Here is a 111,980-nt window from a genome sequence, read left to right as displayed (position 1 = left end):
TGCGGGCTCGATTACAAATTTGCCCATGCCGACGATGGCCCGGCGTTCTTTGCGCTGTGCATCACCGCGTTTCCGCTGACGTTCATCGCGGTGTGGCTGGAGGTCGAATTCGATCCGCCGTGGTGGGTTCACGCGCTCGTGTCGGTGCCGATTCTCGCGGTGGGGTGCCTGGGGTCGCTGCGCCCGTTCAAAGGCTGGCTGGTCGCCTCGCAATATCTCAATGACGCGGTGCAGGCGGGGACCGAAAGCAGCTGGGCAAAGCTTGATTCACACGATCACGACGCGCGATAATCGGCCGTGATCGCGCCGCAGCGGGCAAGGTCGGCCTCATGCTCGACTTCGCGCCACGTCTCGGCGAGCGCGGCGCTTTCCCATTCGCGCATCGCCGGGTGCGCCAGCACGCTTTCGACCCATTGTGCGCCCACAGGCCCGACATCGAGCCCATACGTGCGGATGCGAAAGGCGACCGGGGCATAGAATGCGTCGGCTGCGGTAAAGGCCGATCCCGCCAGCCAGGGCCCGCCAAAGCGGTCGAGCCCCTGCCCAAGGATTTCGCCAATCCGGGCCAAGTCGCGCGCAAGCTCGGCATCGATTTCCGGCAGTCTTGCGCGCACGCCGACATTCATCGTGCAGCGATTGCGCAAGGCTGAAAAGCCGCCGTGCATTTCGGCCACGACCGCTTGGGCAAAGGCGCGCGCAACCGGCTCCTCGGGCCAGATCCCGGCGTGCCGGTCGGCGAGATAGAGCGTGATCCCCAGCGAATCCCACACCGTCGTTGCGCCGTCGATCAGCACAGGCACTTGCCCGGTCGGCGAAAAGGCGCGGAACGCCTGCCAGTTCACGGCCTGGGCAAACGGCTCGACGCGGTCGACGAAAGGAATGCCCAGCGCGCGCATCAGCACCCACGGGCGCAGCGACCAGCTCGAATAGTTCCGGTTGGCGGTGATCAGCGTGTTCATGTCGCCCCGCTTATCACCGCCCGCCGGATTATGCCACGTAGTGCGCCGTGGTCTTGGCCGCGACGTCTTCGGCGGTGACGCCGGGGGCCAGCTCGACCAGCCGGAACGGGGCGCCATGGTCGGGCCGCGCAAACACGGCGAGGTCGGTGACGATCATGTCGACGACATTGCGCCCGGTCAGCGGCAAAGTGCAGGCGGGGATGAACTTGGCGCTGCCGTCCTTGGCGCAATGTTCCATGACGACGATGATTTTCTTGACCCCGGCGACAAGGTCCATCGCCCCGCCCATGCCCTTGATCATCTTGCCCGGCACCATCCAGTTGGCGATGTCGCCGCTTTCCGACACTTCCATCGCGCCGAGCACGGTCAGGTCGATATGCCCGCCCCGGATCATCGCAAAGCTCGCCGCGCTGTCGAAATAGGCCGACTGCGGCAATTCGCTGATGGTCTGCTTGCCCGCGTTGATCAGATCGGGATCGACTTCGTCGTCATAGGGAAAGGGCCCGATGCCGAGCATGCCGTTTTCCGATTGGAGCGTCACCGTCATCCCTGCCGGGATGTGGTTTGCCACCAGGGTCGGGATGCCGATGCCGAGGTTCACATAAAAGCCGTCTTCCAGCTCGCGCGCGGCGCGTGCGGCCATTTCGTCGCGGGTCCACCCCGTTTTTGCCTGGCTCATCATGCGTTCTCCCGTGCGCGGGTCGTGCGGAATTCGATTTTCTTGTCATAAGGCGCGCCGAGCACGATCCGCTGGACATAGACGCCCGGCAAGTGAATCGAATCGGGATCGAGGCTGCCGGTGGGCACGATCTCTTCGACTTCGACGACGCAGACTTTGCCGCAGGTTGCCGCAGGCACGTTGAAATTGCGCGCGGTCTTGCGAAACACGACATTGCCGGTCTCGTCGGCTTTCCACGCCTTGACCAGCGCGAGATCGGCAAAGATGCCGCGTTCGAGGATAAAGTCCTGCCCGTCGAAGGTTTTGACTTCCTTGCCCTCGGCGACCAGCGTGCCGACGCCGGTCTTGGTGTAGAATCCGGGGATACCCGCGCCGCCCGCGCGCATGCGCTCGGCCAAAGTGCCTTGCGGGCAGAATTCGACTTCAAGCTCGCCCGACAGATACTGGCGCTCGAATTCCTTGTTTTCGCCGACATAGGACGAGATCATCTTGCTGACCTGGCGCGTGCGCAGCAGTTTGCCGATGCCTTCGTTGTCGATCCCGGCGTTGTTTGACGCGAACGTCAGGTTCTTCACCCCCGATTCGCGCACCGCATCGAGCAGGCGTTCGGGAACTCCGCAGAGCCCGAACCCACCGCAGGCGATCAGCAGCCCGTCGCGCAGCAGCCCGTCAAGCGCGGCTGTGGCGTCGGGATAGAGCTTGTTGGCCATGAATCTCTCCCTTTGACAGGGGGCATCGTAATCGCTTCGATCCATCGAAAACAGCGCTACTTTTTTATGAAATTCGATAAACAACGCTTATGAAAAGATTGGCCATCTATCATTTTGAAACGTTGCTGTGGATTGCCCGGCTCGGCACGTTTCGCGCCGCCGCCGAACGGCTCAACACGACGCAGCCCGCAATCTCGGCGCGGGTGCGCGAAATCGAGGATCAACTGGGGGTCGATCTGTTCCGTCGCGAAGGGCGGCTGATGGTGCTGACGGCGCGCGGGCGCGATCTGGTGCGCGAAATAGAGCCGCTGTGGGTCGGGTTCGAGCGTGTGCTGACCCGCGCGAGCGATTTTGCCGGGGTGGCGGGCGTGGTGCGCGTGGGGGCGGGCGAAATCGCCGCTGCCGGTTGCCTGCCGGGCTTTGTCCGCGATGTCGAACGCGATCTGCCCGGTGTCGTCCTCGAAGTGGAGCTCGACCTGACCGCGCGCATGGTTCAGCAGCTTATGGCGGGGCGCAACGATCTGGCCTTTCTGGCCGGACCGGTGGCGATTCCCGGCATCCGCACAGCCGCCATCGGCACCGTGGCGCTGGTCTTTGCCGCCAGCGCGACGACGGCGCGGAGCCTGGGTGCAGAGCCGATCCCGATCTGGGCGCTGCCCCCCAGTTCGCCGCTCCATGCGGTGACGCACGAATGCCTTGCCATCGCAAAGCTGGCGGCGCGCGCGGTGGCGACATGCGACAATGTGCGCACGCTGATCGACATCGTGCTGGCCGGGCGCGGCGCTGCGGTCATGCCCGAAACGATGGTGCGGGCAGAGCTTGCCGCAGGAACGCTGGTCGAAATCGCCCCGCGTCCCCAACGCCAGCTGCAATTCGAAGCGGCGATTCGCGAAATCGAGCGCGACCCGCTGGTGCTCGAACTGTTCCGCCGCGCATCCCTGCTGCAAGTCGATCCTTAGCCGAGCGGGATTCCGAGCACCGCCGACAAGTCCGCCAGCGCCTGTGCGCCGCTGGTCACCTTGATCGCGTGCATGCCCAGCGTGGCGGCCGGTTTGCAATTGATGCCCAGGTCGTCGAGATAGATGCACGCGTCCGGGGCAAGGCCGAGATGGTCGCACATCATGGTATAGATGCGCGGATCGGGCTTGCGCAGCGCCACTTTCGAGCTTTCGATGACATGTTCGAAGCGGGCAAAGATCGCTTCCATCGCATCGGCGCGATCGGCCGCCCGCGCCATGCCTGCGCCGTGCCCGGTGGGGACATTGTTGGTGATGCAGGCCAGGCGATAGCCCGCCCCGGCCAGCTGATCGAGCGCGGTGACCATCGCCGGGCGGACCGCACCGGCGAGTACGGCCAGCACCGAAGCGCCATCGAGCCTGTGTCCAAGCGCGGCCGCCTCTTGCGCAAACAGGGCGTCAAACCGCGCAGCGTCGATTTCGGCGCGTTCGAACAGGGCCCAGGCATTGGCTTCGGGGTTGGTCGCATTGACCCGGCGGACGAAATCGCGCGGCAATCCGTGCTCCGCTTCCAGGCGGTTGAACGCTTCGAACGGACTTGCGGTGATTACCCCGCCGAAATCGAAAATCACCGCCTCGAATCGGCGTGATGTTTGCATTGCTCTCTCCCGATAGTGCAGTATCTTGGTATGTCTGCCCTCTCTTAAGGGACCGATTAAGCGGGGCAAGGGGCAATGATCCGTGATTTGACGTGGATCATGGTCGACTCGCCGGGCGGCGCGCAGACCAGTGGAAACAAGAAGAAGGACGATCCCAAATGCGCTCCATTCTGTGCCCCGTCGACAATTCGGCAACGCTTGATGATCGTGTCGAAACCGCGCTTGCGCTTGCCCGGGCCGTGCATGGCCATGTCACATTCCAGATCGCGACTCCGTTTGCCGAACTGGCGCTGTGGGAGCCGTTTGGCGGCGCGGCGCTATCGGCCGAAGCGATCAATCAGGTGCGTGCCGCCGATGAAAAGCTCGCCAGCGATCTGGATGCGCGACTGGCTCCGCAGGATGTGTCGTTTGACGTGGTGGTGATCGATGAAGGCCGCATCGAAGGCGTTGCCAGCGCCTCGCGGTTTACCGACATCGTCGTGACCAGCCTTGATGATCCCGCGCTTGAAGAAATCGGCATCGGCGTGCGCGTGCCGGTGCTGGCCGTGCCCAAGGGCGCGCCGATGCTGACTTTTGACAAGCCGGCGGTGGTCGCCTGGGACGGTGGTCATGAAGGCGCGGCGGCGCTGCGTGCGGCGCTTCCGCTGCTGCGGCTGGCGGGCGGGGTTCATTTGCTGACCGTGCGCGAAAAGGGCGACGATTATCCTGCCGCCGAGGCCGCGTCCTATCTGTCGCGCCACGACATTCATGCCGAATGCCACGAAACCGAGCGGGTCGGTTCGATTTCGGCGACGATCGAGGATTTTGCGCGCGAACACGATGCCGGGCTGATCGTGATGGGCCTGTTCGGCAAGAGCCGTTTGCGCGAACTGTTGTTGGGCGGCGTTTCGCGCGCGCTGCTCGACCGATCGGTAGTGCCGTTGCTGCTCGCCCACTAGGGCTGGCCGGCAAGTCTGCGCACTGCCACCGACGGGCGGCCGGGTGTTTGCATTTCCGGGGGGGAATGAACGTCCGGCGCCCGTCGGCCTGGTTACGCGATCTGCTATTGGCAATTGACGATTGACGTGCGCGGGGTGCTGCGCCGATGCTGCCACGGGGCGCGAATGTCTCGCGCCGGTCGGATCATCGGGGTTTGTGGTCATGCTATCCAGGCGTCTTGTTCAATCCCTTGCTCTTGTATCGGCGATCGCGCTGACGCCGACCGTGGTCGGCGCCCGATCGCCGCATCGCGTCGCGCATGACGATCATGCGCCGGTCTCGGCGGGCGAGATCGCTGCGGCCATCGGCGATCCCGCGCGTCAGCCCGACAATCGTGCGCTTGATGCCGGGCGCCTGCCCGATGCCATGCTGGCCTTTGCCAAATTGCGCCGGGGCGACGTCGTGGCCGACTGGGGCGCGGGCGGCGGGTATTATTCCGAGTTGCTCGCCGATGCGGTCGGGCCGAGGGGCCTCGTTTACGCGATCGGCGTCGCGGCCAACTACGATGCGGCGAAATGGCAGCCGATACTGACTCGCCATGCCAATATCCGGCCGCTCTATGTGCCCGGCGAAGCGCAGGCGCTGGCCCCTGCCAGCCTAGACGTGATCTTTGCCCATCTCGAATATCACGATCTCTACTGGTCGTCGGCGAAGTATCATTACCCCGTGCGCGACGTCGATGCGGTGTTGCGCAACTGGTTTGCGGCCTTGCGTCCGGGCGGGCGGGTGATCGTGATCGATCATGCTGCGCTGCCCGGCGATCCGCGCGAAACCGCAGGCAAATTTCACCGTATCGACCCGGCGCGGGTGCGCGCGGACTTTGCCCGGGCCGGTTTCGTGCTCGACGGGGAAAGCTCTGCGCTGCACCGCGAAGACGATCCGCATACGGTGCCGGTGTTCGATCCCGGCGTGCGCGGTCACACCGATCGGTTTGCCTTTCGCTTCGTCAAACCGTGAAAGCCTGTGAATCCATCATTAGTTATCGGCAACATTCTGGAGTTATCGGTAACATTCTGGTTTTCAAAGATTTTTGAACACCTGCAAAAACTGCATCCGAAGCGGCCTATTTCGCACTTGCACAAAAACCGGGTGCACTGCATATAGAGCATGCCTTTCAGGCATCCTCTCCCAAACTTTTCAGCCCGGCCGGAAACGGTCGGGCATTTTTTTTGAGTCAATCCAGCTGACTGGCCGGCCGGCTGGCCTGCGACCTTGACGCAAGGGCGCGCATTGCGTATCCGCCGCGGCCTGATTCCCGAGTGCGGCCCGGTTGGGCGGGTGGATTCGTTTGCCCTGCTCCTTTCCGATCCTGTCTCGTCCATTCGAACATAAAAGAGCATACCCATGAAGCGCACTTTTCAGCCCAGCCTTCTTGTTCGCGCCCGTCGTCACGGTTTCCGCGCCCGCACCGCCACCGTCGGTGGTCGCAAGATTCTGCGCGCTCGCCGCGCCCGTGGTCGCAAGAACCTCTCGGCCTGACCTCGGCTCAGGGCGAATCGGGCCGGGACGGATCGGGGTCTGCCTTGCAGGGCGATCCCGCCGCTGACCCGAAGCCTCTGCGCTTGGGCATGATCCGCAAGCGCGCGGATTTCGTTGCCGCAAACCATGGAGTCCGGGTCGCGAGGCCCGGCTTTGTGCTTTTGGTGCGCCCCGCTGCGCCTGTGATCGACGGTGCCCGCTTTGGCGTGACGGTTACGCGCAAGATCGGCAATGCCGTCATGCGCAACCGGATGAAACGGCGGTTTCGCGCGTTGCTGCGCGATCTTCTGCCGCATCTGGGGGTGGCCGGTGCCGACCATGTCCTGATTGGTCGCGAAGGCGGGATCGAGCGTGATTTCGCGGCCCTGCGCGCCGAGCTTGAAGCGGCGCTGATTCGTGCGGCTGCGGGCAAAGGCGATCCGCCGCGCCGTCCGCGCCCGAATAACGGCAAGCGCCGGTGAAGCGCATTCTGATCCTTCTGGTCAAGGCCTGGCAGATCGGGCCTTCAGCGGTCATGCCGCCGACATGTCGCTACATGCCAAGCTGTTCCGCTTATGCGATCGAGGCGCTTGAACGCCACGGTGCGTTTAGGGGTGGTTGGCTGACGTTGAAGCGGCTATTGCGCTGCCACCCGTGGGGTGGGAGCGGGTACGATCCGGTGCCCTAGAAGAAACAGGTCGTTTGGGGCAGATGTCGTCCCGTTCGTTTCTTGTGCCCCCAAACCGACACAAATGACGCGAGGCAGAGTGCAAAATCAGCGCAACATGATCTGGGCGGTGGTCCTGATGGGGGTCATCCTGATCGGCTGGGACCTGGGTCTACGCTATTTCTATCCGCACCTCGGCGACAAGCACGCGGTAACGGCGGCGCCATCGGCGGCCGCTCCCGTGCCGGCGACCGGCGCTCCGGCCCGGCCGACGGCCAATGCCGCAGCCCCTGCGGGCAGCGATGCCGCCCCGGCCAAGCCGACGCGCGAAGGCGGATTGCAGGTAGCCGAAGACCAGGCCGCCGAGGCGATCGACCTCAGGGCTGCGCTGGCCGCGCCGACCCGCGTTGCGATCGATGCGCCGGGGGTCAAGGGCTCGATCAATCTCGTCGGGGCGGTGCTCGACGATCTGACGCTCAACCGCCATCGCGAAACCAGCGATCCGAACAGCCCGCCGGTGCGGCTGTTTTCCCCCGCCGGCAGCCCTGCGCAGCATTTTGCGCAAGTCGGCTGGGTCGGGGACAACGGTCTGGCGACGCCTGCGGGCAACACGCTGTGGCAGGCCGACGGCAAGCGTCTGACGCAATCGACCCCGGTTACCTTGCGCTGGGCCAATGCCACCGGGCAGACGTTCACGATCCGCTATGCGATCGATGCCAATTACATGCTGAGCGTGGCGCAAAGCGTGACCAACGCCGCGCCCGCGCCGATTACCCTGCGCCCCTTTGCCCTGGTCAATCGCACCGACCGCACTGCCAGCCTCGATACGTGGCAGGTCCATTCGGGCCCGATCGGCGCGTTTGACGGTACGGTCAATTTTGCGAGCCATTACAAGGATATTGCCGCTGCGGGCGAAATCGCTCCGGCGGGCCAGGCCAATTGGATCGGGTTTACCGACATCTATTGGCTCTCGGCGCTGATCCCGGACGGCAATTCGCGCCCCGCGGGCAGCTATCGCGCGCTGGGCGGCGGACTGTTCCGCGCCGATCTCGTCTATCCCGCAGTCACCGTCGCGCCGAACCAGACGACCAGCCAGTCGCTGCGCGTCTTTGCCGGCGCCAAGGAAAACAGCGTGCTCGAAGCTTATGAAAAGCAGGGCATCGCCAATTTCTCGCTGACGATCGACTGGGGCTGGTTCCGCTGGTTTGAAAAGCCGATCTTCTGGCTGCTCGATTCGCTGTTCAAGGCGGTCAAGAATTTCGGCGTGGCGATCATCCTGCTCACGCTGATCGTGCGCGGGGCGATGTTCCCGGTGGCGCAGCGCCAGTTTGCCTCGATGGCGGCGATGCGCGCGATCCAGCCCAAGATGAAGGCGATCCAGGAACGCTACAAGGACGACAAGCCGCGCGCGCAACAGGAAATCATGGCGCTGTACAAGGAAGAGGGGGTCAATCCGCTTGCCGGGTGTCTGCCGATGTTCCTCCAGATTCCGGTGTTCTTTGCGCTCTACAAAGTGCTCGTGCTGACGATCGAAATGCGGCATCAGCCGTTTGTCGCCTGGATTCACGACTTGTCGGCGCCCGATCCGACGCATGTGCTCAACTTGTTCGGCCTCCTGCCGTTTACTCCGCCCGGTTTCATGGGGATCGGTGTACTGGCGATCGCACTCGGCGCGACGATGTGGCTGCAGTTCAAGCTTCAGCCCGCAGCGATGGACCCGTCGCAGCAGCAGGTCATGTCGCTGATGCCGTGGATGATGATGTTCGTCATGTCGACGTTCGCCTCGGGACTGCTGATCTACTGGATCACCTCGAACCTGCTGACGATCGCGCAGCAGCGCTATCTTTACAGCCGTCATCCGCAATTGAAGGCGCAGGCGGCGAAGGATCAGACCGACATCGATCGCCAGGTCAAACGTGACGGCAAATCCGGCAACGAGAAAGTCTGAGCATGGTATCGCGCACCGGACCCGATGAAGAAGGCCTGCGCCTGATGGCGCTTGAAGAGCGCGCCAGCGCGCTCTTTTCGGGGCGCGTCGATTTCCTCAAATCGGCACCTTCGCTCAAATTCCTGCCCGATCCCGGCGCGCCCGAGATCGCCTTTGCCGGTCGGTCGAATGTCGGCAAATCCTCGCTGCTCAACGCTGTGACCGGGCGCAAGTCGATTGCACGCGCGTCGGTCACGCCGGGGCGGACGCAGGAACTCAACTGGTTTGAAGTCGGCGATCCGACTGTGATGCGGCTGGTCGACATGCCCGGCTATGGCTTTGCCAAGGCCCCGCCCAAAGTCGTCGAAGCCTGGCGCAAGCTGGTGCGCGATTTCCTGCGCGGTCGCGTCGTGCTCAAACGCACGCTGTTGCTGATCGATGCGCGGCACGGGGTGAAGCCGGTCGATGCCGAGATGATGACGATGCTCGACGAAGCCGCTGTCGGCTATCGCATCGTCCTGACCAAGGCGGACAAAGTCCGCGCCGACGAGCTTGCCGCCGTCCATGCGGCGACCGAGGCCGTGGCGCGCAAGCATATCGCCGCTTTCCCCGGCGTGATGATCACATCGGCGGAAAAGCGCACCGGCATCGCCGCGCTGCGCGCCGCGATCCTCGAAGATTCGGAAATCTGAAGCACGCACGAGCCCACGGTCGCAGGGGGGTGGGGGTGATGTGATGATGAAGCTGGTGATCGGCAATCGCAGATATTCGAGCTGGTCGTTGCGCGGCTGGCTGGCCTGTCGTCAGTCGGGCCTGCCGTTCGATGTCGAGCTGGTCCCGCTGTTTGGCCCTGACTGGGCTGATGTGCGCCGGGCGAACCCCGCGATTGCGCCGTCGGCGGGCAAAGTGCCGGTGCTGTGGGACGGCGCGGGCGTCGTGTGGGACAGTCTGGCAATCCTCGAATATCTGGCCGATCGGGTCGGGCGCGAACGGTTCTGGCCGCGCGGGGACGAAGCGGCGGGGCTGGCCCGGTCGCTGGTGGCGGAAATGCATGGCGGGTTTGCTGCATTGCGCGGCGCGCTGCCGTTCAATCTGGGGCGCAACGGTGCGCCTGTTGCGCTGGCGCCGCCGGTCGTGGCCGACGTCGATCGTATCCTGACGCTTTGGGCCGAGGCGCGGGCGCGGTTCGGCGAGGGCGGCCCGTTTCTGTTTGGCACGTTCGGCGCGGCCGATATTGCCTTTGCGCCCGTCGCGCTGCGCATGATCGGCTATGGCGTGCGGCTGCCGGGATTTGCGCAAGGCTATGTCGAGGCGTTGAACGAGCATCCCTGGATTGCCGCCTGGCGTGCCGAAGCCGCTGCCGAACCCTGGCGCATCGAATGCTACGAATTGCCGGAAAGCCCGATTGCATGATCCTTGACGACACTTTGCCCGATCCGGTCCTGCTGACCGAACGTCTGATCGCCTGTGACAGCGTGACACCCGCCACCGGCGCGGTCTTTGCCGAGCTTGCCGGGCAACTGGCCCCGCTGGGCTTTGCCGTGCATCGCTTCACGGCCGGAGAGGCGCCCGACGGGCCGGTCGAAAACCTCGTGGCGGTGCGCGAAGGGCCCGCCGGGAGCCGCCATTTTGCCTTTGCCGGGCATCTCGATGTGGTGCCGCCGGGCGAAGGCTGGACCAGCGCCCCGTTTGCGCCCGAACGGCGCGGCGATTTGCTCTATGGGCGCGGCGCGGTCGACATGAAGGGGGCGATCGCGGCCATGGTCGCGGCGGTCGCGACGATTCCCGTCGAGGCCGGCACGATCAGCTTTCTGATCACTGGTGACGAGGAAGGGCCGGCGCGCTTTGGAACGGTCGAAATCATCGCCCATTTGCGCAAGGTGGGGCATGTGCCCGACGTGTGCCTGGTGGGGGAGCCGACTTCGGTTCACCGGCTGGGCGACATGGCCAAGATCGGGCGGCGCGGCTCGGTCAACATCTGGCTGACGGCGCGGGGCGCGCAGGGGCATGTCGCCTATCCGCATCTCGCCGACAATCCGATTCCCCGGTTGATCGCGCTGCTTGCCGAACTCGATGCGATCGAGCTTGATCGGGGCAGCGAGTGGTTTCAGCCGTCCAATCTGGAAGTGACCGATCTGGGCGTGGGCAATCCGGCGACCAATGTTATCCCGGCCGAAGCGCGGGCGCGCCTGTCGATCCGGTTCAATGATTTGCACACCGGGCCTGACCTTGTCGCGCGGGTGACTGCGATGGCCCGGCGCCATGGCGTCGAGGCGAGTGCGGTGATTTCCGGCGAGGCGTTCCTGACGCTGCCCGGCGCGTTTTCGACGCTGGTGTCCGATGCGGTTTTGACGGAAACCGGGATCACGCCGGAATTGTCGACGAGCGGCGGCACCTCGGATGCGCGGTTCCTGCGCGCGCTGTGTCCGGTGATCGAATTCGGCCTGTCCAACGCGACGATGCACAAAAAGGACGAAGCCGTGGCGATGGACGATCTCGTCGTGCTTGCCCGGATCTATCGCCGGATCGCCTTGGCCGCGTTAGCGCAGGCGGCGTAACACGATATAGACCGCGCCCGCGCCGCCGTGGCGGGGGCTGGCGGCGCGCACGGCGGCGATCTGCCCGGCGTGCGGGCTGTGGGCGAGCCAGTCGAGCAGCTTGGCGCGAATGGCCCCGCGCCGTTCGCCGCGCTGGTCGTGGTCGCCGTGGGGGCGAGGCTTGCCCGCGATCAGCAGGATCACCCGCGCACCGATGGCCAGCGCCTGCGCGATGCCGCCGTTCAGCCGGGCATGCGCGGTGTCGAGCGTCATGCCGTGCAAATCGATCGTGACATCGGGCACGATGGCGCCGCGCGCCAGCTTGCGGTCCCAGCTACCGTCGAGCCCTTCGCTGGTCAGCGGGCGCGAAGCTGGCGGCGGCGGGGCTGGTGGCACGAGCGGCGGCGGCACGCGCCCGCGCACGCGTTTGGCTGGCGGGGGGGCAGGCGCGGCGACGGGCGGCGGCGCGGCAACGATTGCAGCGGGCGGCTTTGCGGCGGGGGGATGAAGCGGGGTGACTGTCGCGGCGACTTTGCGCCAAAGCGCCGCTTCGTCTGCGCTCAACCCGCGCGGCGGGCGTTTCATCGGGCGCGGAGACGGGCAAGCACGCCGCGCGGGACAAGGATCAGCGCCTGACCGTGCGCGCTCATGCCCCCAGCGATGTGGCGCGCCTCCGCGCCGGCGCCCCAGAAGCTGTCGAACCGGTTTGCGCCCTTGATCGCGCCGCCGGTATCCTGTGCGACCCACAGGCCGCCGACATCGGGCCGGTCGGTGGTCAGGAACACCGGCGCGCCGAGCGGCACGAAAGCGGGATCGACCGCGAGTGTGACGCGCGGGGTTACCGGAACCGACAGCGCGCCGACCGGGCCGGTGGTCGGATCACCGGCAATCGCCGTGGTGTCGCGGAAAAAGATGAAGCTGCGGTTTTGCCGCATCAGCGCACGGCCTTGCGCAGGGTTTTCGCGGATATAGCGCAAGATACCCTGCATCGATCCCGCATATTGACCAGGGCCGCTGCCGATCAGGCCCAGGCCGTTCATCACGCTGCCGATGCCGGTATAGGCCCAGCCGTTTTCGCCGGCATAGCCGATGCGCATGACCGTGCCGTCGGGCGCGCGCAGCCGACCCGAGCCCTGAACCTGGAGAAAGAACAATTCCGCCGGGTCCGCCGCCCAGCCGATTTCAAGACCCTTGCCGGCAAGGGCGCCGTCCTCGATCTGCGCACGATCCCAATAAGGCACGAAAATGCCATTGGCATCATAACGACCGAGCGGTTGCCGACCGTCGGGCCCGGGCGGCGCATCGCCGGGCCGCGCGCGCACGAGGTCGGGTGGCAAGCGATAGATCGGCACGTCAAATCCGGGCAGATGGCTGCGCGAACCGGCAATTTCCGGCTCGAAATAGCCGGTGACATACGTCGTGCCGGTGCCCACGATGGCGGTTTCGAACCATGTCGCAAAAAAGCGCGCGGCATCGTCGCGCGGCCAGGTGCCCGCGGCCTGGCAGGGCGCTGCCCAATCCTGAGGCTGGGTCAGCCCGCTGGTATCGGGGCGCAGCGATGCCCGCGCACAGCTCGCGGCGAAGGCATTGAGTGCGCGGCGCGCGCCCGAGAGGGGTATCGTCAGGCCGGGCAGGGGCGGGCCACGGCGCACGCCGATCGAGACTGCATTGGCCGCCACCACCGGCTTTTGCTGCTTTGCAGGCGGTACGATCTGGCCACAGGCCGACAGGAGGGAAAGGGCGAGCACAAGCGCCGCCGCACGTCCCCCGGCAATCCGGCCCATCATGGATCAGCCCTGGTCGGCTTCGTCGAGCTGCCAGTCGGGGTCGCGCGAGGTCAGGTCGCGGGTAAACGTCCACAAATCGCGGCTTTCGATCGCGTCGTCGAGCGATCCGGCGATGACTGCGCCTTCGCCATTGCGCGTGACCGAGGCAATGTCGGCGACGAAGCGCACCGCGATACGCGCGACCGGCGCGGAATAATCGGCCGAGACGATGCGGGCATCGTTGATGCGGATAAGGCGCGCGTCGACCGTTTCGCCAGCTGCATTGCGGGCGTCGATTGCGGCGGCAAAGCTGTCATAGACGGCGTGTTCGCACAATTGCGCCAGCGCGTCCTTGTCGCCGCGCCAGAACGTTTCGAGCACCATGCCATAGGCGGCTTTGGCTCCGGCCAGGAACATCGTGACGTCAAACCGGCGATCGGCCGCGATGATCGCGCGAATGCCTGCTTCGGCATTGGCGTCGAAGCAGGTCGGCTCGACAGCGATTCCCGCCGAGCGGGGCGCGATCGTGGTCTTGTCCGCCAGCTTTGACGGCATCGCGCGCGGCGTCGCCTGCGGATCGGCCTGTTCGAGCCGACGGCGCAGCGGCTCGTCGCTTTCTTCCAGGCGACGACCGAGCACGGCGTAAAGCCGCAGGCCCAGAAATACGGCGATCATCGCCACGATGACAATTTCAACAATCACGCGCCAAATTCCCGCTTGGGTGTCCGGGCGGCGACAGGAGCCAAGAATCGCACCCCTGTCGAAACAACCGACACTTATAATGCCCGAGATAGATACGATTTACAAATGAACAACCGATGGACGAGCCTTTGTTGCGTTTCCGTGGCAAAAAAGCGCGCAGCCCACCCCAAAAGTCCTGTTTGCGGGATCGGCCAACACGTCTGGCGGCGGTTGCCGATGGCCGATGCAGGTGCTAGGCGCGCCGGTCAGGGCGGGGCGAGGCGCATGCGGCCCATCCCGACGCGAAATTCACGCCAGATACCATGAAAGCACGATCCATGGCCGACGAAGGCAACATCATCAGCAATCTCAACCTTGATCAGGGCGCGCCGCTTGCCAACGGCGAAGACACCAGCCCGGCGATCGGGTTCATCTCGCAATATGTGAAAGACCTCTCGGTCGAAAATCCCAACGCGCCCGATAGCTTCCAGTGGGCCGAAACCCCGGAAATGCAGATCGATTTCAACATCGCCGCGCGCACTCTGGGGCCCGACGTGCATGAGGTTGAACTCAAGATCAAGGCCGTCTCCAAGACCTCGCAGGGCACCGCCTATATCGTCGAACTGGCGTTTGGCGGCCTGGTCGCGATGCGCAATATCCCCGATGATCAGGCGCATCCGTTCCTGTTTGCCGAAGCGCCGCGCATGCTGTTCCCGTTTGCCCGCCGCGTCATTGCCGATGCGGTGCGCGATGCCGGGTTTGCCCCGCTGATGCTCGAGCCGATCGATTTCAACGGGCTCTATTTCGCGCAGTTGCAACAGCAGGCCGAAGCCGCCGTTGCCAACCCGATGGGCGAAGCCTGATCGTGCCGGGGGGCGGCAGAGCCTCGGACCGCCGCCCCCCCGCTCCTCTGCCAGCCATGCCCGACCATGAATCTGCTTAAGGCCACCGGAACGATCGGCGGACTGACGCTGATCAGCCGCGTGCTGGGACTGGTGCGCGACAGCCTGTTTGCGCGCTATGTCGGGGCGAGCTTTGCCTCGGACGCGTTTCTGGTCGCGTTCCGTTTGCCCAACATGTTTCGTGCGTTGTTCGCCGAAGGGGCCTTTGCCTCGGCGTTCATCCCGATGTTCAATCAGAAAGTGGCCGATCCCGAAGGGCGCGGGCTGGACGATGGTCTGGTCTTTGCCGAACAGGCGCTGGCGGTGCTCCTGCCGACGCTGCTGATGATGACCGTGCTGCTCGAAGTCTTTGCCTGGCCGGTGACCTTGCTCCTGTCGGGCAAGTTTCATGGTGTGAGCGAGAGCGAATTTGCCTTTGCGGTCAATTGCTCGCGCTGGACCATCCCCTATCTGATGCTGATCAGCCTCGTGTCGCTGTTTGGCGGCATCCTGAATTCGCTGCACAAATTCTGGGTCAACGCGGCGGCGCCGATCCTGCTCAATCTGACCATGATTGCGGCGATCATGCTGTTTCACAGCCACGATCCGATGATCACCGCGCGCAACCAGTCGATTGCGGTGTCGGTTTCGGGCGCGTTGCAACTGGTCTGGCTGGGCTGGGCCTGCCGCATGAACGGGGTCAGCTTGCGGCTGCGGCTGCCCCGGCTCAATCCCGATGTCAAACGGCTGATGATCCTGATCCTGCCGGCGGCCGCAGGCGCGGGCGCGGCGCAGATCAATCTGACGATCTCGACCCTGCTTGCCTCGTCGTTGCTCGATCACGGCTCGGTCACGTATATCTACATGGCCGACCGGCTGAACCAGTTGCCGCTGGGGCTGATCGGGATCGGGCTCGGCACCGTGCTGCTGCCCACGATTGCGCGCCAGTTGGGCGCGGGCGAGGATCTGGCCGCGCTTGATACGCAAAATCGCGGGATGGAGCTGGCGCTGTTGCTGACTTTGCCGGCGACGGTGGCGCTGGTGGTCTGTGGCGAGCCGATCGCGGCGGCGCTGTTCGGCTATGGCCGCTATACGCCGGAAAATACGCATTTTACCGCGCAGGCCCTGGCTGCGTTTTCGATCGGGCTGCCCAGCTATATCCTCGTCAAGGTACTCACGCCGGGGTTCTATGCGCGGCAGGATACGAAGACGCCGGTGCGCTTTGCGATGATCTCGATCGTGATCAATCTGGTGGGCAATCTGGTGCTGATCGTGCCGCTCAAACATATCGGCCCGCCGCTGGCGACCGCGATCGCGTCGACGGTCAACGTCTGGATGCTCTATCACCGGCTGGTGCGGCGCGGGCATTTCATCGCCGATCGCCGCTTGCGACGCCGCGCGCCGCGCCTGCTGCTGGCGGCGCTGGCCATGGGGGCGGTGCTGTGGCGCGGGCAGATGCTGATCATGCCCTATGTCCATGGATCCTGGCTGATGCGTTTTGGCGCGCTGGCGACGCTGGTTTGCGCGGGCATGGTGGTCTATGGCCTCGCCACAGTCGTCATGGGGGCTTTTTCCCGCGATGACCTCGCCCTGCTCTTGCGGCGCCGCCGCCCTTCAAAGTCATAAGGTCTGACGTCAATGCGTATCGTTTCCGGCATTCAGCCTACCGGCAATCTTCACCTCGGCAACTATCTCGGGGCGATTCGCAACTGGGTGGCGATGCAGGACGAATGGACTGCCAAGGGCGCGACCTGCCTGTATTTCCTGGCCGACCTGCATGCCATTTCGATGCCGCATGTGCCGGCCGATCTGGCAGCCAACACGCGCGAAATGGTCGCCGCGCTGGTTGCCTGCGGGATCGATCCCGATCGTTCGGTCCTGTTCAATCAGGCGCAAGTCCCCGCTCATGTGGAGCTGCAATGGCTGCTCAACGGCACGGCGCGGATGGGCTGGTTGAACCGCATGACGCAATGGAAGGACAAGGCGGGCAAGAACCGCGAAGGCGCCTCGGTCGCGCTGTTTACCTATCCTGTGCTTCAGGCCGCCGACGTCCTGCTGTATCAGGCGACGCATGTCCCGGTCGGCGAGGACCAGAAACAGCATCTCGAACTCGCGCGCGATGTCGCGCAGAAGTTCAACAACGATTTCGCCAGCGAAGCCGCGCCGGTGTTCACGCTGCCCGATCCGATCATCCCTCCGCAGGCCGCGCGAATCATGAGCCTGCGCGACGGCAATGCCAAGATGAGCAAGTCCGATCCCTCGGATCAGAGCCGCATCAATCTGACCGACGATGCCGACACGATCATGCAGAAAGTGAAAAAGGCGCGGACCGATCCCGAGCCTTTGCCGAGCGAAGCCGCCGGGCTCGAAGGCCGGGCCGAGGCGCGCAATCTGGTCGGGATCTATGCGGTGATGTCGGGCCGCGATGTCGATTCGATTCTCGCCGAATTCGGCGGGCAGGGATTTGGCGCGTTCAAACCCGCGCTGGGCGAATTGCTGGTCGAACGGTTGGCGCCGATCGCCGCGCGCTATCGCGATCTGCGCGAGGATCACACCACGCTCGACGCGATCCTGGCCACAGGCGCGCAAAAGGCGCGCACACTCGCGCAGCCGACGCTCGATGCGGCTTATGCCGCGCTTGGGCTGGTCAGGTGAGCCGTACGATCATGGGGGCTGGTCAAGCTGCATAAGCTGGGGCAAATCTCCTGCTACGGACTTCGCGAAGGGTTGGGGCGGTCTGCCGCGTTCAACCTTTGCCGATGTCAGGCCTGGGGCATATTTATACCGTCAGCCCGCAGGTTCGCATGAGATCCCGGTTCGGCAGGGGAAGCCGGGTCGATCAGGAGTTGGATGAAATGCCGATACCCAAGACGTTTCCGTTTCGCCGGATCGCGGCAATCGCCCTGCCGATGGTTCTGGCCGCCACATTGACCGGCGGCCTGTCGGGCTGTGCCGAACCGTTCAATGCCAATGTCTCGCGGTTTCAGCATGAACTGCCCGCGCCTGCCGGTCAGACGTTTGCCGTGGTTGCCGAAGATCCGCGCAATGCGGGCGGGCTGGAATTCGCGCAATACGCCGGGCTGGTCGGCGAACAACTGCACAAACTGGGCTATATCGCGGGCGATCCGGCGACGTCGGACCTTGTCGTCGAATTCGATTATGGCGTCGACAAGGGCCGCGACAAACTCAGCATGTATGGTCCGGACCCGTTCTGGGGCCCCTGGCACGGCTATGGCTATGGGCGCGGCGGGTTCTATGGCTCACGTCACTTCTGGGGCTATGGCCTCTATGACCCCTGGTTCAACGACGTCAGCGTGACGACGGTCTATACCAGCGGTATCGAAGTGCGGATCAAGCGCCGCAGCGACGGTCAGCGGCTGTTCGAAGGCAAGGCGGAGGCCGTCTCGACCTCGAACCGCCTGCCCTATCTCGTGCCCAATCTGGTCGATGCGCTGTTTACCGGCTTCCCCGGCAAACCCGGAGAAACCGTGCGCATCTCGATCCCGCCCGAAAAGAAGAAGTAAGTCGGGGCGCATTCCTCCTCCTCGAGTCGGGGAGGAGGAGGCGCTTAACCCGGCAGCGCGGAGAGATTTTCGCCCGAAGCGACACCGGTCGAGCCAAAGCCGCCTTCGCCGCGCGCGGTTTCGTCGAGCTGTTCGACTTCGAGCCATGTGGCGCGGGTGACCGGGGCCAGCACCAATTGCGCTATGCGGTCGCCGCGCTGCACGACAAACGTCGTGTCGCCATGGTTGATCAGGATGACTTTCAGCTCGCCGCGATAATCGCTGTCGATCGTGCCCGGCGTGTTGGGCACGGTGACGCCGTGCTTCAGCGCAAGGCCCGACCTTGGGCGGACCTGGATTTCAAACCCCGCCGGGATCGCCACGGCAAGCCCTGTAGCCACGGCCTGGCGCGCACCCGGCGCAATCGCCACGTCTTCGGCGGCGACCACGTCCATTCCGGCGGCGCCATCGGTGGCATAGCCGGGCAGCGGCAAGTCGTCGTTGCCGGGCAGGCGGCGGACAAGAACGGGAATCGGATCAGGAGAGTGCATCGGCCACCTTTGCAATGATTGCGCGCGCCACTTCGGCTTTTGGCATGCGCGGCAGACTGTCCACCCCGGCGGCGGTGACGATGTGGACCGTGTTGTCCGCGCCGCCCATGACATCGCCCGACACGTCGTTGGCAATGATCCAGTCGGCGCCCTTGCGCGCCAGTTTTGCCTCGGCATGGGCGATGACGTGCTCGGTCTCGGCGGCAAAGCCGATCAGCAGGCGCGGTTTCAGCACGGCATGCCCGAGCCCGGCGAGAATATCGGGGTTTTCGACGAGTTCGAGCGGCGCGATGCGGCCCGTTCCGTCCTTTTTTCGCTTTTGCCCGGCCGCGTCGGCGACACGCCAGTCGGCCACGGCCGCGACCATGATCGCGACATCGCAGGGCAGGGCGGCATCGACCGCTTCGGCCATTTCGCGCGCGGTTTCGACATCGACACGGCATACCCCCGGCGGCGTCGGCAGAGCGACCGGCCCCGCGATCAGCGTGACTTGCGCCCCCGCCTCGGCGGCTGCGGCGGCCAGGGCAAAGCCCTGCTTCCCGCTCGACCGGTTGGCGATATAGCGCACCGGGTCGATCGGTTCGTGAGTCGGCCCGGCGGTGATCAGGACATGTTTGCCCGCCAGGGCGCGCGCCGCGCCAAATCGTGCCCGAATCGCGGCCATGATCGCTTCGGGTTCGGGCAGGCGACCGGGGCCGAATTCGCCGCAGGCCATGGCGCCTTCGTCGGGTTCCATCACCGTGACGCCGCGCGCGCGCAGCGCCGCGACATTCGCGATCGTCGCTTCGTGTTGCCACATCCGCACGTTCATCGCGGGCGCGGCCATGACCGGCTTGTCGGTGGCGAGCAGCAGCGTGGTGGCCAGATCATCGGCCATGCCCGCCGCCATCCGCGCCATCAGATCGGCCGTCGCCGGGCAGACCACCACCAGATCCGCCTCACGCGAAAGGCGGATATGCCCCATTTCGACTTCGTTTTTGAGATCCCACAGCGTGGTGTGGACCGGGTTTTCGCTCAGCGCCGCGAGCGTCAGCGGGGTGACGAAGCGCGTTCCCGCCTCGGTCAGCACGCACGTCACGTCGGCGCCTTCGCGGCGGATCAGGCGCACGAGTTCGGCGGCTTTGTAGGCGGCAATGCCGCCGCCGATGACAAGCAGGATGCGCCGGGGAAAATGCAGCATGGCTGCTTCTTGCATTGGCGCGGCGGCAGGCGCAATCATTTTGGCAACCGACCGGCAACCGAATTGCCCGCAACCGAATTGGAAACCATGCCGATGCGCCTTGCCCTCACCGCTCTCATATTCCTGATCGGCCTGTTCGATCTGCTCATGGCCGCCTCGTTTCTGTTTACTCCGCTCGAAGTGGCGCAAGGGCTGGGCGTCGTTCCGGTGGCGAGCGCGGGAATCTCGACCATCCGTGCGGATTTCACCGCGTTTTTCGGTGTGGCCGGGTTTGCCATGTTGTGGGGCGCCTGGCGCCGCAATGCCGATCTCTTGCTCGTACCGATGCTGCTGTTTGCGGTGTCGTTTCTGGGGCGCGCGCTCGATCTCGTGCTGACCGGGCCTTATCCCGGCTGGCCGGCGCCGATGGCGGTCGAAGCGATCGAAGTGCTGCTGCTGCTCGCCGGTTGGCGCTTTTTGCCGCACCACCGCATCGCCGACCTGACGACCTGAAAGTCAGGCTGTCGCGCGGCGACCGGGCTTGAAGCGATCCGCAAGGCGCAAGACCATGCGCTGCGCGGGTCGCTCGATCCAGCGATGCGAGGCAAATCCGGCAAGCAGCGAGGCGCCGACAAAGATCAGCAGGAACACCGGCTGGCGAAATACCATGCGCGTGCCAAGCGTCGCGTCGACCAGCAGCACCAGCGCCAGTTGCAGCGGAAAATGCCAAAGATAGATGCCATACGAGGCATCGCCCAGTTTCCGGCCAAGCCGCAGCGCGTCGTTGCGGTCGACAAGGTCGATCGCCAGCGTGGCAAACAGCACGGCAAATGTGCCCGCCAGGATTGCCGCATCGTGGCCATGGACTTTCATCCCCGACAACGCATAGCCCGCAAACGCCAGCACCGGCGCCAGCACGACCAGTCGCGGCGCATCGAGCCAGCCTTTGAGCACCGCGCCATAGACCGCCGCGCCGGCAAAGAAATAGCCGATGCAGCTGACTACCGGGACCAGCTTTGCCGCCAGCGCCTGCGGCGGGGCATCGGGCGGCAGGATGTTGTCGAAGACCAGCGCAAACATGGCCAATGCGACCGGCGCAGCCAGCGCCAGCGGCATCCGGCGCAACGCAGGCAGCAAGACCCAGAATGCCGCATAGGCCAGGATTTCGGTCGACAGCGACCAGGACGGACCGTTGTACGACTGGTTGTCCTGAAAACCCCAGTAATGCGCCATGCCCAGATTGAGCAGGAAATGCTTGAAATCCTGATGGTGATAGATGAACGCGGTGCCGTTGGTGTGGGTATAGATCCCCTGCAGCACCGCGACGACCATCAAGGTCAAAAGGTGCAAAGGCCACAGCCGCGCCAGCCGCGCCAGCCAGAACCGTCCGCGCGCACCCATGTCGGCAAGATAGACATGGGTAAAGACGAATCCCGACACCGCCCAGAAATATTCCACCGCGACATGGCCATAGTCATAGACCCAGGCAAGTTCGCGATAAAACGGCGCGATCGAGCGGCGGACATGGAATTCGAAATCCACCGGCGGCACGAAAAAATGCTGGTAATGCCAGAACAGCACCGCGCAGGCTGCCAGCAGCCGTGACAGGTCAAGCGCGTTGAAATGCCGCTTTGGCAGGCGCAGGCCGGCCACGTCAGCCCCACCAGCCCGAGGCTAGACCCAGGACAAAGATCGCCGCGCCGATCCCGGCGGCAGCCAGATGCGTGGCGATCGTGCTGACCCAGCCGGGGCCCTGGCCCCCGGCGCGCCTGTCCCACATCAGCGCGATGTCGGGCAGCGGCGGCGCTTCGGGCGCGCCGCCCTTGGCCGGGAAACGGTCCTCGATACGGCGAATGAGGTCGGGTATGCGCAACAGCGTCGCGGTATCGTCGCGAAGGCGTTCGGCAATCGCGGCCTCGGGCCCCAGTTCGTCGCGGATCCAGCTTTTCACAAACGGCGCGGCGGTGTCCCACATGTTGATCTGCGGGTCGAGCTGGGTGGCGATGCCTTCGACCATGACCATGGTCTTTTGCAGGAGCAGCAAGTGCGGCTGTGTCGCCATGTCGAAATCGCGCGTGATCGCAAACAGGCCGTCGAGCATTTGCCCGACCGAGAGCTCGCTGACCGGGCGCCCGCGCATCGGCTCGCCCACGGCGCGCAGCGCGGTCGCGAATTCGTCGACCGAGTGATAGCTCGGCACATATTGCGCCTCGAAATGGATTTCGGCGACGCGGCGGTAGTTGCCCGTGGTCAGGCCATAGAGGATTTCGGCCAGCCATTGCCGTGCGCGGCGGTCGATCCGCCCCATGATGCCGAAATCGATGGCGACGATCGTGCCGTCGGCGGTGACGAACAGGTTGCCCTGATGCATGTCGGCATGGAAATAGCCGCCGCTGATCGCCTGGGTCAGAAAGGCAAGCACCAGCCGTTGCGCCAGATCCTTGCGGTCATGGCCTGCGGCATCGAGCCGATCGACATCGCTGATCTTGATGCCGTCGATCCAGTCGAGCGTCATCACCCGGCCATTGGTACGATCCCAATCGATCGCCGGCACGCGATAGCCGGGAAAGGCGTGCATGACATCGGCCAGTTCCGAAGCGGAGGCCGCCTCGCGCCGGAAATCGAGCTCGCGCAGTGTCCAGCGGCGGAAATTGGCAATCACCAGCCGCGGGCGCAGCCGCCGCGCTTCACCGTCGAGCGCTTCGAGATGGGCCGCAGCCCATTCGTAAGTCTCGATATCGCGGGCGAATTTCTCCCGCACGCCGGGGCGCAGGATCTTGACGGCGACATCGCGCCCGTCGATCGTCGTGGCGCGGTGCACTTGCGCGATCGAGGCAGCGCCGACCGGCTCGGGATCGAATGTCGCAAACAGGCTTTCGAGCGGGCGTTCAAAGCTCGATTCGATTTCATGCCGGATCGCGGCGAAATCGACCGGCGGCAATTGATCCTGCAATGTCAGCAGATTGCGCGCGGCCTCTTCGCCGACGATGTCCGGACGTGTGGCGAGCGTCTGTCCCAGCTTGATCGCCGCCGGGCCAATTGCGCGAAACGCCCCGGCATAATCGGGCAACGCGGGCTGGATCGTGCCGAAACGCGCAATGCGGCACAGGCGGCGCACGGGCCCCGGCGTGTTGCGATCGCGCTCGATGCCGCGCAGCGCGCCATGGCGGGCGAGGATCCGGCCCCAGCCCAGCAGGCGGCGGATATGGACAAGGTCGGAAATGGCCAAGCGTATGGTCCCTTCAGACCTTCCAGCCGGAATGGATTGCGACCAACCCGCCCAGGATCGGTTCGACTTTCACCCGGCTAAAGCCGGCTTCGCGAATCATGGCGGCAAAGGCCGGCATCGGCGGGAAACGCCGGATCGATTCGATCAGATAGCGGTACGAATCGGCGTCGTCGGCGATGATCTTGCCGATCTGCGGCACGACATGGTGCGAATAGAGATCATAGATTTCGGCAAAACCGGGCCATTCGGTGGTCGAAAATTCGAGGCAGAAGAACCGCCCGCCGAATTTCAGCACGCGATGCGCCTCGGCCAGCGCGCGATCGATATGGGTGACATTGCGGATGCCGAACGCGATCGTATAGGCATCGAAGCGGCGATCGGCGAAATCGAGTTGCTCGGCATTCTGGCACGACCATTCGAGCCCGGTAATTCCGCGCTTTTCCGCGCGTTCGATGCCGACGTCGAGCATGTCCTGATTGATGTCGGACACGGTAATCGCGGCGCCGCGCCTGGCCATGCGAAAGGCGATGTCGCCGGTGCCGCCGGCCATGTCGAGAATCGATTCGCCCTGCTGCGGCTTGACCCGCGCGACAAAGCGATCCTTCCACAGCCGATGCATGCCGCCCGACATGGCGTCGTTCATCACGTCATAGCGCTTGGCCACATTGGAAAAGATCGCGCCGACACGGGCGACCTTTTCCTCGGCAGGAATGTCCTCGTATCCAAAGGAGGCGGTTTCGGCAGGCGCGTCGCTGGTGGTCATGGACAGGGGCTTTAGTCACAATTGTTCGCCCGGCAAAGCCCGATAGGGATTCCTTTACGGGTGAAATTGGTCGATGATCCCGGTTTCCTCCCCTCGAACCACACTGGGTGTCGATGCCCGAATTACCCGAAGTCGAAACCACAGTCCGCGGGCTGGCCACAGTGCTGGCCGGCGACCGACTGGTGCGCGTTGCGGTCAACCGCCCCGATCTGCGTCGCCCCTTTCCGCCCGACCTTGTCCAGGTGCTGACCGGCGCGCGCGTCGTCGCGCTGGGGCGGCGCGCGAAATACGGGCTGGTGCAGACCGATCGGGGGCAGACCATGGTGTTTCACTTAGGCATGTCGGGGCGCTGGCGAATCGATCCGAGCGAGATCGGGCGCCACGATCACCTCGTGCTCGAAACCGGCAAGGGACACGTTCTGGCGCTGAACGATGCGCGCCGATTCGGCTCGGTCGATCTGGTCGATACCGCCGCGCTTCATGCCTTTGCGCCGTTTGCCGCGCTGGGGCCGGAACCGCTCGGCCCCGATCTGACCGTGGCGCACCTGGCGCGCGCATTTCAGGGGCGAATCGCCGCTGTCAAACTGCTGCTGCTCGATCAGGGCATCGTGGCCGGGCTGGGCAATATCTATGTCTGCGAAGCGCTGCATCGCGCGCGTATCCATCCGGTACGTGAAGCGGGCAAAGTGTCGCTGGCGGCGCTCGGTCGGCTGGTGCCCGAAATCCGCGCGGTCTTGTCCGAAGCGATCGCGGCAGGCGGATCGACCTTGCGCGATTATGCCCGCCCTGATGGTGAGCTCGGCTATTTCGCCAAGGATTGGCGGGTCTATGGCCGCGAGAATGAGCCATGTGCCTGCGGAGGGCGTGTGCAGCGCGTGGTGCAGGGCGGCCGATCGAGCTTTTTCTGCCCGCGTTGTCAGAAGTGAATACGAAAAGGGGGGCGAGTTTCCTCGCCCCCCTCGAACGTCGTAGTCTCGACTTACGACTTAGAGCTTGCCGCTCTGAGCGTTGGTCATCTGACCCGAGACGTAGTTGAAGGTGTTCGAGAGCGAGTTGCCCAGCGAACCCATCGCGGTGATCGCGGCGACGGCGATCAGAGCGGCGATCAGGCCGTATTCAATCGCGGTGGCGCCGGCTTCGTCCTTGAGAATCTTGTTGATCAGCTTCATGATATATTCCCCTTAGATGCCGCTCGTGTCCCCGGAGTGGCAAGACCCGTTTTATGAGCAGGGCGTAAATCACAGGTTAAAGCTGAGGCCCTGCGCGGTGCTTTTCGCAGGTCTTTTTACGACCGGGCTCTGGATTAAGGGGGAATCGCGATCTTTGCGGCGCTGTCGTGTCCCGAAGCTGGACGAAGCGGCCGGCGTTTGCGGCAAGGTTTGCCATGCGCCCACCGGACGAACGAATCGGCGGCGCAGGGCTAGGGACTGTTTCGTAGGGGCGCTGGTCTGATTCGCCCGAACCTGGGCGGGGCAAACGAAAAAGGGGGCGAGTCTCCTCGCCCCCTGCCAAACGGTTGCCCGGATGCGCGCTTGTCAGAGCTTGCCGCTCTGCGCGTTGGTCATCTGGCCCGAAACATAGTTGAAAGTGTTCGAAAGCGAGTTGCCGAGCGCGCCCATCGCGGAGATTGCGGCGACGCTGATCAATGCGGCCATCAGGCCATATTCGATGGCAGTCGCGCCAGCCTCGTCCTTCAAAATGCGATTGATCAGTTTCATGCGGCGTCCCCTGTAGTTTGTCGACGGTCCCGATAAATTCCTGACAGGGATTTTATAAGGTGGGTGTGAAACTTGGGTTAACCTCTGCGGAACGCCTGGCCGCTTCAAGGGCGGCAGTCGCAACCTGTTCGTGCTCGTCCACGCAAGGTCTGTGGAGCCCAAAGGGGGGCGGACGGTCGTTGGCGGAATCTGGAGGTAGCGGGAACCGCAAATGTGTCTGAAAATGGCGAGTATCTAGCATTTTTTGACAGTGTTATTGCGGCAAGGCCCCCAATAAGGCCCCCAATCGTTCCCGCTGCGTCCGCAGCAGCGCCTCGGACGGTACAGTGCGGCAGGTAGCATTCCCCTGTTCTGGGCGCATTCCGCACCTTGGGAAAGCGGGTGTCCGCACTCCGGGCGAACTTTTTATCAGGCCTGCCCCAAAATCCGCGCCGATTTTTGAAAACGGTAGCCGTTGACATCGCGAGTTGTTCATCCGACCGTCAGCCGTTCTGCGCAAGCAGCCCACGAGTCCGCTGGTTCGTGTAAAGGTGAGGGTGATATGGAAATCGATGAAAGCGCAGCGGGTGAGGTCGTTAATTGGGCCAACCTTCGAGCGATCGAATGGCAAAATTGGCCAGTCTTCATGAGCTCTATATATGGGCCAATTGTACTATATTATTTTGGAATAAAGTTCACCTGTGAAATAATAATAACTTCATCAATTTTTTGGTATTTAATTGTTCCTTCACGTTTTATATCGATTGCAACTTTGAAAGTTGGCGGCCTAATTTATTTGGCAAGATTTGTCATATTACCTATTGTTGCGTATCAACTTTGGTCAGAAGGTAAAATGGCTCTGGCGATTTTCTCGTTTTTTTGGCCAATATCTGGAACAATAATTTTCGGCTTACCGGTGACAATGATTGAGGCATTTCTAAAAGGAAAAAGATTTGTTAAATTATCACAAATAGGAATTCTACAAAGACGAATACTTGAAAAAATTGGATTTTCAGATTGGTATATTTTGAGGAGAGGCTACATTCCTATTGATGAATTAATATCGGAATGAAATTAAGGAGAATATAATAAGATTTTTTGGAATTGTGGCTCCAAGCGCAAACGCGATGGTTATGGTCATGGCCGTGCAACGTCTGCCACATCGCTTTTACGAGGATCTTCGCTCATACACGCTTGTCCTTTGTGGGATAAGTTTGACCTGCCTTTGGATGCAAGGAAGGCGTTTGGCCGTGATGCCAGCAGCAATCGTGGCGGCAATCTTCAACCCTCTGGCTCCATTCCATTTTGAACGGCAGGGCTCGGCCGTATTGAATCTAGCGTCGGCATTGGCATTAATTTTTTCCGTGTACCTTAGCTTTAGTGCAAAAACGTCCGTCGGAGATTGATGGACTTCCTTTTTCACAGCCTTCAACCCTAGCTAATTAGCCTCGCGCCCGCGCGTTATATCTCTCTCTTTCCAACCGAGGCCGGGCATTCCGAAGCGCGATCGTCACTCGCCAAGACGCCCAAGCCGAACCGCCAAAACCGCCAGAAGCCCCTCGGTAGATTGGCTTTTGACGGTTTTGGCGGTTCGGCTTGGGCATTTTTCTGGCTCTATTTGTCTGCAAAACCCAATGGGTTTAGCCGATAGACTACGCTTGGTCGGCCTTGAGTATCCCGCCGTTGCTCTGTCAGCCAACGATGGTCGACTAGCAGTTGTAGGGCGCCATCCACGCTCTCGCTTGTGGTGAGCCCCTGCCAATCGTGCCGCTTTACGTCACGCGCGGTGAATCCGTCGCGAAGGTCGCCCTTCCTAATCCTGCGCAAAACGGCGTTCGCGGCATCGGCAGTGCTGTTTGCGCCAGCCTCGTAAGCCCTGCGCGCATGACACTCGAAATATCGGCCGAGGGCGAGCGCGCTGTCGATTGCACCGAATGAAACCGGCCCCCCGCTCCCACTCGCCAAGTGATGCACAAGGGCGAGGCGAGGGATAAGCCCCCGGAACTTGGCAAGATGCGCTGCCAATTCGGGGAGCATTTCAGGGTCACGGATACTGCGTTCCAATTCGCTCCGCCAAACATCGAACCGTTGGGAGGCGTCGTTCGCGAAGCGCAGGAAAAACTGACTGCCCGATTCGCCGAGTTCACAACCCAGCGCCAGCGCATCGACGCTCGCCAAGCTGTTGTAGCAGGACAAGGCGTCTTCCTGCGCCAAGCGGTCGGGCACCCGATCCTGAGAGCGCCAAGGCCCAGGCGGGTCGGGCCACACCAGCATTTGCAGACGCTGCACCATGCCGTCATTCATGCTGCGAAGGCTATCGGCGATAAATCTCTTGATTCGATCCGGCTGGGTCGTGCCGAGCAATGAGATGACCACTGACGGGATATGGACGGTGCCCCGTCCGATCCGATCAAAGGTATAGGCATCCTTGCCTGACCACGCCGTTAGAATGAAGCCCCGCGCGCTGGCCTGATCCGGCTTTTCCAGATCGCTGAAAAACGACATGATCTCGTCGCGGTAGTAGATCACGCCGTTTGGATTGTCGGCGCAAATCTCGCCCAGTTTTTCAACCGTGGCATCGTTGACGATCAGGCGTTTTTGCGGCGGCTTCGTCGGCTTGTCGCCCGGTGCCATGAGAGCCAGCGCGGAATCTTCATCGCCTTTGGCATCCTTGAGCATGCGCTTTGCCGTGGAGGCGCGAACATCGTCCTGAATTTTGGCGATTGCAGTCTTTGCCTCCCAATCCGCGAGAGATTTCTTGTTATCGTCCTGCGCGACGGATTCTAGCCGCTTGATCGGGGCCAGCACCTCGGCAATGGCCGGTGACTTCAGGGCGCCGGGTGGTGCGACAATGCAGCCCCATAGGTTTGCTGGCTCCGCCCACGGCGTGTTCCGCTCCGGTCGAATGCTGACGGCGCGTCCGATCAATGCTCCGGCCTGCACCAATGCCGGGATCGCCACGAAATCGAGCGGCACGGATAGCCGTGAGGCAATGTCTTCGCACCATGCTCGCAGACGCATAGGGAGCCAGGCTGGATCAAATTGTGGCACTGGCAGGAGCGGTCGGGCAATCGGGATCGGCGCTAGCGCCGAATTTTGCCCGACCAACGGTTCGGGGAGTTCGACGCCCGAAAATTGCGCCGCTGGCTGGTCACAGCCCAGCGGGCTTGTCCGCGATCCATAGGCCGAATGAACCTGCGTGCTGAGGGCATCCGGCTCCCAAGGCCCGTTACAGCGATCGTTCCACAGGGCCAGTAGCAACTCCAAACACCGGTCGGCGCTGATGCCAATGTCGCCGCACCGCATTGCAAGTTTGACCAGATTGTCGTGCCCGCCATTCCCTTCAATGGATGGCGGCCAATCGAGAATTGTCCTTGCGGCCGATGACACAGCTTCTGAGGAATCAGGAACTGCGCCAGTCGCGATCGCATGGCCTCGCCGTTCCCGTTTGGGAGCCTGACCAGCCAGCAGAAGGTTTACGAACTTTTGGGGCGCGAAGGCCAACTCAGCAGGCCAGCGAAGAATTTCATACCCCTTGTCATCGATTGTGGAACCCGGCGCCATCAACCAGCCTTGCCCCCCTTTTGCACGCACATCGATACCAGGACGGAAACCGTTCTTGGAGCAAATCTCCACGTTCTCAGGGGCACGAAAATACATGTGCCAGCCGCCGCTTGGAGTTCGCACAAGAGCCGCTTGTCTTTGTTGCACTTTTGAAATTCCAAGCTTGCTGAAAGATTCCTTTCCCTGAGCAGGATTGCCGTTCTTGTCCGGCTTCACATCGATATCGATCACGATGTGATCCGGGCAGTATACGCCGATGTTGGCATCGGGGTGCTGTTGCCACCATTCGGCGATTTGCGCCTCATCCCTCGATGCATCTGCCAAGGGATGGGACAATAGCGAGCGGTCCTTCGTGTTCGCCTTGATCGGGACAACGCGAAAGCCCAGCCGTGCGGCGCGGAGAGCGGCTTCTAGCTTGCAGTTCATGGCCGCGCCTCCCGCTGGAAAAAGGTGGCGAAGCGCTGCCCGGCTGGCATGGCCTGCATTGCGGCGAAGAGTTGTTTCGCGACGTTGCTGCGAGCCGATGGTTTCAGGCCAAATGCCCAAAGCGCCATACACACGCCTTCGTCACGCTCCCGGAAGGCTGAATAGAAGCGCAGTTCGATCGGCGCGCCCGCTTCGCGCAACATGCGGATCGGCAATGGCTCCCCCGCAGTCCGATCGGGAGCAAGTAGCAAAACCTCCCCTCGGACTAGCAAGGCGAGCGTGATGCCCTGTTGCAGCAGCTTTCTGGCTTCTTTGTACACTATCCGGTCTGGCTGATGGCGACGGGCAATCCAAACGAATTTGCCATCGGGCGAACTGACGTAATCCATGAACGAGAGTGCAGTCTGGCTCTTACGCATGATGAAGCCCCCCGTTTTGCGAGGCGATTGTCTGGCGGTGATGTTGCTGGATTTTCTTGCCTCTGGGGCGGAGCTGGCGGTAAAGTGCGCCTGCATACGACAGCACTGCGATGCACCGCTCCCTAGCCGTTGGCGCGGCTAGGGAGCATTCCAAATTGGGGATGTTCATGCCGTGTCTCCTTCACGGATCGGCAAGCTGTCCGCCCAGGTTTCAGCGTCAACTCGCGCGACACGCGTGGCGGTGCCGAATTTACGGATGCGAAGGCGGCCAGCCGCTACCTCTCGATAAAAGCTGGTTCGCCCGATGCAGTAGCGGGCGCAAAAGCCCGCCACCGACATGAGTTCTGGAATGTCCATTTGCTGTTCCCTGCCCGATTGCGTCGGCGCTGCGACCGCAGCGAACGCTCCGGCATTGACAGGGAGCCTCAGAAACATGCGCCCCAACAATGTGACACAACTGCCAAACGAGTTATGGCATATGGCATTGGCGGATTACCGTGCTTGGCGCAGTTCCTCGATACGCGCGGCGATGATTTTGCCATAACGGGCGAAGCTTCGTTCTGACACACGCGCGCCAGCTCGCTTCTCGGCTTCAATTCCAAGCTGACGGGGTGATGGCACAGCGCCCGTTCCATTTGAAAAATCCTGCGCCACTGCTTCGATCACATCGGCGGGTATCTTTTTTTTCGGCCCCGACCTCACGGGTTTATGTTCAACGTGCCTTTGGCGGTGGGGCTGTTGGTCTGGGAACGCACCAGTCTCACAACTGAGGCGCGCGAATGGTAAGCATGCCGGGAGCGCCGCGCGAAGTTCGTCCAATGCAATCCGAATTCCGAAAAGTTCAGCGTGCACAGCTTGCCAAAATCCATCGCGGGGGTTTGGCTGCACCAAACGCAGCAGTTCAATTTTTTCCGTCCGCCAATCCGCCTTGGTAAACGTGGTTGAACGCAAGCCTTCCAAGGTCTGCTCACCTTCGGAGATCCACTGATCACTATCCTCGAACCGCCCCGATCGCCAAAAATCGCGGCTAATGGCCAGCCCCTGAGCCGACGGGTCGAAATCAAACAGTTCGCTTCCCATCCTGATTTCGGCGGCCAATGCATTGCCAGACGAAAAAGTTTGCCCTGATCGCATGGGCGAATAGAAGAAGCTGGCCGTCACAGAAAAGGCACGGATCGTCCCCTTGCGCAATTCACGCAAAAGCGCGGTTCTGTCTTCGATGTCTCTGGCTGCAACCGTGGCAGGGATCGCAGCATTGCCATTGGTACGCTCTAATAAGGCCAGGCACAGTGCTCGCCGAATTTCTTCGTCATTCACATCGCCAAACGCACGGCGTTGCCGCCGCCCGCCCCCTCAGCACAATATCGCATGCCAAGCGCAAGCGGGCGCGCCTCAAGCTGTCTTGCCGGGAAAGGCGATGATGTCTGCCCCTTTGCGGAGGGCATCAAGGTAGTCGCTCCACCATTGCGCCATTTCCACCCGTTCCTGCCAGTGCGCGCCCCGATGATATGCCGCGCGCACTTTGTCTGAGTCACCGTGGGCCAGTGCGCGCTCGATCGCATCGGGGGACCACTTGCCCGATTCGTTCAGAAGTGTGCTGGCCATTGCCCTAAAGCCGTGCGCGGTCATCTCGTTGCTGGCGTAGCCCAACCGCCGCAGGCCAGCATTGATCGTGTTTTCGCTCATGGGGCGTGCCGTGGTGCGCATAGACGGGAACACATAGCGGAAGGCCCCTGAGAACGCCTGCGCCTGCCTCAAAAGTTCTACTGCCTGACGTGATAGCGGGACAAGGTGCGGCTTGCGCATCTTGGTCTTGCTGGCCGGAATGGTCCACAGGGCGGCTTCTAGGTCAATTTCCGGCCACTCAGCGTGCCGGAGTTCACCGGGACGGACGAACACATGCGGGGCCAGTTGCATTGCCAGTTTGGCGGTTCCCAAGCCTTCATAGCCATCAATCGCCCGCAGCAATTCACCAACGCGGGTCGCATCGGTAATAGCGCCATAGTGGGTGACGGTGGGCGCGGTGAGGGCACCGCGCAAATCTCTGGTCGGATCAGACTTCAACCGGGCCGTTGCCACGGCATAGCGCAGGACGAGGCTGGTCAATTGGAGTGTGCGCTTGGCGCTTTCCAGATTACCTTTCCCTTCGATTCGGCGCACCGATGCGAGAATGTCCGCTGGCTCGATTTCGGTGATCGGCATTTTGCCGATTGTGCTGGCGAGCAGACTAAGGAGATATTCGCACCGTTTGGCTGTGGCTGGTGCCCATGCCTTTTCGCCATCCCGCTTGCGCTTGTCGCAATATTCAGCGGCAATTGCGTTGAAAGTGTTTTCGCCTTCTGCGCGCGATCGCAACTTGTCCTTTTGCTTCTCCCCAGAAGGATCTTTGCCTGTGGCGAGCTGTTCGCGGGCCTCATCGCGCCGCCGGCGTGCTTCGCTCAAGCTGAATTCGGGATAGGCACCGATGGAAAGTTTCTTTTCCTTCCCATCCACGCGATATTTCAACCGCCACAGTTTGCTGCCGCCGGGATTGATCTGGAGGTAAAGGCCCAGGCTGTCTGTCAGCTTATAGACCTTCTCGCGCGGCTTTGCTTTGCGGATTGCCATGTCAGAAAGCGCCATTTCCTCGGACCTTTTGCCATCGAAGGCCCCCTGTTTGGGGGCCCCCACATCGGAGACTAGGGCCTAGGCCCCCATTAAGGCCCCCGCATTTCGCGGATACGGAGGCACGGCGGGGAATACTTAGGGCCGTTAAGCCTCGGAATATGGCGATTTTCCACCGTTTGTAAAGCCGGTGGGGAACAGTCAGGAACGGGAAAATGGAGCGGGTAGCGGGAATCGAACCCGCATAACTAGCTTGGAAGGCTAGGGCTTTACCACTAAGCTATACCCGCCCGCTCTGTGCTTGCGTCCCTTGGCACGGTTGCCCGGTCTTCGTCAATGACCGGAAAAGCTGACCAGTGCGTCGACGGTCAGGCCTGCGCCACGCAAGCGGTCGGCTCCGTGGAGTTCGGGCAGGTCGATCACGAACAGCGCATGGGTCACTTCGGCTCCGGCCTGGCGCAGGAGTTCGGTTGCGGCCAGCGCTGTGCCGCCGGTGGCGATGAGATCGTCAATGATCACCACTTTTTCACCGGGGCGAATGGCGCCGGGGTCGATTTCAAGGCGGTCGCGTCCGTATTCGAGTGCATAGTCGATACCCAGCGTCGGCACCGGAAGCTTGCCCGGCTTGCGCACCGGGACAAAGCCGACGCCCAGGCGCGCCGCCGCCGCTGCGCCAAAGATGAAGCCGCGCGCTTCCATTCCGGCGATCATGACTGCGCCGGCGGCGGACGCCCGGTCGGCCAGATGCGCGACAGTGGCTGCCAGGCCTTCGCCATGGCTGATCAGCGTGGTGACATCGCGGAACTGGATTCCCGGCGAGGGAAAATCATGCACGGTGCGAATCAGGGTCTTGATCTGGTCGGGGGTCATGGCGGGGTCCGCTGCGGGGGGAGGGCGGGGAGGGGAATGGCCGGCACGAAAAAGGCCACCGTTGCCGGTGGCCTTTTGTCGTCAGAGCTGAAGCCCGAGGATCAGTGCTTGTCGGCCCAGATCGTGCGCTTCGACAGATAGGCGAGCGCGGTTGCCGCGATCAGGAAGCCGAGTACGGCCCAACCGGTCTGCTTGCGCTTTTCCATCTTGGGCTCGGCAGTCCAGGTCAGGAATGCGGCAACGTCCTGCGCTTCCTGGTCGAGCGTGGCCTTGGTTCCGTCGGAATAGGTCACCTGCCCGTCGGCCAGAGGTGCCGGCATCGCGATGTTCAGGTTGGCGAAGTACGGGTTGTAATAGAGCCCGTCCGGAACTTTGCCGTCAGGATACTTCTTGATCAGGCTCGCCGGTTGATCGGTATAGCCGGTCAGCAGCGAATAGACATAATTCGGGCCTTCGTGGCGCGCCTTGGTGATCAGCGACAGATCCGGCGGAGAGCCGGAGCCGGCGTAATAGACCGGCGGGAAGTGATCGGCAGGCGTGTTGGGACGCTCGCCGGTGTCGCCCGTCTTGGGGTCAAAGGTCTTGGCCTTGGTGGCCCATTCCTTGGCAATCGTCTTCACCTGGGCTTCGCTGTAGCCAAGGTCGGTCAGATTGCGGAAAGCGACCTGCTTGAGCGAATGGCAGTTGCTGCACACTTCCTTGTAGATCTGGAAGCCGCGCTGCAGCTGCTGCTTGTCAAAGCGACCGAACGCCCCGTTGAACGCGAACTTCACGTCCTCCTTGGGGGCGAGGTGGTACTCCTTGACCGCAGTCATGGGTTCCGGCTCGCGGATCATGTTGATGGCGCCAACCGCAAATGACCAAAGCAGTGCGGCGGCGAAGAAGAGGCCAACTAGTGGGCCAAAGATGCGGACCATGGCGGTTTCTCGCTTTCTTTTCCTGTCCGCTCAGGCGGCGGCTTCATCGGTGCCGAGCACGGCTTCGGTAATCGAGAACGGCAGCGGCTGCGGCTTCTCGATCGACGAGACGATCGGCAGGATGACAAGGAAATGGAGGAAATAGTACGTTGCGGCGATCTGCGAGATCAGCACGTACTTTGTTTCCGCCGGCGAACCCCCGCAGAACCCGAGCACGACCACATCGATGAAGAGCAGCCAGAAGAACTTGCGGAACAACGGTCGGTAATGGCCCGAACGCACCGGCGAGGTATCCAGCCAGGGCAGGAAGAACCACACCAGAATGGCCGAGAACATCGCCAGCACGCCCATCAGCTTGGCCGGGATGAACAAGAAGTCCGAGGTGAATGCGCGCAGGATCGCGTAGAACGGCCAGAAGTACCATTCGGGCACGATATGGGCCGGCGTCGACATCGGATTGGCCGGGATATAGTTGTCCGGGTGGCCCAGCGCGTTCGGGAAGAAGAACAGCACGGCGCAATAGAGCACCAGGAACACACCGAGTCCGAAGCCGTCCTTGGCCGTGTAATAGGGGTGGAACGGCACGGTGTCCGATTCCGACTTCACTTCGACACCCGTGGGGTTCGACGAACCCGGAATGTGCAGCGCCCAGATGTGCAGGATGATGACTGCAGCGATCACGAAAGGCAGCAGGAAATGGAGCGAGAAGAAGCGGTTGAGCGCGGCGTTGTCAGGCGAAAATCCGCCCAGCAGCCACTGTTGCAGCGGTTCGCCGACGAACGGGATCGCCGAGAACAGCCCGGTGATGACTTTGGCGCCCCAGAAGCTCATCTGGCCCCAGGGAAGCACATAGCCCATGAACGCGGTTGCCATCATCAACAGGAAGATGACCACGCCCAGCAGCCAGATCATTTCGCGCGGCGCTTTGTACGACGAGTAGAAAAAGCCGCGGAAGATGTGGATATAGACCACTACAAAGAACGCCGAAGCGCCGTTGGCATGGGCATAACGCAGCATCCAGCCCCAGTTCACGTCGCGCATGATATGTTCGACGCTGTCGAACGCGAGACCCGAATTGGCCGCGTAATGCATCGCCAGGATGACCCCGGTGACGATCTGCAGCATCAGGCAGAACCCGGCGAGCACGCCGAAGTTCCAGAAATAGTTGAGATTGCGGGGGCAGGGATAGCCCGCGCCGATGGCGTTGTAGACGAAGCGCGGCAACGGCAGCTTTTCGTCGAGCCAGACCATCAACGGATGGCTCGGCTTGTAATGGTTAGCCCAGGGAAAGCTCATGGCCAGTTATCCTCAGCCGATCTTCACGACAGTGTCGGAAGTGAATTCATAAGGGGGCACTTCGAGATTTTTCGGTGCCGGGCCTTTGCGGATGCGTGCTGCGGTGTCGTAGACCGACCCGTGGCAAGGACAGAAATAGCCGCCGAATTCGCCCTTCACTTCGCCTTGACCGGCGCCAAGGGGAACGCAGCCCAGATGGGTGCACACGCCCATGGTGATCAGCCAGTTGGTCTTGCCCTTCTTGGTCCGCTCTTCCAGCGTCTGCGGATCGCGCAGCGTGGAAGGATTGACCGCGTCGGCCTCGGCGATTTCCTTCGGCGTCAGATTGCGCACGAACACCGGCTGTTTGCGGAACACCGTCTTGATCGCCTGGCCCGACGCAATCGCCGAGATGTCGATTTCGGTCGAGCTTTCGGCCAGAACATCGGCCGATGCGCTCATCTGCGAAATCAGGGGAACAAGAACAGCAATCCCGCCCACACCGGCGAAACTCACTGCAGCAATATTGATGAAATCGCGTCGCCTGACGCCTTCTCCGGTCTCATCCGTCGGGTCGATGATCGCCCCTTCAGCCTTAAGCAGGTCAGCCATTGAAAGTCCTTGCCTGATGCCACACGCACAACGGCGCATGCGGTTGCATTTCTACTTTCGCTCCCCAGATGGGGTATTCCCGTCGGGGAATGTACCACCTTATTGCGAGGTTGCTGCCGCGTTTGCGCGAACATGCGCTCGTAGCGCAGCCCCCCGACATTCTCGGGCCTGATAGCCACAAATGCGGCGCTTTGCCAACAGCCATTTTGGCAAGGCCAAAAAGGGCCATTAATCATGGCTGAATGGCTCTATTGCGCCGATCGCAACCGGTTGCGCGGCAAGTGCAAACGGGTGATCAGAACGCGGCGCCGACAGGCCAGTCCGGCCCGCCGAGCGCCATGACCTTGAACAGCGCGCCCATCGCTTCGGGCGCGGCGAGGCGGTGCGCGGCGGCGCGGATGGCCCCGGATTGGGCCGGTGCGGCGCGGGCCAGGGCCTCCATTCGCGCGCCAAGGCCGAGCGCCGTGAGGAAGGCGCCTTGTTCGAGCGTGCCCATCCACTGCGCGCCGGCAGCCTGCGCGATGGCGGGAAGAATCGAAAAATCGACATGCGCGGTCAGGTCGGCTTCGCCGGGCCAGGCAAAGGGATCGACCTTTTCATGCGCGCGCAAGGCCTGGAGCGAGCTGCCTGTGGCAGGCTCGGTCCGGCCATAGTCGATGATCAGCGCGCCGCCGCCCTGCACAGCCAGCCGTCGCCCGATTTCATCGATGACCGTGGCGGCGGCGGGGCAGGTTTCGATGATGGCGCCTTCGCGGGCATCAGCGAAGCCGGGCGGTACGGCGGCATCCATCGGGCGCGGGCCGGCCAGCGGGACCAGCCGGTCGCCATCGAGCCCGACCATGTGCTCGCGCCAGCCTTGCGCCGTGCGCACGAGCTGGCGCACCGGCAGCGCGTCGAGAAATTCGTTGGCGACGATCAGCAACGGGGCATCTTCGGGCAGGCTCGACAAATCGCCATGCCAGGTCGCATCGGGGAAATGGCCGCGCTGAACGGCGCGGAGCGCGCTGCTCGCCTCGACGAAATGGACATTTGGTGTGAGCCCGAAGCGCCGCGCCGCGCCCAGCGCATCGCGCGCCAGTGTGCCGCGCCCGGGCCCGAGCTCGACATAGTGAACAGGCGCCGGGCGCCCGGCGCGATCCCACAGATCGGCCAGCCACAGCCCGATCAGTTCGCCGAACATCTGGCTTATTTCGGGAGCGGTGATGAAATCGCCCGCGCTGCCGAGCGGATCGCGGCTGTCGTAATAGCGCGCGTTGGATTCAGCCATGAACTGCGCCAGGCTGATCGGGCCGGTCGCCGCGATCAGCCGGGCAAAGCGGTCTTTCAGGCGCATCGGAGTCAGGACGGCAGCGACTGGACCGTCACCGCCAGCGGCGGGCGGCGCAAAGCGCGCACGATCAGCGCAAGCCCGATGGCGATCATCGGCAGCGTCAGCCACTGCCCCATCGAAAGGCCGGTGGCATGGGCGAAATTTTCCAGCTGCGCATCGGGCTCGCGGAAGTATTCGACGATAAAGCGGGCCATGCCATAGCCCATCGCGAATGTGCCCATCAGCAGGCCCTGGCGCCAGCGCGCCCGCGTCGTCCAGAACAGCGTGATCAGCACGGTGCCGAGCACGATCCCTTCAAGCCCGGCTTCGTAAAGCTGGCTGGGATGGCGCGCCACCGGGCCACCGCCGGGAAAGACCATCGCCCAGGGCAGCGCACTGTCGGCAGCGCGGCCCCACAGTTCGCCGTTCACGAAATTGGCGCAGCGTCCGAGGAACAGCCCCACCGGCACGCAAGGCGCGATATAATCGCAGACCCGGATGAAATCGAGCCGGCCGCGCCACGAGACAAAGGCGATCGCCAGCGTCGTGCCGATCAGCCCGCCGTGAAAGCTCATCCCGCCTTGCCACAGCTTGATCAGGTCTTGCGGGTGGGTGATCAGCTCGGGCGCATAGAACAGCGCATAGCCGAGCCGCCCGCCGAAGATCACGCCGAGCGTGGCATAGAAGAACAGGTCTTCGGCATGGCGCTGCGCCATCGGCGCGCCGGGCAGGCGAAGCGCCCGCGTCAGGTGCCAATAGGCAAAGATGATCCCGACGAGATAGGCCAGCGAATACCATTTTATCGTGAAAAAGCCGAGATCCACCGCAATCGGCGAAAGGCCGAGATTTTCGAAACGCAGCGGCACATGCGCCCCAAGCGAGGATGCCGCAGCGTCAGCCAGCAGCGGCAGCACGCCGGCGACGAAATGGGCGGCATACGGGGCTGCCAAAGGCGTTGCGACCGATAGTGACAGCACGGGGGGAACTCCTTAAACGTTTCGAATCGGAACCTTTCCGGTGCCGGTCGCGCGCTCTGGGCGCGCGGCCTTCTGGCACAGCGAAGGGGGACTGTGAACGTGCAAAAAGATATGGACGTCCGCCGTTTCCGCGATGCGGGGTGCGGCGGGACGCTTCCGCTGGAGATGGTGTCAACGATGAAGACCGAACTCGATCTTGCCCTGTCGCGCGTGATGGACGGCCTGGTTGCGCCTGACGGGATGCTGCCCCTCGGGACGTATCGCCAGTTCGATCGCGACTTGCCGATGATCGCTTCGGCGCCGCCCAGTCTGGCGCATTATTTCGCTCATTTCTGCGCGCTGCATGGCGACAGGGACTTCCTGGTCGATGGCGATGTCCGCCTGACGTTTGCGCAAGCCTACGCCGCCGCGCGCGTCGCGGCGGGCGGGCTGGTCGACGGCCATGGCATACAGCGGGGCGACCGGGTCGGCATGGCCGCGCGCAATTCGGCCAACTGGGTGGTGGCTTATATGGCGGTGCTCATGGCCGGGGGCGTCGCGACGTTGCTCAATGGCTGGTGGTCGGGCGAAGAACTGGTCGGCGGCGCCGATCTTGTCGATTGCCGGCTGGTGCTTGCCGACCGGCAGCGCGCAGAGCGCTTTGCCGCGCAGGGCTATGGCGGACAGATCCTGCTGATCGAACATGATTGCGCGCCGGACAAGGGGCTCGTCGCGCTGACGGCAAAGGGTGGCGATGACCGGGTGAACCTGCCCCTGTTGAGCGGCGATGACATCGCGACCGTGCTGTTCACTTCGGGATCGACGGGCACATCGAAAGGGGCCTGGTCCAACCATCGCGGGGTGGTGCAGGGCACGTTCAACTATCTGGCGCAGACGCTGGCCGTGCTGGGCGTCCTGACTGCGCGGGGCGAAGCGCCCGATCCTGCGTCGCAGCCTTGCGCGCTGGTCAACGTGCCGCTGTTCCATGTCACCGGCGAAGTGCCCGTTCTGCTTCAGTCGTTTGCCATGGCGCGCAAGCTGGTGATGATGCCCAAGTGGGACGTGGTCCGCGCGATGGAGCTGATCGAGCGCGAACGCGTGACCTACTTCGTCGGCGTGCCGCTGATGAGCTTTGAAATCGCGACTCATCCCGATCGCAACACGTTCGACTTGTCGAGCTGCGTCACCTTTGCCGCCGGCGGAGCGCCGCGCCCGATCGAGCATGTCGATCGGATTCGCCGCGAATTGCCCCATGCCTTTCCGGTTCTGGGCTATGGCCTGACCGAAACCAACGGCATCGGTTGCGGCAATTTCAACGAGAACTATCTGGCCAAGCCGGGCAGCACGGGCGCCCCATCGCGCCCGCTGGTCGACATGGCCATACTCGACGAAGACGGTCGCGGGCTGCCGCAGGGCGATGTCGGCGAAGTCTCGATCCGCAGCGTGGCCAACTTTATCGGCTATTGGGACAATCCCGGCGCGACGCGGGCGGCGATCACGCCCGACGGTTATTTCCGTACCGGCGATCTCGGTTATATCGATGAAGACGGCTACTTGTTCATCGTCGACCGCAAGAAGGACATCATCATTCGCGGCGGCGAGAACATCAGCTGCATCGAAGTCGAAAGCGCGATCTACAATCACCCCGGCATTGCCGAGGCGAGCGTGTTCGGCCTGACCGACGAGCTATATGGCGAAGTGCCGGCGGCGGTGTTCCTGGCCAAATCGGGCGCCGCGCTCGATGCCGAGGCTTTGCGCGCCTTTCTTGGCGAGCATATCGCCGCGTTCAAGATTCCGGTGCAAGTCTGGCAGGTCAACGAGCCGCTGCCCCGGCTGGGCACCGAAAAGATCGACAAGCGGGCCTTGCGCGAAAAATACCGGCGCGAATGGGCCGAGACTGTGAAGGTATCCTGAGTTAAGGGGGAGCGCATGATGCTCCCCCGGATTGCAAATCAGCGCGCGATCATCGACCGGCGCGCGCTTGCCGACGACATAGCCGCGCTGGCGGCCCAACATGGCGACAAGGCGCGGCCCTTGATCGTCGAGGTGCTGCGCGAAAGCCTGGCGGCGGGCCGCGAGGAAGTCGGGCGGCGGCTCGCGGCGCGCCCGTCGCACGGCAGCGAATGTGCGCAAGGCCAAGCCTTTCTGATCGATCAGGTGGTCCGCCTGATTCACGATCATGTCGTCGGGCGGGTCTATCGCGCCAACAACCGTTCGACGGGCGAGCGCATCGCGGTGATCGCGGTGGGCGGCTATGGCCGGGGCGAAATGGCGCCGCATTCCGATGTCGACATCGCCTTTGTCACGCCCAACAAGCCGACGGCCTGGTGCGAACAGGTGATCGAGGCGATGCTCTATTTCCTGTGGGATCTGGGGCTGAAAGTCGGGCATTCGAGCCGTTCGCTCGACGAACTGGTGCGCCAGGCCAAAGCCGATCTGACGATTCGCACGGCCTTGCTCGAAGGGCGCTATGTCTGGGGCGACCGGGCGATCTACGAAGAATCGCAGCGCCGTTTCTGGGCCGATGTCGCCGCCGGGACCGAGCGGCAGTTCGTCGCCGAAAAGCTGGCCGAACGCAACGAGCGGCACAAGCGTTTGGGCGACAGCCGCTATGTCGTCGAGCCCAATGTGAAAGAGGGCAAGGGCTGTCTGCGCGATTTGCACACGCTGTACTGGATCGGGAAATATATCCACAAAGTGCGCGATCCGTCAGAGCTGGTCGATGTCGGCCTGCTGACGGGAATCGAATATCGCGCGTTCCGCCGGGCGGAGAATTTCTTTTGGGCGGTGCGCTGCCATTTGCACACGATCACGCGGCGCCCCGAAGACCGGCTGACCTTTGACTTGCAGCGCGAAGTTGCCACGCGCATGAATTTTGCCGACCGCCCTGGCAAGAGCGGGGTCGAACGCTTCATGCACTTGTTCTTCCTGCATGCGCGGCAAGTGGGATCGCTGACCGGCGTGTTCCTTGCCCAGCTCGACGAGCAATGGGCGGCGCAGCGCATGGGCTTTTTTGCCAAGCTGCGCGCCCGGCGGCGGGCGCGGCGCAAGATCGGCGCGTTTGCCGTCGTGGCCGACAAAGTGGCCGCCGGAGCCGACGATTTCTTTGCCCATGATCCGGTGCGGCTGATCGAGCTGTTTCATGTCGCTGATCGCGAAAGCATGGAAATCCATCCCGAAACGATGCGCCAGGCGCACCGCGACGCCGGGCTGATCGATGCCGCCGTGCGGCGCGATCCACGCGCCAACCAGATGTTCATGGACATTCTGACCAGCCGCCGCGATCCCGAAACGGTCTTGCGCTGGATGAGCGAGGCCGGGGTGTTCGGCCGCTTCATCCCCGATTTCGGCCGGGTCATCGCGCAGATGCAGTTCGACATGTATCACCATTATACCGTCGACGAGCATACGATCCGCGCCATCGGCCTCTTGTCGCGGATCGAAAAGGGCGAAGAAGGCGAGCAGCATCCGCTGGCGACCGAAGTGATCGGCGAAATTGCCTCGCGCCGGGTGCTCTATGTCGCGACTTTGCTGCACGACATTGCCAAAGGGCGCAGCGGCGATCATTCGGTGCTCGGCGCAGAGATCGCGATGAAACTGTGCCCGCGGCTGGGCATGGGGCCCGCCGAGACCGAGATGGTCGCCTGGCTGGTGCGCTGGCACTTGCTGATGAGCGCGACCGCGTTCAAGCGCGATCTGGCCGATTACAAGACGATCGCCGATTTCGCCGGGCAAGTGCAGAGCGCCGAACGCCTGCGCCTCTTGCTGCTTTTGACGATCGTCGACATCCGCGCGGTCGGGCCGGGCATCTGGAATTCGTGGAAGCGGCAATTGCTCGGCGATCTCTATGTCGCCGCGCACGAAGTCCTGCGGCTCGGGCACAAGCAATTCGGTCGGGCCGAACGCATCGCCGCCAAGAAAAAGGCCGTGGCCGGGCTGCTCAAGGAACGCGACGCGCTGATCGGCACGGTCGGGCGGCAATTGCTCGACGCCTACTGGATCGCCGAGCCCGAAGACATCATCGCGATGAATCTGCAACAGCTCGACATTGCGCTCGATGAACCGCTGTCGGTCGAGGCGCGCTATTATCCCGCGCGCGGTGCGACGCTGGTCACGGTGATCGCTGCCGACCATCCGGGGCTGTTCTATCGTATCGCCGGGGGTATCCATCTCGCCGGGGGCAACATCATCGACGCGCGCATTCACACCACGCGCAACGGCGTCGCGCTGGACAATTTCCTTGTGCAGGATCCGCTTGGCCGCCCGCTCAACGAGGAAAACCAGATCGCCCGGCTCAAGTCCGCGATCGCCGACGCTCTGGCCAACAAGGGCAAGCTCTTGCCCCAGCTCGCCGCGCGTCCGCTGGCCCGCCCGCGCGCCGAGGCGTTCGAAGTCCATCCCATCGTCATTTTCGATCACAAGGCTTCGGATCGGTTTACGGTGATCGAGATCGGTGCGCTCGACCGTCCGGCGCTGCTCAGCCGGCTGGCGCGTGCGCTGTTCGAGGCGCGGCTGATCGTGCATTCGGCGCATATCGCGACGTATGGCGAACGCGCGGTCGACACGTTCTATGTCACGGATGTCCTGGGCAGCAAGGTGACCGGCGACAGCCGCTTGCGCACGATCGAGCGGCGTCTGATCGAGGCGGCGGGCGGCAGCAGCGGCAAGGCCGCCGCGTGAGAGCGCTTCCATTCGCCGTCGGCGGGCGTATCATCGCGCCATGACCGAAGCGCGTTATCTTGCCGGTTCGCTCCTGCTCGCCATGCCCGGCATGGGCGATCCGCGTTTTGATCACGCGGTGATCGCGATGTGCGTGCATGATGCCAAGGGCGCGCTGGGTATCGGGATCGGCGCGATCCATCCGGGGGTCAGCCTGCACGGGCTGCTCGCCGACATCGGGATCGAACCCGGCGCGGCGCCCGATGTGCCGATTCACGCGGGCGGGCCGGTCGAGCAACAGCGCGGCTTTGTCCTGCACAGCGCCGCCTGGGAGGCGCCGGGCACTTTGCCGGTGTCGGACCAATGGAGCCTGAGCGCCTCGCTCGAAGTCTTGCGCGCGATTGCCGAAGGGGGCGGGCCGGCGCAGTGGCTGGTGGCGCTGGGCTATGCCGGTTGGGGCGCGGGGCAACTCGAAGGCGAAATGCGCCAGCACGGCTGGTATGCCGCGACCGGCGCCTCGGCGATCCTGTTTGACACGCCGGCGGCGACGCGCTGGCGGGCGACCTGGCGCGGCGAGGGAATCGACCCGGCGCATCTGGTCGGGGCAACGGGGCGGGCCTGACGCCTTACGCCCCCCACCCACATTTCCTTACGCCTCACAGGCTGAGTCGCTTGACGGCCTCTTCACGCGCGATCAGCGGCAGCAGGGCCTTCATGTCGGGCCCATGGTCCATGCCGGTCAGCGCCTGGCGCAGCGGCAGGAACAGCGCCTTGCCCTTGCGCCCGGTTGCGTCCTTGAGCGCGGCGGTCAGCGCGCTCCACGGGTCGTTTGCCCAGTCCAGCCCGGCAGCGATCGCCGCCGCCGTCGCCAGATAGGCGCCGGTTTCCGAGTCGCGTTCCCCGGTCACGATCGGCCCCTTGATCACTTGCCACCAGTCGGCGCCTTCGGCTACGCGGGCGAGATTCGGGCGGATCGCCAGCCATGCCGCCTCATCCATGCCTTGCGGCAGGCGCTCGGCAACGTGTGCAAAAGGCAGGCGATGGATCACGGCGGCGTTGATGCGGTCCAGTTCCGCCTCGTCAAACCGGGCGGGCGCGCGGCCAAAGCGCGACAGGTCGAACGCGGCGGCCAGCTCATCGGCATCGAGCGTGGGGTCGATCGGGTCGGCAGTGCCCAGCCGGGCGAGCAAGGCAACGATCGCTTCGGGCTCGATCCCCGCGTCGCGCAAGTCGGCAATGCCCAGCGCGCCGAGCCGTTTTGACAGCTTGCCCTCGGCCCCGGTCAGCAGCGCGGCATGGGCAAAGCGGGGGAGCGCGGCGCCGAGCGCCGTGAACATTTGGATTTGCGTCGCGGTGTTCGACACATGGTCCTCGCCGCGCAGGACGTCGGTGACGCCCATGTCGACATCGTCGATCACGCTGGGCAGCATATAGAGCCACGATCCGTCGCCGCGGCGCACCACCGGGTCGGACATCTGGCGCGGATCGAAATGCTGCTCCCCGCGAATCCCGTCGTGCCAGGCGATCGGCGTGTCGTGGTCGAGCAGAAACCGCCAGTGCGGCGTCTCTCCGGCCGCAGCGCGCGCGGCATGGTCCGCTTCGGTCAGGGCAAGCGCGGCGCGGTCATAGATCGGCGGCAGCCCGCGCGAGAGCAGCACCTTGCGCCGCAGATCGAGCTCGGCCTGTGTCTCATAGCAGCGATAGACGCGGCCCCCCGCGATCAGCCGCTCGAACGCCGCCTCGTAGATCGCAAAACGCGCCGACTGGCGCTCTTCGGCATCGGGATGCAGCCCAAGCCAGGCGAGGTCGGCGCGGATCGCGACGACATGCTCTTCCCGGCTGCGTTCGGCATCGGTGTCATCGATGCGCAGCAGGAAGCGCCCGCCATGGCGCTTTGCCAGCAGCCAATTGTGCAAGGCGGCGCGAATGTTGCCGACATGCAGCCGGCCAGTGGGCGAAGGGGCGAAGCGCGTGACGACGGTCATGCCTGCCCTATAGCGTTTCGACCGGCGCGCGCCAGACCATCACGCCGTGCGAAATCCATGGGTGATCGGGTAACGCCGGTCGCGGCCGAAATTGCGCATGCCCAGCTTGACCCCCGGCGGGGCCTGGCGGCGCTTGTATTCGGCGATATGGAGCAGGCGTTCGATGCGTTCGACCGTGGCGCGGTCAAAACCTTCGGCCACGATCTGGTCGACGCTGCGTTCCTGTTCGATCAGGTCATTGAGGATGGCATCGAGCACCGGATAGTCGGGCAGCGAATCAGAATCCTTCTGATCGGGGCGCAATTCGGCGCTGGGCGGCTTGGTCAGGATGCGTTCGGGCATGACCGGGCCGTCGGGGCCGAGCCCGATCTTGGGCCGGCGGGTGTTGCGCCATTCCGAAATGGCAAAGACCGTGGTCTTGTAGGCGTCCTTGATCGGGTTGTAGCCGCCGTTCATGTCGCCATAGATCGTCGCATAGCCGACGCTCATCTCGCTCTTGTTGCCGGTGGTGATCAGCATCGGGCCGAACTTGTTCGACAGCGCCATCAAGGTCGTGCCGCGAATGCGCGATTGCAGGTTTTCTTCGGTAAGGTCGGGCGCGCGATCGGCAAAGACCGGCGCCAGCATGGCGGAAAACCCGGCAACGGCAGGCTCGATCGGGATGGTGTCGAGCCGGGTGCCGAGCAGCGCCGCGCAAGCGGCGGCGTCATCGAGGCTTTCCTGGCTGGTATAGCGGCTGGGCAGCATGACGCACCACACGCGGTCTGCGCCCAGCGCATCGACGGCGATCGCGGCGGTGATCGCCGAATCGATTCCGCCCGACAGGCCGAGCACGACGCCGGGGAACCTGTTCTTGTCGACGTAATCGCGCAGGCCCAGGACCATCGCGCAATAGATGTCTTCGGGATGTTCCGTCGGTTCGGCGAGTTCGCCCGCCTTGCAGCGCCACCGGCTGCCGCCCGCTCCGACGCTGACCCGGTTCCATTCGGTGCGGATCACCGCTTCTTCCCAATCGGGCGCCTGGACCCACAGCGCGCCTTCGGGGCCGACGACAAAGCTGGCCCCGTCGAACACGATCTCGTCCTGCCCGCCGACGCGGTTGAGATAGGCGAGCGGAATGCCGGTATCGATCGCGCGGCGCTTGGCCACGCCATCGATGCGCAGCACGTCCTTGTCGATTTCATAGGGGCTGCCATTGACGCAGATGAAGATTTCCGCGCCCAGTTGCGCAAGGTGGCGGCAGACGTCGGGGTGCCAGATGTCTTCGCAGATCGGCAGGCCAAGCATCGCGCCCTTGAACAGCACCGGTTCGGGCAGCGGGCCGGGCAGGAAATAGCGTTTTTCGTCAAATGTGCCGTAATTGGGCAATTCGTACTTGAAACGCACCGCCGCGATCCGTCCGCCTTCGAGCAGCGCGACCCCGTTGTGAAGCGCGCCATCGCGCACGAACACACTGCCGACGAGCAGTGCAGGGCCGCCGTCGGCGGTTTCGCGCGCCAGCTTTTCAAGTTCCTGCGCGGCGCGTTCGATCAGCGCGGGTTTCTGGATCAGATCCTCGGGCGGATAGCCGATGAGGTGCATTTCGGGAAAGACGATGAGATCGCTGTCGCGCGCTTCGGCCCGGACGCGGCGCACTGACGCGGCATTGGCGGCAAGATCGCCAACCTGCTGGTTGAGCTGGGCAAGCGTGATGATCAGTCTGTCGGCCATGATGTCCCGTCAAGTCTTTGGCATAATTCGCGAAGGGGCGAATTATGAAGCGCGGCACCGGCCCGCTCGCCCACCCGACCGCGCACAAGGCGCCCGTCGTCGGCCGGTCGGGTTGGAAAGCGGGCCGGTGCCGCGCCGCATCGCTATCCTACGGTCCAAATGGGGCCTGCATCAAGCGCTGTCCACCGCTCGTGACCTTCCGATGTGTTGCAAAGCTGTCATCATGGGCTAAGGCCCCGGCCAAGCGCATCCTGCCGATTCGCAACGGCAGGGCAACACGCAGGTCGACGCCCGGCAACAGGGCGATTTGAGCTTGGTCAATTGAGCTTGGTCACTAGGGACGAAAGCAGGCAACCCATGAAGATCATGTCGGGCAACGGCAACCTGCCGCTCGCGCGGGCCATTGCGGCCTATCTGGAACTGCCGCTGACCGAGGCTTCGGTGCGGCGCTTTGCCGACGAGGAAGTCTTCGTCGAAATCCACGAGAACGTGCGCGGCGAAGACGTGTTCATCGTTCAGTCGACCAGCTTTCCGGCCAATGACAATTTGCTCGAACTGCTGATCTGCATCGATGCGCTGCGCCGCGCCTCGGCCAAGCGGATCACGGCCGTTGTGCCCTATTTCGGCTATGCCCGGCAGGACCGCAAGCCCGGCCCGCGCACCCCGATTTCGGCCAAGCTGGTCGCCAATCTGATCACCACGGCAGGCGCCGACCGCGTGCTCGCGGTCGACTTGCACGCCGGGCAGATCCAGGGCTTTTTCGACATCCCGACGGATAACCTGTTTGCCGCGCCGGTCATGGCCGCCGACATCCAGACCCGCTATGGCCATGAAGGGCTGATGGTGGTCTCGCCCGACGTCGGCGGTGTGGTCCGCGCCCGCGCGCTGGCGAAGCGGCTCAACAACGCGCCGCTGGCCATTGTCGACAAGCGTCGCGATCGCCCCGGCCAGTCCGAAGTGATGAACATCATCGGCGAGGTCAAGGATCGCATGTGCATCCTGATCGACGATATCATCGATTCGGGCGGTACGCTGTGCAACGCGGCGCAGGCCCTGCTCGATGCCGGTGCCAAAGGCGTTGCCGCCTATATCACGCACGGCGTCCTGTCGGGTGGCGCGGTCGCGCGCGTCGGCAATTCCGCGCTCAAGGAACTGGTGATCACCGACACCATCCTGCCGACCGAGGCGACGCGCGACTGCGACCGCATCCGCGTGCTGACGATCGCGCCGCTGATCGGCGAAGCGGTGCGCCGTATTGCCGACGAAAGCTCGGTCAGCTCCCTGTTTGATTGAGGCGGGGTTTGATTGAGGCGGGGTTCGACTGAGGCGGGGTTCGATTGAGGCAGGACCGGTCCGGCGCCTGCCTGCGCAGGCCCGGATCAGTCATCGGGTACGGGTGCGTGCCAGGGCGGCGATTCGCCCGGCGCGATGCGCTCGAGTATTTCCAGTCGGCGCGATTGGCGCGTTTCGAGGCACAGCGTCATCAGCGGTTGCGGCTGTTTGGCAAACTGGCGCGGGCTCAGCCCGATCAATGCGGTGAAATCGCGGTTCAGGTGGCTCTGGTCGTAATAGCGCAGCATCAGCGCCTCGGCCTCGTCGTGGTCGGCCACCCCGCGCAAGTGGCTGGCCACGTCGAGCGCGCGGGCGCGGCGCAGAACCTGTTTCGGAGTCATTCCGAAATCGCGCCGGACAATGCGCTCCAATCGCCTGATCTCGACGCCGAGGTCCGCCGCGCACTGGGCGACCGTCATCGACGGATTGATATAGCTGATCCGCTCGAACAGGGCGCTGACCGGGTCGGGCGCGCCCGCTGCGCGCTGCGCGATGATCGCACGCAAGGCCTGCTCCATGCGTTGGCACCATTCCTCGTGCCCGGCATCGGGGGTAAACAAGTCGAGCCATGACGCAGGGGCGATACCGATCTGTGTCGGGTCGGTCAGGCGATCGACAATGGTGTTTTCCGACAGCTTGCCCAGCATGCGCACTGCGCCTGGGCGAAACGCGATACCCACGCTGGTAAATCCGCCGCGCACCTCGATCGGCATGCGCCGCGATTGCGGGCCAAACAGGATTGCGTCGCGCCCGCGCACTTCAAGCCCGTCGGCGCTTTGCGCGCGCCAGTCCCCATCAAGCTGGATGCGCAAATTCGCGCTTTCGCTGAACACCCCGCAGGACAGGACATACCCGTCGGCCAAGGCAACGCTCGAAACATAAAACCGCGCGACCCAGGGGGCAAGGTCGGCTGCCGGTGCGCGGCTGAAGGGTCTGGGCCGACCATCGTGCGCGCCAGCGCCGCGCAACGAAATGCCGGCGCCGCGCAGCGAAATGCCAACGCCGCGCAGCGACGTGCCGGCGTCTGCGACAGGGGAAGTCGGACGATTCATCGGATCGGACGCCCCCTTGCGGCTTTCCTGCTACGGACCACGATATAGGGAATGGGCAAAATGATCACCCTTGGTCAAGCGGGCATCCTGCCAAAATGGTGATGTCGTCTGGTCGGTCGCGCCGTGGCCGCTGCATCCGCTTGACCTTGCCCGCCCTGATTGCCATGCCGCTGGACCATGAAACTCGACGCCGAAATCGCTCTCGCCCACCGTCTTGCCGATGCCGCAGGGGCCGCCATCCGCCCCCATTTTCGCGCCGCCGCGTTCGAGCGCAAGGGGGACAAGACGCCGGTGACCGCCGCCGACCGCGCCGCCGAAGAGGCCATGCGCGCGATCCTGGCCGCGCAAATGCCCGGCGACGGCGTGATCGGTGAAGAATTCGGCGTGGCGCCGGGCACGTCGGGCCGCGAATGGGTGCTCGATCCGATCGACGGCACCACCGGCTTTGTCGCCGGGCGCCCGCTGTTCGGCACGCTGATTGCGCTTCTGGTCGATGGCTTTCCCGTGCTCGGCGTGATCGATCAGCCGATTCTCAAGGAGCGCTGGATCGGCGTGATCGGCCAGCCGACGCTGTTCAACGGGCGCGAAGTGCGCACGCGGCCTTGTCCTTCGCTGGCCGAAGCTGCGATTGCCACGACCGGGCCGCACTATTTCAGCGACCACGACGGCGAACACTTCATGGCGCTGGCGGCAAAGACCGATCACAAACGCATGGTCATGGGCGGCGATTGCTACAACTATGCGATGCTGGCGAGCGGGCATCTCGACGTCGTGTGCGAATCCAATCTCAAGGTTTACGACTGGGCGGCGCTGGTGCCGGTGGTCGAAGGCGCGGGCGGGGTCATGGCCGACTGGACCGGAGAGCCCTTGCGCAATGGCACCAGCGGGCATGTCCTGGCGCTGGGCGATCCGGCGCGTCTGGACGATGTGGTCGAAGCGCTCGCCTGCGGGCATTGACGGCTACGGTTGCAATCGGGCGCCGCTGCGCCTAAATCACGGCCAGCATCAAGAGTTGGGATCTCGTATCCCGACGCCAACCTGCCGGTATCCGGGCAAGGTGGCGCCTTTGCGCAAGCGAAGGGATGTGGCCGCAGCGGCAACCAAACGGAGCCAATGCCCCCATTCCTGTCTGCGCCGATGGCGTCCCCTGTCCGGTTGCCCCCGATAGAGGAACCCCCCGTGCCGATTCGCATTGCCGACAACCTGCCCGCTCGCCGCACGCTCGAAGCCGAAGGCGTGATCGTGATGAGCGAGTCCGAGGCGGCGCGGCAGGACATTCGCCCCTTGCGCATCGCGTTGCTGAACCTGATGCCGGACAAGATCACCACCGAAACGCAGATCGCGCGCGTGCTCGGCGCGACGCCCTTGCAGGTGGATCTGGAACTGCTGCGGATCTCGGACCATGTCAGCAAGAACACCGCCGCCGGGCATATCGCCGAATTCTATCGCCCGTGGAGCGACGTGGGCGCGGAAAAGTTCGACGGCCTGATCGTCACCGGCGCGCCGGTCGAAACCATCCCCTATACGCAAGTGACCTATTGGGATGAACTGGCCCGGATTTTCGACTGGAGCCAGACCAATGTCCACCGCATGCTGACGGTATGCTGGGGGGCGATGGCCGCGCTCTATCACTTTCACGGCGTCGACAAGCACACGCTCGATACCAAGGCTTCGGGCGTGTTTGCGCACTGGAACCGCGCGCCGGCCACGCCCTGGCTGCGCGGATTGCCCGACCGTTTCGATGTGCCCGTCTCGCGCTGGAGCGAAGTGCGCGCCGAAGATCTGCCGAAGAATGCCGGGCTGACCGTGCTGGCGGAAAGCGACGAAGTGGGCCTGTGCCTGATCGACGATCCGGCGCACCGCGCGCTGCACATGTTCAACCATCTCGAATACGACACGCTGACGCTGGCCAATGAATATGCCCGCGACGAAGGCGCCTATGTGCCCCGCCACTATTTCCCCGGCGACGACCCCGCGGCGCGCCCGCTCAACACCTGGCGCGGCAACGGGCACATCCTGTTCGGCAACTGGATCAACGAAGTCTACCAGACCACTCCGTTCGACCGCAGCGCGATTGGTCGGGGGTAAGGATCGCTTTCAGGCCCAATCCGCTTGCCTTTTGGTGCGGCGGTGCCTAAGGGCCCCAGCTTCATCCGGCACGCCGCATGAGATTCGCCTGGCCATCAGGGCTGCCACGGCGAGTTCAGGCTGCCAGAAACCGAGGAGACGAAAATGCCCAAGCTCAAGACCAAGAGCGGTGTGAAGAAGCGCTTCAAGATCACCGCGTCGGGCAAAGTGAAGCACGGCGTTGCCGGCAAGCGTCACCGCCTGATGAGCCACAATGCCAAGTACATCCGTCAGAACCGCGGCACTGAAGTGATCTCCGATGCGGATGCAAAGGTGATCAAGAAGTGGGCGCCCTACGGGCTCAACTGAGGAGACTGACAGATGCCCCGTATCAAGCGCGGTACTACTACCCGCACCAAGCACAAGCGTCTTCTTGATGCCGCCAAGGGCTATCGCGGCCGGCGCAAGAATACCATCCGCGTCGCGCGCCAGGCCGTCGAAAAGGCCGGCCAGTATGCTTATCGCGACCGCAAGGTCAAAAAGCGTACGTTCCGCGCCCTGTGGATTCAGCGTATCAACGCGGCCGTTCGCGCCGAAGGCCTGACCTATTCGCAGTTCATTCACGGCACCAAGCTGGCCGGGATCGAACTCGATCGCAAGTCGATGGCCGATCTGGCGATGAACGAAGGCGGCATTTTCACCGCCATCATCGCGCAGGCGAAGGCAGCGCTCCCCGCCGCCTGATCGCGTCGGAAAGCGTCAAATTTGGCAAGGGCGTCGTCCGCAAGGACGGCGCCCTTTGCTTTGGGCCGCTCTTTTGGTTGGATTCCGGCGCGATTGACGCTAGCGAGCCGGGCATCATGGAACAACTTGATCAGACTTTGGCGGCGATTGCCGCAGCCGACACGCTTGATGCGGTCGAAGCCTTGCGCGTTGCCGCATTGGGCAAACAAGGCTGGGTTTCGGCCCTGCTCAAGACGCTGGGGAGCATGACTCCCGATCAGCGTCAGGCCGAAGGGCCGCGCATCCATGCCACGCGCGAACAGGTCACCGCGGCGCTTGCCGCGCGCAAGGGGGCGCTGGAAAACGCCGCGCTCGATGCCCGGCTGGCCGCCGAACGCGTCGATCTGTCGCTGCCCGCACCCGAAACCCCGCGCGGATCGGTCCACCCGGTTTCCCAGGTGATGGACGAACTGGCCGAGATTTTCGCCGATATGGGCTTTGCCGTCGCCAGCGGGCCCGAAATCGAAGACGACTGGCACAATTTCACCGCGCTCAACATGCCCGAAACGCATCCGGCGCGCGCGATGCACGATACCTTCTATTTCCCCGATCGCGACGATGCGGGCCGCTCGATGCTGTTGCGCACACACACCTCGCCGGTGCAGATCCGCACGATGCTGGGCGCAGGCGCGCCTTTGCGGATCATCGCGCCGGGCCGGGTCTATCGCTCGGACAGCGATGCCACGCACACGCCGATGTTTCACCAGATCGAAGGGCTGGTGATCGACAAGGGGATTCACCTCGGACACCTGAAATGGACGCTGGAAACCTTTCTCAAGGCGTTTTTCGAGCGTGAGGACATCGTCCTGCGGCTGCGGCCGAGCTATTTCCCGTTTACCGAGCCCTCGGTCGAAGTCGATGTCGGCTATACGCTGGTGGGCGGCAAGCGCGTGATCGGCGGCGGCGGCGACACGGCCGACGGCGGCTGGATGGAAGTGCTCGGCTCGGGCATGGTCAACCGTCATGTGATCGCGGCGGGCGGGCTCGATCCCGACGAATGGCAGGGGTTTGCCTTTGGCACCGGGGTCGACCGGCTGGCCATGCTCAAATACGGGATGGATGACTTGCGCGCGTTCTTTGACGGCGATGCCCGCTGGCTGTCGCATTATGGTTTTGCTGCGCTTGATGTGCCGACGCTGTCGGGCGGCGTGGGAGTGCGGCCATGAAGTTCGCCCTGTCCTGGCTTCGCCGCTATCTCGATACCACCGCCGATGCGGCCACGATCGCCCGCGCGCTGACTTCACTCGGGCTTGAAATCGAAAGCGTCAGCGATGCGGCGGCGGCGCTGTCGGCGTTTCGCATTGCCCGCGTGCTGACGGCAGAGCGCCATCCGCAGGCGGACAAGCTGCAAGTGCTGTCGGTGGACCTTGGCGATGGCCAACCGTTGCAGGTGGTCTGTGGCGCCCCCAATGCCCGCGCGGGCCTGATCGGCGTGCTCGGCCTGCCCGGCGCGGTGGTTCCGGCCAACGGCATGGAATTGCGCAAGAGCGCGATTCGCGGCGTCGAATCCAACGGCATGATGTGTTCGACGCGCGAGCTGGGGCTTGGCGAAGAACACGACGGCATCATCGAGCTGCCCGCCGAGGCGCCGATCGGCCGGAGCTTTGCCGATTATATCGGATCGGACCCGGTGTTTGACGTGGCGATCACGCCCAACCGCCCCGATTGCATGGGGGTCTACGGCATTGCCCGCGATCTCGCCGCCGCCGGGGTCGGCACGTTGCAGCCGATCGCGGTCGAGCCGGTCGAAGGCGGCTTTCCCTGCCCGATCGAAATCCGCACCGACGACCCGCAAGGGTGCCCCGCCTTCCATGGGCGGGTCATTCGAGCCTTGCGCAACGGGCCGAGCCCGCAATGGCTGCAGGACGCGCTCAAAGGCGCCGGGCAGCGTCCGATTTCGGCGCTGGTCGATATCACCAACTTTGTCATGCTCGGGTTTGGTCGTCCGGCGCACGCCTATGACCTGAGCACGCTGACCGGCGCGGTCGTTGCGCGCAAGGCGCGCGCGGGCGAAACCGTGCTGGCGCTCAACGGGCGCGAATATACGCTCGATCCGTCGATGACGGTGATCGCCGACGATGCCGGGGTTCACGATGTCGCCGGGATCATGGGCGGCGAACATTCAGGCTGCACCGAGACGACCACCGATGTTCTGCTCGAAGTGGCCTATTTCGATCCCGCCGCGATTGCCCGCACCGGGCAGGCGCTGGCGCTGACTTCCGATGCGCGCAGCCGTTTTGAACGCGGGGTCGATCCGGGCTTTCTCGATACCGGGCTCGACCTTTTGACCGCGCTGATCCTCGATATCTGCGGCGGCGAGCCGAGCCATGTCGTGCGCGCGGGGCACCCGCCTGCGGCCGACAAGCTGGTGGCCTACGATCCCGCGCTGGCCGGGCGTCTGGGCGGAGTCGATCTGCCGCAGGCCGAACAGCGCCGTATCCTTGGCGCGCTGGGCTTTGGCGTGACGGGCGAAGGGCTGTGGCGCGTGGCCGTGCCCGGCTGGCGACCCGACATCGATGGCGCAGCGGACATCGTCGAGGAAGTGATTCGGGTTCACGGGCTCGATGCCGTGCCCTCCACGCCCTTGCCGCGCGCGGCTGGGGTGGCCAAGCCGACCGCAACCCCGGCGCAGGCGCTCGAACGGCGCTTGCGGCGCGCGGCGGCGGCGCGCGGGAGCAACGAGGCGGTAACCTGGTCGTTCCTGCCCGAAGCCGAAGCGGCGCATTTTGCTGAGCCCGATCAGGCGCTGTGGAGTCTGGCCAATCCGATTTCCGAAGATCTGAAAGTCATGCGGCCCTCGCTGTTGCCCGGCCTGCTGACGGCGGCGCGGCGCAATTGCGATCGCGGCGCGGCGAGCGTGCGCCTGTTCGAGATCGGGCGCCGCTATCTGCGCGGCGCGGGCGGGGCGAGCGCCGAGGCGCCGAGTCTGGCGATCGTGCTCGCCGGCGAACGAGCCCCGCGCGGCTGGGCCCAGGGCAAGGCGGTGCCGTTCGATGCCTTCGATGCCAAGGCCGAGGCGCTTGCGCTGCTCGCCGAAGCGGGCGCGCCAGTGGACAACCTGATGGTCATGGGCGAGGCGGGGGCGCAATTTCACCCCGGCCAGTCGGCGACTTTGCGGCTGGGGCCCAAGACCGTGCTCGCGCGGTTCGGCATGCTTCACCCCGCGACGCTCAAGGCGTTTGACTTGTCCGCGCCGGTCGCGGTGGTCGAACTGTTCCTCGACCGTCTGCCCGCCAAAAAGTCCGCCGCCGGATTTGCCCGCGCCGCTTATGCGCCGCCCGCGTTGCAGGCGGTGACGCGCGATTTCGCCTTCCTCGTCGGGCTTGACCGACCGGCGGGCGACATCGTGCGCGCGGTGCGCGGGGCGGACAAGGCCAATATCGTCGCGGTGCGCGTGTTCGACGATTTCCGGGGGCAGGGCGTGCCCGAAGGGCAGCGCAGTCTGGCGGTCGAAGTGACCTTGCAGCCGGTCGACAAGAGCTATGACGAAGCCGCGTTGAAAGCGATTGCCGATCGCATCGTGGCATCTGTCGCCAAGCTCGGGGGCAGCCTGCGCGGATAATGGCCGATGCGCCGATCGCGATTGCGTCCGATGCGCTGTCGGCGCGGATCAATCCGGTCGGCGCGGAGCTGTGGTCGCTGACCGACGCGGCGGGCGCCGAATATATGACCGATGCCGACCCGGCGTTCTGGAGCGGCCATGCGCCAATCCTGTTTCCGGTGGTCGGCTCCTTGGCGCAGGACCGGCTGGTGGTCGATGGTCGCGATTATGGCCTCCCGCGTCACGGCTTTGCCCGGCGCACGCGCTTTTCGCTGGTCGAACAGGGGGCGGATCATGCCCGCTTTCGCCTCTGCGACAGCGCAGCCACGCGCGAGGTCTATCCGTTCGCCTTTCAGCTCGACATGGTCTTTCGCCTTGACGGCCGGCGGCTCGATATCGTGGCCGAAGTGACCAATTCCGGCGAGGGGGCTTTGCCGTTCAGCTTTGGCTATCACCCCGCCTTTGCCTGGCCGCTGCCCGGCAATGCGGACAAAAGCGCGTATAGTCTGACGTTTGCCGAGCCCGAGCCGCAGCCGGTGCGCCGGGTTGCGCGCGACACCGGGCTGCTCTTGCCCGAAGCGGAGCCGAGCCCGGTCAAGGGCCGCGACCTGCCGCTCGACGCAGTGCTGTTTCGCGCCGACGCGCTGATCTGGACAGAGCTGCACAGCCGCGCGCTGCGCTATGGCGCGCCGGGCGGCGCCTCGCTCGATCTCGCCTTTCCCGATACGCCGATGCTCGGGCTGTGGCAGGTGCCGGGCGCGCGCTATATCTGCATCGAGCCCTGGCAGGGGCATGCCGATCCGCAGGGTTTCGACGGCGAATTTACCGTCAAGCCGGGCCTTGTCATCCTTGGGCCGGGCGAAGCACGCTCGTTCCGCCTTTCGATCACGGTCAATGCCGCGTGATCGTGCGGCGGTATGGTGTCTTTGCCGCGTTGCTGCTGATCCTCGTCGCGGTGGCGGGGGTGGCCACAGTGGTGTCGCGCGGCGGCGAGAGGCTGGTGGTGCGCGCGACCAGCAAAGTTTCGAGCGAGACCTTGCGCGATTGTCTGGCTTCGGGTCTTGGCCTTGGCGCATGGCAGGGCGATACCCACGTCATGCGGGCGAGCGCCTTTGGCTTGCGCGTTGCCGTCGCCGACAACGGGCACGAACGCCGGATCGGGCTGTTCACCGCCGGGGGCCGCGCCTTGAGCAGCGGCCAGAGCAGCGCACTGCAATCCTGTCTCGCCGCAAACTAAAAAACCGGTTCCCACTTTTTCGCGCGATGCTCTAGGGGCGTTGGTCATGTCCAATCGCCGTACCTTTGCCATCATTTCGCATCCCGACGCCGGGAAGACCACGCTCACCGAAAAGCTGCTGCTGCAAGGCGGGGCGATTCACCTTGCCGGAGAGGTCAAGGCGCGGGGCCAGGCGCGGCGCGCGCGGTCCGACTGGATGAAAATCGAGCAACAGCGCGGGATTTCGGTGACCAGCTCGGTCATGACATTCCAGAAAGACGGCATCGTCTTCAACTTGCTCGACACGCCGGGCCACGAAGACTTTTCCGAAGACACCTATCGCACGCTGACCGCGGTCGATTCGGCGATCATGGTGATCGACGCGGCCAAAGGCATCGAGCCGCAGACGCGCAAGCTGTTCGAAGTGTGCCGCATGCGCTCGGTGCCGATCATCACGTTCGTCAACAAGGTCGACCGTGAAGGGCGCAGCGTATTCGAAACATTGGACGAAGTGGCCGATGCCCTGGCGCTCGATGTCGTGCCGATGTCCTGGCCGATCGGCATGGGCGGCCTTTTCGAAGGCGTGATGGACCTCGCTACGCGCACGATCGCGCGGCCCGAAGGCGATTCGCGCGAATTTCTGGGGCGCCGCGATCCCGCAGAAGGGGCGAACATTCCCGCCGCGATTGCCGAGGAAATCGAGCTGGCCGAAGTGGGCTATCCCGCGTTCGATATCGAAGCCTATCGCCATGGCGACCTGACGCCGGTCTATTTCGGGTCGGCGCTCAAGAATTTCGGCGTGGCCGAGCTGATCGACGCGATCGCCCGCTTTGCGCCGCCGCCGCGCCCGCAATCGTCGGATGTCGGCATGATCGATCCCGACCGCGCCGATGTCACCGGCTTCGTGTTCAAGGTCCAGGCCAACATGGACCCGCAACACCGCGACCGCATCGCCTTCATGCGGCTGGTGTCGGGCACATTCCGGCGCGGCATGAAGCTGATCCCGTCGGGGCTGGGCAAGCCGATCGCGGTCCATTCGCCGATCCTGTTCTTTGCCCAGGACCGCGAAATCGCCGACACCGCCGAGGCGGGCGACATCATCGGCATTCCCAACCACGGCACTTTGCGCGTCGGCGATACTTTGTCGGAACGCAACGATGTGCGCTTTACCGGCCTGCCCAACTTCGCGCCGGAAATCCTGCGCCGCGTTGTTCTGAAAGACCCGACCAAGACCAAGCAGTTGCGCAAGGCGCTCGACGACTTGTCCGAAGAAGGCGTGATCCAGGTCTTCTATCCCGAAATCGGCGCACAGTGGATTGTCGGCGTGGTCGGGCAATTGCAGCTCGACGTGCTGATTTCGCGGCTTGAGGCGGAATACAAGGTCGAAGCCGTGCTCGAAGCATCGCCTTTCGACACCGCGCGCTGGCTCAAGGGCAGCGATGCCGCGCTGAAGGGCTTTACCGATTTCAACAAGTCGAATCTGGCGCGCGACCGCGACGGCGATGCCGTGTTCATGGCCCGCTCGGCCTGGGATGTCGGCTATCAGCAGGAACGCAATCCCGAGCTGACCTTTTCGGCTACGAAGGAGAGATAGCAGGGAGAGACAGGGCAGGCGAGGCTTGCCAGAGGCGGCTGCGCGCGGCAGGTAGGGCGCATGAACCTGCTTGGACCGACCTCGAACACATTCACGTCGCAACGCCTGCGGCTCCACTATGTCGACTGGGGCAATGCGGACAAGCCGCCGCTGTTGCTGATCCACGGCGGGCGCGATCATTGCCGCAGCTGGGACTGGACTGCCGAGGCGCTGCGCGAGGATTGGCATGTCATCGCGCTCGACCATCGCGGCCATGGCGACAGCGAATGGGCCTCTGACGGCAATTACCGCACGATGGACATGGTCTATGACCTGGCGCAGCTGGTTCATCAGCTCGGCCTCGCGCCGGTGACGATCGTGTCGCATTCGTGGGGCGGCAATGTGTCGCTGCGCTATGCCGGGCTGTTTCCCGAAGACGTGCGCAAACTGGTGGCGATCGAAGGGATCTTTCCCACCCCCGAATGGGAAATGCGCATGAAGGACGTGCCCTTTGCCCGGCGCGTGCGCGACTATATCGCCGAAAAGCGCAAGGCGGCGGGCCGCCTGCCGCGCCGCTATGCCACGCTGGGCGATGCCTATGCGCGCATGAAGGCGGAAAACCCCTATCTGACCGACGAACAGGCCAAACACCTCACGATCCACGGGATCAATCGCAACGAGGACGGCACGTTTACCTGGAAATTCGATCCCTACGTCCACATCGATCATCCCTATGACATCTCGACCGAGCGCAAGCACGAGCTGTGGGAGGCGATCACCTGCCCCACTTTGCTGCTCAACGGCGCGGATTCGTGGGCGGGCAATCCCGAACGCGACGGACGCATCCGCCATTTCCGCAATGCCAAAGCGATCGAATTCGCCAACGCCGGCCATTGGCTTCACCACGACCAGTTCGACCGCTTCATCGCGACGCTGAAGGATTTTCTGTAAGATCCAGGGTGAGCGCCGTGCCTGAAATTTAGGCACGGCGTCGGGGCTGCCCGGGAATCGGGCGCGCTGGCGTCGCCGGACACGTCTTTCATTCCGCAAAATCAGCCGATCCGGGTCATTCCTGATGTGGCACGCCCCTTGCATTGCTCTCTCGTGGTATCCGGCGATCTTGCTTCTGTCGGAGCCTTTCGAGGGGGTATGAATGAAATTCATCATCGCCATCATCAAGCCGTTCAAGCTCGACGAAGTGCGTGAAGCGCTCTCGGAGTTGGGCGTTGCCGGGATGACGGTGTCGGAAGTAAAGGGTTTCGGGCGGCAAAAGGGCCAGACCGAGATCTATCGCGGCGCCGAATACACCACCAACATGTTGCCCAAGGTCAAGCTGGAGATTGCCGCGTCGGACGAGCTTGCGCCGCGCATCATCGAAACCATCCAGCAAACCGCCAGCACCGAAGCCATCGGCGACGGCAAGATCTTTGTGATCGATCTTGTTTCTGCCACACGTATCCGGACCGGTGAAACCGGCGATCCGGCGCTGTGAAACACGGTGCGGAGACGACCGACATGAAGGGAAACCATATGATCCGCAAGATGATCAGTGGCGTTGTGGGGACGGGGCTCGCGCTCGCAACCGCATCGACTGCTTTCGCGCAAGCCGCGATGATAAAGGCGCCGACTGCTGCCCAGCAGGTGGCCATGACCAACAAGGGCGATACCACCTGGATGATGGTATCCTCGGTGCTTGTCCTGATGATGAGCGTTCCGGGCCTCGCGCTGTTTTACGGCGGTCTGGTGCGCACCAAGAACATGCTCAGCGTGCTGATGCAGGTTTTCATGATCGTGGCGGTCGGCGGCCTGTTGTGGGCCACCATCGGCTATTCGATGGCCTTTACCACCGGCCCGACGCCGGGCCTGACGCCGTTTATCGGCGGCTTTTCCAAGGCGTTGATGATCGGTATTACCGGATCGTCGAGCGCGGCGACGTTCTCGAACAACGTCTATATCCCCGAACTCGCCTATTTCGTCTTTCAGATGACGTTTGCGATGATCACCCCGGCGCTGATCGTCGGTTCGTTTGCCGAACGCATCAAGTTCACGCCGCTGATGGTGTTTGTCGTGCTCTGGTCGATCCTGGTCTATTATCCCGTGGCGCACATGGTGTGGTACTGGGCGGGCCCCGACTTTCTGGCCGATACGCCCAATGAAGCCGGCCTGCTCAACCATTGGGGCGCGCTTGACTTTGCCGGCGGCACCGTCGTTCACATCAACGCCGGGATCGCCGGGATGGTCGGCTGCCTGATGATCGGCAAGCGAGTCGGGTTTGGCCGGGAAAACACCCCGCCGCACTCGCTGACGATGACGATGATCGGCGCTTCGCTGTTGTGGGTGGGCTGGTTCGGCTTCAACGCCGGGTCCAACCTCGAAGCCAATGGCGTGACTCTGGTCGCGTTCGTCAACACCATGCTCGCCACGTGCGCTGCAGCGGTCAGCTGGGCGGTGGTCGAACAAGTCGTCCACAATCGACCGTCGATGCTCGGTGCGGCGTCGGGGGCGGTTGCCGGCCTTGTCGCGGTGACCCCGGCTTCGGGCTATGCCGCGCCGATGACCTCGCTGGTGCTGGGCCTGATCGTTTCGCCGATCTGCTTTTTCTTCGTCACCACGGTGAAGAACAAGTTCAAGTATGACGATACGCTCGACGTGTTCGGCGTTCACTGCGTCGGCGGGATCACCGGGGCGCTCGCCACGGCGGTGCTCGCCAATCCGGCCCTCGGCGGACAGGGTGTGACCGATTACACCAAGTTCCCGTCGGTCGTGGCGACGGGCTACAGCACTCTGGCGCAGTTGACCGTGCAGTTCGAAGCAGTCGCGATCACGCTGGTCTGGTCGGGCGTGGTTTCCGCAATCCTCTTTTTCGTGATCGACAAGACGCTGGGCCTGCGCCCCGCCGAAGAAGCCGAACGCGAAGGGCTCGACATCACCGAACACGGCGAGCGCGCCTACAACTATTGAAGCTTTGCCAGCTTGGCGGGGTGGGTGCGGGGTGTTCCTCTCCCCACCCCCTCCACCCCGCCAGACCTTGTTCCTCCTGCGAACAACCTTGGGGCCGGAAGACACGTCTTCCGGCCCATTTTTCGTGACTCGTTTTCGCCGGTTTCCTTGGACGCCGATCCCGGTTAAGGCCGCGCGCCATGACCGAGCTTCAATCGACCCCGCCATCCGATCGTCCGCGCCCCAAGGAATGGATCGCGGCGATCCATGCTTATGTACCGGGCAAATCGACCGGGACCGACGGGCGCACGCTGATCAAGCTGTCGGCCAATGAAAATCCGCTCGGGACGAGCCCCGCGGCAGAGGCGGCGCGTCATCATGCAGGGGCGCAGTCGCGCTATCCCGATCCCGACAGCGTCGCCTTGCGCGAAGCGCTGGGAAAGCTGCACGGCATAGCCCCTTCGCACATCGTCATGGGCACCGGCTCGGACGAATTGCTCAACCTTGCCGCGCAGGCCTTTGCCGGGCCGGGCGACGAAGTGCTGTTCGTGCGCTATGGCTTTTCGGTCTATGACATTGCGGCGCGGCGCTGCGGCGCGGCCCCGGTGATCGCGCCCGACCGCGACTATGGCACCGATGTCGATGCCTTGCTGGCGGCGGTGACGCCCGCGACGCGGGTGGTGTTTCTTGCCAATCCCAACAACCCGACCGGCAGCTATATCGGGCGCGAAGAGATTGCCCGGCTGCATGCGGGGCTGCGGCCCGACATCCTGCTGGTGATCGATCAGGCCTATGCCGAATATGTCGATGCCGCCGATGACGACGGCGCCTTCGTGCTCGCTTCGGCGGCGCGCAATGTGCTGGTCACGCGCACCTTTTCGAAGATCTATGGGCTGGCGGGCGAACGCGTCGGCTGGGCAACCGGTGATGCCGCGCTGGTCGACATGCTCAATCGCATTCGCGGGCCGTTCAATCTGTCGCTGTCGGCGCAGGCAACGGCGCTGGCGGCGCTGGGCGATCAGGATTTCGTGGCGCGCTCGCGCGATCACAACCGGCGCGAACGGGCGCGCTTTGTCGCCAGCCTGACGGCGCTCGGCAATCACGGGCTGCGTCCGCTGCCGACCGAGGCCAATTTCGTGCTGATCGAATTTTCCGGCGCGTTGACAGCCGAAGCGGCCTATCTCGGCCTGATGGAGCACGGGTATATCACGCGGTGGTTGCCGGGGCAGGGGCTGCCGCAATGTCTGCGCGTGACCATCGGCACGGCCGAGCAGATGGACGCGATCACCGCCGCGCTGGCGCAGATGGCGGGCCGGGCGGCGTGAGCGCGCAAGACCTGCCGTTTCGCCATGTTGCGGTGATCGGGCTCGGCTTGCTCGGCAGTTCGCTGGCGCGTGCGGTGCGCGCCGCTTTGCCGGCGATCCGCATTTCGGGGTATGATGCCGATCCGGCGGTGCGCCTGCGCGCGCGCGACATCGCGCTGGCCGATGTCATTGCCGACAGCCCGGCCGAAACGGTCGAGGGCGCCGATCTGGTCGTGCTGTGCGTGCCGGTGGGCGCCATGGGCGAGGCCGCACGCGCCATGGCGCCGGGGCTTGGTGCTGGTGTCGTGATCAGCGATGTCGGATCGAGCAAGGCGGGCGTTGCCGCCGCGCTGGCCGCCGCTTTGCCGGGGCACCGGATCATTCCCGCACACCCGGTCGCCGGGACCGAACAGAGCGGGCCGGATGCCGGATTTTCCACGCTGTTTCGCAACCGCTGGTGCATCCTGACGCCGCCTGCCGATGTCGATCAGGCCGATCTGGCGCGGCTCGTCGCGCTGTGGGAAGCGCTTGGCGCGCGCGTCGAAACCATGGACGCGGAACACCATGATCTGGTGCTCGCGGTCACCAGTCATTTGCCGCACCTGATTGCCTATACGATTGTCGGCACGGCGTCGGACCTCGAACGCGTGACGCAAAGCGAAGTGATCAAGTATTCCGCCGGGGGTTTCCGCGACTTTACCCGCATTGCCGCGTCGGACCCGACGATGTGGCGCGACGTGTTCCTGACCAATCGCGACGCGGTGCTTGCCATGCTGGGCCGGTTCAATCGCGACCTTGCCGAGCTTGAGACCGCGATTCGCGACGGCGACGGCGATACGCTGTTCGATCATTTCACCCGCACCCGCGCGATCCGCCGCTCGATCATCGAGATGGGGCAGGATGATGCGCGGCCAGACTTCGGCCGCAGCGATCATAGCGGGGCGAAATAGCCCCGTTCAGCCGTTCAGGCGTTCAGCACGTTGATCGCCTCTTGCACGGCCGTTTCGATTGTCGCGCGCGGCAGGCCGGGGGGAAGCTCTGTGCCGATGCGATAGCGGATCACGCCGGCGCGTTTCCAGCGGCGGTGATAGAGCGGGCCGCTGTCGACCGCGATCGGCACGATCGGCAGCCCGGCCATCTTGTAAAGCCCGGCAAACCCGGCTTGCAACGGCCATACCTCGCCATGGGGGACGCGAGTGCCTTCGGGGAAAATCACCAGCGGGCGCTCGGCAGCGGCGCCGTTGGCACGCATTGCGCGGATCATCGAGCGCAACGCGCGCGCACCGGCATCGCGATCGACCGCGATCAGCCCGTACCGCCGCCCCAGTCGGCCCCATAGCGGGATCGACAGCAATTCCTGCTTGGCAAAAATCATCGGATTCCTGAGCAGGTTGGGCAAGTCGATCGCTTCGAAGAAGGATTCGTGGCGCATCGCCACCAGCACCGGATGATCGGGCATGCGCCCTTCGACGACGACGCGAATGCCGAGCAAATGGCGACAGCACCAGCGATGCCAGCGGCACCACACCCTGACCATGATGAGCAAGGCGCCCGGCGGCAGCAGCAGGGTCAGCATGTTCAGCGATACCAGCACCACGCTGCCGCAATAGAATACGGCATAGAAGGCGAGGCTGCGCAGCACTTCGCTCGAAGTCGGGGGGCTCGAAGTCGGGGGGCGATCGGACACGGTCGTTTCAGTGCTTGCCATGTCCCGACCCAGGCGGTCGCGTCGCTTCGGGCCAATTGACCAGCCAGGCCGCGATCCGGGCGACGAACTTGTTGTATTCGATGAACAGCACTTTCATCGACGGGTGCGACGGCACTGCGTCCTCGATAATCACCAGCTGCTTGGGGCCGGCGACTTTCAGGTCGAACGCGGCGCGCCGCATGTGCCAGTCGGTCGTGACCAGCCGCACCGATCGGATATCGTGCCGCGCGATCCAGCCCGCCGCCTCGCGCGCGTTGGAGCGCGTGTCGAACGATTCATAGCCGAGCGTCACGCAACAGGCCAAAAGCGCGGGGGCCACGCCATATCCGGCGGCGAAATGGGCCGGGGCAACTTCGCTGTCGACCCCGGATACGAGCATGCGCTGCGCCTGCCCTGTGCGCAGGACATCGAGCCCGCGCGCGATGCGCCCGGTGCCGCCGGTCAGCGCGATGACTCCATCGGTATGGGTATCGCCCGCCGGACGCGGCAGGAACAGCGCGAACCATAAAAAGCCGAGCAGCCAGACCAGCAGTACCAGCGACAGCAAGCGGCGAAACAGGCCTGGCGGCTTCAAACGAGGCATAAGCCGCACCCTACAACATGCGCCGCAAGGCGGAAAGGACAGTCAGTCGCGCGGTCAGCACGGCAAGCGCCACGCCGCCGAGCGGGATCAGTACGATCACCAGCCAATCGACCCAGCCCAGCGCTGCACCGCCGACCATGCCCGACCCCAGCGCGCTGAATTGCCGCCCCAGAATCACGATCGCGACAGTGCCGGTGATCAGCCCGATTACGCCGCCGATCCCGGCATCCATCGCCGCCGTGTGTTGAAACACGCGGGCGATCTGCGCATCGGTGCCGCCCAGCATGTGGACGATTTCGATCGTTTCGCGATGGTTGACCAGCGCATTGCGCGCCGAAAGCACCACGGCGGCGATCGTCGCCAGCGCCAGCAGCGCGATCAGCCCGCCCGCCAGCCATTGCAGCGTGGCGATCGCGCGAAACACCGGGGTCAGCCAGGCCGCCTGTGCATCGACCCGCGCCGAAGGGGCAACCCCGGCAATCCGCGCGCGCAAGGCGGCAACGCGCGCGGGCGTTGCCGGGCCGGCGAGGCGCAAATCGATCAGCGCCGGGATCGGCAGGTCATCGATCGTATCGCCCGGCCGCGTGCCCAGCCATGGTTCGAGCAGGGTATCGAGCTCGCTTTGCGCGACATGCCGCGCGTCGATCACGCCGGGCGTCTTTTCCAGCATGGCCACTGCGGCATCGGCCTGATGATTGCGGTCGGCAGGGGCCGCCGTGACGATCTGCACCGTGACCCCGCCGTTGAGATCGGCACTGGCGCGCGCGGCGGCGTTGCGCAGGGCAAGCCCGCTCGCCGCTGCGATCACCGTCAGCGCGATGACGATCGCGATGACCCACGGCATCGGGCTGCCCAATCTGGGATCGGCCAGTCTGGGATCGGCCGTTCGGGTGTCGGAAAGGAGCGCGGGGTCACCATCGCGCGAGCGGCGCAACGAACCGAACAGGGCGGCTGCATTCATGCCGGGGCAAACCCCAGCGGCGGCCGTCCCGCTTCGCCCGACGGGCGGCGCGGCGGATAGCGAAGCGCGCCGGTCGGGTCGGACAGGCGCCCCTTGTCGAGCCGCATGATCAGCGATTCGGGCACTTTGCGGATCAGGTGAACATCGTGCGTTGCGACCACGACGGTCGTGCCCAGCCGGTTGAGGCTTTCAAACAGTTGCAACAGCTTGAGCGCCATTTCCGGATCGACGTTGCCGGTCGGTTCGTCGGCGACCAGCATGTCGGGCCGGGCGATGACCGCGCGGGCGATCGCCACGCGCTGCTGTTCTCCGCCGGACAACGTGGCGGGCCGCGCATGGCGGCGGTCGGCGAGGCCCACCCAGTCGAGCATTTCATCGACCGGCTTGGCAATTTCGCGCTCGCTGACGCCTGCAACGCGCAGCGGCAGCGCGACATTGTCGAACGCTGACAAGTGCTGCACCAGTCGGAAATCCTGAAACACGACGCCCAGTCGGCGGCGAAATCCGGGCAAACGTTCGCGCGGCAGGGTGATCGCGTCGGTGCCGAACATGCGGATCAGCCCGCGCGAGGGGCGCTGCGCCAGATAGAGCAGTTTCAACAGGCTGGTCTTGCCCGCGCCCGATGCGCCGGTGAGGAAATAGAACCGCCCAGGATAGAGCGTGAAGGAAATGTCGGTCAGCACTTCCTTGCCGGTGCCATAGCGTAGCCCGACGTTGTCGAACTGCACGATTTCGGCATCAGGCTTACTCATGGTCGCGGGGTCTGGGGTTCTTTGGACGGGAGGGACGAAAATTCACGGATGAGGCACAAATCGGTACGTGTCAGGTGCCTTGGGCCGTCATACGCGTCAATGCATGTGGAAAAAAGGCCGTGGACGCAATTCTGTGTGCCTGTGGCTATTGTTTCCGGGCGCGCGGGCATGTTTAACCCGATCCATGATAATCGCCTGTCCCGCCTGTTCGACGCGCTATGTCGTTCCCGACAGCGCGATCGGTGTGGAAGGGCGCACGGTGCGCTGCGCCAAGTGTCGGCATAGCTGGTATCAGGCCGGTCCCGAGCTTGCCCCGCGTGACGAAGCTGTGGAAGAGCCCCGTTCCGAACCGGTTGCGCCAGTCCCAGTTGCACATGCCCCAGTTGCACAGGCGTTTGCGGAGCCTGCGACGAGTGCCGCGCCGTCCGGGCGCCCGGTTCCCGTCCCGGCGATGGACGAGCCGCGCGATACCTCTCCTCCGCCGCCCGTCCCCCCGCGCACCGCTGCTGCGCCGACGGTCGACGACGGGGCCGAGGCGCGATCGCCGTTTGCGCATGAACCGCCGTTTCGCCCGCGCCGCAATCCGTTGAAGCTGTGGACGGCGGCGGCGGTGGTGTTTGCGCTGGTGGTCGGCGCGTTGATCGGTGCGGTTGCCTGGTTTGGCCTGCCCGACTGGCTGCCCGTCGCCAAGCCGACATTCGGCGCGACGCGCCCCGATCTCGAACTGTCGTTCCCCGCCGAGCGGCAGGACCGCCGCACGCTGCCCAACGGCACCGAATATTTCGGCGCCAGCGGCACGGTCACCAATGTCGGCAAGGATGTGCGCGAAGTGCCGCCGATCCTGATCGTGCTGCGCGATGCCCGCAACAAGGTGGTCTATACCTGGAATGTGGTCCCGCCCAAGGACGTGCTCAAGCCGGGCGAGAGCGAAACGATCAATGAAGCGGTAACCGACGTGCCCAAGACCGCCAAGTTCGCCGAAATCGGCTGGAAACCCGAATAAGTGCAAAAAAACGGGTGTGAGCCGGAATCACGGTTGCACCCGGCAGGGCCCTTTGCTAGGGGCCCGCTCCTACCCCGACGGGTGCTCAGGCCAACGGCCTTGCCCCGTATGCGATGTGCGGTCGTGGCGGAATTGGTAGACGCGCAACGTTGAGGTCGTTGTGGCCGAAAGGCCGTGGAAGTTCGAGTCTTCTCGACCGCACCAGTCACTTGGCAAAATCCTCCCGAAGCAAAGATTTCCCCTCCGGGGGCCCCGCCTTCGCTCAGGTCTGTTGGCTTGGGCTACCGAGGCCTGTGTGGCGTGGACAAATTGCCGTCTGATTGAATGGCGAGTTTTGGAGGTTAGCAGACGATGAGCTTTCTGGGCTGACCAAGGTGCAGCAGACCTTCACATGACGGCGAAAATGGTGCACCGTTAGCACCTGATTTTGAAGGCAGGAGGGAACGACGCAGTGGACCTGATGTCAGTGTTTATCGGCGTCCCGACCTTAGTGTCCGGCTCGGCGATGCTGTTCTTCCCGCGCAAAAAACGTTTAGAAGCAGAAGCAAAGGTCGCAATTCGCAAAGCGCAATTAGCAGCGGGTGCGTCGGAACGTTATTTTGAGGAAGGCCGAACTCTACATGCCTACCCACTGCCCGCATCTGACGGCAAATGGCGAACCAGAGGCGCATTTTTAACCGCTTGTGGCATCGCGTTGCTCTGCCTCGCCTATTTTCGATAGCATCCCGATCGACCGCTTCTGGGCCGTATCCGGTCACACGGTATCCTGGGCCCGTCTGTCGCCGACGTGGGTGCGGCCCTGGGCGGCGGCGAGGCCTTCCTGGCGGTGGCGTTCGCGATAGGCGGCGCGTTGTTCGTCGGTGCGTTCGGCGTGGCACGCCGGGCAGCTTACGCCGGGTTCGTAGAGGGTGGAGGCGCGGTCCTGTTCGTTGATCGGGCGGCGGCAGGCGTGGCACAGCGCGTGCGTCCCCTCGACCAGTCCGTGGCCGACGCTGACCCGCTGATCGAACACGAAGCATTCGCCTTGCCACAGGCTCTCGTCCGCCGGGATTTCCTCCAGGTATTTGAGAATGCCGCCTTTGAGGTGATAGACCTCTTCGACGCCTTCCTGGCGCAGGAACGCCGTCGACTTTTCGCAGCGGATGCCGCCGGTGCAGAACATCGCCACTTTCGGCTTGTTGGTCAAAAGCTGCGCGCGATGGGTGCGAAACCATTCGGGAAATTCGCGAAAGCTGCGCGTGTGCGGATCGATCGCCCCGGCAAAGCTGCCCACGGCGACTTCGTAATCGTTGCGCGTGTCGATCACGATCGTATCGGGATCGGAAATCAGCGCGTTCCAGTCCTCCGGCGCGACATAAGTGCCCACGCTGAGCAGCGGATCGATGTCGGGCTGGCCCATGGTGACGATTTCGCGCTTGATCCGCACTTTCATCCGATGAAACGGCATGGTGGCGGCAGTCGAAAACTTGACTTCGAGTTCTGCGCAGCCCGGCAGGGCCCGGATATGGCCGAGAACCGCAGCGATGCCCTCTGCCGTCCCGGCGATCGTGCCGTTGATCCCCTCATACGCCAGCAACAGCGTCCCGCGCACGCCCTGGTCCCGGCACAGGCGTTCGAGCGGATCGCGCAAGGCCGCGCAATCGTCGAACCGACAGAAGTGATAGAGCGCCGCCACGCACAGGGGCTGGCGATCGCCGGTTGCGTCTGGGGTCTCGGCGCCGATGGTGGATTGTTGCATCTGGCGGCCCATAGCCCGGGATGCACGCGGATTGAAGACCACCTTGCGGGTCGCTGCGCAGAATCCGACGCCGGTGCTGACGGCTTTGCGTTAAAGCGGCCCGATCATCGTCTCGGGCCGGACGATACGGTCGAAGGTTTCCTCGCTGACCAGCCCGGTGGCTTGCGCGGCTTGCCGCAAGGTCAGGCCGTTTGCCTGTGCATGGGCGGCGATTTTTGCGGCTGCTTCGTAGCCGATTTCGGGCACCAGCGCGGTCACCAGCATCAGCGAGCGTTCGACCAGTTCGGCGATCCGGGGGCGATCGGGTTGCAACCCCGCCAGGGCGCGCTGCGTAAAACCGGCGATCCCGATGGCCAGCAGATCGATCGCGCGCAGGACGTTGGCGCCGATCAGCGGTTTGAACACGTTCAGCTCCAGCTGGCCCTGCATGCCGCCGACGGTCACGGCGGCGTGATTGCCGATGACTTGTGCGGTGACCATGGTCAGCATCTCGCATTGGGTGGGGTTGATTTTGCCCGGCATGATCGAGCTGCCCGGCTCGTTTTCGGGCAGGCGCAATTCGCCGATGCCCGCGCGCGGACCGGAGGCAAGCAGGCGGATGTCATTGGCGATCTTGGTCAGCGCCGTTGCCAGCGTGGCCAACGCCGCCGACAGCGCCACCAGTGCGTCGTTGCCGGCGAGCGCGGCAAAGGGATTGTCGGCCTTGCGAAAGGCGATGCCGGTCAGCGCGCCGATCTCACGCGCGAAGTCCGCTGCAAAACCGGGTGGTGCATTGAGCCCGGTGCCCACGGCGGTTCCGCCCTGCGCCAGTTCCAGAACTTCGTCCAGCGCATGACCAATGCGCGTGCGCGCCTTGGCGATCTGCGCGGCATAGCCGGAAAATTCCTGCCCCAGCGTCAGCGGCGTCGCATCCTGCAGATGGGTGCGGCCGATCTTGACGATCTCGGCCCATGCCGCCTGTTTTTCGACGAGCACCCGGTGCATGGCGGCGAGCGCGGGATCGAGCCGTTCGATCACCCCGCGCGCGGCGGCGATATGCAGCGCGGTGGGAAAACTGTCGTTCGAGGACTGCGACCGGTTGACATGGTCGTTGGGGTGAACCGGGGTCTTGCCGCCGCGCCGTCCGCTCAGCATTTCGTTGGCGCGCCCTGCGATGACTTCGTTGACATTCATGTTGGTCTGCGTGCCCGATCCGGTTTGCCAGATCGCCAGCGGGAACTGGTCATCGAGCTTGCCCGCCATCACTTCGCGCGCAGCCGCCTCGATCGTATCGGCCAGCTCGCCGTCGAGCCCATGCGCGCGGTTTATCCGTGCCGCGACGAGCTTGACCGCGGCGAGGGCGTGGATGATGTCGGGCGGCATGCGTTCGGTTGCGGCAAAGGGGAAATTGATCGCGCTGCGCTGCGTTTGCGCGCCCCAATAGGCCGCCGCCGGTACGGCGACTTCGCCCAGACTGTCGGTTTCCGTCCGCATGGCGTTTGTCACGACGATCTCCTGATCCGATGCCGACTTTATACCAAACGCGCGCAAGGCCATGCGAAATCGGATGGTCTGCGTGTATTCCGATCCTCGCCGACCGGGGGTGGGGCGTCGATAGCTGAATGGCCCTGGGCGACCACGACCTAGTGGTCCGATTCTGACATTTGCGACCGTGCTATCCGGATGGCGGGATGAAAATGTCAAAAACAATCCACTAGGCCGATGGTGCCGCACGATGGGCGCGAGCACGCGCAGGTCAGCGTGTGGCGCCACGCAACCGATACCCGAAGGGAATTTCCCATGCTCTATACCATTGCCGTGGTCCTGTTGGTGCTCTGGCTGCTTGGCTTTTCCGTCTTTCATGTCGCGGGCGCGCTGATCCATCTCGTGCTGGTCGTTGCCCTGATCGTGTTTGTGGTCGGGCTGGTGCAGGGGCGGTCGGCTTAAGGGCCGATGGCCGGACAGGCATCAGGCGTGATCGATGTCGCGCGGACCGCGGCGCATATGCGCACGCGACACAAGCAGGAAGCCAGTCGTCTGCAACAGGCGGTTGACCGGCTGACGGCGATTGTCGGCTGGCCGGGATTCGTGGCGTTGCTCGGCCTGACGATTTCCGGCTGGATCGCGATCAATCTGATCATGGCGCGGCTGGGATTCGAGCCTGTCGATCCGCCGCCGTTCGGCTGGCTTGAGGCCGTGGCCGCGATCGGCGCGCTGCTGATCGCGGCGCTGATTCTCACCACCCAGCGGCGCGAGGACCAGCTTGCCGATCATCGATCGCAACTCATCCTGGAGCTGTCGATTTCCAACGATCAGAAAATCGCCAAGATCATCGAATTGCTCGAAGAAAGCCGGCACGACAATCCCGGGATTGCCAACCGCGTCGACAAACAGGCCGCCGCGATGGCGACCCCTTCGGATACCGAGGCGGTGCTGGAAGCGATCAAGGACCTGCGTGACGACGTTGTGTGATGCGGGCAATTTGCGATAGTAGCCCTCGAAACGGCCTGCCGCTGCACACTTGTCCGAGGGTTCCACCGATTATGACCAGTGCCGCCGAAAACCGCATGGCCGTGGCCAAGGGGCAAGTCCTGTTTCGACCGGGGCAGGAGTGCGGCGGCTTTGTCGTGGTGCATCAAGGCACGGTGCGGGTATCGCTTACCGCTGCAAACGGGCGCGAAATCGTGTTGTACCGGGTGCGCCGGGGCGATGTGTGCCTTCAGACGTTCAGCGCGCTGGTCCATGGCACGGCCTATACCGCCGAGGGCCTGGCCGAGACCGATCTTGTTATCGAAATCCTGCCGCCGGGGGCGTTTCAGGCGCGCGTGGCCGAGGACGAGGCTTTTCGCGCCCGGCTGTTCGCTGCCATGGCCGACCGCTTTTCTGATCTGGAACGGCTGGTCGAGGATGTGGCGCTGACCGGGATTCCGGCGCGGCTTGCCCGTGCGTTGCTGCGCATGGCCAATGACCGGGGCACGGTGGACGTCCGTCACGAGGCGCTCGCTGTCGAGATCGGCACCGCGCGCGAAGTCATCAGCCGCCAGCTTGCCGCCTTTGCGCGGGCGGGGCTGATCGACGGCACGCGTGGGGAAATCGGCCTCGTGTCGCTGGAAGGGCTAAAGGCGCTTGGCGTCGAGGATTGATTTTCGCCGATGTGACGATGTCACAGACGTTGCCGCCAATCACGCTTACCCATCCTGTGCAAGAAAAACGAAAGGGATTGATCATGCGTAACGAAGGTAGCGTCGACCGCCTGTTGAGAGTCATCGTCGGGCTGGTGCTGCTGGCACTGGTGTTCGTCGGGCCAAAGACGCCGCTCGGCTGGATCGGCATCGTGCCGCTGTTGACCGGCGTGATCGGATTTTGCCCCGCTTACCGGATCTTCGGCATCAGCACCTGCTCTGCCCGTCGCTAAAGCGTGTTGGCGGGGTGGCTTGGAAAAGCCGCCCCGCGCTTGCGTGCCACAAAGTCAGCGTGCGCCGGGGGTGTAGCGCGCGAACCAGATGACATGTTTGGCGCCTTTGCCGTTGGCGCGGGCGCTGACGGTGATTTCCTCGACGTCGAAATGCGCAAGGCGCATGCGGCGCACAAAGGCATTGTCCTTGGCCGCCGACCAGATCGCCAGAACGCCGCCGGGGCGCAGCGCGGCGCGCGCGGCGAGCAGGCCCTGGCGCGAATAGATGCGGTTGTTGTCTTCGCGCACGAGGCCGTCGGGGCCGTTGTCGACATCGAGCAGGATCGCGTCGAACGTGGCGGGCGCGGTTTCGATGACTTTGGCGACATCGCCCACGATCAGGCGCACGCGCGGATCATCGAGGCACCCGGCGGCGACATCGGCCATGGGCCCTCGCGCCCATTCGATGATGTCGGGCACCAGTTCGGCGACAGTGACGGTCGCATCCTTGGGCAGGACGGCGAGTGCGGCGCGCAAGGTAAAGCCCATGCCATAGCCGCCGATCAGCAGGTGCGGCTTGCGCGCGTCGGCGATGCGCGTGCAGGACATCGTCGCCAGCGCTTCTTCCGAGCCGCGCAGCCGCGTGCTCATCAGCTCGTTGCGGTCGAGCACGATCATGAAATCGCCGCCATGGCGGAACAGGCGCAGCTCTTCGCCGCCGGGGATTTGCGCCGTTGCGAGCAGTTCGCGGGGTATCATGATAATCCTTTCAAAGCGCTTGCGCCGCTGCCCAGCCGCTGGCCCAGGCCCACTGGAAGTTATAGCCGCCAAGCCAGCCGGTGACATCGACCGCCTCGCCGATGGCATAGAGCCCCGGTACACGGCGCGCTTCCATGCTTTTCGACGACAAATCGCCCGTGGCGATGCCGCCGATGGTGACTTCGGCTTTGGCAAAGCCCTCGCTGCCGTTGGGGGTAAAGCGCCAGTCGGCCAGACGTGCCTCGGCGGCGGCGAGCTTGCGGTCGGTCTGCGCGCCCAGTTCGCCTTCGACCCCCAGCCGGTCGCACAGGACATCGGCAAGCCGTTCGGGAAGCCCTTCGCGCAACAGGCGGCGCAGGCCCGCGCGCGGATGCGCCGTTTTGGCCGCGAGCAGCCATCCGGCGGGGCGGTCGGGCATGAAGTCTACGCCGATCGACTGACCGTTGTGCCAATAGGACGATACTTGCAGGATCGCCGGGCCGGACAGGCCGCGATGGGTAAACAGCGCCGCCTCGCGAAACGCGGCCTTTCCGCAGCGCGCCACGACGTCGGCGGAAACCCCCGACAATTCGCGGAACAGCAAGTCTTCGCCCGCCAGAGTCAGCGGGACAAGCGCGGGGCGCGGCTGCACGATCTTGAGCCCGAACTGGCGCGCGAGTTCATAGGCAAAGCCGGTCGCGCCCATTTTCGGGATCGACGGCCCGCCAGTGGCGATCACCAGCGATGGCGCGGCGCAGATGCGGCCCCCGGCGGTGACGCGGAACTGGCCGTCGGCATGGCTCACGTCGGCAATCGCGGCATCGCAGGCGATGTCGACCCCGCCGCGCGCGCATTCGTCGAGCAGCATGGCCACGACCGCCTTGGCCGAGCCGTCGCAGAACAATTGCCCCAGCGTCTTTTCATGCCACGCGATGCCGTGGCGCTCGACCAGCGACAGGAAGTCGTGCGGAGTATAGCGGCTGAGCGCGGATTTGGCGAAATGGGGATTTTGCGAAAGATAGCGATCCGCGTTGGCGCCCAGATTGGTGAAATTGCAGCGCCCGCCGCCCGAAATCAGGATCTTGCGCCCCGGCTCTGGCGCATGGTCGATCAACAGCACGCGCCGCCCGCGTTGCCCGGCCATCGCGGCGCAGAACAAGCCCGCGGCCCCGGCGCCGAGCACGATGGCATCGTAATTCGCGGTCATGCGCGCGCCAGCCGCACCAGCGCTTCATCGAGCGCGGAGAGAAAGCGCGAGCGGTCCGACCTGGCAAACGGCGGCGGCCCGCCGATCGCTTCGCCCCCGGCGCGAAGGTCGGCCATGATCGCGCGGGTGGCGATCGCCGCGCCGATCGTATTGGGCGTAAACGGCTTGCCATTGGGCGAAATGACAAGGGCGCCTGCCTTGAGGCAGCGATCGGCGAGCAGGATGTCGGCGGTGATCGCCACGCTTTTGGCGTCGCAGTTTTCCGCGATCCAGTCATCGGCGGCATCGAAGCGATCGCTGACCACCATGCGCGTGATCAGCGGATGATCGGGCAGGCGCATCCGGCTGTTGCTGACGATGACGACCGGCACCATCCGGCGCAGCGCGACCTTGAAGATCTCGTCCTTGACCGGGCAGGCGTCGGCATCGACCAGGATGCGCAAGAGAAGAGGGGTTGAAGCCACGTGGGCCCCGCCATAGCCGCAGCGCCCCGTATCCGCAATCGGCCAGCCTTGCGCGAGGCATCGGCCTATCGAAATAAGGAAATTGTGCGGTCCTGCAAAAAGCTTCACTTGCCGAGGGTGCGCGCGGCTTTCACGTTGTCGGCCAAATCGGGCGCTGGAATGCGAGCGCCTTCCCCTGAATTTCGTCGCCCAGAACTTGATCCGGGGTGACGATATGGGGGTAGGTTGGCGCCCATGCGGTCCGGCTTTGGGTGACGATAGCGGTTGGGTTGGCGCTGCAAGGGAGAGGATAGCAATGGCAAGGCACGGCTCGCCATGAAACTTGCCGACATCCGCACATTTGTCGTGGGCAATCCGCCGCCGCATTTCGGCGGGCGCTATTTCGTGTTTGTCCGGCTGACGACGGCTTGCGGGATCAGCGGGATCGGTGAGGCCTATGGCGTGCCGTTTTCGCCGCATCTCGTGGCGCAGCTGTGCGAGGATGTCTTTGCCCGCTATGCGCAAGGGGCCGATCCGCACGACATCGAGGCGCTGTGGCGGCGGGTCTATTCCTCCGGCTTTACGCAAAAACCCGATCTGACCATGATGGGCGTGCTCTCGGCGCTCGAAATGGCCTGTTGGGACATTATCGGCAAGGCGGCGGGGCAGCCGGTCTATAAATTGCTGGGCGGGCGGGTGCACGACCGGTTGCGCGCTTATACCTATATCTATCCGCGCCCCGGCGATCGGGCCGATGTCTATCATGATCCCGATCTCGCGGCCGAGCGGGCGCAAGTCTATCTCGACATGGGCTTTACCGCGCTCAAGTTCGATCCGGCCGGGCCCTATTCGGCGTTTGACGGGCGCCAGCTTTCGCTCGAAGCGCTCGATTTGTGCGAACGTTTTGCGCGGACCTTGCGCGAGGCGGTGGGCAATCGTGCCGATCTCCTGTTCGGCACGCATGGGCAGATGACGGCGGCGGGCGCGATCCGGCTGGCGCGGCGGCTTGAGCCCTATGACCCGTTGTGGCTCGAAGAACCGGTGCCGCCCGATGCCCCCGAAGAAATGGCGCGGGTGGCGCGCGCGACGACGATTCCGATTGCGACCGGCGAGCGGCTGGCGACCAGGTACGACTTTGCCCGCCTGCTCGATTGCGGCGCGGCGGCGATCCTGCAGATGAACCTGGGCCGCGTCGGCGGGTTGCTCGAAGCCAAGAAGATCGCCGCCATGGCCGAAGTGCGCCATGTCCAGATCGCGCCGCATCTCTATTGCGGGCCGGTGGTCGGCGCCGCCAATGTGCAACTGGCGACCGCTTCGCCCAATTTCCTGATTCTCGAAAGCATCGAGGATTGGAGCGGGTTTCATGCGCAGATCCTCAAGAATCCGATCCGTTTCGAGGATGGCCATGTCATCCCGCCGACCGAGCCGGGGCTGGGGGTGGAATTGAACGACGAGGTCGCGCTGGCGCATCCCCATACCGGGGACATGCTCCATCTCGAAATGACGCAGCACCCGGTGCGATGATCGAAGAAGTCGATTATGTCGTGGTCGGCGCGGGCACGGCGGGCTGCGTCGTCGCCAGCCGCTTGTCCGAAGACCCGTGGACGCACGTCGCGCTGCTCGAAGCGGGCGGGTCGGACCTGTCTTTGTGGATACAATTGCCGATCGGCTATGGCCGCACGTTTTTCAATCCGCGCATCAACTGGATGTTCGAAACCGAGCCTGTTGCCGCGCTTGGCGGGCGGACCAGCTATTGGCCGCGCGGCAAAGTCGTCGGCGGATCGGGCTCGATCAACGCGATGGTCCATGTGCGCGGCTTTCCCCACGATTACGATGCCTGGGCCGATGCGGGCAATCCCGGCTGGGGCTGGCGCGACGTGCTGCCCTGGTTCACGCGGTCCGAAGATCACGATCTGGCCAAAGGTCATGGACAAGGTGACGGCTTTCACGGGCGGGGCGGGCCGCAGCATGTCACCGACATGTCCGCTTCGGTCCATCCCTTGTGCGCCTGGTTCCTCGAAACCGGGCGCACGATGGGCCACCGGGTCACTGTCGATTTCAACGGACCCGACGGCGAAGGCTTTGGCATCTATCAGATCAACACGCGCGGCGGCTGGCGCGCCTCGACGGCCAATGCCTATTACTGGCCGGTGCGCCATCGCCGCAATCTGACGCTGATCCGCAAGGCGCGCGTGATGCGGCTGCTGTTCGAAGGGCGGCGCGCGGTCGGGGTCGCCTTTCGCCAGGGCGGGCGCGAACGGGTGATCCGCGCGCGGCGCGAAGTCGTGCTCTGCGCAGGGGCGATCGGGTCGCCGCAGATCCTGCAACTGTCGGGCGTGGGCGATGCCGCGCTGTTGATGCGGCACGGCATTCCCGTGGTCGCCGATCTGCCCGCCGTGGGGCAAAACCTGCAGGATCATCTGGCGGTCAGCTATTTCTATCGCACATCGGTGCCGACGCTGAACAATGTGCTGCGCCCGTTCCTCGGCAAGCTGGCAGCGGCGGCGCGCTACATGATCGATCGGCGCGGCCCCCTGTCGATGAGCGTCAATCAGGCGGGCGGCTTTGTCCGCGCCCGGCCCGAAGACGCCCATCCCGCGTTTCAGCTCTATTTCAGCCCGGTCAGCTATACGCGCACGCCGATCGCCGCGCGGCGCCTGCTCAATCCCGATCCGTTCCCCGCGTTCCTGCTGTCGTTCAATGCCTGCCGCCCGACCAGCCGGGGGCATCTGGCGATCACCTCCGCCGATCCGTTTGCGGCGCCGGAAATTCATCCCAATTACCTTGCCACCGATCACGACATCGCCGAGGCGCGGATGGGCGTGCGGCTTTTGCGCGACATCGCGCGGACGCGGCCGCTGGCCGACATCATTGTCGAGGAATTGCAGCCGGGCGCCGATGTGGTCGATGACGAGGCGTTGTTTGCCGATTTCCGCGCCCGCGCCGATACGGTCTATCATCCCACTTCGACCTGCCGGATGGGGCCCGATCCGCGTACTGCGGTGGTCGATGCGCGGCTGCGCGTCCATGGCATAGGCGGCTTGCGCGTGATCGATGCCTCGATCTTTCCGCAAGTGACCAGCGGCAACACCAATGCGCCGACCGTGATGGTCGCCGAAAAGGGCGCGGCGATGCTGGCCGAAGACCGCAATTTGCGATAGCCACACGCCTTCTTTGACGGAAGGTCAGATGGGCTCACGGTTCAATTTGCGCGATTTGCCGCCGCTCAAGGCGCTGCGCGGCTTTGAAGCGGCGACGCGGCATCAGTCGATCCGCGAGGCGGCGGGCGAATTGTGCCTGACGCCGCCTGCGATCAATCACCAGATTCAGCTGATCGAAGACGCGCTCGGCGTGCAACTGTTTGCGCAGGACGGGCGCCATGTCGTGTCGACCGAGGAAGGGCGGCTGCTCTATCCCTACGTCCGCGCCGCGTTTGAATCGCTGCTCGAAGGGGTCGAGGCGGTGCGCCGCCATGCTGCCGATACGCCCTTGCGCGTGCAGACTTATGTCACCGCCTCGATCCGCTGGCTCGCGCCGCGCGTGCCGCTGTTTCTGCAGGATCATCCCGGCATCGCGCTGTCGCTGACGACGTGTGCGGTCGACTGGACGTTTGACGAAGGCCATGCCGATCTCGGGCTGATTTATTGTGCGCAGGAGCCCGATCCCGAGCGCTATCACTGGGTGGCGCTGTTTCCCTATACGCTCGATCCGGTGTGCAGCCCGGCGTTTCTCGAACGCGCCGGCGGCCATCTCGATGCCGCCGCGCTGATGCGTCAGCCGCTGGTCGCCAATTATACCGAAGAGCACAATTGGGCGCGCTGGTTCGCCGATGCGGGCATCGCCTTTGCGCCGGGCGTGCCTTATCTGATGGTCGACACGCTGGCGGTGGCGCTCGAAATGGCGCTGGCCGGGCGGGGCGTCGCGCTGGTCAACGGGCCCTTTGCCGAACAGGACATCGCCGCAGGCCGACTGGTGCGCCCGGTCGCCCATACCGTGGTCTGCCCGGGCGCATGGGGCCTGATCTGCCGCAAGGCGATGGCCGACAAGCGGCCCGTGCGGCTGTTCATCGACTGGTTGAGCGCCAATTGCGCATAGTCGGCACCGGCCCGCTTTCCCACCCAACCTCGGCGGATTGCGCATGACTGATCAGCGTTTGGGCACGACTTCGTAGCCGGGCTCTTCGGGCTCATCATCGACCATGTCTGCCGGAAAGCCGGTGCCCAGCACTTTGAGGCCGAGCGGTTCTTCATAGCGGCGGATGATGTTGGGCGAAAATTCGCGGTCGCCATAGGCCGCGCGCGCTTCGTCGAACAGGCGCACGATCAGCGGCGACATTTCGAGCGCGACCCCCGCATCGCGCGCCAGATCGTCGAACAGGCCGATGTCCTTGGCGACGAGATCCATGGTGAAATTGATGTCGCGGCTGCCGTTCAGGATCACCTGGCTTTCGGTTTCGTGGACAAAGCTGTTGCCCGATGAAATGCGGATCGCCTCGTATGTGGTGTTCATGTCGAGCCCGACCGCCTTGCACGTGGTCAGCGCCTCGGCCAGCGCGACCAGATGCACCGTGCACAAGTAATTGGTCATGACCTTGAGCCGCGATGCCGTGCCCAGCGGACCGGTGTGCAACACGCGCCGCCCCAGTGTGGTCAGCACCGGCAGCACGCGTTCGAACCCTTCGCGCGGGCCGCCTGCAAAAATGGAAATGTTGCCCGTTTCGGCGCGATGGCACCCGCCCGAGACCGGGCATTCCATGAACAGCGCGCCTTGCGCTTCGACCAGAGCGCCCAGCCGGAGCACTTCGGCATAGTCGGTCGTGCTCATTTCCATCCACACTTGCCCCGCCCGCAGCACCGGCAGAAACCCGTCGGGCCCTTCGGCCACGGCGGCGCTTGCGGCGGGCGAGGGCAGACAGGTGATGACGATGTCGACGTCTTCGGCCAGAGCGCGCGGGCTGTCGGCGGCGATCGCCCCGCGTGCGACGAATTCGGCGACCAGCGCAGGATTGAGATCGCGCACCACGACATCGTACCCATTGCGCAAGAGGCTGCCCGCCAGCTTGCCCCCGACATTGCCCAATCCGATAAACCCGATGCGCATGCGTCGCCCCCTGTTTGCCGCAAAACCGTGGGCTTGCTGCAAAGGGGCGACAACTGAAATTAATCCGGCGATCGGTCAGATTTCCTGTCACCCGCGCCCCATGGCCCCTGGCGCAGGCTCCAGATCAGGGTCTGGCGGGCATGGGCAATGCGCGGATGGCGCAAGGCTGCGGGCGACCAGACGAGGAAGTAGGAATTGTATGTCGGCCCCACCGGCGCGGGGATTTCGACCAGTTCGCCGCGCGCCAGTTCGCCCGCGCAAAGATAGGTCGGCAGCACCGACCAGCCGAACCCGACACCGAGCAGCGCGCGCAGCCCCCGCAGATCGGGCGCGATCAACGCGGGGCTGACCGGCTGGCGGAACAGGCGGTTGGTTTCGAGCCATTCGTCGATCAGCGGGCGCTCGATATTGTAGGCCAGCACCGGCTCGGCCGCCAGCGCAGCGGCCAGATCGGCCGCCGCCGTGATCCGCGCGGCGACAGCGGGCGCGGCGACCGCGATCACCGGCTCGGAATGGACCAGTTCGCTGCGCAGCCGCCGGTCGGTGATGGTAAAGGCCGACAAGCCGAGGTCGCAGTGTCCGTCGACCAGCGCATGGAGCACGCCGTCGCGGTCGGCGGTCTGCAGCCGCACGCGCATTCCCGCTTCGAGCAACGGCACGAGCATCGGCGCGATCACTTCGGACAGGAAATCGGAATTGCCGATCATGCGGATCGCGCCCGCCAGTTCGGCCGACCGCGCGCGCGCTGTGGCCAGCGCCGCTTCGGCCACGTCGAGCCTGTCGCCGATGTCGGCGGCGAGTTCGTCGCCGGCTGCCGTGGGATTGACGCCGTGGACATGGCGTTCGAACAATTGCCGCCCGATCGCGCTTTCCAGGCTGGCGATATGCTGCGAAACCGCCGGCTGCGTCAGGCCGAGCGAACGGGCCGCGCTGCTGATCGAACGCTGTCGGTAGACTTCGACGAATGTGCGCAGCCGGGTGAGCATATAAGCCGGGCCATAAATAATTTTATGGCTGTGGTCCAGTTCGCTTGTGAGGGCGCGCGGGCGATGTCTGTTAGAGATGCTCTTGCGAATTGAGAGCGATTCGTCGCCGACGGGCTCCCTGACCGTCGGCGACGAACTGGTTCAGATGGTTGGTACACTATGTCATGACCTGAGTTTATGCCGGTTTAGCCCGGGCCGCCCACCCCAAGCCCCCCCCAGGGCTGGCCCGCGCTGCGGCGAGGCATCGCAACTGCCCCCACCCCATGCGATGCCTCGCCGCCCATCTTGCGGCTTTTCGGTTCCGCCGGCCTTGCGCGCAGGGCGGCGCGCGGGGATTACCCGATACTTTCGTAGTTCTTGCGTTGTCGCCGGTTACGCGCATGCCTGACCGGCATGTCGGGATGATCGTGGCGTTTTTTCCGGAGGGTCCGTTGCCGAAAGGCTCGTTGGTTTTTGGCGATCTGTGCATGATCGTGGCGACGATGCGTCGGTTGCAACTGGCCGCCGGGTTTCCCGACGCGGACTTGCGACGCGACCGGTTGCGGCGGGTGGCGCAGTTGATCCATGACAATCATGCGGCGCTGGCCGCAGCGGCGGCTGCGGATCGTGGATTCGGCGCCGATCCGGCCTATCCCGCCGCCGACCTTGTCGCCACTTTGGCCAGTCTGAATCATGCCATCCGCCATGTCGGCGCGTGGATGGCCGAAGAGCCGCATGGCGATGGGCGCCCGCATGTCAGCTATTGGCCGCAAGGGGTGATCGGGATCATCGCGCCCTGGACTCATCCGGTCAGCCTGGCGCTGGCCCCGCTGGCGGGAATTCTCGCGGCGGGCAATGTCGCGATGATCAAGCTTTCGGCACATGCGCCGCGCAGCAGCGATCTCGTTGCCGATCTTGTCGGGCGCTATTTCGCGCCGGGCGAACTGGGCGTGGTGCTGGGTGACGATGCCGTGGGCGCGGCCTTTGCCGAACTGCCGCTGGCGCATCTGGTGTTTACCGGCAGCGCGCGCGCGGCGCGATCGGTGGCGAGCGCGGCGGCAACGCGGTTGATGCCGGTGACGTTTGCAGTGGGCGGAAAGTCGCCTGCGGTCGTTTCGGCGGATGCCGACATCGATGCGGCGGCGCGGTTCATCATGACGGCAAAGCTGCGCCATGGCGGGCAAAGCAGCCGGGCGGTCGATCACGTGCTGGTCGCGCGGTCGCGGCTTGACGCCTTTGTCGCTGCGGCGTGCGATCATGCCGCGCGCATCCTGTGCGGCGCGGATGGTGCGCCGGTGCTGTTTCCGGCGAGCGTCAAGCATATTCACCATGATCGCCTGGTCAGCCTGATCGCCGATGCGCAAAAGCGCGGGGCCCGACGCGTCCGGCTTGAATCCGGGCCAGGCTGGGTCTCGGCCGCAAAAGGGCGGCGAGCCGGCGGGGCGGATTCCGGCGGGACCGCCCGGTTGGCGCCGGAAATCCTGCTCGATGTCGATGATACGATGGCGATCATGCAGGAGGAAGTGTTCGGCCCGATCCTGCCGATCATGGCCGTCGATGACGATCATGCGGCGATCGAACGCCTCGGCGGCGTGCAAGGGACCTGGCAGCGCTCGGCCATGGCCTGGTATTTCGGGTCGGACCCGGCGGTGCAGGCGATGTTTGCCGAGCGCGTTCCGGCGGCAACGGCGATGATCAACCCGACAGGCGACACCACCGATCTGGGCGACGGCCCGGAGCCGACGGTCCCCAGCAGCAATCTTTGGTCGGGCGAAGCCGGTTTTCACCGCTTTGCCGTCGCGCGCAGGCTGGTATATGCGCAAGACCAGGGGCACACTGCGCCGATAGCGCATTTCATCGATTAAGCGGCTGGCAGAAAACGATCCCATGATTGAGACGTGTTTCCTTTCCGGCGCGCCTTGCGCGAAAGTGCGGTGCTGTTCCTGCGGCTGGGTATGCCTTGCGCCCGGCGCGGGGGCATCGGCATGAAGCGCTGGATTCCGCATTGGTGGCCCGCGCTGATCTATTCGATCAAGAACGCGATCGCCGCGCTGATGGCGTTGGGGATCAGCCTGCTGGTCGGGCAGGATATGCCGTTCTGGGCGATAACCACGGTCTATATCGTCGCCAATCCGGTTTCGGCGGTGACCCGGTCAAAGGCGATCTATCGCGCTATCGGCACGGTGATCGGCGCGGCGGTGGCGGTGGCCCTGGTGCCGATGCTGGTCGAATGGCCCCTGATGCTCAGCCTGGCGCTGGCGCTGTGGGTGGGCGGGTGTCTTGCCATCTCGCTGCTCGACCGGTCGCCGCGCGCCTATGTACTGATGCTCGCGGGTTATACCGCGACGATCATCGGCTTTCCCGCCGTCAATCGGCCCGAAGCGATCTTTGACGTGGCGACCGCGCGGGTGACCGAGATTCTGCTCGGCATCGCTTGCGCAACCGCCGTGCACAGCCTGATTCTGCCGCAATCGCTGGGCGAACGCCTTGGGCCCCGGCTCGAAGCCTGGCTGAGCGATGCGGAAGCCTGGTTGTCCGACATTCTCACGGCCAAAGTCGATCCTCCGGCCGATGACCCGACCGATGATTTCGAGCGCGACCGGCGCCGGCTGGCGGTCGATGCGGTCGAATGCGTGCTTTTGGCCACGCATGTGCCTTATGACACGTCGCATTGGCGCGAGGCCAACCGCACGGTTCAGGCGCTGCTCTATCGCATGTTGCTGCTCTTGCCGTTGCTGTCGGGGCTGGCCGACCGGCGGCGCAGTCTGCGCAACGATCCTGCGCTCGCACCGGCGATGGCCAACGCACGCCGCTGGCTGGCCAAAGGCGAGCCGATGAATGCGCAGCCCGACTACCTCACGGGCGCGCCGCAGGGACGGACCTGGTCCGATCTCTTGCGCGAAAGCTTTCTCGTGCGGCTGGGCCAGGCTTCGACCGTGCTGGGCGAATCGCGTCAGTTGCTGGCCCGGCTCGAAGATCCGAGAGCCTCGCTGCCGCCCGCGCTCGATAGCCAACGCGTGCAATTGCGGCTTTCGAACGACCCTGGGCTTGCCCTCATGTCGGGCCTGTCCGCTTCGGTCGCGATCCTGGTGGTCACCGCGTTCTGGATTCTGGCCGGCTGGCCCGATGGCGCGGGCGCGGCGGTGATGACCGGGGTGTTCTGCTGCCTGTTTGCGGCGATGGACAATCCGGTGCCGATGATCCTGGCCTTTGGTGCGTCGATCACGGGGGCCATTCCGCTTGCCGGACTCTACCTGTTCGGCGTGTTGCCCCAGGTCGACGGGTTCTGGGCCTTGAGCTTCGTGCTCTTGCCGCCGATGCTGGGGATCGGCATGTTTCTGATCGATCCGCGCCGGGGCATGCTGGCGACGGCGTTCGCCATGGGTTTTTTTACGGCGTTGGCGTTGCAACAGGAATACAGCGCCGATCTCGAACGCTTCATCAACAGCAATATCGGACAAGTGCTGGCGGTGTTTGCCGCCGCCGGGATTACGGCAGCGATGCGCGGCTCTGCGACGGGTGGGGCGATCGCCCGGATGGCCCGGCGCCAACATGCGGATCTGGCCCGGCTTGCCGCGGCGACCACCGCGCCCGATCCGGCACAAGTGCTCAGCCGGGCCAGCGACCAGCTCGCGCTTATCACCCAGCGACTGGGCGCGGGCGACGAGCGCGCCGTCATGGGGCTGAGCGAAGTGCGCATTGCCAGCAATATCGCCGCCGTGCAGCAATTGCGCGCCTCTGCCGAGCGACCCTTGCGCGTGGCCTGTTCCCGCTTGCTTCACACTGCCGCGCGGCATTTTTCGCAAACCGTGCCGGGCGCGACGCCGCCGCCTGCGCTGTTGACGCAAATCGACCGGGCGCTGCGGCTGACGCTTGATGCCGCACCGCCGCGTGCGGGCCACGCCGGGGAACTGATCGGCAGCGATCCGGCCACCGGGCGCGCCGAACTGGTCGCGCTTCGCCGCAATCTGTTTCCCGATGCCCCCGACTTTCTGCCCCCCGAAGCCCTGATTGGGCCAACAACCGGGCCAACAACCGGGCTGGCGCCAGAGGCCGTGATACCATGATCCAGGAATACACCGTCCACGGCATTCTGATTGCCACGGCCCCGTTCACGGCCTGCGTCGCGCTGGTCATCGCCTTTGCGATGCATCGCGTGCTGATGGCCTTGCGCTTTTATCGCTGGGTCTGGCATCCGATCCTGTTCGATAGTGCGATGTTCATGCTCGTGTGGGCGCTGATCACTTTTCACCCCTTGCCGATACCCCAAGGATTGCTGCCATGAATGCTCCCCGCCTGAAACTGACGGGCCCTGTCGCTGTCCAGATCGGCCGCGTCGGCCTGACCAGCGTGCTTGCCATCGCAGCGGCCTTTGCCGGCTGGCGCTTGTGGACTCATTATGAGGCCGATCCCTGGACTCGCGACGGGCGTGTCCGCGCCGAAGTGGTGCAGATCGCGCCCGATGTCCCGGGGCTGGTCACGGCGATTTTCGTCGGCAATGACTCGGTGGTGCATCGCGGTCAGGTGCTGTTCGAGATCGACCGCCCGCGCTATCAGATCGCGCTGACGCAGGCCGAGGCGAGCCTGGCGCAGGCCGAGGCCGCTGCCGGGCGGACCGGCGCCGGGGTGGACAAGGCGCGCGCCGAACTGGCCGAAGCGCAGCGCGAGGCAAAGCGCAACCGGGGCCTGGGCGAACTGGTCGCGACCGAAGTCACCGAACAGAGCGAAACCAAAGTCGCCACGGCCCAGGCCGCGCTGGCCGATGCGCTGGGCGCCGTGGCGCTGGCCGACAGTGCCGTGGCAGGGGCACGCAGCGCACGCGATCTTGCCCGGCTCAATCTCGAACGTACCCGCGTGATCGCGCCGATGGACGGGCGTCTGTCCGACATGGCCCTGCGCGCGGGCGATTATGTGACGCCGGGCAAGGCGGTGATGGGGATGGTCGATACGGCATCGCTGCGCGTCGAAGGCTATTTCGAGGAAACCAAGCTGCCCGCAGTACACGTCGGACAAACGGCCTCGATTCACCTGATGGGCGAAGATCGCGAACTGCATGGCCATGTCGTGTCGATTGCCAACGCGATCGAGGACCATGACCGGGGCGCCAGCCCGACCATGCTGCCTGCGATCAACCCGAATTTCAGCTGGGTGCGATTGGCGCAGCGCGTGCCGGTGCGCATTGCGCTGGATAACCCGCCGGCCGACATTGCGCTGATACCCGGACGCACCGCGACTATCACGCTCGACATGCCGCGTTCGGACAAAAAGCGGACTGACCAGGGGCAGGGTAAATGACCCGCGCGCCGTTGTTTGGTCTGGCCGCCGCCGCCGCCTTTGCCTTGTCGGGCTGCGCGGCGGTCGGGCCCAATTATCACTTGCCCAGGAATGCGGCGGCCAATGCTCCGGCGGCGCAAGGTGCATTTCAGGAGGCGGGCCCGAAAACCGGCGTCAGCGCCGATCCGCTGCCGCCGCGCTGGTGGCATCTCTATGACGATCCGGTGCTCGATGCGCTGGAGGAACAGGCGCTCGCCGCCAACACCGACTTGCGCATCGCGGCGGCCAATCTGGCGCGCGCGCGCGCCGTCACGTCCGTGGCCGAGGGGGCGAAAGAGCCCGAGTTCAAAGTCGATGCCATGGCCGAGCGTGCCCGGCTGTCGGGTGAATCCTATCTCTTGTCCGAGTCTTTACCGGTCATGAATCTGGGCGAGGGGATGGGCGGGGTCAGCTATCAGATCGACCTGTTCGGGCAGATCCGTCGCTCGGTCGAAGCCGCGCGCGCCGATGAATCCGCAAGCGAGGCGACAGTCGGCGTTGTCAAAGTGACACTCGCGGCCGAAGTCGCGCGTGCCTATCTGACGCAATGCGCGGCGGCCGAGGCGATCGACATCGGCGAAAAGGCGATTGCGGTCGATACCCGCTCGCTCGATATTGCGCGTCGGCTCAAGGAGGCCGGGCGGGCCGGGGAAAGCGACGTGACGCGGGCCGAGGCGCGGCTGGCGCAAGTCGAATCGCTCGTCCCGGCACAGCGGGCACGATCGCGCGCGGCGCTCTATCGGCTGGCCTATCTGATGGGCAAGGCGCCCGCCGACTATCCGCGCGAGGCGCAGCGTTGCACGGCCATTCCCGCGATTGCCCGGCCGCTGCCGATCGGCGACGGCGCCGCGCTGATCGCCCGCCGCCCCGATGTCCATGTTGCCGAGCGTCAGTTGGCCGGCGCCACCGCGCGGATCGGGATCGCCACGGCGGCACTCTATCCGCAGATCGGGATCGGCCTGTCGGGCGGCTCGTTCGGGCTGTTGAAGGATCTGGGCACGGCGCCCGCCAACACATGGTCGATCGGCGGGCTGCTGCATTGGACGATTCCCGGCGGCGGCGAACGCGCACGAGTCCGCGCGGCCAATGCCGAGGCCGATGCCGCGTTGGCCCGCTTCGATGCGACCGTGCTGGGCGCCTTGCGCGAAACCGAAACGGCGCTGGCGACGTATGCCGAAGATCACAACCGCGCCGCATCGCTGGGCGAAGCGCGCGCGGCGGCGGAACGCGAAGCCGACGAAGTGCGCGCCATGCGCAAGGCCGGGCGCAGCCCGCTGCTCGCCTCGATCGGCGCAGCGCAAGCGACGCTTTCTGCGCGCGCGGCGGAAACCGGCGCGCGCGAAGCGATCGCGATGGATCAGGTCAATCTGTTCCTCGCGCTGGGCGGCGGCTGGTAAGCCGCCGCCTGCCAATCACGCTTCTGGCCAATCACGCTTCTGGCCAATCACGCTTCTGCCCAGTCACGCTTCGGCGATAACCGGGTTGGTCAAGGTGCCGAGCACGCCGATCGATACGGTGACCGTGTCGCCCGGCACCAGGTAGAGCGGCGGCTGCCGCTTGTCGCCGACGCCGCCCGGCGTACCGGTGGCGATGACATCGCCGGGGGCGAGCTCGGTAAACGTCGAACAATAGGCGATGATCGCGGGGATGTCCCAGATCAGATCGCTGACCGGCTGATCCTGCACCAGTTGGCCGTTGACGCGGGTCTGCACGCGCTGGCTGCCGAGATCGGGCGCTTCGTCGAGGGTGACCAGCGCCGGGCCAAAGCCGCCGGTGCCGGGCCAGGTCTTGCCGGGGGTGAACTGGATATTGTGGCGCTGCCAGTCGCGGATCGACCCGTCGTTGAACGGGGTCAGGCCCGCGACGTGGTCCCAGGCGTCGGCGGCCGCAATGCGGCGCCCGCGCTTGCCGATCACCACGGCAAGTTCGCCTTCATAGTCGAAACGCGTGGTTTCGGGCGGATGGATAAAGGCGCCGTGATCGCCGACCAGCGAATCCGCCCAGCGGTGAAAGATCGTCGGGTGCTCTTTCTGTTCGCGCCCGGTTTCGGCGACATGCGTTGCATAGTTCAGCCCGACGCACAGGATCTTGCCCGGATTGGGAATGACCGGCAGCAGCGTGATCGCCGCCAGCGCCAGCGCCGGTCCCGTTTCACCCGCCTGATCAAGGCCCGCCGCGATCGCCGCCTTGAGATCGACCGGCGCGCCTGCAACGGCGCCGAGGTCGAGAACGGTCTGGCCGTCAAGGCGGCCCCACGAGGCGCTGCCGTCGGGGCGAAGGAAGGATACGAAACGCATGAAGTGTCAGGCTCCAGACAGGCAGGGATGAAGGATGCGGATGTGTGCCTTTAGCCCGAAAAAAAGGCGATCGGAAATCCCCCGTGCGGCAATCCGCTTGACCTTCGCCGTTCAGCGGTGAGGAATGCGCGCGATGCTGCCGTGGCGGCGCAGGAGAGTGCCCGATGATCATCGCCTCGATCCCCGATTTTCGCGAAGCGGCGCGGCGGCGCCTGCCGCATTTCCTGTTCGAATATATCGATGGCGGCAGCTATGCCGAAGTCACGCTGGGCCGCAATATCGCCGATCTTGAAGCGATCGCGCTGCGCCAGCGGGTGTTGCGCGACATTTCGCGGATCGACACGTCGACCGAACTGTTTGGCGTGAAGCAGGATCTGCCGGTGATCCTTGCGCCGGTCGGGCTGGCCGGGCTGGCGGCGCGGCGCGGCGAAACGCAGGCGGTGCGTGCGGCCAATGCCGCCGGGGTGCCGTTTACCCTGTCGACCGTCTCGGTCTGCCCGATTGCCGAAGTGGCGGCGGCGTCCGACCGGCCCTTCTGGTTTCAGCTCTACATGATTCGCGATCGCGCTTTCATGAAGGATCTGCTGGCTCAGGCGCGCGCGGCGGGATGCAGCGCGCTGGTGTTCACGGTCGATCTGCCGGTTCCGGGCAGCCGCTATCGCGATGTGCGTTCGGGGCTGTCGGGCGCGCCCGGTCTGGCGGGCGCCATGCGCCGCCTTGCCCAGGCCGCGGCGCGGCCAGACTGGGCATGGGATGTCGGCCTGTTCGGGCGGCCGCACCATCTCGGCAATGTCGCCCCGGTGTTGCAGGGCAAGACGGGCCTCAGCGATTTCCTCGGCTGGATGGGGCGCAATTTCGATCCCTCGATCACTTGGGCCGATCTCGATTTCCTGCGCGCCGAATGGCAAGGGGCGCTGATCATCAAGGGGATTCTCGATCCCGACGATGCGCGCCGGGCCGCAGAGCTTGGCGCCGACGGGATCGTCGTGTCGAATCATGGCGGGCGTCAGCTCGACGGGGTGCTGTCTTCGGCGCGGGCCTTGCCGGCGATTGCCGATGCCGTGGGCGATCGGCTGACCGTGCTGGCCGATGGCGGGGTGCGTTCGGGGCTCGATGTGGCAAGGATGCTGGCGCTGGGCGCGCGCGGGGTCATGCTCGGTCGCGCCTGGGCCTATGCGCTGGGGGCGGGTGGCGAGGCGGGGGTGGCACAGATGCTTCGGCTGATCGCTGCGGAACTGCGCGTCGCGATGGCGCTGGGCGGGGTGACCCGGATTGGCGAAATCGACCGCTCGGCGCTGGCCACCCCCGTCGCGCCATGATCCGGGAAAGTGACAATTTTTGTTTTTGGGCAGTGCCTTGCCCCATAACATAGGGTATTTGCCGAGAGGATTTGACGCGGCGCAATGATGCACTGCATCAAAAGCGGGATGAGCGAGCGCACGAACCATATTCGTGCCGACCGATCCCAGAGGTGCTGCTATGGCCGATGATCATGCCTTGCCGGAAGGCGACCCGTTCGACGGTGTCGCGCAGACGATCGACAATGCCGCCCGCGCGGCGGTTTCGCAGGCGACCGGCGGGCTTTCGCCGGTCACTCTGGCGCAGTCCTTTTCCGATTGGGCGCTGCACCTGGCCATTTCGCCCGGTCGGCAGATGGAATTGATGGGCAAGGCTGCGCGCAAGGCGATGCGGCTGACTCAATACCTTGCCGGTGCGGGCGCCGACGGGGCGCCGCCCGCGCCCGCGATCGAGCCTTTGCCGCAGGATCACCGCTTTGCCGATCCGGCATGGCGCAAGCAGCCGTTCGACACGATTGCGCAAGCTTTCCTGTTGCATCAGCAATGGTGGCACGCGGCGACCACGGGTGTGCGCGGGGTTTCGGCGCATCACGAGGCGGTGGTCGAATTTACCACGCGGCAGATTCTCGACATGGCCGCCCCGACCAATTTCATTGCCACCAATCCCGTGCTGCAACAGCGCATCATCGATACCGGCGGCCATTGCCTGATCGAAGGGGCGAAGCATTTCCTCGATGATATGCGCCGTTCGCTGTCGGGCGATCCGCCTGCCGGGGCCGAAGCGTTCGAGCCCGGTCGCGATGTTGCCGTGTCGCCCGGCAAAGTGGTCGCGCGCAACGAACTGATGGAGCTGATCCAGTATGCGCCGACGACCGAAAGGGTGCGGCCCGAGCCGGTGCTGATCGTGCCGGCGTGGATCATGAAATACTACATCCTCGATCTCAGCCCGCACAATTCGCTGGTGCGCTGGCTGACCGGTCAGGGGTTCACCGTGTTCATGATTTCGTGGCACAATCCCGACAGCGCCGATCGCAATCGCACCATGGACGATTATCGGCGGCTTGGCCCGATCGCCGCGCTCGATGCGATCAGTGCGATCACCGGTTCCCCCCATGTCCATGCCGCCGGGTATTGCCTTGGCGGCACTTTGCTGGCGATCACGGCGGCGGCATTGGCCCGCGACGGCGATAATCGGCTGGCAACCCTGACATTCCTTGCCGCGCAGACCGAGTTTTCCGAGCCGGGGGAGCTCGCGCTGTTCATCGACGAGGCGCAAGTCGATCTGATCGAGGCGATGATGTGGACGCGCGGCTATCTCGCCGGCGGCCAGATGGGCGGCGCGTTTCAGATCCTGCGCTCCAACGACCTCGTCTGGTCGCGAATCCTGACCGAATACCTGATGGGCGAGCGTGAGCCGATCAATGACCTGCTCGCGTGGAACGCCGATGACACGCGCATGCCTTATGCGATGCACAGCGAATATCTGAAGCGGATGTTCCTCAACAACGATCTGGCCGAAGGACGCTATCCGGTCGGCGGGCGCGCGGTCTCGCTGTCGGCGCTGCGCCAGCCGATTTTCATGGTCGGCACCGAAAGCGATCATGTCGCGCCGTGGCGTTCGGTGCACAAGCTGCATTTCCTGACCGGCGCCGAAATCCGCTTTGTCCTGACCAGTGGGGGGCACAACGCGGGGATCGTTTCCGAACCCGGCCATCCCCGCCGCCATTTCCATGTGGCGACGCGGCCTGCCGACGGTATCGCGCTGTCGCCCGACGAATGGCTGGCGCAGGCCGAGCCGCGCGAGGGATCGTGGTGGACCGATTGGGCCCAATGGCTGGTCGAGCGTTCCGGCCCGCCCGAGCCGCCGCCGCCGCTCGGTCGCGCAGAGGCGGGCTATCCCGCGCTTGACGCCGCGCCGGGTCGCTACGTTCACGAACGCTGATTTCCCCTCCCTCTCAAAAAAGTCTGGCGCCTATGGCGATTCGTCCCGCAACGATCCTTGTCCCCCTGGTTGCCGTCGCGCTCGTCGCGGGCGGTGTGGTGTGGTGGCGTGCGGAAACCCGTTCCGCGCTGCCGCCGGGGATTGTTGCCAGCAATGGCCGGCTCGAACTGACGCGCAGCGATGTCGCGGTCAAATACCCCGGTCGGCTGATCGCGCTCCATGTCGATGAAGGCGACGAAGTCCATGCGGGCGATCTGATTGCCGAAGAAGATCCCGCCGACACGCTGGCCCAGTTGCAACAGGCCGAGGCTGTTCGCGCGCGCGCGCTCGCCGCGACCAGCCGCGCTGCGGGCGAAACCGCTGCCCGCGAAAGCCAGGCCGGGATCGCCGCGATCGATCTGGACCAGACGGCAAGGCTCGATGCGCAAAAGATGGTCTCGCCGGTCGAACTGCAACAGCGGCGGCTCGCCTTTGCCGGCGCGGGTGCGGCGGTTGCGGCGGCGCGCGGGGGTATTGCCGAGGCGCGCGGCGCCGTGGCCGAGGCCGATGCCGGGATTGCCCGGCTGAAAAATGTCTTGAACGATTTGCGCATTGCCGCGCCGGGCCGCCCCGGCACGCGCTACAGCGTCGAATATCGCGTGGTCGAAAATGGCGCGGTGCTGCCTGCCGGGGGGCGGGTGGTGTCGCTGCTCAATCCCGATGACGTGACCTTGACGCTGTTTCTGCCTGCGGCAACGGTGGCAAGGCTTGCCGTGGGTGATGAGGCGCGGATCGTGCCCGAAGGGCTCGGCATCGCCATCCCGGCGCGGATCAGCTTTATCGCGCCCGATGCGCAGTTCACGCCGAAATTCGTCGAAACCGCCAGCGAACGCGAAAAGCTGTCGTACCGGGTCAAGCTGTCGATCCCCGCCGATCAGGCGCGCGCGCTCCATGGCCGGTTGAAGGCGGGGATGACCGCCGATGGCTATGTCCGCACCGATCCGCATCAGGGCTGGCCCAAACTGGGGTCGGCGTCGGCACGCAACGGGTCATGACGGGCGATCCCGGCCCGGCAATCCGTCTTGCCGGGGTGTCGCATCTCTATGGTGCGACATGCGCGCTCGATTCGATCACGCTCGACCTGCCGCGCGGCGAAGCGGTGGCGCTGGTTGGCCCCGACGGGGTGGGCAAATCGACGCTGCTCGGGCTGATCGCCGGGGTGCGGCGCCCGCAGACCGGGTATCTGAGCGTGCTTGGCCACGATCTTGTCGCCACGAGCGCGGGCAGCGAGGCGCGCGCCGCGTTTCTGTCGCGCATCGCCTATATGCCGCAAGGGCTGGGCAAAAATCTCTATCCGACGCTCAGCGTTGCGGAAAACATCGATTTCTTTGGCCGCCTGTTCGGGCTCGATGCCAAGGCGCGCGCGGCCCATACGCGGCGGCTGCTCGATGCGACCGGGCTGGCCCCCTTTCCCGACCGTCCGGCGGGCAAGCTGTCGGGGGGGATGAAGCAAAAGCTCGGGCTGTGCTGCGCGCTGGTCCACGATCCCGATCTCCTGATTCTCGACGAGCCGACCACCGGGGTCGATCCCCTGTCGCGGCGCCAGTTCTGGGATCTGGTCGATGCGATCCGCGCCGAACGGCCGGGGCTGACCGTGCTTGTCGCGACCGCCTATATGGACGAGGCGGAGCGCTTTGCGCATCTCGTGGCGATGGACGACGGGCGGATCATCGCCACAGGGCCGACCGCCGATGTCATCGCCGGGACGGGTGCCAAGACGCTGGAGGCCGCCTATATCCGCCTCTTGCCGCCCGAGCGTCGGCCGGAGGGCGACATGCTGGTGGTGCCCGCCTATGTCGCGCGCGACGAACCCCCGGCGATCGAGGCGCATGATCTGGTCCGCCGCTTTGGCGATTTCGTGGCCGTCGATCATGTCAATTTCAGCATCGCGCGCGGCGAGATCTTCGGCTTTCTCGGCTCGAACGGGTGCGGCAAGACCACCACCATGAAAATGCTGACCGGGCTGATCGATGCGACCGAAGGCAGCGCGACGCTGTTTGGCAAGACGATCGAGCCCGGCGACATGGCGACGCGGATGCGCGTGGGCTACATGAGCCAGGCCTTTTCGCTGTATGAAGAGCTGACCGTGCGGCAGAATCTGGCGCTTCATGCCCGGCTCTATCGCATTCCTGCGCCGACCGTCGCGGCGGTGATCGCGCGCTCGCTTGAAGAATTTGCGCTGGATGACGTGGCCGATGCCTTGCCCGGTGCCTTGCCGCTCGGCATTCGTCAGCGGCTGCAATTGGCTGCCGCCTGTCTGCACCGGCCCGAAGTGCTGATTCTCGATGAGCCGACCTCGGGGGTCGATCCGGCGGCGCGCGACATGTTCTGGCGCCATCTCGTGCGGCTGTCGCGCGAGGATCAGGTGACGATTTTCGTTTCGACTCACTTCATGAACGAGGCCGAACGCTGCGACCGCATCTCGCTGATGCATCGCGGGCGGGTGCTGGCAATGGGGCGCCCGGCCGATCTGGTGCGCGAACAGCATGCCGCCAATCTGGAAGATGCGTTCATCGCCGTGCTGGAAGTTGCCGAAGGGCCTGGCCGCGCCGCGCCCACCGCGCCTTCGCCCACCGCGCTTTCGGCGGATCGCCCTGCGCGCGGGGCTCTGTTTGGCTGGTTGGGGTTTGTCTGGGCCTTTGCCTTGCGCGAGGCGCTTGAGCTGTGGCGCGATCCGGTGCGGCTTGGCTTTGCGCTGATCGGCCCGCTCGTGCTGGCAGCGACGGCCAGTTTTGCCATTTCGTTCGACGTATCCGACATCCGCCTCATGGTGATCGATCACGACCGCAGCGCATCGAGCCGCGACCTCGTGCGCCATTTTCAGGGGTCGCGCTCGTTCCGCGTGATCGAGCCCGCCGGTGCTGCCGATCCTGATTCGGCCATGATCAGCGGCAAGGCGCAAGCCACGCTCGACATCCCGCCCGGATTCGGGCGCGATCTGGCCGCCGGGCGCCACCCCGAAGTGGGCATGGCCTTTGACGGAAGCAGCCCGTTCGTCGGGTCGAATGCGCAGGCTTTCGCGCAAATGATTCTGCTCGGCTATGAATTCGAGGCGCTGTCGGCCCATCCCGAAGCCGTGGCTGCCGATCCGCATCTGGCGCCGCTCGCCGGGATGCTGGCGGGGAGCGGGGGCGGGCTGCCGCTCGGCATCGCGCCGCGCTTTGTCTACAATCAGGAATTTCGCAGCATCTATGCCATGGCGCCGGGCGTGCTGATGCTGGCGATGATCCTGTTTCCCGCGATGCTGACCGCGCTTGGCGTCGTGCGCGAAAAGGAAATCGGCTCGATCATCAATCTTTATGCCTCGCCCGCCGGATCGGGCGCGTTCCTGCTCGGAAAGCAGGCGCCTTACGTCGTGGTCGGCATGGCCAGTTTCGCCAGCCTTGTCGTGTTGAGCGTCGTCGTGCTCGGCGTCCCGCTCAAGGGTTCGCTGCTTGCGCTCGCGGCGGGTGGCATGCTGTTTACGCTGGCCTCGACCGGGCTTGGGCTGATGATCTCGGCCTTTGTGCGCAGCCAGATTTCGGCGATGTTTGCCACGGCGCTGCTCTGCCTCATTCCGTCGGTCAATTTTTCCGGGCTGCTCTATCCGGTTTCGACGCTGGACGGCGCGTCATACTGGGTCGGGCTCTGTTTCCCGTCGGGGTGGTTTCAGATCATCAGCCTGGGCACGTTTACCAAAGGGCTGGGGTTGCTGAGCTTTGCGCGGCCTTACGCCGTGCTGTCGGCTTTTGCGCTCGGCTTTCTCGTCGCCGCGCAAGTCAGTCTGAGGAAACAGGCGGCATGATGCTGTGGTTTTCTAATGTCTGGACGCTTGCGGCCAAAGAGCTGCGCAGCCTGCTGATGGATCGCGTGCTGGTTGCGCTGATCCTGTTTGCCTTCAGCGTGGCGGTCCTGCTGGTCGCGCAAGGGGTCAAGGCCGAAGTCGCCAATGCGACCGTGGGGATCATCGATGGCGATCGCTCGGAACTGTCGCTGCGGCTGCGCGATGCGTTTCGCCCGCCCTATTTCAAGACGCCGCGCGATATTGCCCGTGCCGATGTCGCGCCGGCGATGGATGCCGGGCGGATCATTTTCGTGATCGAGATTCCGCCGCGATTCCAGGCCGACCTGATCGCCGGGCGCAGCCCCGAAGTGCAGGTTCTGGTCGATGCCACGGCGATGACGCAGGCCGGGCTCGGCGCGGCCTATATCCAGCAGATCGTTGCCGACGAAGCGCTCGAATTCCTCCATGCGCGGGGCTTGCTCGCCGCTGCGCCCGTGGGCGTGGTCAGCCATATCCGCTTCAACCCCAATGCGACGTCATCGTGGTATACCTCGGTCATGCTGATCGTCATCGATGTCACCGTGCTGGCGATCATTCTGGTCGGCGCGGCGGTGATCCGCGAACGCGAACACGGCACGATCGAACATCTTCTGGTCATGCCGGTCCGCGCGAGCGAGATCGCCTTTGCCAAGATCCTGGCCAATGGGCTGGTCATCTTCGTCGCCGCGTTTGGATCGCTGATTCTGGTGGTGCATGGCCTGTTGGGCGTGCCGCTGGCGGGTTCGCTCTGGCTGTTTGCCGGGGCGATGACGCTCTATCTGTTTGCGGTCACGGCGCTGGGCGTGTTCATGGCGACACTGGCCTCGTCGATGCCGCAATTCGGGATGCTGTCGGTGCCGGTCTATGCCATCGCCTATCTCCTGTCGGGCGCGGCGACGCCGATCGAATCAATGCCGCCCGATCTCCAGGTCGTGGCTCGCGTCCTGCCCACGACGCAGTTTGTCACGCTGTCGCAGGCCATCCTCTATCGCGGCGCGGGGATTGCCGCCGTCTGGCCGCAGATCCTGGCGATCACGGTCTGGGGCAGCCTGTTTGTCGGCCTTGCGCTGCAACGCTTTCGCGCCATGCTCGCGCGTCAGGGATGATTGTCATGAAACGCTCCATCGCCCTTTTCGCCGCCGTCTCGCTGGCAGGCTGTGTCGCCGTGCCGACGACGCAGCCGCATCGCGCGCCGGTCGTTCCGCCCGCTGCCTTTGTTGCGGCCGCGCCCGAAGTGTCGCTCGATCGCTGGTGGACCGCATGGGGCGATCCCGCGCTCGATCGGCTGGTCGATCGCGCCCTGGCGGCCAATCAGGATCTGCGCCTTGCCGCGGATCGGGTGCGTATGGCGCGGGCGATGGCGGCTGTCACCGAATCCGCGCTCTATCCGACGATTGCCGCCGGTGGCGCCGCCTGGGTCAGCGGCGGCAGCGGCACGATCAACGGCGAGCTGGGGCAGATTCTTTCGGCCTATCCCGGCAGCGCGACGGGCAGCGTCGGCAATGGGCAGATCCTCGGGCTTGGCGCGGCATGGGATCCCGACGTGTTTGGCGGTCGCCATGCCGATCGCGATGCGGCGCGCGCGATCGTGCTGGCCGCGTCCGACATCGCGGCGGGCATGCGGATCATGATCGCCGCCGATGTGGTTGAAAACTGGCAGCAGACGGCGGGGCTCAAGCGGCGGCTCGCGCTGCTCGATCAGGGGATCGCCAGCGCCGACGCGCTGATCGGCTATGTCCGCGCGCGGATGGCGGCGGGACAGACCGATGCGGCCGCGCTTGCCCATGCAGAGGCGGCGCGCGGGCGGATCGCGGCGCAGCGGCCCGCGCTGGTCGAACTGATTGCCATTCGCCAGCGGCGGCTGGCCGTGCTGGCGGGCGATCTGCCCGAAGCGGCGATCGATGTGCCCGGCGACAGCGGTATTGTGATTCCCCCGGCGCCCGGCGGCGGACTGCCGGCGGCGGTGCTCGCGCGGCGGCCCGATGTGCGCGCGGCAGAGGCAGCCGTTGTCGCGGCGGCGGCGCATCTCAAGAGTCTGGAAAGCGATCTCAAGCCGCATTTCACGATCGTCCTGGGCGACGGCGAAGGGCACATCGGGCTGACCGGCATTCCGGGGTACGACGGGCACATGGCTGTCGCCGGGATCGGCGGTTCGGTGCCGCTGTTCAATGCCGGGCGGCTGCGCGCGCGGGTCGTCGGCGGCGATGCAGAGCTTGATGCGATGTTGGCCGTGGCCGACCGCGCGACATTGGGCGCGCTCGAAGATGTCGAAGCGGCCAGCAGCCTGCGCCATGGCGCCGACCTTGCCCATGGCGTGCGCGAAACCGCGCGGATCGCCGCCGATCGTCAGACCAGCGTGACTGATGCCTTGTTCCGCGCCGGGCGCCGCACGCTGGGCGATGTGCTGGAAGCGCGGCTCGCCGCGATCAACGATGCCGACAGCGTCGAACAGGCGCGGATCGCCCAGGGCTCGGCCACAGTGCAGCTTTATCGCGCCTTGGGCGGCGGCTGGGACGCGCCGCCGGTCAGGAAAGGCCCATCAGCGCCTTGATCGCCTTCACCGCTGCGGCGTTGAGCGACACCGCTTCGGCTTCGCTCACGCCTTCGGTGTAACAGCGCAATTCGGGCGCATTGCCCGATCCGCGCAAGTGGATCACACCGCCATCGGCAAAGTGCGTGCGCACCCCGTCGGTATGGTCGATCGATTGCGCGGCCCCGGCAAAATCGCCGAACAGGCTGGTTTGCAGCGCGATCTGCGCCGCCGCATCACCCGCAGTCAGCTGCCCGAACAGTTTGGCACTGGCTTCGGGCGGAAACGGAATGATCCGGTCGGAATAGGTAAACCGCTGCGGCAAGTCGGCCAGTTGCGCCGAAACGCCGGGCGCTTTCGCGGCCAGCACTTCGAGAATCGGCAGCACCGCGTCGCGCGTCGGCAAGGCCACTGTCGGCCCCGCCTTGCCGGGGATGGCGCTGCCCAGCAGAAAGCCGCCATTGGCTTCATAGCCGACCACGCAGGCCGATCCGGCGGCCAGTTCGGCCTGCATCGCGCTGATCACATAAGGCGATCCGATGCGCGTGCGCACCACTTTGGCAAAGCGGTGCGACACTTCGACGGCGGTATTGCTGCTGACCGGGGTGACCACGCTGGTCGCGCCGACCACGCTGGCGCACAGAATGCCCAGCACATCGCCGCGCAGCCATTTGCCGGTTTCATCGGCAATCAGCGGGCGGTCGGAATCGCCGTCGGTCGAAACGATCGCGTCGAAATGATACTGCGCGGCCCATTCGCGTGCCAGCACCACGTCTTCGGGCCGGATCGCTTCGGTATCGACGGGCACGAACACTTCGGAACGGCCCAGCAGTTCGATCTCGGCGCCCAGCCCGACCAGAATCCGCGCGAGAATGTCGCGCCCGACCGCCGAATGCTGATAGACGCCGACGCGCTTGCCCGACAGCGCGCCTGCGCCGAAATGGTCGATATAGCGCTGCACATAGGGGTTTTCCGCGTCGCTGACCGGGGGCAGCGTTTCGACTTCGACCAGCATGCCCGCCGCATCGAAGCGACCGCCGCCCAGATCGACGACTTGCCGGCTCATCCCGGCTTCGTCTTCCTTGAGCACTTCGCCCGCCGAGCGATAGAATTTGATGCCGTTGCGGTCGGCCGGGATATGGCTGCCGGTGACCATCAGCGAGGGAATGCCGCGCGCAAAGGAAAACAGCGCCAGAGCCGGGGTCGGGACATAGCCGCAAAACACCGGAACCCCGCCCAGATCGCGTATCGCCCGCGCGCAGGCGGCCAGGATGCGCGGCGAGCTGGGGCGAAGATCGCCCGCCAGCGCCACTTCGCCGCCGGGCGCAAATTCGCCCTGTTCGGCCATATAACCCAGAAATCCGGCAGTATAGCCATAGCAGACCCGGTCGGTCATGGCTGTAACCAGACCGCGCGCGCCGCTCGTGCCAAAGGCCACGCCGCATTCCAGCATCAGATCTTTTACCGTGATCGTCATCACTGCCTCTTTTTCTGGAATCGAGCCGGGTGGCCGCGTCGTTATGGGCCGCATATGGCCTTCATGGTGTGCGAATGCCAGCCCCGTTCGGCTCGATTGGGCCCGTATTTGCCGCGCTTTGGCAAGATGGGCCGGATTTGGTGCTAACCTTGCGCCGCCGTCATGCGCGCAAAGGCCTGCAAAATCGCTCCCGGCGCGGCGCCAGACCCCGTCTGGCCGGTCGGAAGCGGAGCCGCTTGCGGTTTTTTGCAGGCGCCTTGCCCCGCATTGTCGCCTTTGACGATTATCTGCAGGGGCAAGACATGGCGCTGGGCGCAAAGGGACCAAGGGTCGCGATCATCCATTACTGGCTGGTCGGCATGCGCGGCGGCGAACGCGTGCTCGAACGCTTGTTGCGGCTCTATCCCGGCGCCGACATCTTTACCCATGTCGTGCGCCCCGATCGGCTGTCCGATACGATCCGCGCGCATCGTATCCAGACCACGTTCATTGCCAAATTGCCCGGCGCGCAGCGGTTTTATCAGCATTACCTGCCGCTGATGCCGATGGCGCTCGAAGCGTTGGACTTGCGCGGATACGATCTGGTGATCAGCAGCGAGGCGGGCCCGGCCAAAGGCGTGATCGCGCCGCCCGATGCGTTTCATCTGTGTTATTGCCATTCGCCGATGCGCTATTTGTGGGATCATTTTCACGATTACCACGCGCGCGCCGGCTGGCTGACCAAGCGGGTCATGCCGTCGATGTTTCACCGCTTGCGCCAATGGGATGCGATCTCGGCGCAGCGGCCCGACCGCGTCCTGGCCAACAGCGCGTTCATCGCCCGGCGCATCCGCAAATCGTGGGGCCGCGACGCGGCTGTGGTCCATCCGCCGATCGATGTGGCGCGGTTTGGCCTGTCGGACACGGTGGACGGGCCTTACTTGTGGGTCGGGCAGATGACCCCCTACAAGCGGGCCGATCTGGTGGTCGATGCCTTTGCCCGGCTCGGCCTGCCGCTGCTGATGGTCGGCACCGGCGAAATGGCCGCCGATGTCGCGCGCCGCGCCACGCCCAACGTGACGATCGTCCCCCGGCTCGATTTCGCCGCGCTGACCCGTGCTTATGCGCAATGCCGCGCGCTGATTTTCCCGGCGGAAGAGGATTTCGGCATGATCCCGGTGGAAGCCAACGCCTCGGGCCGCCCGGTGATCGCCTATGCCGGCGGCGGCGCGCGCGAAACGGTGATCGACGGCGAGACCGGCCTGTTCTTCGACGAGCAATCGGTCGAATCGCTGATCGACGCGGTCGAACGCTGCGAAGCGTGGCTGAGCGACTTTTCCCCCGCCGCCGCGCTGGCCAACGCCCGCCGCTTCGCCCCCGAAGTGTTCGACGCGGGCATCCGCGCCGCCGTCGCGCAAGGGTTGGGCCTCGAGACCGACTTGCGCGACGTAAGCACCCCGATCCGCCGCATCGGTTAGCGGGTACAGCGCGGCGGGGGCCTTTCGATCACGGGAATTAGGTGTAATGCGCAAGTGTATTCCTCGCGCAGATGAGCCAAGAAAAACTTGCAAAACACACACATGTCACCCCGATTGGACCGCCTGCACACCGCTGTGCTCGACATCGTCGCGATGATGAACGGCCCGGAACGTGACGCGGTGCTGATCCGCGAAGCGGGGATCGCGCTTGATCGCGCGCTGTTTCCGCTGCTGGTCCTGACCGGCAGACTGGGCCCGATCGGCGTGAGGGATCTGGCCGACCGGGTGGGCCGCGATCACACCACCGTCAGCCGCCAACTCGCCCGGATGGAAACGCAGGGCCTGATCGCCCGCATCGTCGACACCACCGACCGCCGCCGCCGCGCCTGTGTGTTGACGACGCCCGGGCAGGCCATGGTCGCCTGTATCGATTCCGCCCGCGAACACCTGCTCCGCCGCAGCTTTGCCGACTGGACCGCAACCGACATCGACGCCCTCGTCCGCCTGACCACCCAATTCGCCGCCGCCATGCGCCGCGCCCAATCAGAAGACGACGAAAGCGCCGCCGGGGATGCCCAAGTCGCCCCACGATGATTGCGATGGCCTGCGCGAAGCCGAGTCCCCATAACTACGTTCAGCAGGCCGGATCGGTTGCATTCGTTATCATGGCCGCCGTTTGCAGCCTGATTTTGGCTTGCTGTGACGGGCCATTTGGCCAGGTGGCCGGTTATCAGGCTTTTACCAGAGGCGCTGGACGGCAAAACTGTCGAACAAGGCTTCGTTGGAAACCAGCCGCATGCCCTCGGCCAGTGCCTGGGCGATCAGGACGCGGTCGAACGGGTCTTTGTGGGTGATGTTCATCTCGCCTGCGAGGCCATTGCCGATGAAGCCAACACGATTGCAGTGAGCGCGGCGGCTCAAGGCCTCGTCGCCCGCCAGCCACCAGATCAAGACGTGCGTATCGAGCAGCAATCTCAAGCGAGATTCCACCCATCCAGCTCATCCTCGGGCAGCGGCTCATGGAAGCTCGCATCCAGAGCGATCTTGCCCTTCAGCGCCCCGAACACGCGGCACCCAACCGGCTCGACCGGCACGAGCCGCACCACCGGCACACTGCCACGCGCGATCACCAATTCACCGCCCGCCAAGGCGTCAGCGATCAGACGGGACAAGTTGGTCTTGGCATCGTGAACCGAGAACTGAGCCATAAGGCACCTCCTTGGCTAACCATACAGCTAAGCGCGATACCTGCTGCCAGCGCCGCCCGCACTCCCGATTACGGGAGAGGCCGCAATCGCCGTAAAAGCTGACATCCAGAGTGACCCGAAAACTACCTAATGGCGGTCATTCGTTCATTCATCTAGAACAAGGTGTCGCCCAGCACCATGTGGCTCTGATAAGCGAGCTGTCCCTCGAGACGGACCTCCACGAAGTACATGTCGTGCGTCAGCGGATGCCGCCAGATCCAATTTTTCCGCGGGTCTGGTGGAACCGGTTCGTGAGCTTCGTTGTAGAAGTCGACGACGCGGCGTCCGTTGCTGTCCCAAACATCGATCTGCAGTGCGATCTTCTGACCGTCTTTCCGCGAGTTGAGCCGGAAAATCACCCCTTCACTCGTCAGGCGCAGAACGTTCACAAAGGCGTATTCCTTCTCGAACACCTTCAAGGCATCCGACACATGGCAGAAGCGCTCCCATTCCCCTCTTTGGTCGCCGAGCATGTGCAGCAACGTTTCCTTTTCAGGCTCAGAGCGTAGGCAAATGCTGCGTAGCGTGCCGGCCAAGGCGAGAGGGGAGGGTGCAAGAACTTCTGCGCATCTCGCATCGGTTAGCGACCGATCGCGACCAGTGCCTCCCTCGGAAAAGACTTTCGCGAAAGGAATCTGGGCGAAATAGGCCTCGCTGTCACCCGGTACGGCTCCTGCAAGCTGCATATTCTTGTCTGAGAAACGAACGCCGGGCCGGGTCAGCACCGATCGCGCATCGAGCAAGAACATCACAAGGACCGGAGCATGGGCATCGTTGCCGTAGTGGCATTCGCCGGGTTTGCGGATACCCTCAATATGCCACTGCGTCGGTGTCTTGGGCCGGAAATAGAGCCGGACTGAACCGTGCGCGTGATTACGCGCATCTATGACCCCTGGTGCCGCGACGTCGCGGGCGCGTTGGCTGGCGGCATCGTTTCTGGAGCGCAGACACCCGTCGCGAAGAATGGCGGCTGCATTTTCGACCGGTGCATGGTGGAACAGGTGCAAAGGCCAGTGCCTGCGGTGGGCATAGACCGGGCTGGTGAGTTCGCCTTGCCAACGCGCGATATGTTGGCCGACGAACGCCTCGCTCAATGCCATGCGAGTTCTTGCTGCCCGCGTGTTTGGCCGGTGGACACCGCCCCGCCGAGGTTGGGGCGCGGCTCTACCGCGAACTCTGGATCGGACCGGCCAGGACGCTGGATTTGGACTGGCCGCATATCGGGAAGGACACTGAGGAGCGAGAGCAGTGGCTCGCCGCCGGCCTTGACCGACCACCCCGCGTTCTCCCGAGTGACCAATCCGGACCGCATGTCGAACCAAACGCCGCGCAAATCGTCTTCCTCAAGCACGCAGCTGCTGGTTTCGGTCTCGATCGCCAGCACGTTGTCATCGCGAAAACTGGCCCGAAACGAGGACCGGGCGTCAAGTGTCGTCATCTCGCCGTTCGCCACCGTGAGCGCTTCGCCGATCGAGGCAATGAAGCTGTCGAAACTGCCGCTTGAGACGCCCGCGTCTATCAACGCGCGGGCAATTGGCTCGAGGTGCTCAGGCAAGCCGACATCGACGGTGTAGTCGTGGATATAGACCGGGATTGGGAGCTTCGCGAGATAGTGCTCCATGAGCAGGCTTACATCAGCCCAGTCTAAATTGCCGTTTCCACAGCCGAGCTGGGGAAACGAAATCTCCGTGATACCCTGGTCAGCATAGGCGGACACAAACTTTGCCAGACCTTGCTCGATCCATTCGATCCGCGAGGGGTTGCGCCAATGTACCTTGGTCGGGAAGTTCAGCACCCAGTTGCCCTTTCCGCGCCACAGCCAGAGCTTGCCGGGCTCCAGCGCGTGCTGATCGCAGATGCGCTTGTAAGCCTTGAACATGTCCGGCTCGCGCTCCTTGAACGCGTGAGCTAGGCCCTTACCCATGACCCCAACACAATTGACGGTGTTCACCAAGGTTTGGGCCGGCGATTCAAATATACTGGTCCTACGGTAGATCAACATCGACCGCTTCCTTGGGACGACGAACGGCTTTTCGCATGGCCGCTGCAATGTGGAACATAATACGAACATCTCAATAGCAAATCGGCGGCGCCATGTCCAGTTGGCCAAATGCTAGCAATGCAAGTTAGCAAGCCGAGCCTTCCTTTGGCAATCTGCGGGCCGGGACATTTACACCTCTGGGGCCTGAAAGAGAGTGGCCGCCAAGTCGTCTCGCAGTGGCTGAATTTTTGGGGCGCGTGGCTGATGAAGGCAGTAAACGTCAGGATCTGCAGCTTATCACACGCAAGTTTTGCGAAGGAGCCGTTCCGGTCCGTCCGCAAATGCCGCCGTGCAACCCCCACGCCCCCATCAGATCGCCAGCAGTTCCTCGATCAGGCGTTCGGCGGCGGCGCGCCAGGTGAAGCGGGCGGATTGGGTTTGGCCGGTGGTGATCAGGTGGTGGCGCAAGGTGGGGTCTTGGCCGAGGCGGAGGATGGCCTTGATCCAGGGGGCGGGGTCGGTGGGGTCGGCGTAGAGTGCGGCGTCGCCGCAGACTTCGGGCAGGGCGCCGGCCTTGGCGACGATCGCGGGGCAGCCGGATTGCATCGCTTCGAGCGGGGGCAGGCCGAACCCTTCCGTGGATGAAGGGAACGCCATGCAGCGGGCGGTGGTGAACAGCGCGGCGAGTTCGCTGTCGTTGATGCGCCCGGCAAAGCGCACGTTGTCGGGCATGGCATGGCCGGCGGCGCGAAAGGCTTCGGCGCCTTGCGCACCGAACAGGACCAGCGTCATGTCGGCGAGCGCGGGATCGGCGAACGCGCGCAGCAGCATCGGGATGTTCTTGTGCGCCTGGGTATTGGCCAGCGAGATGACGAAGCGATCCGGCTGCAGGCCGAGGCGGTCGAGAATGGAAAGGTCGGGCTGCGCCTTGCCAATATGGTCGATGCCGTTGTGAATGACGCGGATGGCTTCATCGGGTGCCACGCCAAAGCGGACCAGTTGGGCGCGCGAAAATTCCGAAACGGTCAGAATGCGGCGGTGGCGATGGCCGATGATCCCCTGCTGGAATCGATACCAGGCGCGAAACGAGGGGCTATAGCTTTCAGGCGTGATGTGGATTTGTGCATCGTGGATCATCGTGACCGAATTGGCCGCGGCCATCACGCCGACATTGCACAAGCTGAGAATCATCGTCCCGCGCGCCATCAGCGGCAGAGTCACTTGTTCCCATACGCGTCCGCCGAGCGGGCCGACCACGCGATAAGGCACGCCCAGCGCCGCCGCGCCGCCGCGCGCGCCCGGCGGAACCCATAGTTCAAAGGCGATCCGCTGCGCCAGCGGTTGCCCTTCCTGTGTCAGCGCGTGGCATTGGCGCGTCAATTCTTCGGCCACGCGGTGAACCCCGGTGGAACCGCCGAGCAGAAACCTGCCGTTGATGATGACCTTGCGCGGGTACACCAAGAATCCTTGCTCCGGCGTCGAATGCGGTTGCGAAATGGCGTTGGTCGACTGGCCTGTCCGCGATCTTTGTCGGGCGCTCTGGTTCAGGCAATCGCGAGTTCGACCATTATCGAGGGGACTGGGGCCGGATTGCTCCGCTTCGCAGAGGGCCCCGCTGCGCGCAGTTCATGCAGGCCGCGATGCGCGTGTCGAGGGGCGGCCTCGCGACTCGGGTGCGCGGGAAGGGTTCAATATCGCGGCTTCGGCGATTGCCCGGCGGGGCCTGCCGGGGTCAGTTGGACCGGTGAAACTGGAAACGATCGACAGTACGGCGGCGGGCCTGCGCCTGACCGCACCTTTGCGCGACGGGCGGCGCGTGCCCAAAACCGGGCCTGAGCGAACCAGTCTGGCGCGAACAGGAATACGCGCGCGGGCGATGGGCGCAGGCGGGCTGGCATTGGCCCGGATCGCCGCGCAGGCGATGCAGTTCGCGCTGTTTCTTTATGCCGCGCGGGTGCTGACGACTGCCGATTTCGGGGTGTTCAGCCTGGCCTTTGCGATCATTGTCGGGCTGACCGTGCTGGCCGAGGCGGGCTGGCGCGAATGGGTGCTTTGTGCGCCGACGCCGCGCCAGATCGATGAGGCGGGCGCGGCGGCGCTGATGACCGGGGCGGTGATCGCGGTGCTGGGCATGGCCTTGATCGCGCTGGGTCGGCATCTGGGGTTCGCTCCGGAATTGGCGATGATGGCGGGGCTGCTGCTGCCGTGGGTCGTCGCGCGACCGCTGGTTTCGGTGCAGATGGGGGTGCTGACGCGGGCCGGGCGGCTGCGCCACATGGCCGTTGTGCAATGGCTGTGCGAGGCGGCGGGTTTTGTCGCGGGGGTCGCGCTGCTGCATCACGGCGCCGGGCTGGCAGCGCTCGCCTGGGCGAAACTGGCGCTGCTCGGCGTCGAACTGGGCGGCTATACGCTCGGGGCGGGTCGGCTTGGCCTTGCCGTGCCGCGCGCTGCGGGGCTGGGCGAGATGACTCGCTTTTCGTGGCATATTCTGGCGGCGCGGGTGCTGACCTATCTTCAGGGCAATCTGACCACGCTGGTTATCGGCGCGGCGTTTTCGCCCGCGCTGGTCGGGATTTATCGCGCGGCGATGCGGCTGGGCGGGACGGCGCAGGAAGTGATCCGCGAACCGGCGCGCGCGGTCGGCTGGTCATGGCTGCGCGCCGCGCTCGATCGCGACAACGGCTCGGGCGCGATGCACCTGTCGCGAGGGGCTGCGGCGGTTCCCTTGCGGCTCCATGCCACGGCGCATCAGTTTCTCGATGTCGCGGTTACCGTGGGCGCCGCGCTGTTTGTCGTGCTCGCGCTTGAATCGACCGGCGTGGTGCGGCTGCTGCTCGGGGCGCGCTGGTCGGGCGCGGCGGGGCTGGTCATGGTCTTGTCGCTGGGGATGATCGCCCGGCTGCCGCAGGCGCTGGCCGAGCCGCTGTTCCCGCTGATCGGCAAGGCCTGGCTGACCCGGCGTCAGGCGCTGTTGACGGCGGGGGCGGGGCTGGGCTGCTTTCTGCTCGCGCTGCCGTTCGGGATCATGGCGGTGGCGCTGGGCGACATGATTGCCGCCTTGCTGATGCTGGGGCCGCTGCTGTTTTATCTCGTGGCCGAAGGCGGGCTGTCGCTGCGGCTGGCGCTGCGTCCGTTTGCGCTGGCGCTGGTCTCGGGGCTGGGCTGCGCCGGGGTCGCGCTGATGCTGGCGCCGGCCGGTCAGGATGCCGGGTTTGCCGCGATCCTCGTGCTCATGCGCAATTCGCTCGCGCTCGGCGCGGTCTTTGTCGCGATCCAGCTGGCCTTGCGCCGCCTGATGCCCGCGCACCTGATTTTCCGTTCCTTTCCCGTTTTCAAGACCAAGGAGACAGTCCGATGACCCATGCGCCAGATCATTTGCGCGTCGCGGTGATCATTGCCTCGACCGGGCGCCCCGAATGCGTGGCATCGGTCATCCGCGACCTTTCGCGCCAGACTCGGGCGCCCTCGCGGATCATCGTGTCGGTTGCGGCGGAGCGCGATTTGCCGCCGGCGCATCTGCGCAAGGGCTGCGAGGTGGTCATTGCGCGGCGGGGTCTGCCGGCGCAGCGCAATGCCGGTCTCGATCATCTGGCCGGAGACGGCGATGTCGTGGTGTTTTTCGATGATGATTTCGTGCCTTCGCGCCATGCCGTGGCCGGGATCGGGCGGTTGTTTGCCGATCGTCCCGATGTGGTCGGCGCGACGGGCGTGGTTCTGGCCGACGGGATCAAGACGCCGGGCATTCCCTATACCCGCGCCGAAGCGATCGTTGCCGCGCATGACCGCAAGGCGCTCCGCACGCCCGCCAGACTGCGCGACGTGCCCGATCTTTACGGATGCAACATGGCCTTTCGCCTGTCCGCGCTCGACGGCCTGCGTTTTGACGAGCGGCTAAAACTCTATGGCTGGCAGGAGGATGTCGATCTGTCGGTGCAAGTCAGCCGACGCGGGCGCATGGTGGCCAGCGATGCCTTTGTCGGCGTACACCTGGGCACCAAATCGGGCCGTACATCGGGTGTGCGGCTAGGCTATTCGCAAGTTCAAAACCCGATTTATCTCTGGCGCAAGGGGACGATGCCGGGGGCCAAGGCCTGGCGGCTGATGATGCGCAATCTCGCCACCAATCACGTGCGCAGCCTCTGGCCCGAACCCTGGGTCGATCGGCTGGGCCGGGTGCGCGGCAACTGGATGGGCTTTGCCGACGTCATGCGCGGTCGGCTGACTCCCGAACGGATCGAGGATCTGTAACCAAAAAGAGGGGGGCGGATTGCTCCGCCCCCCGATCGCCCCGGCCGTGAAAGGGCGGGGCTTTCCAGGGAAATGCGGCTGCCGACGGGAGAGGGGGCTAGGCGGCAGCCGACTGGAAAAACGGATAGTCCAGGGCGTTCAGAGCAGCTTCCAGGTGATCGGAACGGTGACTGCGGTCGGCCCGCCCGGAGGGGCAGGCACCTGGCCGGCGCGCGTGGGCAGCGCCAGCGCTTCCTTGTCCAGCGTCGAAGAGCCGGAGGGGCTGACCAGCTCGGTGCGTTCGACCGCGCCGCTCGCGCTGATGAAGATCTTTACTTTGGCCGTACCTTCCTCGCCGCGCATTTGTGCGCTGCGTGGATACGTCTGTTTGGCCGCGATGGTGCGCGCGACCGATTTGATCCAGTCGGCCGACTGCGCCGAGGCCGTTGTCGGGGCCAGGGTCAGGGCGGACATGCCGAGGGCGATGGACAGGGCCAGAGTCTTGGGCATTGTGGCGTCCTTCTTTTTGGGGGGGGACAGGCGGGGGGAGTGCCGGGGGACTTGCGGTAAAAAGCTGCTTTCTCAATGACCTGAATAGCTTATGGCGGGTCGGGGTTAGTTCTGTGCCAAACCGGACCTAGGTATTTGCACGAGAGGGGTGGGTCAGAATTCCGACCAGTCGTCGGTCGAAGGGGCCGGATCGTGGCGCAGCGCGGCGTTTCCGTCGAACGCTGGGCCGTCGAACGCCGGGGCGGCGGGGGTCGCGGGGATCGGGCGCAACGGACGCGCAGGCGCGATCGCGCTGACGGGCCGGGAAAAGCTGTGGGTGTCGTCCGACGATTCCTGCGCGGTTCCGCTGCGGGTCTGGTCGATGCTGAACCGGCGCAATTGCTCCATCAGGCGCAGCGTTTCCTGTGACAGGTTGCGCGTACCGGCCGAGGTTTCCTCGACCATTGCTGCGTTCGCTTGCGTAAAGCGGTCCATCGAGGAGACCATGTCGGAAATTTCGGCAATGCCGGTCGCCTGTTTTTCCGCCGCTTCGGCGATCTGGTTGACCAGGTCGGACACCGCGCTGACTTCGCCGACAATCTGGCGCAAGGCATCGCCGCTCGATTCGACCAGGCTGACCCCGCCGCCGATCTGGTCGGTGCTGGTCGAAATCAGCGATTTGATGTCCTTGGCCGCTTCGGCGCTGCGCAGCGCCAGCGCGCGGACTTCGTTGGCGACGACGGCAAAGCCCTTGCCCGAATCGCCCGCGCGCGCCGCCTCGACCCCGGCGTTGAGCGCCAGCAGGTTGGTTTGAAAGGCGATGCCGTCGATCACATTCACGATTTCCGACATCTCGCGCGATGATCCTTCGATCGAGCGCATGGCTGCGATGGCCTTGCGCGAGATGTCTTCGACCGTGCCGGCGGTGCTGCGCGCGATGCCCAGTCGGCCGCTGGTCTGGCGCGCGTTGTCGGCAGTGATGCGCACTGTGCCGGTGAATTCGCCCAGGGTCCGGGCGGTTTCGGTGATCGATGAGGCCTGTTGCTCGCTGCGCAACGCCAGGTCATTGGCGGCGGTGGAGATGTCCATCGTGCCCGTCTGGATCGTGGCGCAGCCTTCGATGATCTTGCCCAGCACATGGGCCAGTTCGCCGACCGCCGTGTTGTAATCGGCATGCAGTTTGGCCAGTTCGCCTTCGCCGTTTTCGGGGACGCGATGGCCCAGATTGCCTGCGGCCAGGGCCGCCAGTCCGCCGCCGATCGCCTGGATCGTGGCCCGGGTCTGCGCGGCGCGCGCCTTTTCCTCGGCGGCACGTGTCGCATCGGCGGCGACCAGGGCCTTGAACTGATCGAGCGCGGCAGCCAGCGCGCCTATTTCGTCGCCGCGGCCGATCCCGGGCAGGTCGACCGCCATGTCGCCGGCAATCAGTCGCCCGACCGCCTCGCTCATGCGGGACAACGGTCGCGCGATATTGGCCATCAACACGCCCATCAGGGCGATCGCCGCGCCCAGACCGCCGATGATCGCGCCGATCAGCACGGTGCGCGCCGAAGCATAGATCTGCGCGCTGCGATTCGACACTTCGGCAGCGGCCTTGCTGTCCTGATCGATCATCGCCAGGACATTGTCCTCGATGGCATAGAACTGGTCGAGCGCTTCGCCCTGAAACAGCGCCCGCGCCGAAGCATCCCCGCCGCGCGCGAGAGTCACGATCCGGGCATTTTCGGCGGTATAGGCCGTCCATCCCTGACGCAGCGTATCGAGCGCGGTCTTCTGCTTGGCATCGGCATGCTTGGCGTAATCGTCGAGCAGGCCGTCGACCACCAGTTGGGCATTGCGCACCAGTTTTTCGGTGCGATCCGACGGCGTGTCGATCAGATCGCCCTGCTTGATGCGGTATTGCGACAGATAGGCGTGAATGTCGCCCAGCGATTGGGACGCGGGCAACCAACGACCGCGCAATTCGCCCGACAGGGCATCGACTTCGCCCATCTTCTGCATCGCGAACAGGCCCGTAAGCGCCATGATCGCAAGCAGCAGGGAAAAAGCGGTCAAGAGCTTGGTGGAGATGCGAATACGGACCATGACGGCTCCCGCGAGACTTGGGTGGCCGGATTTGCGCTTCGGCCGGGGGGATTTGCCCGGACAGACCGGTTTGCCGGAATTAACCCTCCACTTGTCGATGAAGCATGATGGGGCGCCTCGGTAGATGCGCGGGGGGGCGTGTTAACGCCCGGGTCGTTTGACGCGATTGCTTGGCAGGGGCGGGGGCTTGGCAGAGGCGGGGCGCCTGGGGCACGATCGGCGCATGATGATTCGCCGATTCGCTGCCGCCCTATCCGTCATCCTGCTCGCCTTGTCTGGCGTCACGGCGATGGCGGCGCCTGCCCATGCCGGGCACAAGGCGGCGCCTGCGCCTGCGCCGATTCCGCTGGC

The 111,980-nt window shown here is 64.7% G+C and carries 110 protein-coding genes, 2 tRNA genes and 1 riboswitch (2 of these 113 cut by a window edge); of the genes, 63 read left to right on the top strand and 49 right to left on the bottom strand.

Annotated features, from left to right (window positions below):
* Nucleotides 1-291: the 3' portion of a DUF983 domain-containing protein gene (locus AQZ50_RS06745; RefSeq protein ID WP_067744778.1), read on the top strand. It extends 117 nt beyond the left edge of the window; 291 of the gene's 408 nt are visible here — the last part of the coding sequence; its start codon lies beyond the left edge, outside the window; its stop codon occupies nt 289-291.
* On the opposite strand, the gene AQZ50_RS06740 is transcribed toward AQZ50_RS06745, so the two are convergent.
* From AQZ50_RS06740 to AQZ50_RS06730, 3 genes are read right to left on the bottom strand one after another with little or no spacing between them, the layout of a single operon-like run.
* Complete coding sequence (locus AQZ50_RS06740) at nt 276-959, bottom strand: glutathione S-transferase family protein (protein WP_067744410.1); 684 nt, start codon at nt 957-959, stop codon at nt 276-278. The genes AQZ50_RS06745 and AQZ50_RS06740 overlap by 16 nt on opposite strands.
* Nucleotides 960-987: 28 nt before the next feature.
* Nucleotides 988-1,638 (bottom strand): CoA transferase subunit B, encoded by a 651-nt coding sequence (locus AQZ50_RS06735; RefSeq protein ID WP_067744407.1) that lies wholly within the window; start codon nt 1,636-1,638, stop codon nt 988-990.
* Nucleotides 1,638-2,348, bottom strand: coding sequence for a CoA transferase subunit A (locus AQZ50_RS06730; RefSeq protein WP_067744772.1), 711 nt, complete (start codon nt 2,346-2,348; stop codon nt 1,638-1,640). Before AQZ50_RS06730 ends, AQZ50_RS06735 begins: the two co-directional genes overlap by 1 nt.
* A gap of 89 nt (nt 2,349-2,437) precedes the next feature.
* Here AQZ50_RS06730 and AQZ50_RS06725 point away from each other — a divergent pair, with 89 nt between their 5' ends.
* Entirely contained in the window at nt 2,438-3,307 is an 870-nt protein-coding gene (locus AQZ50_RS06725; protein WP_067744405.1) for a LysR family transcriptional regulator, read from the top strand.
* Here AQZ50_RS06725 and AQZ50_RS06720 read toward each other — a convergent pair.
* Nucleotides 3,304-3,963 (bottom strand): HAD-IA family hydrolase, encoded by a 660-nt coding sequence (locus tag AQZ50_RS06720; protein WP_067744403.1) that lies wholly within the window; start codon nt 3,961-3,963, stop codon nt 3,304-3,306. The genes AQZ50_RS06725 and AQZ50_RS06720 overlap by 4 nt on opposite strands.
* Before the next feature lie 158 nt (nt 3,964-4,121).
* Between AQZ50_RS06720 and AQZ50_RS06715 the strand changes: the two genes are divergently transcribed.
* The 9 genes from AQZ50_RS06715 to dapE all read left to right on the top strand — a co-directional run bounded on the left by AQZ50_RS06715 (nt 4,122) and on the right by dapE (nt 11,551).
* Nucleotides 4,122-4,901: a universal stress protein gene (locus AQZ50_RS06715; protein WP_067744401.1), complete on the top strand. Its 780-nt coding sequence runs from the start codon at nt 4,122-4,124 to the stop codon at nt 4,899-4,901.
* A 202-nt stretch (nt 4,902-5,103) separates the two neighbouring features.
* Nucleotides 5,104-5,898 carry a class I SAM-dependent methyltransferase gene (locus tag AQZ50_RS06710; RefSeq protein ID WP_067744769.1) on the top strand — a complete coding sequence of 265 codons (795 nt, stop codon included), beginning with the start codon at nt 5,104-5,106 and terminating at the stop codon, nt 5,896-5,898.
* Nucleotides 5,899-6,285: 387 nt separating this feature from the next.
* A complete protein-coding gene (rpmH, locus tag AQZ50_RS19995) occupies nt 6,286-6,420 on the top strand; it encodes a 50S ribosomal protein L34 (RefSeq protein WP_082703454.1) in 135 nt (44 codons plus the stop codon).
* An 89-nt stretch (nt 6,421-6,509) separates the two neighbouring features.
* Nucleotides 6,510-6,881: a ribonuclease P protein component gene (rnpA, locus tag AQZ50_RS06705; RefSeq protein ID WP_082703480.1), complete on the top strand. Its 372-nt coding sequence runs from the start codon at nt 6,510-6,512 to the stop codon at nt 6,879-6,881.
* Nucleotides 6,878-7,087 carry a membrane protein insertion efficiency factor YidD gene (gene yidD / locus AQZ50_RS19990; protein WP_082703453.1) on the top strand — a complete coding sequence of 70 codons (210 nt, stop codon included), beginning with the start codon at nt 6,878-6,880 and terminating at the stop codon, nt 7,085-7,087. Before rnpA ends, yidD begins: the two co-directional genes overlap by 4 nt.
* Nucleotides 7,088-7,166: 79 nt before the next feature.
* Complete coding sequence (gene yidC / locus AQZ50_RS06700) at nt 7,167-9,014, top strand: membrane protein insertase YidC (RefSeq protein WP_067744398.1); 1,848 nt, start codon at nt 7,167-7,169, stop codon at nt 9,012-9,014.
* Between the two features lie 2 nt (nt 9,015-9,016).
* Nucleotides 9,017-9,685 carry a ribosome biogenesis GTP-binding protein YihA/YsxC gene (gene yihA / locus AQZ50_RS06695; protein WP_067744396.1) on the top strand — a complete coding sequence of 223 codons (669 nt, stop codon included), beginning with the start codon at nt 9,017-9,019 and terminating at the stop codon, nt 9,683-9,685.
* 46 nt (nt 9,686-9,731) lie between these two features.
* Nucleotides 9,732-10,406 (top strand): glutathione S-transferase family protein, encoded by a 675-nt coding sequence (locus AQZ50_RS06690; RefSeq protein ID WP_067744393.1) that lies wholly within the window; start codon nt 9,732-9,734, stop codon nt 10,404-10,406.
* Nucleotides 10,403-11,551, top strand: a complete 1,149-nt coding sequence (dapE, locus tag AQZ50_RS06685) for a succinyl-diaminopimelate desuccinylase (RefSeq protein WP_067744390.1) — start codon at nt 10,403-10,405, stop codon at nt 11,549-11,551. The genes AQZ50_RS06690 and dapE overlap by 4 nt, the downstream gene beginning before the upstream one ends.
* Here the strand turns inward: dapE and AQZ50_RS06680 are convergent.
* From AQZ50_RS06680 to AQZ50_RS06670, 3 genes are read right to left on the bottom strand one after another with little or no spacing between them, the layout of a single operon-like run.
* Nucleotides 11,534-12,115 (bottom strand): Smr/MutS family protein, encoded by a 582-nt coding sequence (locus tag AQZ50_RS06680; protein WP_067744388.1) that lies wholly within the window; start codon nt 12,113-12,115, stop codon nt 11,534-11,536. The genes dapE and AQZ50_RS06680 overlap by 18 nt on opposite strands.
* Nucleotides 12,112-13,317: a murein transglycosylase A gene (locus AQZ50_RS06675; RefSeq protein WP_067744385.1), complete on the bottom strand. Its 1,206-nt coding sequence runs from the start codon at nt 13,315-13,317 to the stop codon at nt 12,112-12,114. Before AQZ50_RS06675 ends, AQZ50_RS06680 begins: the two co-directional genes overlap by 4 nt.
* Nucleotides 13,318-13,320: 3 nt before the next feature.
* Nucleotides 13,321-13,998 carry a Tim44/TimA family putative adaptor protein gene (locus AQZ50_RS06670; RefSeq protein ID WP_067744382.1) on the bottom strand — a complete coding sequence of 226 codons (678 nt, stop codon included), beginning with the start codon at nt 13,996-13,998 and terminating at the stop codon, nt 13,321-13,323.
* Nucleotides 13,999-14,315: 317 nt separating this feature from the next.
* On the opposite strand from AQZ50_RS06670, the gene secB reads away from it, so the two are divergent.
* From secB to AQZ50_RS06650, 4 genes are all read left to right on the top strand, one after another.
* The gene (secB, locus tag AQZ50_RS06665; RefSeq protein ID WP_067744379.1) at nt 14,316-14,840 is read left to right on the top strand and encodes a protein-export chaperone SecB; all 525 of its coding nucleotides are present in this window, start codon (nt 14,316-14,318) and stop codon (nt 14,838-14,840) included.
* Nucleotides 14,841-14,906: 66 nt separating this feature from the next.
* Nucleotides 14,907-16,484, top strand: a complete 1,578-nt coding sequence (gene murJ, locus AQZ50_RS06660) for a murein biosynthesis integral membrane protein MurJ (protein WP_067744376.1) — start codon at nt 14,907-14,909, stop codon at nt 16,482-16,484.
* 12 nt (nt 16,485-16,496) lie between these two features.
* A complete protein-coding gene (gene trpS / locus AQZ50_RS06655; protein WP_067744373.1) occupies nt 16,497-17,513 on the top strand; it encodes a tryptophan--tRNA ligase in 1,017 nt (338 codons plus the stop codon).
* Between the two features lie 200 nt (nt 17,514-17,713).
* Nucleotides 17,714-18,382 carry a DUF4136 domain-containing protein gene (locus tag AQZ50_RS06650; RefSeq protein WP_067744763.1) on the top strand — a complete coding sequence of 223 codons (669 nt, stop codon included), beginning with the start codon at nt 17,714-17,716 and terminating at the stop codon, nt 18,380-18,382.
* A gap of 44 nt (nt 18,383-18,426) precedes the next feature.
* Here the strand turns inward: AQZ50_RS06650 and dut are convergent, their stop codons facing one another.
* Both dut and coaBC read right to left on the bottom strand, forming a co-directional pair.
* Nucleotides 18,427-18,912, bottom strand: a complete 486-nt coding sequence (gene dut, locus AQZ50_RS06645) for a dUTP diphosphatase (RefSeq protein ID WP_067744371.1) — start codon at nt 18,910-18,912, stop codon at nt 18,427-18,429.
* Nucleotides 18,899-20,092: a bifunctional phosphopantothenoylcysteine decarboxylase/phosphopantothenate--cysteine ligase CoaBC gene (gene coaBC / locus AQZ50_RS06640; RefSeq protein ID WP_067744760.1), complete on the bottom strand. Its 1,194-nt coding sequence runs from the start codon at nt 20,090-20,092 to the stop codon at nt 18,899-18,901. Before coaBC ends, dut begins: the two co-directional genes overlap by 14 nt.
* Before the next feature lie 93 nt (nt 20,093-20,185).
* Here coaBC and AQZ50_RS06635 point away from each other — a divergent pair, with 93 nt between their 5' ends.
* A complete protein-coding gene (locus AQZ50_RS06635) occupies nt 20,186-20,584 on the top strand; it encodes a hypothetical protein (protein ID WP_067744749.1) in 399 nt (132 codons plus the stop codon).
* A gap of 3 nt (nt 20,585-20,587) precedes the next feature.
* On the opposite strand, the gene AQZ50_RS06630 is transcribed toward AQZ50_RS06635, so the two are convergent.
* Genes AQZ50_RS06630 through AQZ50_RS06620 form a run of 3 tightly spaced genes read right to left on the bottom strand, consistent with a single transcriptional unit; the run spans nt 20,588 to nt 24,063 of the window.
* Nucleotides 20,588-21,724 (bottom strand): acyltransferase family protein, encoded by a 1,137-nt coding sequence (locus tag AQZ50_RS06630; RefSeq protein WP_067744368.1) that lies wholly within the window; start codon nt 21,722-21,724, stop codon nt 20,588-20,590.
* Nucleotide 21,725: 1 nt separating this feature from the next.
* Entirely contained in the window at nt 21,726-23,300 is a 1,575-nt protein-coding gene (gene ubiB, locus AQZ50_RS06625) for a 2-polyprenylphenol 6-hydroxylase (RefSeq protein WP_067744365.1), read from the bottom strand.
* A 13-nt stretch (nt 23,301-23,313) separates the two neighbouring features.
* The gene (locus AQZ50_RS06620; protein ID WP_067744363.1) at nt 23,314-24,063 is read right to left on the bottom strand and encodes a class I SAM-dependent methyltransferase; all 750 of its coding nucleotides are present in this window, start codon (nt 24,061-24,063) and stop codon (nt 23,314-23,316) included.
* A gap of 113 nt (nt 24,064-24,176) precedes the next feature.
* Between AQZ50_RS06620 and mutM the strand changes: the two genes are divergently transcribed.
* On the top strand, nt 24,177-24,989 hold the full coding sequence (gene mutM / locus AQZ50_RS06615) for a bifunctional DNA-formamidopyrimidine glycosylase/DNA-(apurinic or apyrimidinic site) lyase (protein ID WP_067744360.1): 813 nt from the start codon (nt 24,177-24,179) through the stop codon (nt 24,987-24,989).
* Between the two features lie 60 nt (nt 24,990-25,049).
* Here mutM and AQZ50_RS06610 read toward each other — a convergent pair whose 3' ends face one another.
* Both AQZ50_RS06610 and AQZ50_RS06605 read right to left on the bottom strand, forming a co-directional pair.
* Nucleotides 25,050-25,232, bottom strand: a complete 183-nt coding sequence (locus tag AQZ50_RS06610; protein ID WP_067744357.1) for a Flp family type IVb pilin — start codon at nt 25,230-25,232, stop codon at nt 25,050-25,052.
* Nucleotides 25,233-25,598: 366 nt separating this feature from the next.
* The gene (locus AQZ50_RS06605; protein ID WP_067744354.1) at nt 25,599-25,781 is read right to left on the bottom strand and encodes a Flp family type IVb pilin; all 183 of its coding nucleotides are present in this window, start codon (nt 25,779-25,781) and stop codon (nt 25,599-25,601) included.
* Nucleotides 25,782-26,322: 541 nt separating this feature from the next.
* On the opposite strand from AQZ50_RS06605, the gene AQZ50_RS20365 reads away from it, so the two are divergent.
* Nucleotides 26,323-26,832, top strand: a complete 510-nt coding sequence (locus AQZ50_RS20365; protein WP_156427252.1) for a hypothetical protein — start codon at nt 26,323-26,325, stop codon at nt 26,830-26,832.
* Nucleotides 26,833-26,887: 55 nt separating this feature from the next.
* Nucleotides 26,888-27,166, top strand: a complete 279-nt coding sequence (locus tag AQZ50_RS21245; RefSeq protein WP_369801392.1) for a DUF6804 family protein — start codon at nt 26,888-26,890, stop codon at nt 27,164-27,166.
* Between the two features lie 208 nt (nt 27,167-27,374).
* Here AQZ50_RS21245 and AQZ50_RS06600 read toward each other — a convergent pair whose 3' ends face one another.
* The 12 genes from AQZ50_RS06600 to lgt form a co-directional block, all read right to left on the bottom strand.
* Nucleotides 27,375-29,750, bottom strand: coding sequence for a DUF3987 domain-containing protein (locus tag AQZ50_RS06600; protein WP_067744351.1), 2,376 nt, complete (start codon nt 29,748-29,750; stop codon nt 27,375-27,377).
* Nucleotides 29,747-30,169, bottom strand: coding sequence for a hypothetical protein (locus AQZ50_RS06595; protein ID WP_156427251.1), 423 nt, complete (start codon nt 30,167-30,169; stop codon nt 29,747-29,749). Before AQZ50_RS06595 ends, AQZ50_RS06600 begins: the two co-directional genes overlap by 4 nt.
* Before the next feature lie 165 nt (nt 30,170-30,334).
* Complete coding sequence (locus AQZ50_RS20360; RefSeq protein WP_197412397.1) at nt 30,335-30,526, bottom strand: hypothetical protein; 192 nt, start codon at nt 30,524-30,526, stop codon at nt 30,335-30,337.
* A gap of 135 nt (nt 30,527-30,661) precedes the next feature.
* Nucleotides 30,662-31,486, bottom strand: a complete 825-nt coding sequence (locus tag AQZ50_RS20355) for a hypothetical protein (protein ID WP_156427250.1) — start codon at nt 31,484-31,486, stop codon at nt 30,662-30,664.
* Between the two features lie 75 nt (nt 31,487-31,561).
* Complete coding sequence (locus tag AQZ50_RS06585) at nt 31,562-32,791, bottom strand: tyrosine-type recombinase/integrase (RefSeq protein WP_067744342.1); 1,230 nt, start codon at nt 32,789-32,791, stop codon at nt 31,562-31,564.
* Between the two features lie 198 nt (nt 32,792-32,989).
* Nucleotides 32,990-33,063 (bottom strand) — tRNA-Gly (locus AQZ50_RS06580).
* A 43-nt stretch (nt 33,064-33,106) separates the two neighbouring features.
* On the bottom strand, nt 33,107-33,643 hold the full coding sequence (locus AQZ50_RS06575; protein WP_067744339.1) for an adenine phosphoribosyltransferase: 537 nt from the start codon (nt 33,641-33,643) through the stop codon (nt 33,107-33,109).
* A gap of 101 nt (nt 33,644-33,744) precedes the next feature.
* Nucleotides 33,745-34,560 carry a cytochrome c1 gene (locus AQZ50_RS06570; protein ID WP_067744337.1) on the bottom strand — a complete coding sequence of 272 codons (816 nt, stop codon included), beginning with the start codon at nt 34,558-34,560 and terminating at the stop codon, nt 33,745-33,747.
* A 30-nt stretch (nt 34,561-34,590) separates the two neighbouring features.
* Nucleotides 34,591-35,856, bottom strand: coding sequence for a cytochrome b (locus tag AQZ50_RS06565; RefSeq protein ID WP_067744334.1), 1,266 nt, complete (start codon nt 35,854-35,856; stop codon nt 34,591-34,593).
* A gap of 12 nt (nt 35,857-35,868) precedes the next feature.
* Nucleotides 35,869-36,447, bottom strand: a complete 579-nt coding sequence (gene petA / locus AQZ50_RS06560; RefSeq protein WP_067744331.1) for a ubiquinol-cytochrome c reductase iron-sulfur subunit — start codon at nt 36,445-36,447, stop codon at nt 35,869-35,871.
* Nucleotides 36,448-36,742: 295 nt separating this feature from the next.
* Complete coding sequence (locus AQZ50_RS06555) at nt 36,743-37,780, bottom strand: class I SAM-dependent methyltransferase (RefSeq protein WP_067744329.1); 1,038 nt, start codon at nt 37,778-37,780, stop codon at nt 36,743-36,745.
* 5 nt (nt 37,781-37,785) lie between these two features.
* Nucleotides 37,786-38,670 (bottom strand): prolipoprotein diacylglyceryl transferase, encoded by an 885-nt coding sequence (gene lgt, locus AQZ50_RS06550; RefSeq protein ID WP_369801394.1) that lies wholly within the window; start codon nt 38,668-38,670, stop codon nt 37,786-37,788.
* A 240-nt stretch (nt 38,671-38,910) separates the two neighbouring features.
* Here lgt and AQZ50_RS06545 point away from each other — a divergent pair, with 240 nt between their 5' ends.
* From AQZ50_RS06545 to AQZ50_RS06535, 3 genes are read left to right on the top strand one after another with little or no spacing between them, the layout of a single operon-like run.
* On the top strand, nt 38,911-40,626 hold the full coding sequence (locus tag AQZ50_RS06545; RefSeq protein WP_067744743.1) for a class I adenylate-forming enzyme family protein: 1,716 nt from the start codon (nt 38,911-38,913) through the stop codon (nt 40,624-40,626).
* 15 nt (nt 40,627-40,641) lie between these two features.
* Nucleotides 40,642-43,392, top strand: coding sequence for a [protein-PII] uridylyltransferase (locus AQZ50_RS06540; RefSeq protein WP_067744327.1), 2,751 nt, complete (start codon nt 40,642-40,644; stop codon nt 43,390-43,392).
* Nucleotides 43,393-43,432: 40 nt separating this feature from the next.
* Nucleotides 43,433-43,993 carry a YqgE/AlgH family protein gene (locus tag AQZ50_RS06535; protein ID WP_067744325.1) on the top strand — a complete coding sequence of 187 codons (561 nt, stop codon included), beginning with the start codon at nt 43,433-43,435 and terminating at the stop codon, nt 43,991-43,993.
* Nucleotides 43,994-44,027: 34 nt separating this feature from the next.
* Here the strand turns inward: AQZ50_RS06535 and gltX are convergent, their stop codons facing one another.
* Nucleotides 44,028-45,356: a glutamate--tRNA ligase gene (gene gltX, locus AQZ50_RS06530; protein ID WP_067744322.1), complete on the bottom strand. Its 1,329-nt coding sequence runs from the start codon at nt 45,354-45,356 to the stop codon at nt 44,028-44,030.
* 39 nt (nt 45,357-45,395) lie between these two features.
* Nucleotides 45,396-47,066 (bottom strand): NAD+ synthase, encoded by a 1,671-nt coding sequence (locus AQZ50_RS06525; protein ID WP_067744319.1) that lies wholly within the window; start codon nt 47,064-47,066, stop codon nt 45,396-45,398.
* Between the two features lie 357 nt (nt 47,067-47,423).
* On the opposite strand from AQZ50_RS06525, the gene AQZ50_RS06520 reads away from it, so the two are divergent.
* Nucleotides 47,424-48,359: a ribose-phosphate pyrophosphokinase gene (locus AQZ50_RS06520; protein ID WP_067744316.1), complete on the top strand. Its 936-nt coding sequence runs from the start codon at nt 47,424-47,426 to the stop codon at nt 48,357-48,359.
* An 86-nt stretch (nt 48,360-48,445) separates the two neighbouring features.
* Here AQZ50_RS06520 and AQZ50_RS06515 read toward each other — a convergent pair whose 3' ends face one another.
* On the bottom strand, nt 48,446-49,450 hold the full coding sequence (locus AQZ50_RS06515; protein WP_082703452.1) for an AraC family transcriptional regulator: 1,005 nt from the start codon (nt 49,448-49,450) through the stop codon (nt 48,446-48,448).
* 177 nt (nt 49,451-49,627) lie between these two features.
* On the opposite strand from AQZ50_RS06515, the gene hisN reads away from it, so the two are divergent.
* The 14 genes from hisN to AQZ50_RS06445 all read left to right on the top strand — a co-directional run bounded on the left by hisN (nt 49,628) and on the right by AQZ50_RS06445 (nt 63,824).
* A complete protein-coding gene (gene hisN / locus AQZ50_RS06510; RefSeq protein WP_067744314.1) occupies nt 49,628-50,407 on the top strand; it encodes a histidinol-phosphatase in 780 nt (259 codons plus the stop codon).
* 40 nt (nt 50,408-50,447) lie between these two features.
* A riboswitch (SAM-I-IV-variant riboswitch) is annotated at nt 50,448-50,564 on the top strand.
* 65 nt (nt 50,565-50,629) lie between these two features.
* A complete protein-coding gene (gene metA, locus AQZ50_RS06505; protein ID WP_067744311.1) occupies nt 50,630-51,538 on the top strand; it encodes a homoserine O-succinyltransferase in 909 nt (302 codons plus the stop codon).
* A gap of 144 nt (nt 51,539-51,682) precedes the next feature.
* Nucleotides 51,683-51,886: a 50S ribosomal protein L35 gene (gene rpmI / locus AQZ50_RS06500; RefSeq protein WP_067744309.1), complete on the top strand. Its 204-nt coding sequence runs from the start codon at nt 51,683-51,685 to the stop codon at nt 51,884-51,886.
* Between the two features lie 12 nt (nt 51,887-51,898).
* Nucleotides 51,899-52,261: a 50S ribosomal protein L20 gene (gene rplT / locus AQZ50_RS06495; protein WP_067744308.1), complete on the top strand. Its 363-nt coding sequence runs from the start codon at nt 51,899-51,901 to the stop codon at nt 52,259-52,261.
* A 116-nt stretch (nt 52,262-52,377) separates the two neighbouring features.
* A complete protein-coding gene (gene pheS / locus AQZ50_RS06490) occupies nt 52,378-53,466 on the top strand; it encodes a phenylalanine--tRNA ligase subunit alpha (RefSeq protein ID WP_067744306.1) in 1,089 nt (362 codons plus the stop codon).
* Nucleotides 53,463-55,862, top strand: coding sequence for a phenylalanine--tRNA ligase subunit beta (gene pheT / locus AQZ50_RS06485; protein WP_067744304.1), 2,400 nt, complete (start codon nt 53,463-53,465; stop codon nt 55,860-55,862). Before pheS ends, pheT begins: the two co-directional genes overlap by 4 nt.
* The gene (locus AQZ50_RS06480; protein ID WP_067744301.1) at nt 55,862-56,746 is read left to right on the top strand and encodes an aldose 1-epimerase family protein; all 885 of its coding nucleotides are present in this window, start codon (nt 55,862-55,864) and stop codon (nt 56,744-56,746) included. Before pheT ends, AQZ50_RS06480 begins: the two co-directional genes overlap by 1 nt.
* The gene (locus AQZ50_RS06475) at nt 56,743-57,078 is read left to right on the top strand and encodes a hypothetical protein (RefSeq protein WP_067744299.1); all 336 of its coding nucleotides are present in this window, start codon (nt 56,743-56,745) and stop codon (nt 57,076-57,078) included. The genes AQZ50_RS06480 and AQZ50_RS06475 overlap by 4 nt, the downstream gene beginning before the upstream one ends.
* A gap of 46 nt (nt 57,079-57,124) precedes the next feature.
* The gene (locus AQZ50_RS06470) at nt 57,125-58,651 is read left to right on the top strand and encodes a peptide chain release factor 3 (protein ID WP_067744297.1); all 1,527 of its coding nucleotides are present in this window, start codon (nt 57,125-57,127) and stop codon (nt 58,649-58,651) included.
* 60 nt (nt 58,652-58,711) lie between these two features.
* Nucleotides 58,712-59,581 carry an alpha/beta fold hydrolase gene (locus AQZ50_RS06465; RefSeq protein WP_067744296.1) on the top strand — a complete coding sequence of 290 codons (870 nt, stop codon included), beginning with the start codon at nt 58,712-58,714 and terminating at the stop codon, nt 59,579-59,581.
* 202 nt (nt 59,582-59,783) lie between these two features.
* A complete protein-coding gene (locus AQZ50_RS06460) occupies nt 59,784-60,122 on the top strand; it encodes a P-II family nitrogen regulator (RefSeq protein ID WP_067744294.1) in 339 nt (112 codons plus the stop codon).
* 38 nt (nt 60,123-60,160) lie between these two features.
* On the top strand, nt 60,161-61,591 hold the full coding sequence (locus tag AQZ50_RS06455) for an ammonium transporter (protein WP_082703478.1): 1,431 nt from the start codon (nt 60,161-60,163) through the stop codon (nt 61,589-61,591).
* Between the two features lie 179 nt (nt 61,592-61,770).
* Complete coding sequence (gene hisC / locus AQZ50_RS06450) at nt 61,771-62,895, top strand: histidinol-phosphate transaminase (RefSeq protein WP_067744291.1); 1,125 nt, start codon at nt 61,771-61,773, stop codon at nt 62,893-62,895.
* An 11-nt stretch (nt 62,896-62,906) separates the two neighbouring features.
* Nucleotides 62,907-63,824, top strand: a complete 918-nt coding sequence (locus tag AQZ50_RS06445; protein WP_067744733.1) for a prephenate/arogenate dehydrogenase family protein — start codon at nt 62,907-62,909, stop codon at nt 63,822-63,824.
* A 14-nt stretch (nt 63,825-63,838) separates the two neighbouring features.
* Here the strand turns inward: AQZ50_RS06445 and AQZ50_RS06440 are convergent, their stop codons facing one another.
* Genes AQZ50_RS06440 through ftsE form a run of 4 tightly spaced genes read right to left on the bottom strand, consistent with a single transcriptional unit; the run spans nt 63,839 to nt 66,878 of the window.
* Nucleotides 63,839-64,582 carry a lysophospholipid acyltransferase family protein gene (locus AQZ50_RS06440; RefSeq protein ID WP_067744288.1) on the bottom strand — a complete coding sequence of 248 codons (744 nt, stop codon included), beginning with the start codon at nt 64,580-64,582 and terminating at the stop codon, nt 63,839-63,841.
* The gene (locus tag AQZ50_RS06435; RefSeq protein WP_067744285.1) at nt 64,569-65,165 is read right to left on the bottom strand and encodes a YdcF family protein; all 597 of its coding nucleotides are present in this window, start codon (nt 65,163-65,165) and stop codon (nt 64,569-64,571) included. Before AQZ50_RS06435 ends, AQZ50_RS06440 begins: the two co-directional genes overlap by 14 nt.
* 10 nt (nt 65,166-65,175) lie before the next feature.
* Nucleotides 65,176-66,126, bottom strand: a complete 951-nt coding sequence (locus AQZ50_RS06430) for a cell division protein FtsX (RefSeq protein ID WP_067744283.1) — start codon at nt 66,124-66,126, stop codon at nt 65,176-65,178.
* The gene (ftsE, locus tag AQZ50_RS06425; RefSeq protein WP_067744281.1) at nt 66,123-66,878 is read right to left on the bottom strand and encodes a cell division ATP-binding protein FtsE; all 756 of its coding nucleotides are present in this window, start codon (nt 66,876-66,878) and stop codon (nt 66,123-66,125) included. Before ftsE ends, AQZ50_RS06430 begins: the two co-directional genes overlap by 4 nt.
* A gap of 184 nt (nt 66,879-67,062) precedes the next feature.
* Here ftsE and AQZ50_RS06420 point away from each other — a divergent pair, with 184 nt between their 5' ends.
* From AQZ50_RS06420 to AQZ50_RS20350, 3 genes are all read left to right on the top strand, one after another.
* Nucleotides 67,063-67,881: a zinc-ribbon domain-containing protein gene (locus tag AQZ50_RS06420; protein ID WP_067744280.1), complete on the top strand. Its 819-nt coding sequence runs from the start codon at nt 67,063-67,065 to the stop codon at nt 67,879-67,881.
* Between the two features lie 117 nt (nt 67,882-67,998).
* Nucleotides 67,999-68,085 (top strand) — tRNA-Leu (locus AQZ50_RS06415).
* Nucleotides 68,086-68,332: 247 nt separating this feature from the next.
* Entirely contained in the window at nt 68,333-68,602 is a 270-nt protein-coding gene (locus tag AQZ50_RS20350) for a hypothetical protein (RefSeq protein ID WP_156427249.1), read from the top strand.
* A 33-nt stretch (nt 68,603-68,635) separates the two neighbouring features.
* Here the strand turns inward: AQZ50_RS20350 and AQZ50_RS06410 are convergent, their stop codons facing one another.
* On the bottom strand, nt 68,636-69,619 hold the full coding sequence (locus AQZ50_RS06410) for an oxygen-dependent tRNA uridine(34) hydroxylase TrhO (RefSeq protein WP_067744730.1): 984 nt from the start codon (nt 69,617-69,619) through the stop codon (nt 68,636-68,638).
* A 90-nt stretch (nt 69,620-69,709) separates the two neighbouring features.
* Entirely contained in the window at nt 69,710-71,092 is a 1,383-nt protein-coding gene (locus tag AQZ50_RS06405) for a class II fumarate hydratase (protein ID WP_067744724.1), read from the bottom strand.
* A gap of 306 nt (nt 71,093-71,398) precedes the next feature.
* Between AQZ50_RS06405 and AQZ50_RS06400 the strand changes: the two genes are divergently transcribed.
* From AQZ50_RS06400 to AQZ50_RS06385, 4 genes are all read left to right on the top strand, one after another.
* Entirely contained in the window at nt 71,399-71,545 is a 147-nt protein-coding gene (locus AQZ50_RS06400; protein WP_156427248.1) for a lmo0937 family membrane protein, read from the top strand.
* Nucleotides 71,546-71,551: 6 nt separating this feature from the next.
* On the top strand, nt 71,552-72,070 hold the full coding sequence (locus AQZ50_RS06395) for a DUF1003 domain-containing protein (RefSeq protein ID WP_067744276.1): 519 nt from the start codon (nt 71,552-71,554) through the stop codon (nt 72,068-72,070).
* 71 nt (nt 72,071-72,141) lie between these two features.
* Nucleotides 72,142-72,741 (top strand): Crp/Fnr family transcriptional regulator, encoded by a 600-nt coding sequence (locus AQZ50_RS06390; protein WP_067744274.1) that lies wholly within the window; start codon nt 72,142-72,144, stop codon nt 72,739-72,741.
* 83 nt (nt 72,742-72,824) lie between these two features.
* Nucleotides 72,825-73,013: a YgaP family membrane protein gene (locus AQZ50_RS06385; protein WP_067744721.1), complete on the top strand. Its 189-nt coding sequence runs from the start codon at nt 72,825-72,827 to the stop codon at nt 73,011-73,013.
* 54 nt (nt 73,014-73,067) lie between these two features.
* Here AQZ50_RS06385 and AQZ50_RS06380 read toward each other — a convergent pair whose 3' ends face one another.
* Genes AQZ50_RS06380 through AQZ50_RS06370 form a run of 3 tightly spaced genes read right to left on the bottom strand, consistent with a single transcriptional unit; the run spans nt 73,068 to nt 75,380 of the window.
* Nucleotides 73,068-73,751 (bottom strand): spermidine synthase, encoded by a 684-nt coding sequence (locus AQZ50_RS06380; protein ID WP_067744272.1) that lies wholly within the window; start codon nt 73,749-73,751, stop codon nt 73,068-73,070.
* 10 nt (nt 73,752-73,761) lie between these two features.
* Complete coding sequence (locus AQZ50_RS06375) at nt 73,762-74,937, bottom strand: BaiN/RdsA family NAD(P)/FAD-dependent oxidoreductase (protein WP_067744270.1); 1,176 nt, start codon at nt 74,935-74,937, stop codon at nt 73,762-73,764.
* Entirely contained in the window at nt 74,934-75,380 is a 447-nt protein-coding gene (locus tag AQZ50_RS06370) for a YaiI/YqxD family protein (RefSeq protein WP_067744268.1), read from the bottom strand. Before AQZ50_RS06370 ends, AQZ50_RS06375 begins: the two co-directional genes overlap by 4 nt.
* Nucleotides 75,381-75,716: 336 nt before the next feature.
* Here AQZ50_RS06370 and AQZ50_RS06365 point away from each other — a divergent pair, with 336 nt between their 5' ends.
* Genes AQZ50_RS06365 through AQZ50_RS06355 form a run of 3 tightly spaced genes read left to right on the top strand, consistent with a single transcriptional unit; the run spans nt 75,717 to nt 79,475 of the window.
* Nucleotides 75,717-76,904 (top strand): mandelate racemase/muconate lactonizing enzyme family protein, encoded by a 1,188-nt coding sequence (locus AQZ50_RS06365; protein WP_067744265.1) that lies wholly within the window; start codon nt 75,717-75,719, stop codon nt 76,902-76,904.
* Nucleotides 76,901-78,541 (top strand): GMC family oxidoreductase, encoded by a 1,641-nt coding sequence (locus tag AQZ50_RS06360; protein ID WP_197412396.1) that lies wholly within the window; start codon nt 76,901-76,903, stop codon nt 78,539-78,541. The genes AQZ50_RS06365 and AQZ50_RS06360 overlap by 4 nt, the downstream gene beginning before the upstream one ends.
* 28 nt (nt 78,542-78,569) lie before the next feature.
* Nucleotides 78,570-79,475, top strand: coding sequence for a LysR substrate-binding domain-containing protein (locus AQZ50_RS06355; protein WP_067744262.1), 906 nt, complete (start codon nt 78,570-78,572; stop codon nt 79,473-79,475).
* A gap of 51 nt (nt 79,476-79,526) precedes the next feature.
* Here AQZ50_RS06355 and AQZ50_RS06350 read toward each other — a convergent pair whose 3' ends face one another.
* Both AQZ50_RS06350 and AQZ50_RS06345 read right to left on the bottom strand, forming a co-directional pair.
* Entirely contained in the window at nt 79,527-80,480 is a 954-nt protein-coding gene (locus AQZ50_RS06350) for an NAD(P)-dependent oxidoreductase (RefSeq protein WP_067744259.1), read from the bottom strand.
* A gap of 59 nt (nt 80,481-80,539) precedes the next feature.
* Complete coding sequence (locus tag AQZ50_RS06345) at nt 80,540-81,466, bottom strand: LysR family transcriptional regulator (RefSeq protein ID WP_067744256.1); 927 nt, start codon at nt 81,464-81,466, stop codon at nt 80,540-80,542.
* Between the two features lie 407 nt (nt 81,467-81,873).
* Here AQZ50_RS06345 and AQZ50_RS06340 point away from each other — a divergent pair, with 407 nt between their 5' ends.
* Genes AQZ50_RS06340 through AQZ50_RS06320 form a run of 5 tightly spaced genes read left to right on the top strand, consistent with a single transcriptional unit; the run spans nt 81,874 to nt 88,155 of the window.
* Nucleotides 81,874-83,310 (top strand): aldehyde dehydrogenase family protein, encoded by a 1,437-nt coding sequence (locus tag AQZ50_RS06340; RefSeq protein ID WP_231730140.1) that lies wholly within the window; start codon nt 81,874-81,876, stop codon nt 83,308-83,310.
* Nucleotides 83,311-83,343: 33 nt separating this feature from the next.
* A complete protein-coding gene (locus AQZ50_RS06335; protein WP_231730139.1) occupies nt 83,344-85,512 on the top strand; it encodes an FUSC family protein in 2,169 nt (722 codons plus the stop codon).
* Nucleotides 85,509-85,730: a DUF1656 domain-containing protein gene (locus AQZ50_RS06330; RefSeq protein ID WP_067744253.1), complete on the top strand. Its 222-nt coding sequence runs from the start codon at nt 85,509-85,511 to the stop codon at nt 85,728-85,730. The genes AQZ50_RS06335 and AQZ50_RS06330 overlap by 4 nt, the downstream gene beginning before the upstream one ends.
* Nucleotides 85,727-86,740 (top strand): HlyD family secretion protein, encoded by a 1,014-nt coding sequence (locus AQZ50_RS06325; protein WP_067744250.1) that lies wholly within the window; start codon nt 85,727-85,729, stop codon nt 86,738-86,740. The genes AQZ50_RS06330 and AQZ50_RS06325 overlap by 4 nt, the downstream gene beginning before the upstream one ends.
* Nucleotides 86,737-88,155, top strand: a complete 1,419-nt coding sequence (locus tag AQZ50_RS06320; RefSeq protein ID WP_067744247.1) for an efflux transporter outer membrane subunit — start codon at nt 86,737-86,739, stop codon at nt 88,153-88,155. Before AQZ50_RS06325 ends, AQZ50_RS06320 begins: the two co-directional genes overlap by 4 nt.
* Nucleotides 88,156-88,218: 63 nt before the next feature.
* On the opposite strand, the gene AQZ50_RS06315 is transcribed toward AQZ50_RS06320, so the two are convergent.
* Nucleotides 88,219-89,055, bottom strand: a complete 837-nt coding sequence (locus AQZ50_RS06315; RefSeq protein WP_067744244.1) for a fumarylacetoacetate hydrolase family protein — start codon at nt 89,053-89,055, stop codon at nt 88,219-88,221.
* A 164-nt stretch (nt 89,056-89,219) separates the two neighbouring features.
* Between AQZ50_RS06315 and lldD the strand changes: the two genes are divergently transcribed.
* The 6 genes from lldD to AQZ50_RS06285 all read left to right on the top strand — a co-directional run bounded on the left by lldD (nt 89,220) and on the right by AQZ50_RS06285 (nt 98,687).
* A complete protein-coding gene (gene lldD / locus AQZ50_RS06310) occupies nt 89,220-90,374 on the top strand; it encodes an FMN-dependent L-lactate dehydrogenase LldD (RefSeq protein ID WP_067744241.1) in 1,155 nt (384 codons plus the stop codon).
* 160 nt (nt 90,375-90,534) lie between these two features.
* Nucleotides 90,535-92,295: a PHA/PHB synthase family protein gene (locus AQZ50_RS06305; protein ID WP_067744239.1), complete on the top strand. Its 1,761-nt coding sequence runs from the start codon at nt 90,535-90,537 to the stop codon at nt 92,293-92,295.
* 32 nt (nt 92,296-92,327) lie between these two features.
* Nucleotides 92,328-93,329 carry an HlyD family secretion protein gene (locus tag AQZ50_RS06300; protein ID WP_067744236.1) on the top strand — a complete coding sequence of 334 codons (1,002 nt, stop codon included), beginning with the start codon at nt 92,328-92,330 and terminating at the stop codon, nt 93,327-93,329.
* Nucleotides 93,326-96,118, top strand: coding sequence for a ribosome-associated ATPase/putative transporter RbbA (rbbA, locus tag AQZ50_RS06295; protein WP_067744233.1), 2,793 nt, complete (start codon nt 93,326-93,328; stop codon nt 96,116-96,118). The genes AQZ50_RS06300 and rbbA overlap by 4 nt, the downstream gene beginning before the upstream one ends.
* Nucleotides 96,118-97,242, top strand: coding sequence for an ABC transporter permease (locus tag AQZ50_RS06290; protein WP_231730138.1), 1,125 nt, complete (start codon nt 96,118-96,120; stop codon nt 97,240-97,242). The genes rbbA and AQZ50_RS06290 overlap by 1 nt, the downstream gene beginning before the upstream one ends.
* A gap of 5 nt (nt 97,243-97,247) precedes the next feature.
* Entirely contained in the window at nt 97,248-98,687 is a 1,440-nt protein-coding gene (locus AQZ50_RS06285; protein ID WP_067744710.1) for a TolC family protein, read from the top strand.
* Here the strand turns inward: AQZ50_RS06285 and AQZ50_RS06280 are convergent.
* Complete coding sequence (locus AQZ50_RS06280) at nt 98,662-100,143, bottom strand: phosphomannomutase (RefSeq protein WP_067744228.1); 1,482 nt, start codon at nt 100,141-100,143, stop codon at nt 98,662-98,664. The genes AQZ50_RS06285 and AQZ50_RS06280 overlap by 26 nt on opposite strands.
* A gap of 302 nt (nt 100,144-100,445) precedes the next feature.
* On the opposite strand from AQZ50_RS06280, the gene AQZ50_RS06275 reads away from it, so the two are divergent.
* The gene (locus AQZ50_RS06275; RefSeq protein WP_067744707.1) at nt 100,446-101,600 is read left to right on the top strand and encodes a glycosyltransferase; all 1,155 of its coding nucleotides are present in this window, start codon (nt 100,446-100,448) and stop codon (nt 101,598-101,600) included.
* Nucleotides 101,601-101,702: 102 nt separating this feature from the next.
* Complete coding sequence (locus tag AQZ50_RS06270) at nt 101,703-102,194, top strand: MarR family winged helix-turn-helix transcriptional regulator (RefSeq protein WP_067744226.1); 492 nt, start codon at nt 101,703-101,705, stop codon at nt 102,192-102,194.
* 144 nt (nt 102,195-102,338) lie between these two features.
* Here the strand turns inward: AQZ50_RS06270 and AQZ50_RS19985 are convergent, their stop codons facing one another.
* The 5 genes from AQZ50_RS19985 to AQZ50_RS06245 form a co-directional block, all read right to left on the bottom strand.
* Nucleotides 102,339-102,578 carry a type II toxin-antitoxin system VapC family toxin gene (locus AQZ50_RS19985; RefSeq protein WP_082703448.1) on the bottom strand — a complete coding sequence of 80 codons (240 nt, stop codon included), beginning with the start codon at nt 102,576-102,578 and terminating at the stop codon, nt 102,339-102,341.
* A complete protein-coding gene (locus AQZ50_RS06260) occupies nt 102,575-102,808 on the bottom strand; it encodes a type II toxin-antitoxin system Phd/YefM family antitoxin (protein ID WP_067744223.1) in 234 nt (77 codons plus the stop codon). The genes AQZ50_RS19985 and AQZ50_RS06260 overlap by 4 nt, the downstream gene beginning before the upstream one ends.
* A gap of 152 nt (nt 102,809-102,960) precedes the next feature.
* Nucleotides 102,961-103,947, bottom strand: coding sequence for a DarT ssDNA thymidine ADP-ribosyltransferase family protein (locus AQZ50_RS06255; protein WP_067744220.1), 987 nt, complete (start codon nt 103,945-103,947; stop codon nt 102,961-102,963).
* Nucleotides 103,938-104,849, bottom strand: a complete 912-nt coding sequence (locus AQZ50_RS06250; protein WP_067744217.1) for a macro domain-containing protein — start codon at nt 104,847-104,849, stop codon at nt 103,938-103,940. Before AQZ50_RS06250 ends, AQZ50_RS06255 begins: the two co-directional genes overlap by 10 nt.
* 348 nt (nt 104,850-105,197) lie before the next feature.
* The gene (locus AQZ50_RS06245; protein WP_231730137.1) at nt 105,198-106,286 is read right to left on the bottom strand and encodes a glycosyltransferase family 4 protein; all 1,089 of its coding nucleotides are present in this window, start codon (nt 106,284-106,286) and stop codon (nt 105,198-105,200) included.
* Between the two features lie 286 nt (nt 106,287-106,572).
* Between AQZ50_RS06245 and AQZ50_RS06240 the strand changes: the two genes are divergently transcribed.
* A complete protein-coding gene (locus AQZ50_RS06240) occupies nt 106,573-108,186 on the top strand; it encodes an oligosaccharide flippase family protein (protein WP_067744214.1) in 1,614 nt (537 codons plus the stop codon).
* Complete coding sequence (locus AQZ50_RS06235; protein WP_067744212.1) at nt 108,183-109,076, top strand: glycosyltransferase family 2 protein; 894 nt, start codon at nt 108,183-108,185, stop codon at nt 109,074-109,076. Before AQZ50_RS06240 ends, AQZ50_RS06235 begins: the two co-directional genes overlap by 4 nt.
* A gap of 138 nt (nt 109,077-109,214) precedes the next feature.
* Here the strand turns inward: AQZ50_RS06235 and AQZ50_RS06230 are convergent, their stop codons facing one another.
* Together AQZ50_RS06230 and AQZ50_RS06225 are read right to left on the bottom strand one after the other, a co-directional pair.
* Nucleotides 109,215-109,565, bottom strand: a complete 351-nt coding sequence (locus AQZ50_RS06230) for an energy transducer TonB (RefSeq protein ID WP_067744210.1) — start codon at nt 109,563-109,565, stop codon at nt 109,215-109,217.
* Between the two features lie 153 nt (nt 109,566-109,718).
* Complete coding sequence (locus AQZ50_RS06225; RefSeq protein ID WP_067744209.1) at nt 109,719-111,629, bottom strand: methyl-accepting chemotaxis protein; 1,911 nt, start codon at nt 111,627-111,629, stop codon at nt 109,719-109,721.
* Between the two features lie 223 nt (nt 111,630-111,852).
* Between AQZ50_RS06225 and AQZ50_RS06220 the strand changes: the two genes are divergently transcribed.
* Nucleotides 111,853-111,980, top strand: the start of a protein-coding gene (locus tag AQZ50_RS06220; protein WP_067744704.1) for a peptidylprolyl isomerase. 571 nt of this gene lie beyond the right edge of the window; the window shows 128 of its 699 coding nt (coding positions 1-128); it begins with the start codon at nt 111,853-111,855; its stop codon lies beyond the right edge, outside the window.

The sequence above is a fragment of the Novosphingobium sp. Fuku2-ISO-50 genome (assembly GCF_001519055.1).
Lineage (GTDB): Bacteria > Pseudomonadota > Alphaproteobacteria > Sphingomonadales > Sphingomonadaceae > Novosphingobium.
Note: the sequence above shows the minus strand (reverse complement) of the source record. Positions and strands in the feature narration are given on the sequence as shown.

Coding starts and splice junctions, on each gene's coding strand:
- AQZ50_RS06740 (WP_067744410.1), bottom strand. CDS start 959: ATGAACACGCTGATCACCGCCAACCGGAACTATTCGAGCTGGTCGCTG.
- AQZ50_RS06735 (WP_067744407.1), bottom strand. CDS start 1,638: ATGAGCCAGGCAAAAACGGGGTGGACCCGCGACGAAATGGCCGCACGC.
- AQZ50_RS06730 (WP_067744772.1), bottom strand. CDS start 2,348: ATGGCCAACAAGCTCTATCCCGACGCCACAGCCGCGCTTGACGGGCTG.
- AQZ50_RS06725 (WP_067744405.1), top strand. CDS start 2,438: ATGAAAAGATTGGCCATCTATCATTTTGAAACGTTGCTGTGGATTGCC.
- AQZ50_RS06720 (WP_067744403.1), bottom strand. CDS start 3,963: ATGCAAACATCACGCCGATTCGAGGCGGTGATTTTCGATTTCGGCGGG.
- AQZ50_RS06715 (WP_067744401.1), top strand. CDS start 4,122: ATGCGCTCCATTCTGTGCCCCGTCGACAATTCGGCAACGCTTGATGAT.
- AQZ50_RS06710 (WP_067744769.1), top strand. CDS start 5,104: ATGCTATCCAGGCGTCTTGTTCAATCCCTTGCTCTTGTATCGGCGATC.
- rpmH (WP_082703454.1), top strand. CDS start 6,286: ATGAAGCGCACTTTTCAGCCCAGCCTTCTTGTTCGCGCCCGTCGTCAC.
- rnpA (WP_082703480.1), top strand. CDS start 6,510: ATGATCCGCAAGCGCGCGGATTTCGTTGCCGCAAACCATGGAGTCCGG.
- yihA (WP_067744396.1), top strand. CDS start 9,017: ATGGTATCGCGCACCGGACCCGATGAAGAAGGCCTGCGCCTGATGGCG.
- AQZ50_RS06690 (WP_067744393.1), top strand. CDS start 9,732: ATGAAGCTGGTGATCGGCAATCGCAGATATTCGAGCTGGTCGTTGCGC.
- dapE (WP_067744390.1), top strand. CDS start 10,403: ATGATCCTTGACGACACTTTGCCCGATCCGGTCCTGCTGACCGAACGT.
- AQZ50_RS06680 (WP_067744388.1), bottom strand. CDS start 12,115: ATGAAACGCCCGCCGCGCGGGTTGAGCGCAGACGAAGCGGCGCTTTGG.
- AQZ50_RS06675 (WP_067744385.1), bottom strand. CDS start 13,317: ATGATGGGCCGGATTGCCGGGGGACGTGCGGCGGCGCTTGTGCTCGCC.
- secB (WP_067744379.1), top strand. CDS start 14,316: ATGGCCGACGAAGGCAACATCATCAGCAATCTCAACCTTGATCAGGGC.
- murJ (WP_067744376.1), top strand. CDS start 14,907: ATGAATCTGCTTAAGGCCACCGGAACGATCGGCGGACTGACGCTGATC.
- trpS (WP_067744373.1), top strand. CDS start 16,497: ATGCGTATCGTTTCCGGCATTCAGCCTACCGGCAATCTTCACCTCGGC.
- AQZ50_RS06650 (WP_067744763.1), top strand. CDS start 17,714: ATGCCGATACCCAAGACGTTTCCGTTTCGCCGGATCGCGGCAATCGCC.
- dut (WP_067744371.1), bottom strand. CDS start 18,912: ATGCACTCTCCTGATCCGATTCCCGTTCTTGTCCGCCGCCTGCCCGGC.
- coaBC (WP_067744760.1), bottom strand. CDS start 20,092: ATGCTGCATTTTCCCCGGCGCATCCTGCTTGTCATCGGCGGCGGCATT.
- AQZ50_RS06635 (WP_067744749.1), top strand. CDS start 20,186: ATGCGCCTTGCCCTCACCGCTCTCATATTCCTGATCGGCCTGTTCGAT.
- AQZ50_RS06620 (WP_067744363.1), bottom strand. CDS start 24,063: ATGACCACCAGCGACGCGCCTGCCGAAACCGCCTCCTTTGGATACGAG.
- mutM (WP_067744360.1), top strand. CDS start 24,177: ATGCCCGAATTACCCGAAGTCGAAACCACAGTCCGCGGGCTGGCCACA.
- AQZ50_RS06610 (WP_067744357.1), bottom strand. CDS start 25,232: ATGAAGCTGATCAACAAGATTCTCAAGGACGAAGCCGGCGCCACCGCG.
- AQZ50_RS06605 (WP_067744354.1), bottom strand. CDS start 25,781: ATGAAACTGATCAATCGCATTTTGAAGGACGAGGCTGGCGCGACTGCC.
- AQZ50_RS20365 (WP_156427252.1), top strand. CDS start 26,323: ATGGAAATCGATGAAAGCGCAGCGGGTGAGGTCGTTAATTGGGCCAAC.
- AQZ50_RS21245 (WP_369801392.1), top strand. CDS start 26,888: ATGGTTATGGTCATGGCCGTGCAACGTCTGCCACATCGCTTTTACGAG.
- AQZ50_RS06600 (WP_067744351.1), bottom strand. CDS start 29,750: ATGAACTGCAAGCTAGAAGCCGCTCTCCGCGCCGCACGGCTGGGCTTT.
- AQZ50_RS06595 (WP_156427251.1), bottom strand. CDS start 30,169: ATGCGTAAGAGCCAGACTGCACTCTCGTTCATGGATTACGTCAGTTCG.
- AQZ50_RS20360 (WP_197412397.1), bottom strand. CDS start 30,526: ATGGACATTCCAGAACTCATGTCGGTGGCGGGCTTTTGCGCCCGCTAC.
- AQZ50_RS06585 (WP_067744342.1), bottom strand. CDS start 32,791: ATGGCGCTTTCTGACATGGCAATCCGCAAAGCAAAGCCGCGCGAGAAG.
- AQZ50_RS06575 (WP_067744339.1), bottom strand. CDS start 33,643: ATGACCCCCGACCAGATCAAGACCCTGATTCGCACCGTGCATGATTTT.
- AQZ50_RS06570 (WP_067744337.1), bottom strand. CDS start 34,560: ATGGTCCGCATCTTTGGCCCACTAGTTGGCCTCTTCTTCGCCGCCGCA.
- AQZ50_RS06565 (WP_067744334.1), bottom strand. CDS start 35,856: ATGAGCTTTCCCTGGGCTAACCATTACAAGCCGAGCCATCCGTTGATG.
- petA (WP_067744331.1), bottom strand. CDS start 36,447: ATGGCTGACCTGCTTAAGGCTGAAGGGGCGATCATCGACCCGACGGAT.
- AQZ50_RS06555 (WP_067744329.1), bottom strand. CDS start 37,780: ATGCGCCTGAAAGACCGCTTTGCCCGGCTGATCGCGGCGACCGGCCCG.
- AQZ50_RS06545 (WP_067744743.1), top strand. CDS start 38,911: ATGAAGACCGAACTCGATCTTGCCCTGTCGCGCGTGATGGACGGCCTG.
- AQZ50_RS06540 (WP_067744327.1), top strand. CDS start 40,642: ATGATGCTCCCCCGGATTGCAAATCAGCGCGCGATCATCGACCGGCGC.
- AQZ50_RS06535 (WP_067744325.1), top strand. CDS start 43,433: ATGACCGAAGCGCGTTATCTTGCCGGTTCGCTCCTGCTCGCCATGCCC.
- gltX (WP_067744322.1), bottom strand. CDS start 45,356: ATGACCGTCGTCACGCGCTTCGCCCCTTCGCCCACTGGCCGGCTGCAT.
- AQZ50_RS06525 (WP_067744319.1), bottom strand. CDS start 47,066: ATGGCCGACAGACTGATCATCACGCTTGCCCAGCTCAACCAGCAGGTT.
- AQZ50_RS06520 (WP_067744316.1), top strand. CDS start 47,424: ATGAAGATCATGTCGGGCAACGGCAACCTGCCGCTCGCGCGGGCCATT.
- AQZ50_RS06515 (WP_082703452.1), bottom strand. CDS start 49,450: ATGAATCGTCCGACTTCCCCTGTCGCAGACGCCGGCACGTCGCTGCGC.
- hisN (WP_067744314.1), top strand. CDS start 49,628: ATGAAACTCGACGCCGAAATCGCTCTCGCCCACCGTCTTGCCGATGCC.
- rpmI (WP_067744309.1), top strand. CDS start 51,683: ATGCCCAAGCTCAAGACCAAGAGCGGTGTGAAGAAGCGCTTCAAGATC.
- rplT (WP_067744308.1), top strand. CDS start 51,899: ATGCCCCGTATCAAGCGCGGTACTACTACCCGCACCAAGCACAAGCGT.
- pheS (WP_067744306.1), top strand. CDS start 52,378: ATGGAACAACTTGATCAGACTTTGGCGGCGATTGCCGCAGCCGACACG.
- pheT (WP_067744304.1), top strand. CDS start 53,463: ATGAAGTTCGCCCTGTCCTGGCTTCGCCGCTATCTCGATACCACCGCC.
- AQZ50_RS06480 (WP_067744301.1), top strand. CDS start 55,862: ATGGCCGATGCGCCGATCGCGATTGCGTCCGATGCGCTGTCGGCGCGG.
- AQZ50_RS06470 (WP_067744297.1), top strand. CDS start 57,125: ATGTCCAATCGCCGTACCTTTGCCATCATTTCGCATCCCGACGCCGGG.
- AQZ50_RS06465 (WP_067744296.1), top strand. CDS start 58,712: ATGAACCTGCTTGGACCGACCTCGAACACATTCACGTCGCAACGCCTG.
- AQZ50_RS06460 (WP_067744294.1), top strand. CDS start 59,784: ATGAAATTCATCATCGCCATCATCAAGCCGTTCAAGCTCGACGAAGTG.
- AQZ50_RS06455 (WP_082703478.1), top strand. CDS start 60,161: ATGATCCGCAAGATGATCAGTGGCGTTGTGGGGACGGGGCTCGCGCTC.
- hisC (WP_067744291.1), top strand. CDS start 61,771: ATGACCGAGCTTCAATCGACCCCGCCATCCGATCGTCCGCGCCCCAAG.
- AQZ50_RS06440 (WP_067744288.1), bottom strand. CDS start 64,582: ATGGCAAGCACTGAAACGACCGTGTCCGATCGCCCCCCGACTTCGAGC.
- AQZ50_RS06435 (WP_067744285.1), bottom strand. CDS start 65,165: ATGCCTCGTTTGAAGCCGCCAGGCCTGTTTCGCCGCTTGCTGTCGCTG.
- AQZ50_RS06430 (WP_067744283.1), bottom strand. CDS start 66,126: ATGAATGCAGCCGCCCTGTTCGGTTCGTTGCGCCGCTCGCGCGATGGT.
- ftsE (WP_067744281.1), bottom strand. CDS start 66,878: ATGAGTAAGCCTGATGCCGAAATCGTGCAGTTCGACAACGTCGGGCTA.
- AQZ50_RS06420 (WP_067744280.1), top strand. CDS start 67,063: ATGATAATCGCCTGTCCCGCCTGTTCGACGCGCTATGTCGTTCCCGAC.
- AQZ50_RS06410 (WP_067744730.1), bottom strand. CDS start 69,619: ATGCAACAATCCACCATCGGCGCCGAGACCCCAGACGCAACCGGCGAT.
- AQZ50_RS06405 (WP_067744724.1), bottom strand. CDS start 71,092: ATGCGGACGGAAACCGACAGTCTGGGCGAAGTCGCCGTACCGGCGGCG.
- AQZ50_RS06400 (WP_156427248.1), top strand. CDS start 71,399: ATGCTCTATACCATTGCCGTGGTCCTGTTGGTGCTCTGGCTGCTTGGC.
- AQZ50_RS06395 (WP_067744276.1), top strand. CDS start 71,552: ATGGCCGGACAGGCATCAGGCGTGATCGATGTCGCGCGGACCGCGGCG.
- AQZ50_RS06390 (WP_067744274.1), top strand. CDS start 72,142: ATGACCAGTGCCGCCGAAAACCGCATGGCCGTGGCCAAGGGGCAAGTC.
- AQZ50_RS06385 (WP_067744721.1), top strand. CDS start 72,825: ATGCGTAACGAAGGTAGCGTCGACCGCCTGTTGAGAGTCATCGTCGGG.
- AQZ50_RS06380 (WP_067744272.1), bottom strand. CDS start 73,751: ATGATACCCCGCGAACTGCTCGCAACGGCGCAAATCCCCGGCGGCGAA.
- AQZ50_RS06375 (WP_067744270.1), bottom strand. CDS start 74,937: ATGACCGCGAATTACGATGCCATCGTGCTCGGCGCCGGGGCCGCGGGC.
- AQZ50_RS06365 (WP_067744265.1), top strand. CDS start 75,717: ATGAAACTTGCCGACATCCGCACATTTGTCGTGGGCAATCCGCCGCCG.
- AQZ50_RS06360 (WP_197412396.1), top strand. CDS start 76,901: ATGATCGAAGAAGTCGATTATGTCGTGGTCGGCGCGGGCACGGCGGGC.
- AQZ50_RS06355 (WP_067744262.1), top strand. CDS start 78,570: ATGGGCTCACGGTTCAATTTGCGCGATTTGCCGCCGCTCAAGGCGCTG.
- AQZ50_RS06350 (WP_067744259.1), bottom strand. CDS start 80,480: ATGCGCATCGGGTTTATCGGATTGGGCAATGTCGGGGGCAAGCTGGCG.
- AQZ50_RS06345 (WP_067744256.1), bottom strand. CDS start 81,466: ATGCTCACCCGGCTGCGCACATTCGTCGAAGTCTACCGACAGCGTTCG.
- AQZ50_RS06330 (WP_067744253.1), top strand. CDS start 85,509: ATGATCCAGGAATACACCGTCCACGGCATTCTGATTGCCACGGCCCCG.
- AQZ50_RS06325 (WP_067744250.1), top strand. CDS start 85,727: ATGAATGCTCCCCGCCTGAAACTGACGGGCCCTGTCGCTGTCCAGATC.
- AQZ50_RS06320 (WP_067744247.1), top strand. CDS start 86,737: ATGACCCGCGCGCCGTTGTTTGGTCTGGCCGCCGCCGCCGCCTTTGCC.
- AQZ50_RS06315 (WP_067744244.1), bottom strand. CDS start 89,055: ATGCGTTTCGTATCCTTCCTTCGCCCCGACGGCAGCGCCTCGTGGGGC.
- lldD (WP_067744241.1), top strand. CDS start 89,220: ATGATCATCGCCTCGATCCCCGATTTTCGCGAAGCGGCGCGGCGGCGC.
- AQZ50_RS06305 (WP_067744239.1), top strand. CDS start 90,535: ATGGCCGATGATCATGCCTTGCCGGAAGGCGACCCGTTCGACGGTGTC.
- AQZ50_RS06300 (WP_067744236.1), top strand. CDS start 92,328: ATGGCGATTCGTCCCGCAACGATCCTTGTCCCCCTGGTTGCCGTCGCG.
- rbbA (WP_067744233.1), top strand. CDS start 93,326: ATGACGGGCGATCCCGGCCCGGCAATCCGTCTTGCCGGGGTGTCGCAT.
- AQZ50_RS06290 (WP_231730138.1), top strand. CDS start 96,118: ATGCTGTGGTTTTCTAATGTCTGGACGCTTGCGGCCAAAGAGCTGCGC.
- AQZ50_RS06285 (WP_067744710.1), top strand. CDS start 97,248: ATGAAACGCTCCATCGCCCTTTTCGCCGCCGTCTCGCTGGCAGGCTGT.
- AQZ50_RS06280 (WP_067744228.1), bottom strand. CDS start 100,143: ATGACGATCACGGTAAAAGATCTGATGCTGGAATGCGGCGTGGCCTTT.
- AQZ50_RS06275 (WP_067744707.1), top strand. CDS start 100,446: ATGGCGCTGGGCGCAAAGGGACCAAGGGTCGCGATCATCCATTACTGG.
- AQZ50_RS06270 (WP_067744226.1), top strand. CDS start 101,703: ATGTCACCCCGATTGGACCGCCTGCACACCGCTGTGCTCGACATCGTC.
- AQZ50_RS06260 (WP_067744223.1), bottom strand. CDS start 102,808: ATGGCTCAGTTCTCGGTTCACGATGCCAAGACCAACTTGTCCCGTCTG.
- AQZ50_RS06255 (WP_067744220.1), bottom strand. CDS start 103,947: ATGGCATTGAGCGAGGCGTTCGTCGGCCAACATATCGCGCGTTGGCAA.
- AQZ50_RS06250 (WP_067744217.1), bottom strand. CDS start 104,849: ATGTTGATCTACCGTAGGACCAGTATATTTGAATCGCCGGCCCAAACC.
- AQZ50_RS06235 (WP_067744212.1), top strand. CDS start 108,183: ATGACCCATGCGCCAGATCATTTGCGCGTCGCGGTGATCATTGCCTCG.
- AQZ50_RS06230 (WP_067744210.1), bottom strand. CDS start 109,565: ATGCCCAAGACTCTGGCCCTGTCCATCGCCCTCGGCATGTCCGCCCTG.
- AQZ50_RS06225 (WP_067744209.1), bottom strand. CDS start 111,629: ATGGTCCGTATTCGCATCTCCACCAAGCTCTTGACCGCTTTTTCCCTG.